94 protein-coding genes, 1 CRISPR repeat array and 1 riboswitch (1 of these 96 only partly in view) are annotated in these 115343 nt (G+C 58.5%); of the genes, 68 read left to right on the top strand and 26 right to left on the bottom strand.

Annotated elements, in window-relative coordinates; translation table 11 throughout:
- The first annotated feature begins 186 nt into the window (after positions 1–186).
- Both KQ940_RS08305 and KQ940_RS08300 read left to right on the top strand, forming a co-directional pair.
- Positions 187–480, top strand: coding sequence for a DUF6429 family protein (locus tag KQ940_RS08305; protein ID WP_217412969.1), 294 nt, complete (start codon positions 187–189; stop codon positions 478–480).
- Between the two features lie 18 nt (positions 481–498).
- Positions 499–933: an NUDIX hydrolase gene (locus KQ940_RS08300; RefSeq protein WP_217412967.1), complete on the top strand. Its 435-nt coding sequence runs from the start codon at positions 499–501 to the stop codon at positions 931–933.
- A 2-nt stretch (positions 934–935) separates the two neighbouring features.
- Here KQ940_RS08300 and KQ940_RS08295 read toward each other — a convergent pair whose 3' ends face one another.
- Together KQ940_RS08295 and KQ940_RS08290 are read right to left on the bottom strand one after the other, a co-directional pair.
- The gene (locus KQ940_RS08295; protein ID WP_217412966.1) at positions 936–1745 is read right to left on the bottom strand and encodes an ATP-grasp domain-containing protein; all 810 of its coding nucleotides are present in this window, start codon (positions 1743–1745) and stop codon (positions 936–938) included.
- 138 nt (positions 1746–1883) lie between these two features.
- Positions 1884–2165: a hypothetical protein gene (locus tag KQ940_RS08290; RefSeq protein ID WP_217412965.1), complete on the bottom strand. Its 282-nt coding sequence runs from the start codon at positions 2163–2165 to the stop codon at positions 1884–1886.
- A 145-nt stretch (positions 2166–2310) separates the two neighbouring features.
- On the opposite strand from KQ940_RS08290, the gene KQ940_RS08285 reads away from it, so the two are divergent.
- Positions 2311–3996 carry an IS1634 family transposase gene (locus KQ940_RS08285; protein ID WP_217412964.1) on the top strand — a complete coding sequence of 562 codons (1686 nt, stop codon included), beginning with the start codon at positions 2311–2313 and terminating at the stop codon, positions 3994–3996.
- Between the two features lie 10 nt (positions 3997–4006).
- On the opposite strand, the gene KQ940_RS08280 is transcribed toward KQ940_RS08285, so the two are convergent.
- Entirely contained in the window at positions 4007–4750 is a 744-nt protein-coding gene (locus KQ940_RS08280) for a DMT family transporter (RefSeq protein WP_217412963.1), read from the bottom strand.
- Between the two features lie 109 nt (positions 4751–4859).
- Here KQ940_RS08280 and KQ940_RS08275 point away from each other — a divergent pair, with 109 nt between their 5' ends.
- Positions 4860–5771, top strand: coding sequence for a LysR family transcriptional regulator (locus tag KQ940_RS08275; protein ID WP_217412962.1), 912 nt, complete (start codon positions 4860–4862; stop codon positions 5769–5771).
- On the opposite strand, the gene KQ940_RS08270 is transcribed toward KQ940_RS08275, so the two are convergent.
- Positions 5749–6438 (bottom strand): HAD family hydrolase, encoded by a 690-nt coding sequence (locus tag KQ940_RS08270; RefSeq protein WP_217412961.1) that lies wholly within the window; start codon positions 6436–6438, stop codon positions 5749–5751. The genes KQ940_RS08275 and KQ940_RS08270 overlap by 23 nt on opposite strands.
- A gap of 114 nt (positions 6439–6552) precedes the next feature.
- Here KQ940_RS08270 and KQ940_RS08265 point away from each other — a divergent pair, with 114 nt between their 5' ends.
- The 4 genes from KQ940_RS08265 to KQ940_RS08250 all read left to right on the top strand — a co-directional run bounded on the left by KQ940_RS08265 (position 6553) and on the right by KQ940_RS08250 (position 9779).
- A complete protein-coding gene (locus KQ940_RS08265) occupies positions 6553–6708 on the top strand; it encodes an entericidin A/B family lipoprotein (RefSeq protein WP_217412960.1) in 156 nt (51 codons plus the stop codon).
- 166 nt (positions 6709–6874) lie between these two features.
- Complete coding sequence (locus KQ940_RS08260; RefSeq protein ID WP_217412959.1) at positions 6875–7345, top strand: MarR family winged helix-turn-helix transcriptional regulator; 471 nt, start codon at positions 6875–6877, stop codon at positions 7343–7345.
- Complete coding sequence (locus KQ940_RS08255) at positions 7342–9273, top strand: FUSC family protein (RefSeq protein ID WP_217412958.1); 1932 nt, start codon at positions 7342–7344, stop codon at positions 9271–9273. The genes KQ940_RS08260 and KQ940_RS08255 overlap by 4 nt, the downstream gene beginning before the upstream one ends.
- Positions 9274–9560: 287 nt before the next feature.
- Complete coding sequence (locus KQ940_RS08250; protein ID WP_217412957.1) at positions 9561–9779, top strand: Nif11-like leader peptide family natural product precursor; 219 nt, start codon at positions 9561–9563, stop codon at positions 9777–9779.
- 67 nt (positions 9780–9846) lie between these two features.
- Here KQ940_RS08250 and KQ940_RS22695 read toward each other — a convergent pair whose 3' ends face one another.
- Positions 9847–10071, bottom strand: a complete 225-nt coding sequence (locus KQ940_RS22695; RefSeq protein ID WP_246589872.1) for a DUF1127 domain-containing protein — start codon at positions 10069–10071, stop codon at positions 9847–9849.
- 180 nt (positions 10072–10251) lie between these two features.
- On the opposite strand from KQ940_RS22695, the gene KQ940_RS08240 reads away from it, so the two are divergent.
- Positions 10252–11178: a LysR family transcriptional regulator gene (locus KQ940_RS08240; RefSeq protein WP_217412956.1), complete on the top strand. Its 927-nt coding sequence runs from the start codon at positions 10252–10254 to the stop codon at positions 11176–11178.
- Positions 11179–11181: 3 nt separating this feature from the next.
- Here KQ940_RS08240 and KQ940_RS08235 read toward each other — a convergent pair whose 3' ends face one another.
- Entirely contained in the window at positions 11182–12102 is a 921-nt protein-coding gene (locus tag KQ940_RS08235) for a LysR family transcriptional regulator (protein ID WP_217412955.1), read from the bottom strand.
- Between the two features lie 111 nt (positions 12103–12213).
- Between KQ940_RS08235 and KQ940_RS08230 the strand changes: the two genes are divergently transcribed.
- Positions 12214–12660: a DoxX family protein gene (locus tag KQ940_RS08230; RefSeq protein WP_217412954.1), complete on the top strand. Its 447-nt coding sequence runs from the start codon at positions 12214–12216 to the stop codon at positions 12658–12660.
- A gap of 41 nt (positions 12661–12701) precedes the next feature.
- Positions 12702–13391 carry a pirin family protein gene (locus KQ940_RS08225; protein ID WP_217412953.1) on the top strand — a complete coding sequence of 230 codons (690 nt, stop codon included), beginning with the start codon at positions 12702–12704 and terminating at the stop codon, positions 13389–13391.
- Between the two features lie 189 nt (positions 13392–13580).
- On the opposite strand, the gene gap is transcribed toward KQ940_RS08225, so the two are convergent.
- Complete coding sequence (gene gap, locus KQ940_RS08220) at positions 13581–14588, bottom strand: type I glyceraldehyde-3-phosphate dehydrogenase (RefSeq protein WP_217412952.1); 1008 nt, start codon at positions 14586–14588, stop codon at positions 13581–13583.
- A 312-nt stretch (positions 14589–14900) separates the two neighbouring features.
- On the opposite strand from gap, the gene KQ940_RS08215 reads away from it, so the two are divergent.
- Positions 14901–15800, top strand: a complete 900-nt coding sequence (locus KQ940_RS08215; protein ID WP_343222635.1) for a DMT family transporter — start codon at positions 14901–14903, stop codon at positions 15798–15800.
- A 75-nt stretch (positions 15801–15875) separates the two neighbouring features.
- On the opposite strand, the gene KQ940_RS08210 is transcribed toward KQ940_RS08215, so the two are convergent.
- Positions 15876–16211, bottom strand: a complete 336-nt coding sequence (locus KQ940_RS08210; protein ID WP_217412949.1) for a SemiSWEET transporter — start codon at positions 16209–16211, stop codon at positions 15876–15878.
- 405 nt (positions 16212–16616) lie between these two features.
- Here KQ940_RS08210 and KQ940_RS08205 point away from each other — a divergent pair, with 405 nt between their 5' ends.
- Together KQ940_RS08205 and KQ940_RS08200 are read left to right on the top strand one after the other, a co-directional pair.
- Positions 16617–17960 (top strand): surface lipoprotein assembly modifier, encoded by a 1344-nt coding sequence (locus tag KQ940_RS08205; protein ID WP_217412948.1) that lies wholly within the window; start codon positions 16617–16619, stop codon positions 17958–17960.
- 10 nt (positions 17961–17970) lie between these two features.
- Positions 17971–19659, top strand: a complete 1689-nt coding sequence (locus KQ940_RS08200; protein ID WP_217412947.1) for a FecR domain-containing protein — start codon at positions 17971–17973, stop codon at positions 19657–19659.
- Here KQ940_RS08200 and KQ940_RS08195 read toward each other — a convergent pair.
- The gene (locus KQ940_RS08195) at positions 19631–20440 is read right to left on the bottom strand and encodes a 3',5'-cyclic-nucleotide phosphodiesterase (RefSeq protein WP_246589871.1); all 810 of its coding nucleotides are present in this window, start codon (positions 20438–20440) and stop codon (positions 19631–19633) included. The genes KQ940_RS08200 and KQ940_RS08195 overlap by 29 nt on opposite strands.
- 52 nt (positions 20441–20492) lie before the next feature.
- On the opposite strand from KQ940_RS08195, the gene KQ940_RS08190 reads away from it, so the two are divergent.
- Together KQ940_RS08190 and KQ940_RS08185 are read left to right on the top strand one after the other, a co-directional pair.
- On the top strand, positions 20493–22745 hold the full coding sequence (locus KQ940_RS08190) for a GspE/PulE family protein (protein WP_217412945.1): 2253 nt from the start codon (positions 20493–20495) through the stop codon (positions 22743–22745).
- A gap of 1 nt (position 22746) precedes the next feature.
- On the top strand, positions 22747–24930 hold the full coding sequence (locus KQ940_RS08185) for a CHASE2 domain-containing protein (RefSeq protein WP_246589869.1): 2184 nt from the start codon (positions 22747–22749) through the stop codon (positions 24928–24930).
- A gap of 3 nt (positions 24931–24933) precedes the next feature.
- Here KQ940_RS08185 and KQ940_RS08180 read toward each other — a convergent pair whose 3' ends face one another.
- Entirely contained in the window at positions 24934–26508 is a 1575-nt protein-coding gene (locus KQ940_RS08180; RefSeq protein WP_217412944.1) for an HD domain-containing phosphohydrolase, read from the bottom strand.
- A gap of 354 nt (positions 26509–26862) precedes the next feature.
- Positions 26863–27732, bottom strand: a complete 870-nt coding sequence (locus KQ940_RS08175; RefSeq protein ID WP_217412943.1) for a prephenate dehydratase — start codon at positions 27730–27732, stop codon at positions 26863–26865.
- 190 nt (positions 27733–27922) lie between these two features.
- Between KQ940_RS08175 and trmH the strand changes: the two genes are divergently transcribed.
- The 5 genes from trmH (at position 27923) to KQ940_RS08150 (ending at position 35605) form a co-directional block, all read left to right on the top strand.
- Positions 27923–28606 carry a tRNA (guanosine(18)-2'-O)-methyltransferase TrmH gene (gene trmH, locus KQ940_RS08170; protein ID WP_217412942.1) on the top strand — a complete coding sequence of 228 codons (684 nt, stop codon included), beginning with the start codon at positions 27923–27925 and terminating at the stop codon, positions 28604–28606.
- A gap of 30 nt (positions 28607–28636) precedes the next feature.
- The gene (locus tag KQ940_RS08165; protein ID WP_217412941.1) at positions 28637–30727 is read left to right on the top strand and encodes a sensor histidine kinase; all 2091 of its coding nucleotides are present in this window, start codon (positions 28637–28639) and stop codon (positions 30725–30727) included.
- Positions 30724–32127, top strand: a complete 1404-nt coding sequence (locus tag KQ940_RS08160; RefSeq protein WP_217412940.1) for a sigma-54-dependent transcriptional regulator — start codon at positions 30724–30726, stop codon at positions 32125–32127. Before KQ940_RS08165 ends, KQ940_RS08160 begins: the two co-directional genes overlap by 4 nt.
- Positions 32128–32370: 243 nt before the next feature.
- Positions 32371–33390 carry a TAXI family TRAP transporter solute-binding subunit gene (locus KQ940_RS08155; RefSeq protein ID WP_217412939.1) on the top strand — a complete coding sequence of 340 codons (1020 nt, stop codon included), beginning with the start codon at positions 32371–32373 and terminating at the stop codon, positions 33388–33390.
- Between the two features lie 88 nt (positions 33391–33478).
- A complete protein-coding gene (locus KQ940_RS08150; RefSeq protein ID WP_217412938.1) occupies positions 33479–35605 on the top strand; it encodes a TRAP transporter permease in 2127 nt (708 codons plus the stop codon).
- A 211-nt stretch (positions 35606–35816) separates the two neighbouring features.
- Here KQ940_RS08150 and KQ940_RS08145 read toward each other — a convergent pair whose 3' ends face one another.
- Positions 35817–37394, bottom strand: coding sequence for a methyl-accepting chemotaxis protein (locus tag KQ940_RS08145; RefSeq protein WP_217412937.1), 1578 nt, complete (start codon positions 37392–37394; stop codon positions 35817–35819).
- Between the two features lie 387 nt (positions 37395–37781).
- Here KQ940_RS08145 and alaC point away from each other — a divergent pair, with 387 nt between their 5' ends.
- Together alaC and KQ940_RS08135 are read left to right on the top strand one after the other, a co-directional pair.
- Positions 37782–39014 carry an alanine transaminase gene (gene alaC / locus KQ940_RS08140; protein WP_217412936.1) on the top strand — a complete coding sequence of 411 codons (1233 nt, stop codon included), beginning with the start codon at positions 37782–37784 and terminating at the stop codon, positions 39012–39014.
- Positions 39015–39087: 73 nt separating this feature from the next.
- Positions 39088–40278 (top strand): AAA family ATPase, encoded by a 1191-nt coding sequence (locus KQ940_RS08135; protein WP_217412935.1) that lies wholly within the window; start codon positions 39088–39090, stop codon positions 40276–40278.
- A 704-nt stretch (positions 40279–40982) separates the two neighbouring features.
- Here the strand turns inward: KQ940_RS08135 and KQ940_RS08130 are convergent.
- On the bottom strand, positions 40983–41753 hold the full coding sequence (locus KQ940_RS08130) for a M90 family metallopeptidase (protein ID WP_217412934.1): 771 nt from the start codon (positions 41751–41753) through the stop codon (positions 40983–40985).
- Positions 41754–41907: 154 nt separating this feature from the next.
- On the opposite strand from KQ940_RS08130, the gene rapA reads away from it, so the two are divergent.
- The 15 genes from rapA to cas2 all read left to right on the top strand — a co-directional run bounded on the left by rapA (position 41908) and on the right by cas2 (position 62253).
- The gene (rapA, locus tag KQ940_RS08125; RefSeq protein ID WP_217412933.1) at positions 41908–44769 is read left to right on the top strand and encodes an RNA polymerase-associated protein RapA; all 2862 of its coding nucleotides are present in this window, start codon (positions 41908–41910) and stop codon (positions 44767–44769) included.
- Positions 44770–44797: 28 nt separating this feature from the next.
- A complete protein-coding gene (locus tag KQ940_RS08120) occupies positions 44798–45283 on the top strand; it encodes a hypothetical protein (RefSeq protein ID WP_217412932.1) in 486 nt (161 codons plus the stop codon).
- Positions 45284–45337: 54 nt separating this feature from the next.
- Positions 45338–45856 carry a DUF411 domain-containing protein gene (locus tag KQ940_RS08115; protein WP_217412931.1) on the top strand — a complete coding sequence of 173 codons (519 nt, stop codon included), beginning with the start codon at positions 45338–45340 and terminating at the stop codon, positions 45854–45856.
- A gap of 103 nt (positions 45857–45959) precedes the next feature.
- Positions 45960–46373, top strand: a complete 414-nt coding sequence (locus KQ940_RS08110; RefSeq protein ID WP_217412930.1) for a VOC family protein — start codon at positions 45960–45962, stop codon at positions 46371–46373.
- A 40-nt stretch (positions 46374–46413) separates the two neighbouring features.
- The gene (locus KQ940_RS08105) at positions 46414–47034 is read left to right on the top strand and encodes a LysE family translocator (protein ID WP_217412929.1); all 621 of its coding nucleotides are present in this window, start codon (positions 46414–46416) and stop codon (positions 47032–47034) included.
- Between the two features lie 225 nt (positions 47035–47259).
- On the top strand, positions 47260–49512 hold the full coding sequence (locus KQ940_RS08100; RefSeq protein WP_246589868.1) for a di-heme-cytochrome C peroxidase: 2253 nt from the start codon (positions 47260–47262) through the stop codon (positions 49510–49512).
- Between the two features lie 17 nt (positions 49513–49529).
- Positions 49530–51545, top strand: a complete 2016-nt coding sequence (locus tag KQ940_RS08095) for a patatin-like phospholipase family protein (RefSeq protein WP_217412928.1) — start codon at positions 49530–49532, stop codon at positions 51543–51545.
- A gap of 106 nt (positions 51546–51651) precedes the next feature.
- Positions 51652–52149 (top strand): gamma-glutamylcyclotransferase family protein, encoded by a 498-nt coding sequence (locus KQ940_RS08090; RefSeq protein ID WP_217412927.1) that lies wholly within the window; start codon positions 51652–51654, stop codon positions 52147–52149.
- Positions 52150–52251: 102 nt separating this feature from the next.
- Positions 52252–53091 (top strand): helix-turn-helix transcriptional regulator, encoded by an 840-nt coding sequence (locus tag KQ940_RS08085; protein ID WP_217412926.1) that lies wholly within the window; start codon positions 52252–52254, stop codon positions 53089–53091.
- Between the two features lie 138 nt (positions 53092–53229).
- The gene (gene cas3g / locus KQ940_RS08080; protein WP_217412925.1) at positions 53230–55665 is read left to right on the top strand and encodes a type I-G CRISPR-associated helicase/endonuclease Cas3g; all 2436 of its coding nucleotides are present in this window, start codon (positions 53230–53232) and stop codon (positions 55663–55665) included.
- Positions 55662–57791: a type I-G CRISPR-associated protein Cas8g1/Csx17 gene (gene cas8g1, locus KQ940_RS08075; protein ID WP_217412924.1), complete on the top strand. Its 2130-nt coding sequence runs from the start codon at positions 55662–55664 to the stop codon at positions 57789–57791. The genes cas3g and cas8g1 overlap by 4 nt, the downstream gene beginning before the upstream one ends.
- Positions 57792–57810: 19 nt before the next feature.
- Positions 57811–58758, top strand: a complete 948-nt coding sequence (cas7g, locus tag KQ940_RS08070) for a type I-G CRISPR-associated RAMP protein Csb1/Cas7g (RefSeq protein WP_217412923.1) — start codon at positions 57811–57813, stop codon at positions 58756–58758.
- A gap of 3 nt (positions 58759–58761) precedes the next feature.
- Positions 58762–60261 carry a type I-G CRISPR-associated protein Csb2 gene (gene csb2 / locus KQ940_RS08065; RefSeq protein ID WP_217412922.1) on the top strand — a complete coding sequence of 500 codons (1500 nt, stop codon included), beginning with the start codon at positions 58762–58764 and terminating at the stop codon, positions 60259–60261.
- Between the two features lie 3 nt (positions 60262–60264).
- On the top strand, positions 60265–61935 hold the full coding sequence (gene cas4g/cas1g / locus KQ940_RS08060; protein ID WP_217412921.1) for a CRISPR-associated endonuclease Cas4g/Cas1g: 1671 nt from the start codon (positions 60265–60267) through the stop codon (positions 61933–61935).
- A 24-nt stretch (positions 61936–61959) separates the two neighbouring features.
- Positions 61960–62253, top strand: a complete 294-nt coding sequence (gene cas2 / locus KQ940_RS23070; protein ID WP_217412920.1) for a CRISPR-associated endonuclease Cas2 — start codon at positions 61960–61962, stop codon at positions 62251–62253.
- Positions 62254–62459: 206 nt separating this feature from the next.
- Positions 62460–65681: a CRISPR direct-repeat array (repeat unit 36 nt; unit sequence ATTATCCGGAGCTATTCGCTCCGGCCTTATTGAAGC).
- Between the two features lie 34 nt (positions 65682–65715).
- Here cas2 and KQ940_RS08050 read toward each other — a convergent pair.
- Positions 65716–66630, bottom strand: a complete 915-nt coding sequence (locus KQ940_RS08050) for a pirin family protein (protein ID WP_217412919.1) — start codon at positions 66628–66630, stop codon at positions 65716–65718.
- Between the two features lie 171 nt (positions 66631–66801).
- On the opposite strand from KQ940_RS08050, the gene KQ940_RS08045 reads away from it, so the two are divergent.
- Positions 66802–67674 carry an ATP adenylyltransferase family protein gene (locus KQ940_RS08045; protein WP_217412918.1) on the top strand — a complete coding sequence of 291 codons (873 nt, stop codon included), beginning with the start codon at positions 66802–66804 and terminating at the stop codon, positions 67672–67674.
- On the opposite strand, the gene trpA is transcribed toward KQ940_RS08045, so the two are convergent.
- Positions 67671–68489 (bottom strand): tryptophan synthase subunit alpha, encoded by an 819-nt coding sequence (gene trpA, locus KQ940_RS08040; protein ID WP_217412917.1) that lies wholly within the window; start codon positions 68487–68489, stop codon positions 67671–67673. The genes KQ940_RS08045 and trpA overlap by 4 nt on opposite strands.
- Before the next feature lie 23 nt (positions 68490–68512).
- A complete protein-coding gene (gene trpB, locus KQ940_RS08035; RefSeq protein ID WP_217412916.1) occupies positions 68513–69736 on the bottom strand; it encodes a tryptophan synthase subunit beta in 1224 nt (407 codons plus the stop codon).
- A gap of 115 nt (positions 69737–69851) precedes the next feature.
- Here trpB and KQ940_RS08030 point away from each other — a divergent pair, with 115 nt between their 5' ends.
- On the top strand, positions 69852–70733 hold the full coding sequence (locus KQ940_RS08030; protein ID WP_217412915.1) for a LysR family transcriptional regulator: 882 nt from the start codon (positions 69852–69854) through the stop codon (positions 70731–70733).
- Here KQ940_RS08030 and KQ940_RS08025 read toward each other — a convergent pair.
- A complete protein-coding gene (locus KQ940_RS08025; RefSeq protein WP_217412914.1) occupies positions 70730–72607 on the bottom strand; it encodes a methyl-accepting chemotaxis protein in 1878 nt (625 codons plus the stop codon). The genes KQ940_RS08030 and KQ940_RS08025 overlap by 4 nt on opposite strands.
- A 190-nt stretch (positions 72608–72797) precedes the next feature.
- On the opposite strand from KQ940_RS08025, the gene KQ940_RS08020 reads away from it, so the two are divergent.
- Positions 72798–73676, top strand: coding sequence for an EamA family transporter (locus tag KQ940_RS08020; protein WP_217412913.1), 879 nt, complete (start codon positions 72798–72800; stop codon positions 73674–73676).
- Here KQ940_RS08020 and KQ940_RS08015 read toward each other — a convergent pair.
- Positions 73584–74243, bottom strand: a complete 660-nt coding sequence (locus KQ940_RS08015) for a TetR/AcrR family transcriptional regulator (RefSeq protein WP_217412912.1) — start codon at positions 74241–74243, stop codon at positions 73584–73586. The two genes, KQ940_RS08020 and KQ940_RS08015, sit on opposite strands and share 93 nt — an antisense overlap.
- Before the next feature lie 111 nt (positions 74244–74354).
- On the opposite strand from KQ940_RS08015, the gene KQ940_RS08010 reads away from it, so the two are divergent.
- Entirely contained in the window at positions 74355–74999 is a 645-nt protein-coding gene (locus KQ940_RS08010; RefSeq protein WP_217412911.1) for a glutathione S-transferase family protein, read from the top strand.
- A 112-nt stretch (positions 75000–75111) separates the two neighbouring features.
- The gene (locus tag KQ940_RS08005; RefSeq protein WP_217412910.1) at positions 75112–75894 is read left to right on the top strand and encodes a TSUP family transporter; all 783 of its coding nucleotides are present in this window, start codon (positions 75112–75114) and stop codon (positions 75892–75894) included.
- A 7-nt stretch (positions 75895–75901) separates the two neighbouring features.
- On the opposite strand, the gene KQ940_RS08000 is transcribed toward KQ940_RS08005, so the two are convergent.
- On the bottom strand, positions 75902–76228 hold the full coding sequence (locus tag KQ940_RS08000; RefSeq protein WP_217412909.1) for a c-type cytochrome: 327 nt from the start codon (positions 76226–76228) through the stop codon (positions 75902–75904).
- A 177-nt stretch (positions 76229–76405) separates the two neighbouring features.
- Between KQ940_RS08000 and KQ940_RS07995 the strand changes: the two genes are divergently transcribed.
- From KQ940_RS07995 to KQ940_RS07890, 22 genes are all read left to right on the top strand, one after another.
- Positions 76406–77077, top strand: coding sequence for a thermostable hemolysin (locus KQ940_RS07995; protein ID WP_217412908.1), 672 nt, complete (start codon positions 76406–76408; stop codon positions 77075–77077).
- Complete coding sequence (locus tag KQ940_RS07990) at positions 77061–78608, top strand: AMP-binding protein (protein WP_217412907.1); 1548 nt, start codon at positions 77061–77063, stop codon at positions 78606–78608. Before KQ940_RS07995 ends, KQ940_RS07990 begins: the two co-directional genes overlap by 17 nt.
- Before the next feature lie 10 nt (positions 78609–78618).
- Positions 78619–79284, top strand: a complete 666-nt coding sequence (locus KQ940_RS07985; RefSeq protein WP_217412906.1) for an iron-containing redox enzyme family protein — start codon at positions 78619–78621, stop codon at positions 79282–79284.
- Positions 79285–79291: 7 nt separating this feature from the next.
- A complete protein-coding gene (locus KQ940_RS07980) occupies positions 79292–80089 on the top strand; it encodes an SDR family oxidoreductase (RefSeq protein ID WP_217412905.1) in 798 nt (265 codons plus the stop codon).
- Positions 80086–80742, top strand: a complete 657-nt coding sequence (locus KQ940_RS07975; protein WP_246589866.1) for a tetratricopeptide repeat protein — start codon at positions 80086–80088, stop codon at positions 80740–80742. Before KQ940_RS07980 ends, KQ940_RS07975 begins: the two co-directional genes overlap by 4 nt.
- A gap of 187 nt (positions 80743–80929) precedes the next feature.
- Positions 80930–81421, top strand: coding sequence for a paraquat-inducible protein A (locus KQ940_RS07970; protein ID WP_343222634.1), 492 nt, complete (start codon positions 80930–80932; stop codon positions 81419–81421).
- Between the two features lie 283 nt (positions 81422–81704).
- Complete coding sequence (gene zapE / locus KQ940_RS07965) at positions 81705–82829, top strand: cell division protein ZapE (protein ID WP_217412904.1); 1125 nt, start codon at positions 81705–81707, stop codon at positions 82827–82829.
- A 122-nt stretch (positions 82830–82951) separates the two neighbouring features.
- Positions 82952–83872 carry a diacylglycerol/lipid kinase family protein gene (locus tag KQ940_RS07960; RefSeq protein WP_217412903.1) on the top strand — a complete coding sequence of 307 codons (921 nt, stop codon included), beginning with the start codon at positions 82952–82954 and terminating at the stop codon, positions 83870–83872.
- Positions 83872–84732: a metallophosphoesterase family protein gene (locus KQ940_RS07955; protein WP_217412902.1), complete on the top strand. Its 861-nt coding sequence runs from the start codon at positions 83872–83874 to the stop codon at positions 84730–84732. Before KQ940_RS07960 ends, KQ940_RS07955 begins: the two co-directional genes overlap by 1 nt.
- A 169-nt stretch (positions 84733–84901) precedes the next feature.
- Positions 84902–86617, top strand: coding sequence for a type II secretion system ATPase GspE (gene gspE, locus KQ940_RS07950; RefSeq protein ID WP_217412901.1), 1716 nt, complete (start codon positions 84902–84904; stop codon positions 86615–86617).
- Between the two features lie 6 nt (positions 86618–86623).
- Positions 86624–87841: a type II secretion system F family protein gene (locus tag KQ940_RS07945; RefSeq protein ID WP_217412900.1), complete on the top strand. Its 1218-nt coding sequence runs from the start codon at positions 86624–86626 to the stop codon at positions 87839–87841.
- A gap of 47 nt (positions 87842–87888) precedes the next feature.
- Positions 87889–88323, top strand: a complete 435-nt coding sequence (gene gspG / locus KQ940_RS07940) for a type II secretion system major pseudopilin GspG (protein ID WP_217412899.1) — start codon at positions 87889–87891, stop codon at positions 88321–88323.
- A complete protein-coding gene (locus tag KQ940_RS07935; protein WP_343222633.1) occupies positions 88238–88786 on the top strand; it encodes a GspH/FimT family pseudopilin in 549 nt (182 codons plus the stop codon). The genes gspG and KQ940_RS07935 overlap by 86 nt, the downstream gene beginning before the upstream one ends.
- Positions 88773–89177, top strand: a complete 405-nt coding sequence (locus KQ940_RS07930; protein WP_246589864.1) for a type IV pilus modification PilV family protein — start codon at positions 88773–88775, stop codon at positions 89175–89177. The genes KQ940_RS07935 and KQ940_RS07930 overlap by 14 nt, the downstream gene beginning before the upstream one ends.
- Positions 89174–89890, top strand: coding sequence for a PulJ/GspJ family protein (locus KQ940_RS07925; protein WP_217412897.1), 717 nt, complete (start codon positions 89174–89176; stop codon positions 89888–89890). Before KQ940_RS07930 ends, KQ940_RS07925 begins: the two co-directional genes overlap by 4 nt.
- Entirely contained in the window at positions 89865–90797 is a 933-nt protein-coding gene (locus tag KQ940_RS07920) for a type II secretion system minor pseudopilin (RefSeq protein ID WP_217412896.1), read from the top strand. The genes KQ940_RS07925 and KQ940_RS07920 overlap by 26 nt, the downstream gene beginning before the upstream one ends.
- Complete coding sequence (locus tag KQ940_RS07915; RefSeq protein ID WP_217412895.1) at positions 90794–91867, top strand: PilN domain-containing protein; 1074 nt, start codon at positions 90794–90796, stop codon at positions 91865–91867. The genes KQ940_RS07920 and KQ940_RS07915 overlap by 4 nt, the downstream gene beginning before the upstream one ends.
- Entirely contained in the window at positions 91864–92460 is a 597-nt protein-coding gene (gspM, locus tag KQ940_RS07910; protein WP_217412894.1) for a type II secretion system protein GspM, read from the top strand. Before KQ940_RS07915 ends, gspM begins: the two co-directional genes overlap by 4 nt.
- Complete coding sequence (locus tag KQ940_RS07905) at positions 92457–93056, top strand: hypothetical protein (RefSeq protein ID WP_217412893.1); 600 nt, start codon at positions 92457–92459, stop codon at positions 93054–93056. The genes gspM and KQ940_RS07905 overlap by 4 nt, the downstream gene beginning before the upstream one ends.
- Positions 93053–95224, top strand: a complete 2172-nt coding sequence (gspD, locus tag KQ940_RS07900) for a type II secretion system secretin GspD (protein WP_217412892.1) — start codon at positions 93053–93055, stop codon at positions 95222–95224. The genes KQ940_RS07905 and gspD overlap by 4 nt, the downstream gene beginning before the upstream one ends.
- Before the next feature lie 510 nt (positions 95225–95734).
- Entirely contained in the window at positions 95735–98668 is a 2934-nt protein-coding gene (locus KQ940_RS07895) for a DUF7507 domain-containing protein (RefSeq protein ID WP_217412891.1), read from the top strand.
- Between the two features lie 566 nt (positions 98669–99234).
- Positions 99235–101748, top strand: a complete 2514-nt coding sequence (locus tag KQ940_RS07890) for a hypothetical protein (RefSeq protein WP_217412890.1) — start codon at positions 99235–99237, stop codon at positions 101746–101748.
- Between the two features lie 145 nt (positions 101749–101893).
- Here KQ940_RS07890 and KQ940_RS07885 read toward each other — a convergent pair whose 3' ends face one another.
- Both KQ940_RS07885 and KQ940_RS07880 read right to left on the bottom strand, forming a co-directional pair.
- A complete protein-coding gene (locus KQ940_RS07885; protein WP_217412889.1) occupies positions 101894–104263 on the bottom strand; it encodes an Ig-like domain-containing protein in 2370 nt (789 codons plus the stop codon).
- A 68-nt stretch (positions 104264–104331) separates the two neighbouring features.
- A riboswitch (cyclic di-GMP riboswitch) is annotated at positions 104332–104422 on the bottom strand.
- Positions 104423–105302: 880 nt separating this feature from the next.
- Positions 105303–106613, bottom strand: a complete 1311-nt coding sequence (locus KQ940_RS07880; protein ID WP_485020576.1) for a sigma-54 dependent transcriptional regulator — start codon at positions 106611–106613, stop codon at positions 105303–105305.
- Positions 106614–106939: 326 nt separating this feature from the next.
- Here KQ940_RS07880 and KQ940_RS07875 point away from each other — a divergent pair, with 326 nt between their 5' ends.
- Complete coding sequence (locus tag KQ940_RS07875; RefSeq protein ID WP_217412888.1) at positions 106940–108766, top strand: ExeA family protein; 1827 nt, start codon at positions 106940–106942, stop codon at positions 108764–108766.
- 2 nt (positions 108767–108768) lie between these two features.
- Positions 108769–109467: a general secretion pathway protein GspB gene (locus tag KQ940_RS07870; RefSeq protein WP_217412887.1), complete on the top strand. Its 699-nt coding sequence runs from the start codon at positions 108769–108771 to the stop codon at positions 109465–109467.
- 10 nt (positions 109468–109477) lie between these two features.
- Here KQ940_RS07870 and KQ940_RS07865 read toward each other — a convergent pair whose 3' ends face one another.
- From KQ940_RS07865 to KQ940_RS07845, 5 genes are all read right to left on the bottom strand, one after another.
- Positions 109478–109672 carry a putative motility protein gene (locus tag KQ940_RS07865; RefSeq protein ID WP_217412886.1) on the bottom strand — a complete coding sequence of 65 codons (195 nt, stop codon included), beginning with the start codon at positions 109670–109672 and terminating at the stop codon, positions 109478–109480.
- A 163-nt stretch (positions 109673–109835) separates the two neighbouring features.
- Positions 109836–110042: a cold-shock protein gene (locus KQ940_RS07860; protein ID WP_188749857.1), complete on the bottom strand. Its 207-nt coding sequence runs from the start codon at positions 110040–110042 to the stop codon at positions 109836–109838.
- 243 nt (positions 110043–110285) lie between these two features.
- Entirely contained in the window at positions 110286–111077 is a 792-nt protein-coding gene (locus KQ940_RS07855) for an SDR family oxidoreductase (RefSeq protein ID WP_217412885.1), read from the bottom strand.
- On the bottom strand, positions 111067–111303 hold the full coding sequence (locus tag KQ940_RS07850) for a putative signal transducing protein (protein ID WP_217412884.1): 237 nt from the start codon (positions 111301–111303) through the stop codon (positions 111067–111069). The genes KQ940_RS07855 and KQ940_RS07850 overlap by 11 nt, the downstream gene beginning before the upstream one ends.
- A gap of 395 nt (positions 111304–111698) precedes the next feature.
- Entirely contained in the window at positions 111699–112586 is an 888-nt protein-coding gene (locus KQ940_RS07845) for a glycine betaine ABC transporter substrate-binding protein (RefSeq protein WP_217412883.1), read from the bottom strand.
- Positions 112587–112770: 184 nt separating this feature from the next.
- Here KQ940_RS07845 and KQ940_RS07840 point away from each other — a divergent pair, with 184 nt between their 5' ends.
- Positions 112771–115343, top strand: the 5' portion of a protein-coding gene (locus tag KQ940_RS07840; protein WP_217412882.1) for a PAS domain S-box protein. The gene runs 2326 nt beyond the window's last position; only the first 2573 of its 4899 coding nucleotides appear in the window; the start codon lies at positions 112771–112773; its stop codon lies beyond the right edge, outside the window.

The raw sequence follows: 115343 nt of genomic DNA, 5'->3' as shown, positions 1-115343 counted from the left end.
CTATCTTAACCTGGATTTATGAACCGGGGACGGATTCGATTTGCGTTGTGGCGAGGAAATCGGAGTTAAGGTGTTTGAAGCGTGTTCGGTAATCAATAGATTGGGTGGATTATGTCTGAAATTGAGTTTTCGAAGGATTAAACTGAGGTCATTGTAAAGAAAATAAAGCTCTATTTTTCCGAGGAGTTGAATCAGGAGATCGGCCAGTTCGACGCTGAGAAATGGCTTTATCACTCAAAGGCTGAGACTATGAAATTAGATGAGGACAAGATCGACGATGCGGTGCTGGCCCTGCTGCATTTGACACTGCATGACGGTAACCGTGCCTGGAAGTCGTTCGATTGGGGGGCGATGAACAGGCTTCATGAGAAGGGCCTGATAGGGGATCCGATCGGTAAGGCAAAGTCGGTATTACTGACCGAAGCAGGGCTGCGGGAATCGGAACGCTTGTTGCTGAAGCTTTTCTCCAAAGGCTCTTGAGCCTGGGTGTATCTGATTATGACAACTCAACAGGACAGGCAGGGTAACGGTATCGCTGTTGTTGTTGTCATTGTCGAGGACGGCCGGGTATTGGTGATTCGGCGCAGTAAACGCGTGGCGGGTGCGGGTTACTGGTCGCCGCCGGCGGGCAAGGTGCAGGTGGGTGAGGACCAGGCCGCGGCGGTAGTACGTGAGGCGTGGGAAGAGCTGGGGTTGACCGTGCGTCCGGTGCGTCTGGTCTGGGAGTGTATGGCGGATGGCGCGGATTATCGCCTCTACTGGTGGCTGGCTGAGCCGGAGGGCGGGTCGTTGCGGCCGGAGAGGGCTGAGGTCGCGGCGGTGCAGTGGATTCGGCCCGATGAGTTTCCGGCTCTTGACCGAACCTTTCCCAAGGGGCGTCTGTTTTTCGAGAAGATTCTGCCAGCCTTGCCGGAGTGGCAAGGCCGCACTTGAGCCTAAACGGCGACCGTCGGGGTCGGTTCCAGTGGTTCGAAGTCGACCTGCCGGTGTTGCTCCAGATACTCCAGAATCGCGCTATCGCTGTTTTGCTGCAGGTTTGGAATGCCCTGGTTGCCAAACATGCGATTGAACTCGATCATATAGGGCACCGAGCCGACCATGGCGACATCGAAACCGCCGTGGTTGATATCCAGACTGTTAGCGACGTGCTCAACCAGCTCCATCGCCTCTTTCGGTACCAGTGAAACCTCTACCTGTCCGCCCTGGCTGATATTGTTGTAGAACCCCTTTTCCGCCTGCAGCCGCCAGTAGCCACCGATCACCTTGCCGCCGACCCAGACGATACGCAGGTCGCGATCGATCGGTAGATACTCCTGTACATAGAGCACGTCGGAACGCTGACAGTACTCCTGCCACTGGATAGGGTTGTCGATCAGGAACACGCCGTTACCCATGCTGCTTTTCGGTATCTTGGCCACGAAGGGGTAGTACATGCGGTCCAGCAGCCGGTCCGCTTCGGTCGGCGTGTTGGCGGCGATCTCCGTGTAGGGGTGGTTGCCGGGGATCACGGTCATGAAGGCGCGGGTCATCTCGACCTTGTCGTGTCCGATCATATAGGTGGCCAGGCTCGGGAAAATTCTCTTCTTCAGCCCATGTACCAGTGCGTTGATCTGCCAGTATTCCGGAAAGAGTATCCAGTCGGCGTCTCTGATCTCGTCCAGGTGCGCGAACATACGTTCGGGTTTGATGTAGCGCACATTGGGCAGGTGCAGGGTACGCAGAGCGTCGAAAGAGATGATGTTCATGTGGCGGCGGTCAATTTAGAAACACGCCGCGATATTAAGGCCAGTTCGAGTTGGCGCAAAGCAATATTTGCGCCGTTTTGCATAATTTTTAATCAGGGGGTGGAGGCGTTTGAATCACCCGGATCCGTTCAATTTCGATCAGCTCTTACAGGTCGCGATCGGGCTGACCGGCAGTGTTACGGACGCGGCCCTGCGCAGGTAGAGGTTGTTGCTCACCAGCGCCAGAATCACCAGCGATGCGCCGAAAATTTCAGCACTGCTGAACGCTCGTCCCTGGGCTAGACCAATACTGAACGCGGTGATCGGAACGAAGTTGATAAACAGCACACCGTTGACCGGACCGATCTTTCTGATACCGCTATTCCAGCTCAACACCGCCACCACGCCACCGGCAATGATCAGGTAGCCCGGGTTCGACACTTATCCACAAAATCGAGCCCTATTTCCGATCTACGACCCTGTAAAAACAATACCTTAGCTTCTAGTGCGCCGAAAATAATGTAATGGCACGTATGTGGATAACAATCCTGTTTTATAACGGATATTGTCGTGATATAGTCATGGCATGTTTGTCAAAGTCACCACCTCGGGTCCGCGCAAGTACGTCCAACTGGTAGAAGCCTACCGGGACGACAACGGCCGCCCCAAACAACGCACCGTCGCCACGCTCGGCCGACTGGACAAGCTCGACGAGGAGCTGGAGGCGGTCATCGACGGGCTGTGTCGCGTCACGGGACGCACCCTGCCCGACAAGCCCGATATCGCCTTTGAGCCCTCCCGCTCGCTCGGCGATGTCTGGGCATTGACCCAGCTCTGGGATGCGCTCGGCTTCGATCAGCTGCGCAAGGTGTTTCGCGACACCCGCTACAGCCTGCCGGTGGAAGCGCTGATCCGCATCATGGTGATCAACCGACTGACCGCGCCCGACTCCAAGCTCGGCGTGCTGCGCTGGCTGGAGACGGTCTGTCTGCCCGGCATGAGCGGTGTCGGCAAGGTCGACCATCAGCATCTGCTGCGCGCCATGGATGCCCTCTGCCGTCATCAGACCGCCGTCAATGACGCGCTGACCGGGTTGCTCCGTCCCCTGGTGGATCAGGAACTGTCGGTGGTGTTCTATGACATGACCACCATCCGTACCGAGGGGCTGACCGAACAGGTCGACGAACTCAGACAATACGGGCGCTCCAAGGACGGCGGTATCCGTCGCCAGGTGATGCTCGGCATGGTCCAGACCGCCGACGGCCTGCCGCTCTACCATGAGGTGTTCGAAGGCAATACCGCCGAAGTGAAGACCCTGCAGCCGACGCTGGAGACCATCGTGCAACGCTTCCCGGTCAAGCGGGTGATCGTGGTCGCCGACCGCGGTCTGCTGTCGGTTGATAACCTTGAGGAGTTGCAGCGGATCCGCCTGCCCGGCGGAACCCCGCTGGAGTTCATCCTGGCGGTACCGGGGCGTCGCTACGCCGACTTCGAAGCGATCCTGGAGCCGTTGCAGCAGGCCCGGTTCAGCGACGCTACCGCCGAGGTGATCACCGAGTCGCAGTGGCAGGGTCAGCGTCTGGTGGTCGCACATGACCCGCAGCGTGCCGCCGAGCAGACGGCGGCACGCGATGCCGAGCTGCGGTCACTGGAGCAGGAGGCCGACCGACTGGCCCGCAAGCTGGACGCCCAGGACGAAGGTCGGAAGACACGGGGGCGCAAGCTCTCGGACGGCGGTGCGACGGCGACGCTGTACAAGGAGGTCAGCGACCGGGGGCTGAGCCGTATCGTCCGGGTGGACCTGAACAGCCCGCTGTTCAGTTACGACATCGATGAACAGGCCCTGCAGCGGGCACGCCTGATGGATGGCAAACTGCTGTTGGTCACCAACGTACCGGATCTGTCGGCCGAGCAGATCGTGCAGCGCTACAAGTCGCTGGCCGATATCGAACGCGGCTTCAGGGTGCTGAAATCCGACATCGAGATCGGACCGGTCTACCACCGGCTGCCGGACCGGATCCGGGCGCATGCGATGATCTGCTTTATGGCACTGGTGCTGCACCGGGTGATGCGGATGCGCCTGAAGGCGGCCGGCTCCGACTACTCGCCCACGCGGGCGCTGGAACAGCTGCGCCGGATCCAGTATCACCAGGCAAAGCTGAACCATGCCGCGTTCAACGGCATCTCGACGATGAGTGCGGAACAGCTGTCGATCTTCAAGGCGCTGGAGGTGAGTCAACCAACCGCGAGCCGGGATCTGACCCTCTTGTAGTGGAGCGTTTTTAAGCGCTTTCTATAAGAATCAAATACTTATGTCTTCGAAGTGTCGAACTCGGGAGGTAGGCAAAGGTCCAGTGCAGGGAGATCAGCGTATCGAACGTCGGCGACTGCAAGCTGCCGTTGATGCCGACCAGAGCCGTGATCGCGGCAATGGCCAGCGTTCCAAACACCGCTGTGATAGTGGTGTAGCGCAAAGGTGACCAGCTCGGGAAACGTTGGGCTCCCAGCGTATAGCCAACCCAACACAGGGCGCCGGCCAGGAACAGCAGATCCCAGAGTGCGGCGCCACCCGTGAACGCGGCCGCCGGATTCCCCCCAGTGATCACGAAAAAGACACCGATAAAGGCCATGACCACCGTTGCCATCGTAAAACGGCGCGGTTTGCTGCCGTTAAGAACCCAAGTGAGCAGCACGGCGATCATCGGTTGCAGTGCCATGATCACCGCGGCGTGCTCGGGCTTGGTGTGTGCCAGCCCGTTGAATACCAGCAGATTGAATCCGGCAAATCCCAGGGTGCCCAGCAGGAACAGATCCCTGACCCGGCCCCGTATGCGCAGCGCGGCAAGGCCTTCACGACGCATCAGAATCATCATCAATATCAAGGAAGTGCCGGCAAAGCGCAGCAGGGTCATATGGTAGGCGTCCATGGCGGCCAACGCCGTCATTGAAACGTCGAACATTCCGCCCCAGAAAACCGTGGCGGTCAGCAGTAAACCGATTGCCGGCAGCAGTTCGCTTCGATACATCCTAACTCTCCTGAAATCCAGGGAGACAGCATATCTGTTTCTTATGTATATATAATCTGTGATATTGGAAAATGATTTTTTCTAAAATGTTATTAATTGGGTGATGAGAATGATATCGCTGGACGATATGGCGATTTTTGCTGCCGTGGTGGAGGCCAATGGCTTTTCGGCTGCGGCGCAGTTGCTGGAGATATCGACGCCGGTGGTCAGTAAACGGGTATCGGCATTGGAAGCGCAGTTGGGGGCACGCCTGCTGAACCGTACCACCAGAAGGCTGAGCCTGACCGAAGCGGGCAGCGTGTTTTACCGTCATTGTAGCCGTGTCGTCTCGGAGGCCAGGGAGGCGGAAGCGGCGGTTACCTATCTTAACGAGGTCCCACGGGGCCTGCTCAGGGTCACGGCGCCGGTCACCATCGGATCCCAGCAGGTGACGCATGCGCTGGTCGGGTTCATGGCGCGCTATCCGGAGGTGCAGGTCGAGCTGGATGTCAGTGACCGGCCGGTGGATCTGGCAGAGGAGGGGTACGATGTCGCCATCCGGGTGACCCGAAATCCGCCGTCTCTACTGGCCGCTCGTCTGTTAACACCGACCCGACGCGTAGTATGCGCGGCGCCTGAATACTGGCATCGTCGAGGGCGGCCTCAGGTACCATCAGATCTGGCCGATCACGAATGCATCGTCTATCTGCCCAACCCGGACTATAACCATTGGAGTTTCGAGGGGCCTGATGGTGTGCAGTCCGTGGCAGTCGGAGGGCGATTGAAGGTCAATAACACTTCGGCCATGCTGGAGGCGGCAGCCGGAGGTTTGGGCGTGGTGATGCTGACCTCTTTTCTTGTCGATCGCGCGCTGGCTGCAGGGCAACTGGAGCAGGTGTTGCACGATTATCAGTCAGCCTCACCCGGCATCTATGCGCTGTATCTGCCGAACCGCTATCTGTCGACCAAGGCGCGAGTCTTTATCGATTATCTGGTGGAGTGGTATGAGCAAAACAGCGTCAATTGTTTATCTGCGCAGTGATCCAGGCTTCCGCGTCAATCAAACTGTCGACGACCACCGTTGCAGGACCGAAGTTATGAGTGCTGGCGAGAGGGTTGCGGATGGCGATTACGCGAAGGCCTGCATCGTGGGCGGCCAGCACACCGACTTCGGTATCCTCCACGGCCACGCACAGCTCCGGATCCAGCTGCATCAGCTGCAATGCCTTGAGATAGCCGTCGGGATGGGGCTTGTTGCGCGTCACATCGTCGCCGGTCACCACCTGCTCGAACAGCGTATGCCAGCCGTGCCCATGCAGAGAGGCGTCGACGCAGTTGCGCTGTGAACCGCTGACCAGGGCGAGTCGGCACCTCTGGGACAGATGGCTCAATATACGGCTGGCCTCGGGCATCTGTGGAAACCAGTGTTCTGTCAGGAAGCGTTCGTTGGCGTCGATTTTTGCCCTGATCAGTGCTTCGGGGTCCACTTCCAAAGCGTACATCTGCACGATATCAGTGGCGTTCTGTTCCATCGGCACGCCCAGCATGCGCTGCCAGTAATCGCTGTCGCTGATCTGGACACCATAGGGGGCGACCACTTCGCGCCAGAGTTGCATGTGGGTCGCTTCGGAGTCGACCAGGGTGCCGTCATGGTCGAAGAGTATTGCACGTAAGGGCATCAGCAGTTCCGTCAGGGTAAACAGGTGCATACTTTATCAGAATCGGGGCGTGTCAGCCGTTACCTGGCACGCCCACCCGCTGACAATGGCTGAACGACGGGTTCGGCGCTATTATCCGATACGGGTATTCGATTAGGAGTCGTTATGCGTAAACGGATTATCGGTTCATTTATCAGCTGTCTGTTGGTCCTGGCCGCTGGGTCATATCTGGCTGGCTGCGCCACCATCGAAGGTGCCGGAAAGGATCTGAAGAAAGCGGGCGAAGCGATCAGTGACGCGGCCCGAGATGCGTCCAGCTAGCGCCGATCTTTTATTCACGGGGAGTGTATGTCTCTCCGTGCCCTTCCACTGGAAGAACCGCCCCTTTGATCGCATCTGCCGGGCTTGAATTCGGCTTCGATATATACACATAATTTGAATACAAACTATATGTATAAAATCTATTTGTATACAACTAAAGGTGTCCATGCCCAATTCGACCGTTCAGGGAACCGCCCGTACCCGGTTTGGCTACCGCTTCGTAACCCTGGCCAGACGCTGGCGGCGCTTTATCGACATCAGGCTTGCCGAGGCTGGATTGACCGATGCGACCTGGGTTCCGCTGATGCATCTGGAAGAGTCGGGCGACGGTATCAGCCAAAAGCTGCTGGCTGAACGGGCAGGGCTCGATACCTCAACGCTGGTAAGGCTGATCGACATTTTGGAACGCAAGGGGTTGCTGGAGAGGCGCACCGATCTGGAGGATCGTCGCGCGCGCAAGCTCTATCTGACCCCGTCGGGCAGAAAGCAGGTTGGGGCTATCCGCAAGACACTGGAGGCGGCGGAGGCGGAGGCGCTGGGCGATCTTGATGATGCGCAGTTGGAGCAGATGTTGTCCTGGATCGAACTGATCGAGGGGCGTCTCGGCGAAGAGATCGCGAAGGAGCGGGGGAGATGATGAGTGTAACCTGGTTTTCGAGATTGGGCTTCGACACCGTCCGTTTTGCCTTCGTGTTGCGCACTGGGGTGGCCGTGTGCCTGGCGATCGCCATGGCCTGGTCGTTTGGGCTTGAGCATCCGCAGTGGGCGGGGATGACAGTGTGGGCCACTGCTCTGCCGACACGTGGACAGTTGTTGGCGAAGAGCAGCGCTCGTCTTATTGGAACGCTGTTGGGGTCGGTGGTGGGTATTCTGCTGGTCTATCTGGCGGCAGGGCAGGTTGGCTGGCTGGTACTGGGACTATCGCTCTGGATCGCGTTGTGTGTGTTCGCGGCACACCTTGTCCGCAGCTTTGTTACCTATGGCTGTATGCTGGCCGGATACTCGGCGGCGCTTGTGGCGCTGGTTGATACCGCACACCACGAGCAGATTCTGACGCTGGGACTCGATCGTATGTTGACCGCCTTTGTAGGGGTATTCGTTGCGATCGCGATCAGTTGGTTTTTTGCCCGGCTTGCCAATGGTGGCGACGAACGTGGCGAATTAAAAGCTATTACGGTGGGTGTCCTGCAACTGCTCTCGGCACGGCTGGAAGCGGGGCCAAAGCTCTCGACCGCGAACCGGGACAGGCTGATTGCCAGGCTTGCGGCAATGGATGCGTCTCTGGAGATGCGGGGGTTAGGCACGGCGCGTGCGCGGCAACAGGTTCGGCGTCTGCGGCTGCTGTTACTGGTGCTGGTATCGATCCTGATCTGGAGTCGCAAGGCGAAGAGCAGTGAACTCGGTGAAGCGATCGGCAACGCATTAGGGGAGGCGACGGCGGCGATTGAGCAGGGACAGTTTGAGCGGCTCACGCGTGCGCTGAACTGCGCGATTGAACTCTGCGAAAAAGAGTCGAACCTGAACCGGCTGCGCTATAACCTGTCCCGGCTGCTGGCGCTCGCCAGCGTGCTTGATGATGCTCCTGTTATAGCGCAACGCGACAAACTCGACACCCCACTGACCTTGCACCGTGACTGGGCCGGCGCCCGACAATCCGGTATCCGGGCGCTGACCTTGATGCTCAGTGTCGGCGCCGTCTGGATGCTGTCCGGTTCTCAGATCGGTGCCTTTATGTTGCTGGGCACGGCGGTGATGACCTCACTGTTCTCGACCTTCGACAGCCCCGTCTCGACTATGCGTTCGGTCTTTCTGGGGCAGGTGCTGGGCGCCTGTGCCGCGCTGACCTGCCGCTGGCTGATCTGGCCGGAGGCACAGAGCGAGCTGATGTTGATTCTGTCAATCTTCCCGTTTGTCATGCTCGGTGTGCTGCTCTTCGCGCACCGCCGACTCGTATTTGCCGGCATGGACTACAACATGGTGCTGTTGCTGCTGTTGCAACCCCATCTACCTCTAACCGGCAGCTTCGAACATACCCTGCTGATGGCGGGGGCGGTTGTATCCGCCCCGTTGATCGCGATGCTGGGGTACTGGTTGATCTATCCCGTTAACGCCGAGCGTCGTATCGATTCGATGCGCGGAATGATGCTGCATGAACTGCGTGATATGGCGCTGAAGCCTGCCAGCGGTATCAGTCGGGAGCGGTGGCGTATCCGTCTCTACCACCGCTTGCTGCATCTGGTGCGCTGGTCCAGCCTGCTCGGTGACAGGCGTTTCCCTGCCGCGGAATGGGGCGTCACGCTGCTGCGTCTGGAGATGGTGACGGAGCTGATGCAGTCCTTGATCGAGACTCCGTCGAATCTGCCCCGCGGTGTACGACGCGCAGTGAACCATGCACTGTTAAGGGTTGCGCAACTGGAGCAGGATCCGGCAGCGGTACTTAGGGCGCTGAAGCTGGTCAATCGCCGGCTGGTGCGTGAGCCGGGTAGGCAAGATACCGAAACCTTCTCCCTGGCCATACAGGCATTTGAGGAAAACCTTTCACTCTTTACCCCTAAGCGCAGCTGACAGCTTGATCGTACGCATATCGACCCTCTGTTGAGGCGCGCTTTGATTATCCGGGAAATGTTGGAAACCCCACCCTACTATCCCGACAGGCTGTCTGTCGTAAAGCTGACAAGGGGGTGCGCGGTCGCTATCCGGATAGGGGGTGTGCAGGTGTAATAAGCCTAACTATCAACTACTTGTGCAACAATGTTGGTGGCGTTTTGGCGATCTGACAGTCGCTGATCTCTGGTCCGAGTTTTGCTGATATTGAGCGCAACTCAATTTGTCAGTGAATGAAGGAGACCCCTATGTCTGTAGCCGATATCAAGGCATTTGCAGATGCAGCCAAGGCCGATGCAGGCCTGGGTGAGTCGCTTAAAGCCTGTCTGAAGATGAAAGAGCTGTTCGCGTTGGCGCGTGAAAACGGATTCAATTTTATCGAAGATGAGCTCTATCCACCGAATGAACCCCAGTTCACCGCAGAGCAGCTCTCGGAGCGACTGGCCAAGGCGTTGTTGCGGGCCTGATATTCGTCCGATTGCGGAGAGCGGCTGGTGCAGGCGTTATCTGGCGCTTGCACCTCCCGTGTCATTCTTATTCCCTCCAGAACGCTTTTCCGCCCTCATGAAGCGCGTCGGTACGGCTGATTCCGATATCCTTCAGCATCCAGGGCGACAGCGCCATTAGCTGGTCACGCTGGCGGTGGCGCTGGTGCCATGTGCCGATCAGCTTCATGAGCCGTTTCAGTCGTGTGCCGAGCCCGACGTTTCGCGATTGCGGAGCGCTTACAGGCTCATGAGTCTTAATTGCACTGTTCATAATGATCACTCCCGCTTGTGTGTAGATTCATAGGCTAGGGAGTGCGGGATTGCCTATCCAATCGTTTGTATGAAAGGGGGTGTTCAGGATTTGTGATGAGCGTGGACAGGATCGCTATGCTTTAATCTCAGTGCCAGCAAAGATTAAAAAACAGTCCGTGTGGACTAGCGAGGAAGACGGATGGAGCTCTATCACCTCAAAACCTTCGTCAAAGTGGCGGATGAGGGCAACCTGACCCGCGCCTCCCAGGCGCTTTTCACCAGTCAACCGGCGATCAGCGCGCAGATAAAAGCGCTGGAGGAGGAGTTGGGGGTTCTGTTGTTCTCGCGCACCCCGAAGGGGATGTTGCTGACCCAGCCCGGTCGGCAGTTGTACGAGCAGGCGAGGCTGACACTGAACGCCGCCGAGCAGCTTAAGTTAAATGCCTCGCGTTTGCGCGAGGAGTTGGTCGGTGAGTTGCGCATCGGAATGCACACCGACTACGAGTATCTGCGGGTTGGTGAGATGTACCAGCTGATCTCGTCCCGACACCCGCAACTGGTGACCCATTTTCTGCAGACCAGCAGCGCCAGGGTGCTACACGAGCTGCGCCATGATCAGCTGGATGCCGGCTTCATGTTCGGTCCCTGCCGGGCAGCCGATATGGCGGTGACTCGTTTGGGCGATGTCGGCATGCGGATCCTTGTGCCCAGTGCCTGGTCGGAACAGGTCAGGGGTGCTTCGCTGGCGGATCTCGCGCGCCTCCCCTGGGTGTATACCACGCCAAGTTGCCCCTTTTACCTGCTGTTCGAAGCGCTGTTCGAGGCGGGTAATCCGCTACCGAGGCAGATCGTCTGGTGCGATAACGAGGATGCGATACGCACGCTGTTACGCGCCGGTGTAGGCCTGTCGGTAATCCGGGAAGATGATGCCGAACGTGCGGTTGAAGAAGGCTATGGTGTGTGTTGGGATGGCGCCGTACCCTCGTTGGCGATGAATCTGGTGATGCTGAAACAGCGCACGCAGGAACCGGCACTAGCGGCACTCAGGGAGAGCGTCTGTTCGCTCTGGGATGTTGTCGATGCGAAGGGTGTGGAGCTGACTGAGCAGGAGGCCGCTACAGTATAGTTCTCAGGCTTCGCCAGCGATGAGTCCCAGGCGTCGATCAAACCGCATGGTTCGCAGCTGATCGATAAACCACCCCAGCCCCTTACCCCGGTTACTACTGTGCCAGGCAACCGAGATGCTTTGCGGCGCTCGGGGTTCGGCGAGCTTCAATATCTGCAGACTGCCGTTCTGCAACTCTTTCTGCATCAGGTTCAGCGGCAGGTAGCCGACGCCCAGCCCCCGAGCCTGCACATCGATCTTGTGTTGCAGTGAATCGACCACAATACGGCTGCGACCGTCCAAAAGCCCCGAAGAGCGCGCAGGCAGATAGCGCGAGCTGTCGGCCACCACCACGGTGGGATACTGGCGGATCAGCTCCATCGACAGGGGTTGTGGCATCCGGGTGAGCGGGTGGTCCATGGCCACGGCGAATTCGAACACCAGCTCCCCCAGCGGCAGAGTAGAGAAACCCTGGCCGGGCGGATCTCCGGCGGCGCCAATCACCAGGTCGCATCGTTGCGCGTTGAGTGCGTCCCAGGCTCCCGCCATTACCTCCTCGCTCAACCGTACCTCCGTGCGCGGTTGCAGCTCCTGGAACGCCGCAATCAGCGAGTACACGGTGTCAAAACCAAGCGCAGAATCGACGCAGATACGAAGTTCCGCTTCCCATCCTGCAGCCGCCTGGCGTGCGAGTACGGTGAGCTCTTCGCTGGCGATCAGTATCCTGCGCCCCTGTTCGAGCACCAGTCTGCCGACAGCGGTCAGCTCTGCCTTGCGTCGACTGCGATCGAAGAGTTTGACGCCCAGATCCTCCTCCAACTTGTTGATGGTGTAGGAGATGGCCGAGGGTACGCGGTACAGCTCTTCGGCTGCGGCAGCAAAGCTTTTGCGTCGGTCGATGGCATCGAGAATACGTAGGGCATCCAGAGTCAGTGGTGAATTCATTGTTCAAATTATTTGATGCTAATGCTCAAATATCTCCGTTATTTTTTCTTCATGTCAGGAATTATAGTGAGCTTACTGAACAAACACACTGAATTGAAAAGGTGGCCTGACATGAATAACGCAACTGTTTCAAAACTGCTCGCAACCAACGCCAGCCTGTCTTCCCTGGCGCTGCGTATCCCGGCCGGGATCATCTTCGCCGCACATGGCGCACAGAAACTGTTTGGCGCCTTCGGTGGCTACGGCCTGGAAGGCACCGGGCAGTGGATGGCCTCCATCGGCCTGGAACCGGGATACCTGATGGCGCTGGCCGCCGGCAGTGCCGAATTCTTCGGCGGTATCGCGCTGCTGCTTGGTCTGCTGGTGCGTCCGGCCGCCGCGGTGCTGGCGATCACCATGCTGGTGGCGATCCTTTCGGTTCACATAGGTAACGGTCTGTTCATGGCGAACAACGGTTACGAATTCGGCTTGGCGCTGCTGGCGGTGTCCGTGGCGCTGGCGATCCAGGGCGGTGGTGCACTGTCGATCGATCGTAAACTGTCTAACGTGGGTGCCTGACCGGCACCCCGGTTAACAGGTCAAAACAGAGGAGAACGGAGATGATCAAGCTAAGACCGGCAGAGGAGAGGGGACAGTTCCGCATCGACTGGCTCGACAGCCGTCACACCTTCTCCTTTGGCCACTATTACGACCCCCGCCATATGGGCCTATCCAGCCTGCGGGTGATAAACGATGATCGGGTGATCCCCGGTGCGGGATTCGAAACCCATCCTCACCGTGATATGGAGATCATCAGCTATATCCTCGATGGCAGTATCGAGCACCGGGATACCATGGGTAACCGGACTCGCCTGAACGCCGGCGAGGTGCAGGTGATGAGTGCAGGTAGCGGCATCATGCACAGCGAGTTCAATCCGGAGCCGGAGGCGCCGTTGCACTTCCTGCAGATCTGGATCCGTCCGCAGCAACAGGGTCTGCGACCCAGCTATGTGCAGAAGGATTTCAGCGATGCCAAGGGGGTAACCCTGATCGTGTCGCCGGATGGGGAAAGTGGATCGTTGAAGGTGCATCAGGATGCCCGAATTTATCAGCTCAGGCTCACCGGAGAGAGGATTGAGCTGCCGCTGCAGACGGCGCGGGTGCATTACCTGCAGATAGCACGGGGTGAGTTGAAGCTGAACGGCCGGGTGCTGCGGGAGGGCGATGGGGCGATCATCGAAGGTGAATCCCGTTTGACCATCGAAGCCGATAACCCTGTCGAAGCGCTGCTGTTCGATCTGGCCGCCTGATCATCCTCCGGTGCTGGTTCGCTGCAGGAGGCATTGAGCAGCAGCACCTCGATATCTTCGGTAATCTCCTCCTGGCGCAGCGGCGGCAGGCGAGTGCAACGGACCACCACCACCGGCCCGTGCACCTCGGTGATGGTGCTGATGGCGACAGGCGCGGCGCTGCGGTCGGTTGCCTGACTCATGCCGGAGTCAGATCGCCATCAGCGCCAATACGTTGTCGAGCATCCGGTTGGAGAAGCCCCACTCGTTGTCGTACCAGGCCATCACCTTGACCAGATCGCCGTTGACCCGGGTGTGGTTGGTATCGAAGATCGACGACGCGGGGGTATGGTTGAAATCTACCGAGACCAGTGGCAGCTCGTTGATCTCCAGTATCCGCTTCATCGGACCCGCTGCCGCTTCACACATGATGCGGTTGACCTCTTCGGCGCTGGTGCGTCGTTCGGCCTGGAACGTCAGGTCTACCAGCGACACATTGATGGTCGGCACCCGCACCGCCATACCGTCGAGCTTACCATCCAGCTCCGGCAGGACCAGGCCGACGGCCGCTGCGGCGCCGGTTTTGGTCGGGATCATCGATTGGGTGGCTGCCCGGGCACGATAGGGGTCGCTGTGGTAAAGGTCGCTCAGGTGCTGGTCATTGGTGTAGGCGTGGATGGTGGTCATCAAACCGCTGTCGATGCCGATCTCGTCGTTGAGCGCCTTGGCGACCGGGGCCAGACAGTTGGTGGTACAGGAGGCGTTGGATACGATCCGGTGTTCCGGTTTCAATGCATCGTCGTTGATGCCGAACACCAGAGTGGCATCGACCCCCTGGCCCGGTGCCGAGAGCAGTACTTTCTTGGCGCCGGCCTCAAGATGTGCAGCTGCCTTGTCGCGGCTGGTGAAACGGCCGGTACATTCGCAGACCACGTCAATATCGAGTTCGGCCCAGGGTAGCCGAGCAGGATTGGATTCGCTCAGGTTTTCGATCAATTGATTACCGACCACCAGCTTGCCGTTGTCGATGCGGACATCGGTTCCGAACCGGCCATGAACCGAGTCGTACTTCAGCAGGTGTGCGTTGATATTTACGTCGCCCAGATCGTTGATCGCCACCACCTCGATGCGGTTTTGGTAACCGCCTTCGTAAAGGGCGCGCACGATGTTGCGGCCTATCCGTCCCATTCCATTGATCGCGATGCGAATTTTGGCCATATAGAAACTCCTTTCGTCACACTGATGTACTGAACGACCGGCGAATTTTCCGGTACTATTCATCTATTTATCGGCCAGCCCGGATCGATGTTGCAATCCCGAATCGGCGGCTTTCCAATCTTCGTTGCTCTATATCAGTAAAGCGTTTCTGACGCCGAACGCCAGTCCCTTGCGCTGCAAGTTGCGGTAAACAAAATGAAAAGCCTCTCTGCGCGATGGGCGTGGCGATGCCGCCATCTGTGGGAGGCCGAGTGTTCGCTGCAACTGTCGGCTGATGGATATGGGGAGCCGTTACACAAGGAGTCGAAAGGCGTGGTCCTTTCCAATCATCTCAAGGCGGATCTGCTACTGATCCTGACGACCATTTTGGCTGGTGCCGGTTGGATATTTTCCAAGGAGGCTCTGGTCGGCTTTGCGCCGCTCTTGTTCATGTGCATGCGCTTTACCAGTGCCGGGATATTGCTGGGTTGCCTCAGTCCCGGATCGCTGCGGGCGCTTTCGTCAGATCAGTGGCGCGCGAGCCTGTCTGTGGGAATATTCTTCGGTATTGGAATAGCCTTCTGGATTATGGGCTTGCATCTGGCCAGTCATGTCGGCGTTGGTGCTTTCCTGACCAGTCTCGGCGTGGTGATGGTGCCGTTGGTGGGGTTGCTGTTCGGTGAGCGGCCAAACCGGTACGTATTCTACTCACTGCCATTTGTTGCCACCGGGATGGCCTGTCTGTCACTGGATGCAGAGTTTGTCATCGGCTGGGGCGAGATCTTCTTCCTCGCCGCGGCACTGTTTTTCTCGTTGACCTTTATTCTCAACAGCCGGGCCTCCGCCCGCACGCCGGCGGTGCCGTTGACCGCCATCCAGCTGGTGGTGGCCGGCGGTATCACCTTCCTGGTATCGACCGTGCTGGAGAGCTGGAATCTGGACCAGCCGCTGGAGATATGGGGTTGGTTCCTCGCCAGCGTACTGCTCGCCACCAGTTTGAGGTTTTTGATTCAGACCCGGGCCCAGGGATTGGCGCCGGCTAGCCATGCGGCGATCATCATGACCCTGGAGCCGGTTTGGGCCGCCTTGATGGCGGTCTGGTGGCTGGGGGAGCATATGAACCTGCTGCAGGTGGTCGGCTGTTCGCTGATCTTCCTGGCGATGCTGGTCAACCGCTGGCCTGCCGTGCGCTACTGGGTGCGTCTGATGCAGAATGGGAAAAGCCGAGCATGATTGCAGTGCGGCGTGCGGAGTGGTGCGGCCGGTGCATTCGGGTGATTAACCGTGTACGCCGTTAGAGCCTGAAAATCAGGCAGCAGACTTGTCCAGTATCACCGCACTGCTGGTTTGATCGATAGTGGCTTCGAGGGCCGCTTGTCTGCGCTGTTGATGGCGCTTGTATACCGTCAATCCCAGAACCATCGAGGCCAGAATCAGGGTAACCAGGTTGGCGAGTAACATCGGCAGGTTCTGAATGGCGATGCCGTAGATCAGCCACATCGTTACACCGAAGGTGAAGATGGAGTACATCTGTAATGAGATACCATCCACGTTACCCGTACGTAGTATCTGAATAACCTGCGGCAGGAAAGAGATAGTGGTACAGGCGGCTGCCAGCATGCCGATAAAGGTGGTTGTTTCCATTTTATGAGCCTATTGAGCCGCGCGCCGATATTGTGATCGACGGCAGTGAAAACCTATATCATGTCGTGAAGTTGGGACGGTCGTTTAACCGCTGGATGAGGGCGTGGTGTCAGAGGACGCGACCACAATCTGTCCAGAATTCTCCACCAATTTTAGGCTTTCGTACGATACAAGCACAATAGCGCGACGCGCATTCCAGGTTGTACGACTTGTGATGTTTTCGGTCGATTTTCTAATTCCCCGCTCCCTCTTCCACCTGCGCTACCTGTTCTACGGTCTCCGGTTGCATTCTCAAAATAGCAGGGCTTTGGTTGCTATCTGCCGACATTTAGGTATAAAACTGTTTCGATTCCGGGAATTACCCGCGGCTTTGTCCTGAGTGGAACTTCACCAATTGGGGGTGCTGTGCAAGCAACCGTATTCAAAGGCCTGATACTCTCCCTGGTCGTCGCGGCCGGACCCGTCAGCGCGCAAACCAGCTCTGAAGTAGAGCGATTGACTCAACTGAATCAGCGGGGAGAGTTCGCGAAGGCGTATTCACTGGCGCTTGAACAGCGCCAACAGCTGGAAGGGCTGGCTTCGTTCGATCTGCAATATGGTATTGCCGCAATCGATAGCGGACATCCCAATGAAGCGATCTTCGCTTTTGAGCGGGTGCTGATGGCACAGCCTGATCACCAGGCCGCGCGGCTGGAACTGGCACGTGCTTACTTCCTGATTGGCGAGTCAGCAAGAGCCGAACAACTGTTTCACGAGGTGCTGGCGTTAAGTCCCCCGAGCGATGTCAGGGCGCGTATCGAGATCTTTCTGGCCCGTATCGAAACTGGCCGGCAAAGGGGAGCCGCCATGACTCAGCGTTCGGTATCGCTGCGGGTAGGGTACGACGACAACGTGAACGCCGGCCCCGACGACGCCTCGTCGCTGGTGCTGTACGACGCCTACGGTAACCCGTACGAAACTTCTGGTGTATCCAGTCAGGGTGATCGCTTTACCCGACTGACCGGATTGCTGACGCACCAACGCCCGCTTGAGGGTGACTGGAGCTGGTTTGCCAACGCCAGTGCCGATGGGCGTTGGCATCAGGATCTGCACAGTCTGAATAATCTTAGTCTGGATCTTGCCACGGGTGTGGTCTGGCAGCAGGAAGATCGGGCTGTGCGGTTCCGCGTCAACGGCCAGCGCTACCTGCTTGACGCGCAAACCTATCGAAATCTTTATGGAGCGGCAATCGAGTATCAGCAGGCGTTGACCCGTGATATTTCCCTCGGTGCATTTGCCAACTGGAGTCGGTTGGAGTACGGCGCCGGGACGCGCGATAGCGATATGGCGCTTGCCGGGCTATCGGCTCGCTGGCGTCCCGATATTATCGGTAAACCGCTGCTGCAGGCGGCTATCTATCGTGGCCGCGAGACTCCCAGAAACGAGGATGCCTTCACCGCCGGCAGTGCAGAGCGTTCGATTCTCGGTGGCTATCTGGGTGCCAGCTGGACCCTGTCAACACAGCTCAACCTCAATACCTCGGTGGTGTTTCAACACAGCGATTACGCGGGTCCCTACTATCTGTTGACACCGCTGACCGCAGGCGATCGAGAGGATCGCTATACGGCGTTGCTCGCCGATCTGCAGTGGCAACTGTCTCCGCGTACGCGGGCCTTTACCGAGTATGCGTGGCGTGACAATGATTCCAATACGATGCTGCTTGATTATCAGCGTCATCAGATTTCGTTGGGTGTGAGTTATCAATTTTGAAGGTTGAACGATGAAAGCTCTCCTGTTTGCCGTATTCCTGATGATTCCGCTACCCCTTTGGGCAGCGGATCCGGTCGGTATCGTACTGCTGGCCATCGGCCAGGCGGAAGCCGTGGATGCCCAGGGCGAGGCTCGAGTTTTGCAGCGCAAGTCGCCGCTCTATCATGGCGATCTGTTAAGGACCGGCGCAGGCGGTCGGCTGCAAGTACGTTTTACCGATGGCGGTCTGGTCGCGATGAAGTCCAGCAGCGAGTTCCGTATTGCCGAATACAGCTTCGATGAGGAGAATCGCGAACAGGATAGCGCGGTATTCGAGTTGCTCAAGGGCGGAATGCGCACGGTCACCGGACAGATCGGCAAGCAGGACAGGGCTGATTACAGTGTGCGTACCGTGGTCGCTACGATCGGTATTCGCGGCACCCATTACGAGCTGCAACTCTGTGATGCGGGCTGTGCCAGCCAGCGCAATGCGCCCCGGGGTTTGGTCGGACGTGTACTGGATGGGCGAATCCATGTGTCCGGGCAATCTGATGCCCAAGATATTCCCAAGGGCAAGTACTTCTCCCTGCCGCAGGTGGATGGTTCCAGTGTAAGGGTTTCCAGCGAGCCGCCAGCCGGTTTTGTCGCGGATGGTGATGATACCGCCGTCGGCGGCGGTGCCGTTGACGAAGATAGTGGTGAAGATCAGTCGTCATCCGGGAGTGGTGACGAGAGCTCCAGCGATCAGAGTGGTGCGGATAGCTCGACGACCGGGGATCAGGCCGCAAGTGATAGTACAGAGATGACACTGAGCGGTAGCGCCACAACGGGCGAGAGCTCGACCACCGCAACCGAGGGTGTGCTGGATCCTGGATTGGCCACATCGGTCGATACCCAGGTGATCGACAGTACGGCGGGCGGCACATTATCAACCAGCAGCGCAGGGTTCGTCGGCAATGCGCCATCCGGTTCGATGGTGCTGGTGGCAATGACGGAGCAGACGGCCACTGGCAGCAAGGGCTCTTCCGGCGATGTGACAGTGGATGGCAACAATCAGATTCTGCTCTCCACCGTTGGAGGGGTGGGCAACGTGCCGACCAAGATCTATTACGAGGGTGAGAGCGCTACCGACTGTCAGCCCTGCACCTTCGACAGTGGCAGTGCAACACTGAGTCAAACCGGCGGCAGTGCGCTGGGTGTCAACTGGGGTCGCTGGAGTGGCGGCTTCTCCCTGAACGAGAATGGGGTGGCGGTCGACAGTCTCAATTTCGATTATATCTACAGCGACAAAATTACCCCGCTGTCGGTGATTTCGGCCAAATCCGGCGTGTTGGTATACAACTACGTCGGCGGTACCGATCCGATTACCGAGAATGGTCTGGTCGGCACGAGCACCAGCGGCAGCGTCACTGTGGATTTCGGTTCGGATTCAGTCACGGCCGCGCGGCTCGATCTGTCCGGGTTCAGTGATGGCCGCTTAATCAATCTGTCGTTGGATTCGGCGCAAACACTGAGTGCGGTGGTGGGCGGTGATACGTTGCTGATGTCCGGGTCCTGTTCGGGCGGCGGTCCCTGCGCGAGCTACCCGAACATGACCGGTGAGATGAGCATGACCTTCGTGGGCTCCAATGCCGATGCCATCATCTCCTCCTATGGCGCCAGCGGTAACAACGGAACCGACGATATAACGGTCAGCGGGACTGCATTACTCCAGCCTTAGTGAGATGCAGTGTTTCCCCATGTCGCAGCGGGCTGACTGTTACTGGCCCGCTGCGACCGCATTGATCGCTGATCGCCTGTTCGAAACCGGCCTTCAGGTGGGTGATGCGTACTTGGGGGCAGTATCTGAGCAGGGCGATCGCTTCACTTAGCTGCGCGGCGGTCATATGGCCACTATCCAGGGCCAGCTCGAGCGCATCGTCAGTAAAGGAGACATCGACAATCAGCAGCTGCGGGCGGAACTCATTGACCTTGTGCCAGAACGGGGGATGGAAGCCGGAGTCTCCGGTGAAGGCAAAGCTGCTGTTGCCGTCGCTGATCAGATAGCCCATGGCCGGTGAAGGGTGCTCCGCCGGTAGCGAGCGGATGCGATAGTTTGCAACCTGGAACTCGCTGTCCTCTTCGATGCTGTGCAGGCGCAGAATCGGCCTGTGTGCCGGGAGCTGGGAGAAGTCGGGCCAGATGGTCCAGTTGAAGATATGCTGCCTGAGCGCGGAGATCACCGCTTCACTGGCGTAAACATCGACCGGTTCCATATGCTGATCGTAGATAGTCGCGAGCATCAGCGGCAGGCCTAGGATATGATCGATATGGGCATGGGTGATGACCACGTTGCGTACCGCCAGCATCTGTTCGATGCTGAGAGTGCCGAGACCACTGCCGGCGTCGACCAGCAGGCTGTCATCCACCAGAAAGGTTGTAGTCTGAAGCCCGGGTCCTATGCCTCCGCTGCAACCGAGTATGTCGATCTTCAAACAGGCCTCACAAAGTTGCGGTACCATCGCAACGTAGTTTGTTCCGAGGGGAACCCTGAGTAACAGGGCACAGGAAAGTATGACAACAAAAACCGACCAGGAAGCCAACCAGTTTTATGCCCGATTGACGGAAATTATCAGCCGGATACATCAGGCCCCCGATTTTGATACCGCGCTGCCGCTGGTGGAAGCAGCGATTTTGACGCTGCTGGGGGCTGAACGGGTGACCGTCTATCAACGTGATCGTGCCAGTGGCGATATCGTATCGCGCTTTCAGAGCGGCAACGATATCAAGGAGATCCGGGTACCGATTTCGACCAGTTCGCTTGCCGGGTTTGTCGCCTTTGCCCAGCGCCCTCTGCGCATCGACAATGTGCGTGATGCGGCGGCGTTGAAGACGATCCACCCGCAGCTGCACTTTGACTCCCGTTTCGAAGATGCGACAGCTTTTCGCAGTCGTGCCATGCTGGTCGTCCCCATCATGCACGGCAAGGTGCTGTTGGGTGTGCTGCAGTTGATCAACCGTCCGGATGGGGGGGGCTTTGGCGTCCAGGACGAACAGCGCGCGACCCAGCTGGCTGACCTGATCGGGCAAAAGTTTCGCTACGATTTCGGCTGTACGGACGCGCCCTGGGAGGGGCTGATTCGGGAGAAGCTGATCGATCAGACCCAGTTGACCAGTCTGACGGAAAAAAGCAGCGACAAGGTGCCGCTGAGCCGTTTGTTGCTGGCGTTGCCAGAAGTGCGTCGCGAGGCGCTTGGACGTTCCCTGGAGCAGTTTTACCAGGTCCCGTTTATTGGCTATGAGCCTGAGCGTTATCAGCTGCACCCAGTCTGCGAGAAAATCAATCAGGCCTATCTGCGCAACAATAACCTGGTGCTGCTCGCCCAAGGCAGCGATGATCGGGTGGTGATCCTTATCGACGACCCCAGCGATACTGGGCGGGTCATGGTGGTGGAAAATTTTCTCGGCAACCGCCCGACCCAACTCTGTTGTGGGCTGATTGATGACATCCACCAGTATCTCGGCCTTGAGGTGGATGTGGCAGGGGAGGCGAGCAACCTGTCCTCTATCCTCGGTGAGCTTGAGGAGGAGCAGACGCTCGAGGAGAACGTCATCTCCGATACCGATGAGGTATCGGAGCAGGATTCCACCGTGGTGCGCCTGGTCAACCGTATTCTGCTCGATGGTCGCCGGCTACGTGCTTCCGATATCCATATCGAACCCGGCGGTGGGCGTAACCCGGCCAGCGTGCGGATGCGTATCGATGGCGTCTGTCAGGAGATCATCCAGATCCCGGCGACCCATGTCAGAGCCACGGTGTCCCGCATCAAGATCATCTCTCGACTGGATATCGCCGAGCGCCGGCTGCCTCAGGATGGCAAGTTCAGCATCCGCTTGAAGGGGCAGGTGCAGGATGTGCGTGTGGCGACTATTCCCACCGTCAACGGTGAGGGGGTGGTATTGCGTCTGCTGCAGAGCGGAGAGCCTATACCGTTCGACAGGCTCAACCTGTCAGAGGCAAACCAGCAGGGCATAGAGCAGTTGCTACGCCATCCGCACGGCATCCTGCTCGTGGTCGGCCCCACCGGTTCCGGCAAGACTACTACCTTGCATGCGATACTCGCCAAGTTGAATACGCCGGATCGAAAGATATGGACCGCCGAGGACCCGGTCGAGATCACCCAGCCCGGGTTGCAGCAGGTGCAGATCCAGCCGCGTATCGGCTTTGATTTCGCGACCGCGTTGCGCTCCTTCCTGCGCGCCGATCCTGACGTGATCCTGATCGGGGAGATGCGCGACCGGGAAACCGCCCATGCCGGGGTCGAGGCTTCGCTGACTGGGCACATGGTGTTCTCCACTCTGCATACCAACTCGGCACCGGAAACCATTACCCGGCTGCTCGACCTTGGCATAGATCCGGTCTCCTTTGCCGATGCACTGCTCGGTGTGCTGGCTCAACGGTTGGTGCGCACACTGTGCAGCCACTGCAAGGAGGCCTATACGCCCAGTGCGGAGCAGATCGCCTATCTGCAACGTCAGTACGGCGAGCGTTACTGGCCGGAGCTTGGTACCGGAACCGATCTCACGCTGTACCAGCCGGTTGGCTGCAGTGAATGTAACGACACCGGTTATCGCGGACGGATCGGTATTCACGAGCTGTTGGTGTCAGATGCGACGCTGCGTGAGCTGATCTACCGCCAGGCCAATGTCGGCGAGATCAAGGCTGCAGCCGATGCCTCAGGTATGCGCTCGCTGTTGCAGGATGGTATTCGCAAGGTGGTGGCAGGGCAGATCGACCTCGAACAGTTGCACCGGGTCACCGTTTGAGATGCTGAGACGAATCGGACAGCGTTGGCTGCGTACGCTGGTCGGCCTGGCGTGCACCCTGGTGCTGGTGGTGCTTGGCTGGCAGGGACGCATGCCGTCGTTGTTCGAACTGATCGAGTTGGACCTGTACGACCAGCGCTTGCGTCAGACGCTGACCGAAACCGTCGACCCGCGTATCGTTATCGTCGATATCGATGAATCCTCTTTGGCGCGAATCGGCCGCTGGCCCTGGCCCAGAGATCGAGTTGCCGAGTTAATAGAAAAACTGTTTATCGACTATGGCGTCGCCGTGGTTGGTTTCGACGTTTTGTTCTCTGAGCCCGATGATCGCGTGGCGCGTGCCTCTTTGCAGCGGCTTCTACAGCTTAACGGTGGCACTTTGTCGCCCGCGCAGTTGGCTGAGTTAGATGGTGATGCACGGCTGGCGGAGACGCTGAGCGTGCTCCCTGCGGTACTGGCTATGGCTTTTGATCCGCAGGACGAGTCGCTGGCCGTCGGCGAGACCGGGCCTGCGCTGCAGATCGATCCGCCGCTGCCCGACACCCTACCCATTGTCGAGGCCAAGGGGGTTATCGGCAGTTTGTCCAAGCTGGCACAGTCGTCGACCTCTGGCTTTTTCGACAATCCGCTGGTGGATCCCGATGGTGTGTTTCGTCGGGTGCCGCTGATACAACGCTACCGGGGCGAGTACTATCCGTCACTGGCATTGGCGGTCTGGCAATCCCTGCTGCTCAGCGACAGCGTTAACCCGGTGATCGAGAGCGACCTGTCCGGCGATTACCAGGTGCTCACCGCGATCGATGCCGGCGGGGTCAAGATACCGGTGGATCCTCAGGGGGCGATGCTGGTGCCCTACAGGGGGCATCAGGGCAGTTTTTCTTACGTGTCTGCCGCCGACGTGATCGAGGGCAGTGCGCCCCAGGATCTCATGTCCGGCGCTATCGTTCTGGTGGGTACCAGTGCTGCCGGGCTTCTCGATCTACGGGTGACGCCGGTAGGCCCGCGTTATCCCGGTGTTGAGGTGCATGCCAATATCCTCTCGGCGCTACTCGATCAGCGGTTCTTCTATAAACCGGATTTCCTGCGTGCACTGAATGCAACGCAGATGCTGCTGGTGGGGCTGATCCTGTCGTTGGCGTTGCCGCGGCTATCGGTACTGTCCGGTACGTTGCTGACGGTGCTCTTCAGCGCCGGTGTAGTGGCGTTTAACTTCTATGCCTTCAGTCAGCTGTACTGGGTGATGCCGCTGGCAGGCGTCACGCTGCTGATCCTGATGCTGTACCTGTTCATGCAGACCACAGGTTTTCTGTTCGAGTCCAACACCCGCCGTCAGCTGAGCAGAACCTTCGGTCAGTATGTCCCACCGGAGGTGGTAAGGTCGCTGGAGCAGGTGGGTACTGCCGATCAGTTACGTGGCGAAAGCCGTGAGCTAACGGTACTGTTTTCCGATGTGCGCGGCTTCACCACTCTCTCGGAATCGCTGTCGCCGACCCAGCTGACGCGAATGATGAACATCTACCTCAGCGAGATGACGGCGATCATTCACCGTCATCGAGGTACCATCGACAAGTATATCGGCGATGCCATCATGGCGTTCTGGGGCGCACCGCTGGATGACCCCCAGCACGCCCGTCATGCGCTGGCGGCGGCGTTGGAGATGTTGGCTGCCATGCCGGAGGTTAACCGGCAGCTGGAGGCGGAGGCACTGCCCCGGATCCGCGTCGGTATGGGGCTCAATAGCGGCGAGATGGCTGTCGGCAACATGGGGTCGAACTTTCGCATGGCCTATACGGTGATGGGGGATGCGGTCAATCTCGGCTCCCGGCTGGAAGGGCTGACCAAGTACTACGGTGTCGATCTCTTGGTCAGCGAGCAGCTGTACCGGCTCTGTGCGGATATTCCGTTTCGTGAGCTGGACCGGGTTCGGGTCAAGGGCAAACACCAGGCGATTGGGCTCTATGAACCGCTGACTAGCGCCGATAATCCCTGGCTGGAAAACTTCAGAGCAGGGCTCAAGGCCTATCGCCGGCAGCGGTGGGATCTGGCCGAGAGTAGATTCCACGAGGTGATCGCGATGCGCGGAGAGGATGGGCCCAGCCGTATCTACCTGCAGCGGGTGGGTGAGTTCAAGGCATCCCCTCCGGGGCCGGATTGGGACGCCGTGTTTACCCATACCGAAAAGTAACGATCAGCGCAGCAGGCCGGGCAGGTTATCCAGTTCGGGGGTGTCGATCTGGCTCTCGGTCATGAACCGCTCGGCATAGCGTTTGTACACCCCCTCACGCACGAAAATGGTGAATAGCTCTGGGTCCAATTGATTGGCCTCGACCTTGCGACCAATGATCTCCAGCGCCTGGGACAGTTTCATCCCCTCCTTGTAGGGCCGGTCCGGTGCGGTCAGCGCTTCAAATATATCGGCGATACACATGATGCGGGCACGCACCGACAGCGAGTCCCCTTCAAGTCCTCGCGGATAACCCGTGCCATCCAGATGCTCATGGTGATTGACCGCGATCTCCGGCACCTGGCTCAGGGAGCGGGGGTAAACCAGGGAGTTGAGCATACGGTCGGTCACGCGAATGTGATCGCGCATCAGTTGCAGTTCCTCCGGCAGCAGCGTACCACGACTGATCGACAGGTTGCGGACCTCATCATCGTTGAGCAGCTTGTGCTGGCGTCCGTCTACGCCGGTCCAGCTCAGCTGGGCCAGGCATTCGATCCGGGCTACGGCTTCGGGGCTGGTGAACTCGCTGCCGCGGTTGGTGATCCTGAGAAAGTCCATCTCGGCATAGAGTTGGAGTATCCGCTCCTGAACCTGTTTGAGGGCTTGCGGGTCTCCGGGATGTCGAGTCAGGCAGTCGATCAGCAGTGACTGCTGATACTCGCGCATCCGACTGGCAACCAGCTCTATACGGTCGAACTGGGCTTCCAGTTTGGTGCCCTTGTCGATGATCGCTTCCGGTGTGGTGATCTTGCCGCAATCGTGTAGCCAGGCCGCGATCTTTAGCTCATACATCTCCTCGGCACTGAACCGGGTGTGGGCATAGGCACCACTGGTGGTTTGATTAACCCCGTCGGCCAGCATCATCGCAATTTCCGGTACCTGTTGGCAGTGCCTTCCGGTTACCGGTGATTTGTAGTCGATCCCTTCGGCAATCACGCGAATGAAGGACTCGAACAGTTCTCGCTGGGAATCTATCAGTTGCCGTTGTGTCAGTACTGTGGCCGCCAGGGCTCCGAGGGCTTCAAGCAGTGACTGCTGCTCGGGATTGAAGGCACAGACGTTGCCGTCGGCATCGAGCGCATTGATCAGCTGGAGTACCCCGATTACCTGTTGCTCATGGTCCATCAACGGGACACATAGAAAAGAACGGGAGTGGTAGCCGAATTGGCGATCGAAGGCGAAAGTGCCGGAAAAATCGAATCTGTGCTCCAGCGCGAGATCGGCGATGTTGATTGTTGTGCGATCAATGAATGCGTGGACGACCACGAGGTCCGATGGTGTACCGTCATCTTTGAACAGGGTGATCGGTTCCAGATCGGGATCGTTATCCTTTAGCCCCAAGCTCCGGTTGCGCAATACGCTAAAATGGAGTTTGTCATCGCGAAAGATGTACAGGGTACCTGCATCGCAGCCGAGCAGCTCCATCGCCGAGTCAACCACCTGTTCCAGAATGTGCCGGTGCTCAGGTTCCGCGGAAAGTGACAGCGCCAAGCGAGATAGGTGTCGTGCTACGGCCAGCGCGTGCTCTTCGAGCTGCATGGATCGGTTCTCCTTCTTGCGATCAGGGTAAGAATATCCCAAAGCCGGGGTGATGGCAGCGTTGACCATGAATAAAAAAACCCCTCTCCTGGCGGAGAGGGGTAGGCAAAGTGCAAACAACTCCAACGGCCGGAGCTGCAAGATGGGATGCGATAGGTGAAGAGATACACCTGTCGCGTCCTGATCCCTCAGGACACCTTAAGCATAGCGCGTATGCTGCAATGCACAATAGGGAATTGCCTGTTTTTTAAACAAATTGGTTATAAAAAACGGCATTTATTACTGCGTTGCAGCAAAAATTGCGTTGTTTGACAGCTAAGCCTTGGATCCTAAAGCGATATTTCGCTTCTGCAATCAGTCTTCGGTCTTCATCTGCCGGCTCTGACGGAAGGGGTGCGCCGGATAAGTGCCGATAATGCGTACCGTTTTGGCGAAAAAGTGCAGCTCCTGCAGGGCATACTGCATCGCCTGCTCATGGGGGTGCGCCTCGACATCGAGATGGAAGCTGGACACCTGCATGGTGTCTGACTCCATGTAACTCTCCAGCTTGACCATGTTGATGCCGTTGGTGGCGAATCCGCCCAGCGCCTTGTACAGCGCCGCCGGCATGTTGCGCACGGCAAACATGATCGTGGTCATGTAGCGCTCACCCGCATCCAAAGGCGGCATGTGGCTATCCTTGGCCAGGATGATAAAGCGCGTGGTATTACCACTCTTGTCCTGGAAGTTTTCCTGCAGGATCTCCAGTCCGTACAGCTCGGCGGCCAGGCTGGAGGCGATCACCGCGTGTCCCGCGACTGGATTTTCCGCCAGTTCCGCTGCGGATCCCGCCGTGTCCAGCGCAGCTATGGGGCTCAGTCCCAGCGCCTTGATATTGCCGTCGCACTGCGCCAGCGCCTGGGGATGAGAGGAGATCGTTTTGAGGTCTTCGATACGGGTACCCGGCAGTGCCAGCAGGCAGTGGTTCACCGGTTCGAAGTGCTCGCCGATGATGTGCAGCTGAGTTTTCGGCATCAACCGGTAGATCTCTTCGACGCGTCCGGCGGTTGAGTTTTCCAGCGGGATCATCGCCAGCTGGGCCTCGCCATTGTCGACCATAAACATCGCATCGAAGAAGTTATCGCAAGCCCGGGTTTCCATGTTCGGAAAGACACGGGTACAGGAGAGGTGAGAGTACGCACCGGGGTAACCCTGATAGGCGATGATGTTGTTGGTGTCGGTCATGGCGCTTGATATTCCATCGATAGGCGTTGTACGAAGCCGCCGATTATGGCACAGGCACAGGGGCGGAAAAACAAGGATAAACGCGGTAGCCCGTGTTCGTTGGTTGCTTTTGGCGGTCGCGCAGTGGCTTCGGCGCGGAAAACAGGTGTTAACTGCGGTAAACTGCGCTGAACTGAATAGAGGAGAGCTCATGACCCCGGAACGTGAACAGCGCCTACTTGAGATTTTGCGTCGCCGCCAGCCCGATCTGACACTGATTACCGACAAGGTGCACAAGCCACGCAATATCGCGGCGTTGGTGCGCAACTGCGATGCCGTGGGTATCCCGCGCATGCATGTGGTCAAGCCCGATTCCGAGTATCGGCGCTACCGCGGTACCTCCCGTGGCAGCGATCGTTGGGTCGATTCGGTGTTGCATGATACCTTGGACAGCGCCGTCGCCACCGTGAGGGAGCAGGGCATGAAGATCTATGCCGCGCACCTGTCGGATAGCGCCGTTGATTTTCGTGAGGTGGATTATACCCAGCCCTGTGCCATCCTGATGGGCGCGGAGAAGGAGGGGATCAGCGAGCAGGCCGCGCGTGAGGCGGACGAGCACATTACGGTGCCGATGATGGGTATGGTGGAGTCGCTCAATGTTTCAACCGCCGCCGGCATCATCCTGATCGAGGCGCAGCGTCAGCGCCAGCTGGCCGGGCTCTACCAGCTGGATCGCATGCCGGTGCGTGAAACCGCTCGCCATATGTTCGAATCCCGCTACCCCAAGATCGCGGCGCACTGCCTGACCGCCGGTTTGCCCTATCCTGAATATGACGACCTGGGTGAGTTGATCGATCCTGCTGCGTGCCAGAGGTTGTTGGCGAAACGTGCCTGAGTTGTTCAACTGGATCTGTGAGAGGTGGCTTTGCTGTCGTTCAGACCCCTGATATTGATGGCGCTCTATCTGCTGCTGGTGCTGATGCTCGCACTGGAGGGGGCTGCCTATACCCGTGACTGGTCGCTGATGCGTCTTCATCAGGAGGGCACGGACAGGTTGCTGGGTAATATCAGCCAGTTACGCGGTGCGCTCGATCAATATCGTTACCTGCCCTTTGTGCTGACGCAGAGTCGAGAGGTACGGGGCCTGTTGCGCAGCCCCGGCGGCGAGAACAGTGAGCCGGTTAACCGCTATCTTGAACAGATCAACCTGGTGTCGGGTTCAAGTGCGCTGATGGTGTTTGATCTGGACGGGATGCTGAGGTCGTCCAGCAACTGGCGGGATCAACGAACCTTATTGGGCGGCTCGCAGGCCGAGATGGAGTATTTTCGCCAGGCGATCGCCGGCGACGAGGGGCGCCAGTTCGTGCATGAAGGCGTTCCGCCTCGCCAGGCGCTGTACATGTCGGCGCCGATCTATGATGAGCAGCGTCTGATCGGGGTCGCCGCCATGCGGGTGGAGCTGGACAAGCTTCGCGAACAGCTGCCGATCGATTACCCATTCATCATCAACGATATCAACGGTGAGCGTCTGTTCAGCGTGATGATGCCGGATCGACTGCCTGAGGCGAAATCGGAGTCGTTGAGCGATGGTTCCAAAATTCAACTGTTGACCCTCAATGGTGTTGTCTATCTGGTGCAGAGCGTGGTGTTGGATGATCTGGGATGGCGTGTCAGCGTGCTCAGCGATGCCCGCAACGTGCAGCAACAGCAGCGGATCGCGGCCGGTGCGATCGGTGGCGGCGGTTTTGCATTGGCGCTGCTGTTTCTCTATCTGCGCGAGTCGCGTCAGAAACGGGCGTTGCAACTGGAGCAGGCCCGTGAGCGTGCGCTGAGCCAAGAGCGTCAGCGCGATATGATCAGCACCGCCGAGGTGGGCTTGATCAATGTCGATCCAAGCGGAATGATCCAGTTCATCAATCCGATGGCGATGCAGCAGTTCGGCGTGTCGCTGGAGTTGATGCGCAACCGCACGGTGGAGGAGCTGCTCAGTGGCGGCAGTAGCGGCGAGCTGCTGCGTGAGACGCTGTCCAATCTCGGTACCGACCGGTTCCGGCCGCTGACCGGGGCCGAGATGGTGGGGCGCCGGGCCGATGGCACGCTGTTCCCGATGATGGTGTCGGTACGGGGGATGACCGATCACCCGGAACTTGGCTACCTGGTCACCGTGATCGATATCAGCCGGCGCAAGCGGCTGGAGCAGGCCCTGCGTGAGGTCAACGAATCGCTGGAGCACAAGGTGGTCGAGCGCACCCGGGCGCTGGAGGAGGCGCAGGCAGAGCTGGTGCAGGCGGGCAAACTGGCGGCGCTGGGACGGATGTCGGCGTCGGTGGTGCACGAGCTGAATCAGCCGCTGACGGCGCTGCGCACCTACCTGGCGATCTGCCGACGACAGCTCGATAACCCCGAGCTGCAGCGCGAGAATCTGCGCCAGCTGGAAAGCCTGATCGACCGCATGGCGCTGATTACCGGGCAGTTGAAAACCTTCGCCTATCGCAAGCCGGAGCAGGTGGGGCCGGTGCCGGTGGCGCAATCGATCGATCAGGTACTGGCGCTGTTTCGTGGCCGCTTCAGCGAGATGCAGCTGCAGCTGGACTACACGCCACCGACATCGGCACTTCATCTTGCCGGCGACCAGGCCCGTTTTGAGCAGGTACTGATCAATTTGATCAAGAACGCCTGTGACGCCATGCAACCACAGCCGGGGTCCCATCGCTTGCTGCTGAGCGTCGAAGCCGATGAGCAGCATGTCTATCTCGCAGTGGCGGATAATGGGCCGGGTATCGCCGAGGAGCACCGTGGGCAGCTGTTCGAGCCGTTCTTCACCACCAAGGAGGTGGGCAGCGGGCTTGGCCTGGGGTTGGCGATCGTGCAGTCGATCGTCCGCGATCTCGGTGGCAATATACGCGCGGCCAACCGCCCCGAGGGGGGCGCCTGTTTTGAACTCTGCCTGAAACGCTTTGACAGGTCGCCAGAGGGCGAGCCACAACCGACCGATAACGGACAAGAGGTGATATGAAACCCGAGCTGCCGATCCAGGCCGTCAATGAATGCCGCTGCGTCATGTTGGTGGACGACGAAGCGATGGTGCGGGAGGCCACCGCGCAGTGGCTGTCGATCTGCGGCTTTCATGTGGTCAGTCTCTCCAGCGCCGAACAGGCACTGGCCCAGCTCGATGAGGGGTGGCCCGGCGTGCTGCTCACCGATGTGCGCATGCCCGGCATGGATGGGCTGGCGCTGATGCGCGAGGTGCATAACAGGCTGCCGGGATTGCCGGTGATTCTGCTGACCGCGCACGGTGATGTGGATATGGCGATCGGTGCCATGCACGAGGGCGCCTACGACTTTATCGAGAAACCCTATGTGCCCGACCGGTTGGCGGAAACCCTGCAGCGCGCCTGTGACAAGCGGCGGCTGACACTGGAGAACCGGCGTCTGCAGCGCGATCTGGCCAGTCGCTCGGGACTGGCGGGCAAGCTGATCGGTATCTCTCCGGCGATATCGAGAGTGCGTGACGAGATCCTGATGCTGGGCCAGCTCAATACCAATGTGATCATCTACGGTGAAACCGGTACCGGCAAGGAGCTGGTGGCCCAGTGCCTGCACGAGTTCAGTCCCCGCTCCGCTAAGCCGTTCGTGCCGATCAACTGTGGCGCGATCCCGGAAAACCTGATCGAGAGCGAGCTGTTTGGTCATGAGGCGGGGGCGTTCACCGGTGCCAGCAAGCGCCGTATCGGCAAGTTCGAGTATGCCAGCGGCGGCACACTATTTCTCGACGAGATCGAGAGCATGCCGGCGAACCTGCAGGTCAAGCTGCTGCGCGCCCTGCAGGAGGGGGTTATCGAGCGGCTGGGCTCCAATCAGCCGATTCCGGTCGATCTGCGCGTGGTGGCGGCGGCCAAGGTGGATCTGCGCGAGGAGGAGGGGTTCCGCGAGGATCTGTTCTACCGTCTGTGCGTGTCGGAGCTGCATCTGGCGGCGTTGCGGGATCGTCTGGACGATGTGCCGCTGCTGTTTGCACATTACGTGGCGCAGGCGGCGACCGATCACCAGCGCGAGCCTCGCCCCTTGAGCGATCACGATATCTGTGCACTCCAGTCCTATGCCTGGCCGGGGAACGTGCGGGAGCTGAAAAATGTGGCGATACGTTTTGCGCTCGATCACCGCTCCTCGGCTGCCGAGTTGCTGTCGCGCGGACTGGCGCCACTGGTAACGCCCAGAATCAACCAGCGCAGCCTGCCGCTGGCGGTGCAGGTGGATGAGTTCGAGGCCCAGGTGATCCGGCTCAGCCTCCGGACGCACAAGGGAAACATCAAGGCGGTGATGGAGGAGCTGGATCTGCCACGGCGCACCCTGAATCAGAAGATGCAGCGTTACGGTATCAGCCGCAGTGAGTTTGTTCCTGAAGAGCCTGCATAAGCGGATTTTTGCTTATCGCCCCCTGGATGATAAGCAAAATTTTGCCTATTGCTGCTGATTGCTCCGGCGTCATGTGTATTAATTCCTTATATTTCAATTAGATATCGTTTTTTCTGGCGTCTGGCCCGTCCTTTGCTATATCTGATTTACTCCGTCAAAGGAGCCTGTTTCCGCAGCGACCAACCCCAGTGTCGCGATTGCCGGAGGCAGAGGTTCAATACAATCACAAAAAAGGACGCAGGAATGACAATAAGCAAACGCAACTTCATCAAGGGTATGGGCATGGCGCTGGCGGTGGGTGTCGCCGCTTCCAGCATGAGTCTGGTCCAGGCCGCCGAGGAGAAACGCTCCTACATTCTGGCAACCGCCTCCACCGGCGGCACCTACTACCCGGTGGGTGTAGCCCTCGCGACTCTGGCCAAGGTCAAGCTGGAGCCCACCATCGGTCTGTCGCTGTCCGCCATCAACTCCGCGGGTTCGGGCGAGAACATCAAACTGTTGCGTGAGAATGAGGCCCAGTTCGCGATCCTGCAGGGTCTTTATGGGGCCTGGGCCTGGCACGGTGAGGGCGAGCTGAAGGATTCCGGACCGCAGAAGGGACTGCGCTCGGTCACCATGCTGTGGCAGAACGTGGAGCAGTTTGTCGTTCGCTCCTCCTACGCCAAGACCGGCACCATCGAAGACCTGAACGGGTTCGAGGGTGTCAAATTCTCCATCGGGCCTAAAAACTCCGGTACTGAGGGCTCCGGTCGCACCATCCTCGGCAACCTGGGCATTGATCCGGACAAGTTCAGCCTCGCTTACATGGGCTATGGCCCCTCCGCCGATGCGATGCAGAACGGAACCATCGATGGCATGAACATCCCCTCCGGTGTGCCGACCTCGGCGATCACCCGCGCCTATGCGTCCATGGGTGGCGATATCACCGTGTTGGATTTTACCGATAAGCAGATGGCGCAGGCCAACGGTCATTACGACCTCTGGACCCGTTACGTGATTCCGGCCAACACCTATCCGGGTCAGACCAAGGAGATCAACACCATCGCCCAGCCCAACTTCCTGGCCGTACGCGACGATGTATCGGAGGAGGATGTCTACCAGCTGACCAAAACCATCTACGAGAACCTGCCGTTCCTGAACGGTATCCATGCCGCCACCAAGGCTATGGCGCTGGAGAAGGCGATAGCGGGCCTGCCGCTGCCTCTGCACCCTGGCGCGGCGCGTTTCTACCGCGAGATGGGTATCGAGATCAAAAACAACTGATCTGCCGGCCATGATGTGAACCGGCTCTCCGTTTGCACCGCGGACGAGCCGGTCTTTGGTGAGCAAAAAATAAACGAGGATCGAGTTGATGACCGACTCACAAACTGCCGAGCGATTAAAAAGCCTGGAGCTGACACAGCGTGACGAGAAGTCGTTGGCTGGTCGTTTCATCTACTGGGCGGGGGTCGTGTTCGCGCTGGCCCATATCTATTTCAATACCATCGGCACCATGTCCGAGCTCTGGGTGTCGGCGATCCACTTTGCCGGATTTGCTTTGATCACGGCGCTGATGGTGCCGATGCGCGCGACGCGTGGAGAGGGGAGTGCCAAGCTGATCCTCGCGGTCGACATTCTGATCGGTCTTGTGGCGGTTGGCACCACGATCTACCTGATGCTGTTCGAGGATGCGCTGTACGACCGCGGCGTTCATTTCATCACCTCGGACTGGATCGTCGCCGTGGTGGCGATACTGATTGCACTGGAGATGACCCGTCGTACTACCGGCTGGTTCATCCCGTCGCTGATCCTGGTGGCACTGACCTATGTATTCTGGTGGGGACAGTACGTGCCGGGCATGTTCCAGTTTCCGGGCCTGAGCCTGGAGACGGTGATGTTTCGCAGCTACTTCTCCTCCGAGGGGATGTTCGGCTCTATCGCCCAGATCTCCTGGACCTATGTGTTCATGTTCATTCTGTTCGGTGCCTTCCTGGTCAAGTCCGGCGCCGGCGATTTCATCATCGAGCTGTCGCGCTGCGTGGCCGGGCGTTTCGTTGGCGGACCTGGTCTGGTCGCGGTGTTCGGCTCAGGACTGATGGGGTCGGTGTCCGGTTCCTCCGTGGCCAACACCGTGTCCACCGGCGTTATCACCATTCCGATGATGCAGAAGGCGGGCTTTCCCGCGCGCTTTGCCGCCGGTGTCGAAGCGGCCGCCTCCACCGGTGGGCAGTTGATGCCGCCGGTGATGGGGGCGGGCGCGTTCATCATGGCCTCCTATACCCAGATCCCCTACGTCACCATCATCGGCATCGCCGCACTGCCTGCGCTGCTCTATTTCCTGTCGGTCGGTTTCTATGTCCGTGTCGAGGCCAAACGCAGCCACGCCCATGCGGTGGAAATGGATGCGCGTCCGTTCAAGGAGGTGATGAAGGAGGGGTGGCACTGCCTGCTGCCGATCATCGTGCTGGTGGCATTGCTGATCTACGGTTTCACCCCCACCTATGCCGCTGGTATCTCGATCATTTCGACGGTGCTGGCCTCCTGGTTGTCGCCACGCCGGATGGGAGTGCGCGATGTGCTCGACGCGCTGGCGCAGGGTTCGAAGAACATGGCAACCACGGCGATGCTGCTGATCGCAGTGGGCATCGTCGTCAACGTGGTGTCGATGACCGGTATCGGTAACACCTTTTCGCTGATGGTCACCAACTGGGCCAGTGGCAGTCTGCTGGTTACCATCGTGCTGGTGGCCTTGGCATCGCTGATCCTGGGCATGGGGCTGCCTGTAACGGCGGCCTATATCGTGCTGGCGACGCTGTCGGCACCGGCGCTGTATAACCTGATGGCGGAACGCGAGCTTATCGACCTGATCGTCTCTGGCCAGCTGCCGGAAGCGGCACGCACCATCTTCATGCTGATCGATCCCAACGCGCTGACCGCTCTGGCCCAGCCGATGCCCGCGGCCGATGCCGCCGCGCTGGTGGCCCAGGTGCCGTCCGACTTCAAGGGGCAGCTGTTGCAGCAGGCGCTGGATCCGACCCTGCTGTCGATGCTGCTGCTGTCGGCGCATATGATCATCTTCTGGCTGTCGCAGGACTCCAACGTGACACCGCCGGTTTGCCTGACCGCCTTTGCCGCCGCGGCGATCGCACGGACGCCGCCGATGGCGACAGGCCTTACCGCCTGGAAACTGTCCAAGGGGCTCTATGTGGTGCCGTTGTTGTTCGCCTATACCCCGTTCATTGGCGGTAGCTGGGATGAAGTGCTGACCATCTTCCTGTTCGGTATCCTGGGCATGTACGCCTTTGTCGGCTTCATGGAGGGGTACCTGGAAGGAAAGCTGAATATCGCCCTGCGCCTGCTCAGCGGCATCTGCGCGCTGGGGCTGCTCTGGCCGCACGGGCATCTGGTCTACGATCTGGCGGCGGCAGTGGTCTTCATCGGGCTGTTCATCTATAGCCGCCGGTTCGATACACCGGCCATGCAGACTCAAGCCGGTTAAGTTTCCAGCGCGAGCTGGTATCGAGGCACCGAAAATGGCGGCACTCTCCATCTTGTAGGAGAGTGTTCGCCGTTTTTTTATCGATTAGGCTTTGAATCTATTTACCAGCACCGATCACTCTACCTCTGGTGGAATGGATTATGTAGATTGGCCAGGCGGGCCCACTTCGTTTTTTCTGAGTGGCGAAGCCCAATTGCACGATGTTGATGCCTCACCTCGAAATCGCCTGCTTCTGCCAGAACTGTTTGGCGAGCGATTGAAACTCGTTAAATGTGTCGTGCATGGTGTCGCTGACGGTCGAGGTGCATTCCATGCTGTGCAGGTTGCTCTCCGATGCGTCTCGAATGCTGACGATGTTCTGACTGATCTGTTCGGCGACCACGCTCTGTTGCTCGACCGCCGAAGCGATCTGGGTACACATATCACTGATACGGCAGATGGTATCGAGGACATCATTGAAGGAGGATGCGGTTACGGCGCTCTGTTCGGCGCAGCAGTCGGCGCTTTGCAGCGCCGTTGTCATCGCTTCGACCGCCTGACCGGAAGCGGATTGCAGGTTGCCGACCACCAAGCGTATCTCCTCTATCGATGTGCGGGTCCGGTTGGCAAGCCCGCGCACCTCGTCGGCCACGACGGCGAATCCACGACCCGTTTCACCGGCACGTGCCGCCTCGATTGCCGCGTTGAGTGCCAGCAGATTGGTCTGGTCTGCTATCTCGGTTATCACATCAAGTACGACCGCAATACTGCCGGCGCTGACTTCCAGCTCCCGGATGATGGTGGAGGAGTGTGCGATCTGCTCCTTCAGTACCAGAATCGCATTGACACTCCGATCGACAACCTGTTTGCCCGAGCTTGCCGCCTCCAGCCCCTTGCCGGACTGGGCGGAACTCTGCTGCGCATGCTTGGCGACCTCATGAATGGTAGCCGACATCTCGTTGATGGCGGCTACTGCCTGGTCGGTATCGGAGAACTGCTGATGTGACTGCTCTTTCGCTTCGCCGATCGCGCTGCCTAGTGTGTTGCACCCCTTTTCCATTATCGCGGCGGTATCGGCGATTCGTCCGATCAACCCGGCCGTCTCCGCCTCCAGGGCCTTGAAGGCAAGCTCGATCATGCCGTACTCGTCCCGGCGCCCGGTGTAGACATGCTGTGCAACCGGATCGTCGATGACCGCTTTGGCTTTGTCCTTTAGTTTATTTATTGGGGCGAGCAGTCCCGATAGCAGCAGTGCATTGAACAGCGTGACCATTAGCGCGTAGAGATAGTCGTTCTGTACCAGGGACAGATGTAGGCCGAGCGAGAGCATACTGGACAGAGATACCAGTAGAACCATCTTTGAAGTAACTGACAGCCTGGAACGCTTCAGGGCCGATGTTTTGCCTTTCAGTAGCTGTGGGTAGAGTTTCTTTGCACGCTCTACATGCGTGCGGTCGGGTTTACGCCGAACCGATTGGTACTCGGCAATGCTGTCGCCCTGCTTGATTGGCGTGGCGTAAGCATCCACCCAGTAGTGATCGCCGTTCTTGCAGCGGTTCTTGACGATCCCCATCCAGGACTTCCCGTCCTTTATCGTGCCCCAGAGCCCCGCGAAGGCGGCGGGCGGCATATCGGGATGTCGGACGATGTTATGGCTGCTGCCGATCAGCTCTGCTTCACTGAATCCGCTGATGCTGATGAAGTCCTGATTGATATACCGTATCCGTCCCTTTAAGTCGGTCGTTGACAGAATATTGGTTGAAGCCGGGTAGTCGATCTCGCGCTGAGTGACCGGACCGTTGTCTTTCACGGTATTTACTCCTGTAATCCGATAATTCTTATTCGTTGGTCTCGGGGTCTACCTTGGTTCTCGGCACTTATCGAGAACCGCAAAGCGACCATTGGCTCGGGTGGATAAAAACGTTTGGATATAACTGGATTTGTTAATCTTTTGTTAAGATTTACAATATTTGCATTTTAAACCGCACACATATTGCGGGTATATGAGGGTAAATCTGTTTTTGTGTGGGATTATTCTTACTTTTTGACGGAAAAAGTGGGGTGTATAAAGTGCCATCGGAAAGATAAAAAATGGTCGTCAAGAGTTGGCGATCGGTATACCCTTTGCTCCACGGTCATAAAAGCATGGCCGGCGTCGCTCGGACGGTTCCGGGCGCTTACGTGACAAGAGGTTATCATGGCCGATAATGCTGGCACTCCCCCCGTACGTCGTTTTTCTCGTATCGACCGTCTTCCCCCCTACGTATTCAATATCACCGCCGAGCTGAAGATGGCGGCGCGTCGGCGTGGCGAAGATATCATCGACTTCAGCATGGGCAATCCGGATGGCCCGACGCCTCCGCATATCGTTGAAAAGCTCTGCACCGTGGCGCAGCGCGAAGATACCCACGGCTACTCTACCTCGCGCGGCATTCCGCGTCTGCGCCGGGCGATCTCGCACTGGTACCGCGACCGCTACGAGGTGGAGATCGACCCCGAGGATGAGGCGATCGTCACCATCGGTTCCAAGGAGGGGCTGGCGCACCTGATGCTGGCCACTTGCGACCACGGCGATACCGTGCTGGTGCCCAATCCGAGTTACCCGATCCATATCTACGGTGCGGTGATCGCCGGTGCCCAGGTGCGTTCGGTACCGCTGATACCCGGTGTCGATTTCTTTGTCGAGCTCGAGCGGGCGATCCGCGAAGCGATTCCGAAACCGAAGATGATGATCCTCGGTTTCCCGTCGAACCCGACCGCGCAGTGTGTCGAACTGGATTTCTTCGAGCGCGTGGTGGCCTTGGCCAAGCAGTACGGCATCATCGTCGTACACGACCTGGCCTATGCCGATATTGTCTACGATGGCTGGAAAGCGCCGTCGATCATGCAGGTGCCGGGTGCGAAGGATGTAGCGGTGGAGTTCTTCACCCTGTCCAAGAGCTACAACATGGCCGGTTGGCGCATCGGTTTCATGGTCGGCAACAAGGAGCTGGTGCACGCGTTGGCACGGATCAAGAGCTACCACGACTATGGCACCTTCACTCCGCTGCAGGTGGCGGCCATTGCCGCGCTCGAGGGTGATCAGCAGTGTGTGCGCGATATCGCCGAACAGTACCGCCAGCGTCGCAACGCCCTGGCCAAGGGGCTGCACGAGGCGGGCTGGATGGTCGATGTGCCGAAAGCCTCCATGTATATCTGGGCCAAGATCCCGGAACCCTACCGTGAGATGGGCTCGCTGGAGTTCTCCAAGAAGCTGCTGGCCGACGCCAAGGTGTGTGTGTCGCCCGGTATAGGTTTCGGCGACTACGGTGACGACTACGTGCGCTTCGCCCTGATCGAGAACCAGGACCGCATCCGTCAGGCGGTGCGCGGCATCAAGGCGATGTTCCGCAAGGATGGCCTGATCGAGAGGCCGACGAAGCGGCAGTAAACCGTTGGAATAGCGGGTCGGGTTTCGAGGATGACCAGGTGCAGGGGTCGCTCACAGGGATAATGAGGTTGATATGATGATACGTAAGCTGTCCGTTAATGGCTTCAAGTCTTTGCATGAGGAAACACTGGAGTTGGGGCGCGTCAACTGCTTTATCGGCGCCAATGGCGTTGGTAAGAGCAATATCCTCGAGTCCCTTGGAGTCCTGGGGGCTGCGGCCAATGGAGTGGTCGATGACGAGAGCCTTCTTCGCCGAGGCGTAAGGGCAGGTGTTCCGCGGCTTTATAAAAGCTCATTTGCCTCTGAAAGAACCCCTGCACATATCCGCCTGGAAGTTAATGGTGACAAAGGGGAGGCCTATCGCGTATCCCTCTTGAACCCTTTGGATTCGCCGGAACCCTCCTGGAGTTACAAAACGGAAGTGCTGAGCGACGGGTGTGAAGAGATCATTTCCGACGGCGTGAGGAACAAGAAAAACTTGAATCCACAGGCCGGGCTGGCTGCACTACGGATAGTGGATCTGGATGTCGACAACGCTGCAGCGCTCCTTATGAAAAGGTTGCAGGAGTATGCAATCTACTGCCCCAACACACCAACACTCAGAGGCATCGAGCAAGATATCCAGTCCCGCGCTCCGGTTGGATTGAATGGCGGTCAACTGGCGGAGGGATACGCGGCCTTGGTTAGGCACCTGGAAGGGCAGGGCGATACCGGTGAAGAGATACTGGATCAAGTTATCGAGTTGATCGATTGGATCTCCGATATCGAGACCACGACCCATGGTTCTTCTTTGCTATCGAGCAAGGTGCCGCGTAGCAAGGTGATGCTCAAGTTTACCGATCGCTTCATGCAGACAAGCCGTAATGAGTTGACCGCGTATGATGCCAGTGAAGGGGCGTTATATGTCATTTTCTGCGCTCTGCTGTGTCTATCCCCGAACGCCCCCCGGTTGTTTGCCGTAGATAATTTGGACCAGGCACTCAATCCCCGTCTGGCGAGGCTGTTGACCTCAAGACTTGCTGGATGGCTGGCCCACAACAGTGCGGATCGGCAGTTGTTGTTTACAACCCATAATCCGGCGGTGCTCGATGGCCTGAATCTGCTGGACCCCGAAACCCGACTGTTCGCGGTTGAGCGCACCAGTAACGGGATAACCGCTGTTCGCAGGATCGAGCTGTCGGCAGAGCTGGTAAAAATGAATAAGGACTATCCTCTATCCCGCCTGTGGATGATGGGGCACTTGGGGGCCGTGCCGAATGTCTGAGCTACGGATAGCGCTGGTTGCAGAGGGATCTACCGATTACGTCATTGTTGAAGCCGCACTCAAGGCATTTCTGACGGCACCTTTTATCCTGACTCAGTTGCGGCCGGAAGAAACTCGGCCGGGCATGGGGACAGGTTGGGGCGGTGTGCTCAAGTGGTGTTGGCACGCGGGAGAGCGTCATTCCGGCGATCTGGAAACTGATCCTACTCTGGCAAATTTTGACTTGTTGATACTCCATCTGGATGTCGATGTTGCTACCTTTCGATACTCCCAATGCGGGGAAGAGGTGGCCGATATCGCGCACTCCCGGAGATGGGGCATGTTGCCCTGCGCACGCTCCTGTCCTCCCGTTAGAGACTCTTGTCTGGAATTGGAGGCTGTTGTGAGCAGTTGGCTGGGTTCGGCTCGATTAGGGTGTTCATCCGTGCTGTGTTTGCCCGCACAGTCGTCGGGCAGTTGGCTTGCCGCAGCGGTCTTGCCGCCGGACCATCAACTCTTGGCCAACCATCTTGAATGCGATGGCTCGGTTGAACCAGGGTTGTGTCGGTTACCGAGGCAGCACCGAATCAAAAAGACCCGCAGGGACTATCAGCGCTACGCGCAGCAATTGACCGAGAACTGGGCAGCGGTCAAGTCCATGTGTAGTCAGGCGCGTGTGTTCGAAAATTCCATACTTGCCGCTATAGGATAAGGGTTTGAAACGATCAGAACCCGCTATCGGAACCTGAACGACCGTAGAACATCTCCAGCTGTGCTGCCACCTCCGGAAACGCGTTTTGCAGAATATCCGGTCGCTCGAAGTGATACTCGCTGGTTACCGCGAAGAACTCCGCGGGTGAGGTTGCCGCGTAATCATCGATCTGGGGTTCGACTCCGCTATCCAGTTGCTGATTCAATCCTTCGAAGGCGTTACTGAACGCCCGGGTCCAGCCCGTGGCATCCATCCCCTTTGGCAGAGGCGGAAATCCGTTGAACGCGCCGTTGCGTGCGTCCAACACGTGGGCTATCTCGTGGACCACTACATTATGCCCATCCGTCATCAATCCCGAGTGCAGTACGTCCGGCCAGGAGAGGACCAGGGTGCCATGTTCCCAAGCCTCACCGCTTAGCGGTTCATAACCTTCATGTACGACGCCAAACTCGTCCTGCTCTTCATGATGAACCAGAAACGCCTCCGGATAGATCCCTACCTCCCGGATATCATCCAGCCAGTGGTAACCGAGGTTGAGTACAGGTAAACAGGCCAGCGCCGATACTCTCAGCGCCATCTCCAGATCCGGCTCCAACCCGTCGCCGCCGAAGAACTTCTTATCGGCAAGGAATCGCTCAACCAGTTCCTTCAGCTTCTGCTGAGCCGGGTCACTCAGTGCCCGCAGCAGCGGAACCGAGTCGACCAGCAGATACCATCGGTCCGCCTCGATACTTTCTATTTTGTGGTGCGCAGCGCTGAGATAGGCAAAGAGTTTGTCGAGCACGTTTTACATCCCGTGGATCTATTTCAGGAAGTTTAACCGAATACGGGTCCAGTCTTTTGCTAGTCTTTTGAAGCAGTGCAGCAAGGGCAGCATTCTGGCTCGAGTCGAGCTATCATGTGCGCCCCGTTTCATACCCACAGATGGAGTTCAGGTTTTGTCTCACGAGCAGTTTACCCCCGGTCAGCGCTGGATCAGTAACACAGAAGCGGATCTGGGGTTAGGCATCGTCATTGAGTGTGCCAATCGTCGTGTCGAAATCGCATTCCCCGCGGTGATGGAACAGCGAACCTACGCGATCGACAATGCGCCGTTGAGCCGTGTGATCTATGAACCCGGCGAACGGGTCAATAACCATCACGGCGATACCCTGGAGGTGTTGGAGCGCTTCGAGAACCGTGGCTGCTTTATCTACCGCTGCAGTGATGCCGGGGGCTCAGAGGTGGTGCTGACCGAGCCCGAGCTGGACAGCGCTGTTCACTTTGCTCGACCGGAGCAGCGTTTGCTGGCCGGTCAGATCGATCGCAACGGCCTGTTCAAACTGCGCGTGCGTACGCTAGAGCACCACCACCGGCTGATGAGTTCCCCTGTGTATGGCTTGCTCGGTGCCCGGGTACAGTTACTGCCGCATCAGTTCCATATCGCGGTGGAGCTTTCCTCACGGGAGCATCCGCGTGCGCTGCTGGCCGATGAGGTGGGCTTGGGCAAAACCATCGAAGCGGGTCTGGTGATGCATCAGCGCCTGATCAGTGGCCGTGCCAGCCGAGTGCTGGTGGTGGTGCCCGATAACCTGGTGCATCAGTGGCTGGTGGAGCTGCTGCGTCGCTTCAACCTGATGTTCACCCTGTTGGACGAAGAGCGCTGCATGGCGCTGCTGGAATCCGATAGCGGTAACCCGTTCGAGTCCAGCCAACTGGTCCTCTGTCCGCTGTCCCTGTTGACCCAGCGCGATGCTCGTCTGAAGCAGGCGCTGTTGGCGAGCTGGGATCTTTTGGTGGTGGATGAGGCGCATCACCTGGGCTGGACGCCGACAGCGGTCAGCCATGGCTACCGCTGTATCGAGGCGCTGGCCGAGAAGATTCCGGGCGTGCTGTTGCTGACCGCGACACCGGAACAACTGGGTCCCGAGGGACACTTCGCCCGTCTGCGTCTGCTTGACCCTGAGCGCTACCACGACCTGGATAGTTTTATTGCCGAGAGCGACCGGTTTCACCATCTTAGCCGTGCCATTGCGCCGTTGCTGGAGGAGGGCGGCACCGACCTGCTGGCCGCCGACAGCCGGGTTCAGCACGAGATCGCCGGCTGGCTTGGCGATGAAGCCCTGGGTAACTGGCTCGCGTTGCCGCGGGACAAACGTGAGCAGGGGCTGGCAGCTCTGATCGCCTCACTGATCGATCGCCACGGCACCGGCCGAGTGCTGTTTCGCAACACCCGCGACAGCGTCAGCGGTTTCCGCTCGCGTCAGCTCGATGCCGTGCCGCTGCCGATGCCGGCGGTGTACGAAGAGGCGGCGCTGACCGCGAAGCTGGAGCAGGCGCTGCATCCGGAACAGCTGCTTGGGCCTGACTGGGTCGAGATCGATCCGCGGGTGGAGTGGCTGGTGCAGTGGCTGCGTGATAACCGCAAGGACAAGGCGCTGGTGATTTGCGCCAAGGCGGAGACCGCGATTGCGCTGGAGGAGTATCTGAACCTGCGTCAGGGGCTGCGCACCGCAGCTTTCCATGAGGGGATGTCGCTGATCAACCGCGACCGTGCGGCCGCCTACTTTTCCGATCTGGAGCTGGGCGCCCAGGTGCTGATCTGTTCCGAGATCGGCTCAGAGGGGCGCAACTTCCAGTTTGCCAGCCACCTGGTCCTGTTTGACCTGCCGCTGAGCCCGGATCTGCTGGAGCAGCGTATCGGTCGCCTCGACCGTATCGGCCAGCGCTTCGATATCCAGATCCATGTGCCCTACTACCAGGACAGTGCCGTGGGCGTGCTGCTGGACTGGTATGACAGCGGACTGGAGGCGTTCAGCCGCGTCTGCGCCACCGGTGAGGCGATCTATCATCAGGTCGCTGACGAGTTGTACGAGTGCCTGAACGATCCGCAGAATCTGCAAGCACTGCAGCAGTTGATTGCTGATACCGCCAGTGCCCGTATCGAACTTGAGGATAAGCTGGCGACCGGCCGCGACCGGTTGTTGGAGCTGGGCAGCTGCGATCAGGCGCGAGCCGAGGCGCTGACCGCCGCGGTGATCGAGGCGGAGTCGGGTGAAGAGCTGCAAGCCTACGCAGAGAAACTGTTCGAGCGTTTCGGCGTCGATACCCAGCCTCACGGTGAGGATGGACTGGTGCTGCAGATGGGCGAGCACATGCTGTGCCAGCTGCCGGGCCTGGAGGATGAGGGGCTGACGCTGACCTTCAACCGCGAGCGGGCGCTGTCGCGTGAAGATATCGAGTACATGAGCTGGGAGCACCCGCTGCTGGCCGGCACCATGGAGCTGATCCTGCGCGGCGAGTATGGCAACAACTCGCTGGTGACGTTGAAGCTGCCGCCGCTGCCGCCGGGTACCCTGCTGCTGGAAGCGATCTTCCAGCTGCACACCACGGCGCCGCGGGCACTGCAGCTGCAGCGCTATCTGCCCAAGGGGCTGGTGCGGGTACTGGTCGGCCCCAACGGCCAGGATCTGGCCGGGCCGCTGGGCCATGAGCCGTTGAACAAGCTGGCCGAGACGGTATCCCGTACTGCCGGACAGAACATGGTGCGCCTGGCCCGCGAGCAGATCGTGACCCAGCTGAAACAGGCTGATGCAATGGCGCAGAAACAGCTGGCGCCGATGGTCGAGCAGGCGCTGGAGCGGATGCACGCCGAGCAGGGCGCCGAATACCAGCGCCTGGAAGCTCTGGCGGCGGTGAATCCCGGCATCCATCCCGCGGAGCTTGAGGCACTGGCTGCGCGCAGGACGCAGATGGCGGATGCCCTGTCCCGTGCCGAACTCAAACTCGATGCGGTCCGGGTGATTCTGGTACGTGAGTAAACCGCCTGTTGACCGGGGGCAGGGCCGAATGGCGGGCCCCGGTTATCATGTGCAGTTGCTGGTACTTGATTTTGCATTGGTGCATGATGCTCATCATGGCGTACCACAGAGCGATGACCCGCGGAGAGTTGGCTTGATCAACCGGATCAGACAAGGTGTTTCCACTATCGGCATCATGCTGATGCTGGCGCTGATGTTGCTGACGCAATCGCTCAGCCTCCAGGCCTCCGTGGAGATGGTGGCTGGCGATCAGATGGGGGGCGTGCTCCATCAGCGGGTGGATTGTACGCCATATGCCGAATGCGCTGATGTCATGAGCGAAGCTGCTTCCGACTGTTGCTCGGCGGAGTTCGAGCGGCATTGCGGTTCCGGACTCTGCCCGGTAGTAACACTGGGGTTGAGCAACGCGCCGATACTTGTCGTACCGTCAGGTGGCTTGGCGCCAGAATCGACGGTTGCGCCACTGGTCGGAACCGCGCAATCGCCTCCCTATCCACCTCCGAAAACGAATTGATCGAACCTGGCACGTTTACGTCGATCAAATCATCTGTTTTCCGGAGAGATCAATATGTCCACATTCCGTAACCTCTGTATTGGCTCGCTGCTGTTCGGTACCACGTTGCTGACCGCCTGTTCAGAGAGCTCGGCCACCGACAGCGGCTCGGCCGCTGTCGAAGCCAAGGCCTCGACCATCGCGCTCGATGTCTACAAAAGCCCGACCTGCGGCTGCTGCACCAGCTGGGTGGAGCACGCCCAGACCCACGGCTTCACCTCGTCCATCCACCACGCCGATAATCTTAACGCGATCAAGGATGAGCACGGCATCGCAGCCAACATGCGCTCCTGCCATACCGCGGTCTCGAAAGAGGGGTATGTGTTTGAGGGCCATGTACCCGCCAAGCTGGTGAAGCGTTTCCTCGCAGCTCCGCCGGAAGGCGCACTTGGGCTGGCGGTACCGGGCATGCCCCTGGGCAGCCCGGGCATGGAGATGGGCGACAGGTTCCAGGCCTATCCGGTGGTGCTGCTGAACAAGGATGGCAGCTTCCAGCTCTATGAAAAGATCGAACAACCGAGCCAGCAGTATTGAGCTTCAGCCCGCCCCTTATGGGGGCGGGCAAACTGTCGAATCCGTCCCCTATCAATCGCTATACTGATTGAATTCGCTAACACCAAGAGAACAGGTAGAAAAGATGCTGGATATCGAAGGCATAGACCATATCGTGCTGCGTACGGCACAGATAGACGCGATGCTTGAGTTCTATATAAACAAGCTCGGTTGCACGCTGGAGCGCGATACCGGACCGGAAACCGGCCTGGTTCAGCTGCGTGCCGGTAACGCCTTGATCGATATCGTCCGCGTGGACAGCGAACTCGGCAGGATGGGCGGAGGGCCGCCGACCCGGACCGAAAATAACCTGGATCACCTGTGCCTGCGTTTGGCACCGATCGGCGAGCAGCAACTGCACGATACCCTGGCTCAAGCCGGTATCGAGATGAGTACCTTCGAGACACGTTACGGTGCCGAAGGTTTCGGCCCCTCGGTCTATATTCAGGATCCGGACGGCAATACGGTTGAATTAAGGTCCGCATTGGCTAAAAATTAGTCGTCTGATAACTTTCGGTTCTGTCTGCGGATTACCTGCCATGTCACTGCATCTGTTGCTGATCTTTATCCCGGCCTGCTTCGCGCTGAACCTGTCGCCGGGCCCCAATAACCTGCTGGCGATGAGCAATGCCCAGCGCTTCGGCCTGCGCAACGCCGTGCTCGCCGGGGCTGGGCGCCTGCTGGCCTTTGCCGTGATGATCGCACTGGCGGCGTCGGGCCTGGCGGTGGTGCTGCACACCTCGGAGCTGATCTTCACCCTGATCAAGGTCGTTGGTGCTCTCTACCTGTTCTGGATGGCGTACAAGCTCTGGATAGCGGGTGTGACGCCGGAAGAGATCGCGCTGGATGCCAAGCGCAAGAGTTTGTTCGATATGGCGCGGCAGGAGTTCCTGCTGGCATCGGGTAATCCCAAAGCGATCCTGATCTTCACCGCGTTCCTGCCCCAGTTCGTCGATCCCGCAGGCGATATGGCGGTGCAGTTCTCCATCGTTGGCGGCTTGTTCCTGCTGCTGGAGTGGGTGGCGATCGCCCTTTACGGAGCCGCCGGACTCTATTTGAAGCAGTGGTTTGCCCGGCCTCGGGGACAGCGCATCTTCAACCGTAGCTGCGCCGTGCTGCTTGCCGGTGCCGGTGGCACCCTGTTGGCGTCTCAGCGCTGACACGGCGACAAAGATAGAGTTGAGCGCAGCATCGCCGGTAACGGTATGGCCGTTACCGCGCTTCCACACCAGAAAATCCGCTAACTAGTTAAAAATGGCGTGGTTTTTCTGCCTCTGTATGTTAAAAAAACAGATCTCAAACGCTTGTTCTTATTCGGTCTTCAAGTGCAGTAAGCGTCCAATCACAATAAAAACCAAGGAGCTCCGAGTGAGAAGGGCGTCACCATGAGCAAGGGAATCGCGTCGCGCCTGATCTGGCGGCTGTTGGTACTGGCTCTACTGCTGCTACTGGCGGCGGTCGGTATCTTCGCTTTCTTCGTCAACTCCTCCAAGGAGAGGGTGCCGGGATTCGAACAGGTGGATGAGTATCGTTACCTGAACTCGGGCTGGAAAGCCGCCTCGCGCGAGGCTTACTACCATACCCCTCAGGGCACCTCGCTGCCGCAGGGGGCCGGTGATGCCGCCGTGCGTTACAACTGGTTCCTCAATCTGGAGCAGCCGCTATCGACGGAGCGTTTTGCCGACCCCCGGTTCCTGCTCCGCTTCAAGTTCTTGGATGATCCCAGCCACCCGGATGACCTGCCGGTCGGTTTCGCCAAGCGTTACTCCGCATCACTGGGAGAAGAGCTGCTGGATATCAGCTGTGCCGCCTGTCATACCGGTGAGCTGCACTACAACAAGGAGGGCAAGCGTTTCGGACTGCGTATCGATGGCGGTCAGGCGATGCACGCCTTTACCGATCTGCAGCGTGGCAGCTTCGGCCCGATGTTGATCAGTGCGCTGGCGGAAACCTGGGCCAACCCGCTCAAGTTCAACCGCTTTGCCGACCGGGTACTGGCCGACGGCGGCAGTAAGGTGAAACTGCACCGGCAGCTGGGCGATACCCTGGAAGCCTTCCTCAATATCCGGCAGAACAATCCGCTGGCACACCTCTACCCAACCCGCGAAGGGTTTGGCCGTACCGATGCCTTGGGCCGGATTGCCAACACCCTGTTCGGTGAGCACCTGACCGATGCCAACCTGCAAAGATCGTCGGCCCCGGTGAGCTACCCCTACCTGTGGAACATGTGGAAGTTCAACTGGGTGCAGTACAACGGCTCGGTGGCACAGCCGCTGGCGAGGAACGTGGGCGAGGCGCTTGGGGTGGGCGCCGATATCCAGCTGATTAATGCGGAAGGCGCACCTCTGCCCGCCGATCAGCGCTTCCGTACCTCGGTGAACATACCGGGGCTGGAGAAGATCGAGCGCGCCCTGCAGCAGCTGCCGCCGCCGAACTGGCCGGAGGATATCTTCGGCAGGATCGACCGGACCAGAGCAGCGCAAGGAGAGCAGCTGTTCCAGAACCACTGCGTCGAGTGTCACGGACCGCACAGGTCGAGCCGTGCCCGTCAAATGGCGGAGGCTCCACTCAAGGTCGGTCCCGAGGATCACTGGCTGATCGAGGTGATCGGTATCGATCATGTCGGTACCGATCCCACCGAGGCGCAGAGCTTCCTGAACCGTACCTATGACCTCTCCGCCACCGGTATTACCAAGGCCCAGGTAAAGGAGCTGATCGATCCGCTGCTGCAAAAGAAACTGGCCCGTGACATGCTGATGCGTCTGCAGGAGCTGTCGATAGATCAGAGCTTGAGCGAAGAGGCACGCGTTGCCTTTACTGCATTGGCAGATGAGTTCCCACCGCCGGATCAGTTGGCTGAGCAGGGTTTCGAGCCCTCTCCTGAAACCAGGATCAAGCAGGCGCTGAACTACTTAGGCTTGAAGCCGGATACGCAGCTTTCAGCCGCGTATGATGCCTATCCCCAGCTGAGCTGCGATACCCAGTGCCAGGTCAACGCACTCTGGTACGACATGGACCACGCCCAGCAAGCCTATACCAAGCTGCTGGCTTCGATCGACCCGGCCAACATCAGCGAAGGGCTTGGCTTGAATCTGATCGGCTTGCTGTTGAAGCAGCGCTATTACGAGGACAACAACCTGACCGAGGCGCAGCAGTCCTGTCTGGAGGGATTCGGCGCACTGGATCTGCCGCAGCAGATCCTTGGCTATAAACCACGCCCGTTGGCCGGTGTCTGGGCTACGCCGCCGTTCCTGCACAACGGCTCGGTACCGAGTATCTACCAGATGCTGCTGCCCGCCGCCGAACGCGACACAACCTTCTTTGTCGGCCCCCGCGATTACGATCCTGTGCATCTGGGCTATGTCACCAGCCAGCCGCCTGGCGGTGAGTTCGACGGATTCTGGTTCAACACCGCGCTGACCGGCAACCACAACACGGGCCACAGCTTCGCGGCATCGCCTCGGCAGTGGCAGGCGTACCGGAATGACCCGAGTGCCAACCCGCTGCCCTCCGGCGTGATCGGGCCGGAACTCTCGGATGAACAGCGTTTCGCACTGTTGGAGTATCTGAAGATCCACCGCGATAACCCGCCGGGCTACCGATACCGGGGAGCGCCCGCTTGTCTGGATCAGCCGTAATGAACAAGGAGAGCGCAATGAGCGACGGCAACCCGAGCTATAGCAATCCGAACTACAGCAACGATTTTGAGCGGGTCAAGGCCGAGGAGCTACGCTGGATCGAAGATCGGCGCCGAGCAGCTGGAGTCGACCCAGAACAGCCGGTGACAGGGCTTGCGTTCTCCGGCGGAGGGATCCGCTCCGCCTGTTTCCAGCTTGGCATCTTGCAAGGGTTGTCGGAGAACGGCTGGATCGACAGAATTGATTATCTATCCTCTGTATCCGGCGGCGGCTATATGGCGGGTTGCTATCAGTGGCTCAAGCACCGGGGGCAAGGGGTTGCCGACCTGTTCAGCGCGCCGGTGCTCAACTGGCTGCGGGCGCATGCAAGCTATATGTTGGCGGGTAAAGGCGCGAGTAGCGCAACTCTGGTGGCGGGCACGCTGGCGTCGACACTCTTTAGTCTGTTTGTGTTATTGCCGATTTTGCTGGCCGGGCTCTGGGTAGCGGGCTTGCCGCACACGCGTCTGCCTTGGCCGAAACACTGGCACCTGCCTGGGGCTGACGTGATTTATGGTCACAGCGGTTATCTGTTGATGTTGTTCGGTGCGTTGGTCTGTTTCATTTTTTTCCTGATCAGCGTGCCCACTATGGCGCTGTGGCGCGCAAGCCATGGCGGTGGCCTCAGATACCAGATTGCGGTTCGTGGGATTATGGGACGGTTGATAGGGCTGACAATTGCGCTGGTGCTGCTCGGTAGCCTGCCGATGGTGTCACAACTGGATGACAGCCTGTTGTCTTTAGCCGCTTCGGAGCAACTGGCGGGGCTCGGCAGTCATCTGGATTATGTGATACCGCTCATTACCGGGGTATGGGCAATGGCTAAAGCTCGCATGAGTCCTAAGCTGGCACTGTTTGGACTGACGCTTCTGCTCTATGGTATGGCGGCTTTCTCCTACCATCTGGTGTTCCATCTACACATTGCCGACTATCCGCTATTCTGGAGCTGGTTCGGGCTCGCCGTGTGTTTAGCGACGTTGGCCAGCGTTAATCGTACGTCGATCCACAGTTATTACCTGGCTCAGTTGGTACAGGCGTTCTTTTACACCGGGAAGCCGGTTGCTGAAGATATGCCGCTGGCCGACCTCAAGCCGAATAAGGGTGCACCCCTGCCGCTGATCAATACAACCCTGTCGACGGTCAACTCCAATCGGTCGTTGGCTCGGTCCCGAATGGGTGATAGTTTCGCTCTGACTCCGCTCTATTGTGGGAATCCAGCGACCGGTTTCGCCCATACAGCGGCGTTTCAAAGTGGCCGTTTGAGCTTGGGGGATGCCGTAACCACCAGTGGCGCGGCGGTGGATCCCGACACTGCCAAGACTGCCAATCGCGCGTTAAGCATTCTATTGACGATGCTGAATTTTCGCTTGGGCTTCTGGGTTCAGCACCCGCGTCGTGCGGGTCTCCACCAAAGCCATATGCCATTCTGGCTGATCTTCAAAGAGCTGTTCGCCAAGGGGATGAACGAAACGGCCCGCAGCGTGCATCTGTCGGATGGTGGCCACTTTGAAAATCTTGGCGTCTACGAGTTGCTGCGCCGAGAGTGCCCGCTGATCATCGCGTCAGATGCCGGAGCCGATCCTCAGAACACGCTGTCTGATCTGGGCTCGCTGTTGCAGCGCTCCCAGGCCGATTTTGGTTGCCACATCGCCCTGGATACCAAGGCCTTGCGTGAGGTTCAGGATGGAGTGCACCAGAGCTGCTTTGCACTGGGAATTATCCGCTACAGATCGGGACATACAGGGAGGTTACTGTATGTGAAGTCGGCACTGACAACCCATTCATCGGCTCAAGTGACCTGCTTCTCCAATATCGATGCCGGCTTCCCGAACGACAGCACCGCCAATCAGTTCTTCGACGAACGCCATCTGGATGCATACCGCGAATTGGGGCGGGAAAATATTCTGATGGCGATCAAGGCGCTGGAGAGTGAACCCACTATCCATAGGTTGGAGGAGAGCAGGGTGGCGGCGGAGGATGCGTTGGCGGTTTAACTCAGTCACCCTGAGCATATGAGCGATCTGCATACAGTGCGTTAGATGAGATGGCTATTATTTGAATTGAGTCGCCATTAACCAACGCACTGCCGAGGGGGGACAGATGCATTACTTCGCATACGGATCCAACATGTCGCTTGCTCGGTTGCGGGAGAGAGTGCCGAGCGCCAGGCGTCTCGGCCGTTATCGGCTGGAAGCCCATGACCTGCGTTTTCATAAACGTGGTGGTGATGGTTCCGGCAAGTGCGATGCGTTCTACAGCGGTAAGCAGGAGCACCAGGTGATCGGTGTCCTGTATCACATCGACCCACTGGAAAAACCGGCTCTGGACCGGGTCGAGGGGCTGGGTGTCGGATACGGCGAGAAGCAGGTTGTCGTGGTCGGACCGGCAGGGGAGCTGATCGAAGCCCACACCTATTGGGCGACGAAGACCGACCCGCTGATCAAACCCTTCTCCTGGTACCTGAATCATGTCCTGGTTGGCGCGCACGAAATGGAGCTGCCGGCGCAATATATCGACAGGATAAGATTGATCGAAAGCATCGAGGATCCGGATCGAGAGCGGGATGCGCTGGAAAGGGCGATCCATAAACTTCGGTAGGGGTGTCCTTAAGCGATAAATGGTTATATCTTTCTGTGGGATAGGGGCAATACTGAAAAGGACTCTGGCTGGAGCAAGCCCTCCTGCCGAAAGGAAAAAAGGATGCAAACATCGGAAGTCTTGCGCCGGTATCGACTCATCGAGTTGTTGGCCTACTGGGAGGGCCGGGTTTCCAGTACCCATCTTTGCCACTTCTTCGGTATCAGCCGCCAGCAGGCGACCAAGGATATAGGGCATTACCGGGACGAGACCGGCAATCTCGAGTATGACGCCAGCGCCCGTGGCTTCAGGCCTGTTGAATCGTTCCAGCTTCTCTATATCAGTGGCGACGTAGCCGAATATCTCGGTTGGATGACCGGTCGTAGCGCTCATGCCACACCGGACAGCCCCAGCTGCCGCCTGCCTCATGCGGCACTGCTACATCCTCCACGCAACGTCTCGCCCCGCGTCATCCGCCCCTTGGTCCAGGCAATACGCCAACAACGGCGCGTCGATGTCGACTATGTATCGATCAGCAACCCCAGCCGCGACGGCCGCATCATCGTCCCCCACACCTTCGTCAACACCGGTCTACGCTGGCACCTGCGTGCCTGGTGCGAAAAGAGCGGCGAATACCGCGACTTCGTGCTCAGTCGCTTTCGTGGCGAGCCCGACCTGCTTGATCGATCCGATCACACCGGCGCTGATGACCACGCCTGGCACACCGAAGTCACTCTCATCCTCAAACCCGACCCGCGCCTCAGTGAGGTCAAACAGGAAGCGTTGATTCATGACTACTGTATGCAAAACGGTGAGTTGCACCTGACAACCCGTGCAGCCCTTGCCCAGTACCTGCTCCAGGAGATGCAGGTCAACGTCAAGATGATCGACGGCAGTCCCGAAGCCCAGCAACTGATACTGGCCAATCTGGATGAGGTTAAACCTTGGATGTTCAACAGCTGAGGTACCGGAAATAAGGCGATACCTGTCAACTGAGTTTACCTGTGGAAATGAACAGGGTTGGCGGGGAGGTATGAAAGTGGATAGTAGAGCTAACGAGCCAATGCAAGAGTGTATTGCAGCTTCAAGAGGTTGCTTGACATGAACTTTACAGATTTTTTTAAAAAGGCCTACGGCCATGCGAGCATGGAGCCATTGCCTTATCAGGCCCGCCTTGCCACGTCGGAAGACTGGCCTGACGTGCTTAATGTGCCTACCGGGTTGGGGAAAACGGCCGCGGTTACGCTGGCTTGGTTGTATCGGAAGACAGCGCTGAATGATCCATCCATGCCGCGTCGGCTCGTTTGGTGTCTGCCCATGCGCGTTCTGGTGGAACAAACGGAAGCCAACATCCGCGCGTGGCTTGCGCGTCTCGGTCTTGCCGAGACGGTCGGCGTACACCTGCTGATGGGTGGCAGCGAGGATATCCTCAAGGCGACCTGGGCGGAGTCCCCGGAAAGCCCGGCGATCCTGATTGGCACCCAAGACATGCTGTTGTCCCGAGCATTGATGCGCGGATACGGCATGAGTCGCTATCAATGGCCCATCCACTTCGCCCTTTTGCACAACGATGCGCTCTGGGTCTATGACGAGGTCCAACTCATGGGCCCGGCATTATCCTCCAGCGCTCAGTTGGAAGCCTTCCGGCGAACCTTTCCGTTGGGCAAGGGTAGTCGCAGCCTCTGGGTATCCGCTACGTTGAGGCGACAATGGCTGGGCACGGTCGACCTGAAGCCGCAGTTGGACTCCCTGCAAGTCGCGGCGCTTACGGAGGACGATCTGACACATCCGGTCGCTCGTCAGCGTGTCAACGGCGCAAAGCGGCTTGCGTATGCGAGAACCGATCTCAATAGCGGAAACGCCAGGAAGAAGGCCAAAGACTACCTGTCTGCCCTGGCCGCCGAGATCATGGCCGAGCACCGACCCAATACCCAGACTCTGGTGATTCTCAACCGGGTGGAGCGGGCGCAGGAGCTGTATAAGCACATAGTCAAACAACATGACCCGGAGCGAACACTCCTGTTGCATGCGCGCTTTCGTCCGGCCGAGCGGCAGCATATCGAACGACAGCTCCAGAACGGTGAGCGCAGCCGGGACCGCATCGTTATCGCGACTCAGGCGATCGAAGCCGGGGTGGATATCACCAGTACGACCCTTTTTACCGAACTGGCGCCCTGGGCTTCCCTGGTGCAAAGGTTCGGGCGCTGTAATCGCTATGGCGAGTGCGATAATGCCCGGTTGTTTTGCATCAATATAGACGAGGCCGTCGAAGCGACACCCTATCCCCCTGAACCCCTTTCCCAAGCGAGAACACAGGTTGATGCCGTCATTCAGGCCGGAGGCTCCGCCGGACCAGGACAACTGCCATCGGTAGGGGACCGACAGGCGGTCGAACTGGTACTGCGCAGAAGAGACTTCATCGAACTCTTCAACACGGATGCAGACCTGTCCGGCCAAGATATCGACATCTCCCTCTACATCCGTGATACCGGAGTTCCGCAGTCCCTGGTGTTCTGGCGTGATTTCACGGACAGCCCCGAAGACCAACCCCCGCCGTTGCGCGAGGAGCTCTGCCCCGTGGCGATAGGACAGTTACAGGACCATCTCAGCAAGAAGATCGATGCCTGGTTTTGGGATACGGTCGCGGGTCGATGGTCGAAACAGGACAAGTCCAGGGTCCGGCCGGGCCAAACTCTGTTGCTGAAAGCCGCCGATGGCGGTTATGCCCCAACCCTGGGCTTCGTCGCCGGAGCCAAGGGACCGGTGGTAGACATTGCTGGCGCCCTCTGCCTCGAAGAAGAAAGCTATACGCGCGACGATCTCTGCTACATCGGCCGCTATGTGGAACTGGGCGAACACCTTGCGGATGCGGAAGCGGAAGCCCGGAAACTATGTCGTGAACTGGCGCTTGCGGATGGCGATGCCCAATCGGTGATCAAGGCAGCGTCGCTCCACGATTGGGGTAAGGCTCACGAAGCCTTCCAGCACATGCTGACCCACCGGGGCGGGGTGCCGGAACCCGGTAAACTCTGGGCCAAGTCGGATCAAGGCGGCAAGCCAGAGTACCGCATGCAGCCGGTCGAAGGGGAGGAGAGGGGAGCGTTGCGGCCCCATTTTCGCCACGAACTAGCCTCGATGCTGGCCTGGCTTGAACACAATCCGGACCACGCCCGGCGGGACCTGATCGCCTACCTGATGGCTGCACACCACGGCAAGGTTCGCATGGGATTGCGCGCGCTGCCCAAGGAAAGCCAACCCCGCGACGACCGCCTGTTTGCACGCGGCGTCTGGTCTGGCGACCTGCTGCCGCCGGTGCCATTGGTCGCGGGCCAACCGCTGCCCGAGACCACCCTGCGTCTTGACCTGATGCGATTGGGGGATGGTCCCATGGGGCCGTCCTGGACCGCGCGCACGCAAAAACTGCTGGCCGATCTGGGCCCCTTCCAACTGGCCTGGCTGGAAACCCTGGTGCGTATCGCCGATTGGCGCGCCTCGAAGGGGGAAGCCAACCGAAAACCTCAAGGAGAGCAGTCATGAATCGAATTCTTCTTGGCGGCTGCGCCCCCACACCGCTTGCGCATTACCTCAAGGCGTTGGGTATCCTGCGGCTGGTCGCGGAGCAACTGGACCCCGAGGTCAAAGGAGCCTGGCGGGATGATGGGTTTGAGTTGTATACGCAAACCAACGCGGATGAGCTGCTGCATTTCTTCCTGTACGAATACAGGCCTACACCGGTATTGGCGCCATGGAATGGCGGAAGCGGGTTTTATCCGAAGGACAATAAAGAGGGTATAGATCCTCTCGGCATCAGCTTGGCACCGCGTTTTCAACCTCTGCGTGAAACCATTGCTGCCATGCGAACCGCTCTCGAAACGGCGGGTTATGAGGAACGGCCGGATGGGGAAGAGAAGGCAAGGTTCTTGGCCCTGCTTCGCGCAACACTCGACGATGACGCACTGGCTTGGATGGATGCCGCACTCTCATTAACTGACGACGGCCCACGTTTTCCTCCCCTGCTGGGAACCGGTGGTAACGACGGTCGTCTCGACTTTACCAATAACTACCTGAAGCAGCTTGTACAGCTATTCGACCCGGAAACCGGCCAGCCCTTGCCTGGAGCAATGCAGGAGTTACCCAGTGCCTTGTTTGCGATTGCCACGCCGGGTATAGGGAAAGGCTCGGTCGGTCAATTCGCGCCCGGCAATTCTGGAGGCCCCAATAGCAGTAACGGATTTGAAGGAGGCTCCAGCGTGAATGGTTGGGACTTCATCCTCATGCTGGAGGGCGCGCTATTGTTTGCGACGGGTGTGACTCGTCGTCTTGAAACTGGCCTGCGAGGCCAATTGAGCTATCCCTTCACCGTGCGCATGAGTGGCAGCGGCTCCGGCAGTGCAGCCCAGTCGGATGAAGCCAACGCCCGTGCTGAAATGTGGCTGCCCCTATGGAGTCAGGCAGCCTCTTTGCCCGAGTTGAAAAATCTATTGACCGAAGGGCGAGCTACCCTGAACTGCCGAGGTTGTCGGGATGGGCTGGACTTCGCGCGTGCGGTTGCGCAGTTGGGCGTGGATAGAGGCATCGGTGCTTTTCAGCGCTATGCTTTTGTGATGCGGTCGGGAAAAGCGTATCTCGCCACGCCATTGGATCGTATCCGGGTCGCGCAGGCCCCGAAATCTGAACTTATCAACGACCTGGATCAGCATCGTTGGCTCGATCAATTGCGCAAGGCGGCGCGGACAAAAGAAGCCCCCAACAGCCTGCGCAGCAGCATCCAGAGTCTGGAAAACGCCCTGTTCGACCTGACCCGTCGGCCAACGGCGGTCACCTTGCAAATCGTGCTGATTCGGGTCGGCGAATTGGCGCAGTGGCAGGCCGGTAACCGCAAGGGGCGCAATGCCAGCCTCTCTTTGCCAAAACTTTCTCAAGGCTGGTTGCGTGAAGCGGATGACCGCAGCGACGCCTATCGCCTGGCATCGGCGTTGGCCGGGATTGGCACAGACGGTGATTTGCCGATACGGGCTCATCTGTTCCCGTTGGAAAAGGGTCATGCCAAGGGCTGGCGCTTGAATGAACAGGGCGAGAATAGTCTCCATACCTGGAGCAAGGGGCCGCTGGACAGGCAACTCGGCAAGCTGATTCAACGGCGGATGATTGCCGCTCACCAGCAAGGACAACAGGGTTTTGATATTCAAGGCCGGAGTCCGGTCGATCTTACTGCCGTGGAGTCCTTCCTTTCGTCGGATAGTCTGGACCGCCGCATTGCCGCGTTGCTGCCCGCGCTGGCACTGATCGACCGGCCTTTTCCTCTGCCGGGACGTGGCATCGAAGCACCTGGGCTGCCGTTGGCGTATCGCCTACTCAAACCGCTCTTTGCCGGCACGGCGCAGCTCCAGGCCGCCGGGCTTTTGTCGGATGGCCTCTCGCTGATGCTTCCGGCGGATATTCCGCGCCTGCTGGCTGCCGATCACGTGGGGAATGCTTTGTCGATTGGCCTGCGTCGCATGCGTATCGCCGGTTTTGCCGGCCCCGGTCTGCTGCCCTCATGCGACGATATCAGCGGCCCCCGGCTGCTCGCCGCGCTGATGTTGCCGATTCACGATGCTTCCCTGTCTCGTCTGGTGCGTTCCGCGTACCGGTTCGAAGAAACGACTCCCAGTACCCACTAAATTTATGGAGAACGCCACCATGACTCTCAATTTCAATGCTTTTGCCACTGCCCCCCGCCTGTTGCTCGAAGCGGATCTGCAGCCGCTTCAGGGTACCCGCTTTCAGCCCACCGGCTTCCCGGACCTTGGGGCTGCCGTCTACGAAGGTCCCGATGGCGAGCAGATGCTGCTGGTGGAATCCGCCCAAAGCATGGCTAATCGCCTGGAGGTGGTGTGCTGGGATGACAATGCCGATGACTGGGTCGGGCCACTCAAGGGGCTGCCGCTGATCAAGGTCAGTGATAAAAATGGCGAACCCCTCACCAATTCAGTCCTGGAGTCCCACCGCATCAACTCGCCCTATATCCTCGAAGGCAAGGACAAATCGGTCTTCGAGATACTCAAGTCCGAATTGGCCGGCATGGAGGAGGGGCGCGTGGATATTCGCCGCCTTGCCCGAGTGTTGATGCGGCTTGATACCAATGCCTTGCTGCATGGCGTCTTTCTTGCCAAGAAGGAGTTGGCGGGCGGTCGCTTGCGTATGCCGCGCGCCATCTCGGCCTTTATCGAAGCGCGCCAGGTGAAAGTCGCCGCCAGCGGCGGCGTGAAAAACGACTCCGTCAACCCGAGCGGCGATACCAGCAAGGGGTTCGGCAATGTTCCCTTCGCCCGCGACGAATATGTATCGCCCCGGATTACCGCCTATTTCAATCTCGATCTCGCCCAGATCCGCGCGTCTGGTTTGGGCAACGCAGCCAACAATCTGCTTACGGCACTCGCCCTATACAAAATTCGCCGTTTCCTGGATGAAGGGCTGCGCCTGCGAACCGCGTGCGACCTTCGACTGGTTGAACTGCGTGCCACCCAGCCGGAGCATTGCGAAATTCCCGGCCGCGAAGCACTTGAAGAGGCATTGCCTGGTCTGATCGCCGAGTGTGGCGAGCTATTCGCGGAACCTCGCATCACCCAAGTTACCTACGAGAAATAAGCCATGTTGACCATCGCCATGACCTTCCCGGCGGGGCGTTATCACGCCACGCCCTGGGGGCGCCACGTCAACGAGGCGGATGTCGAATGGCCTCCTTCTCCCTGGCGTCTGCTGCGCGCACTGTTGGCAACCTGGCATCGCAAGGGCGATCAACAGCGATTCAGTGAAGCTATGCTGGATCGATTGCTGGAATCGCTGGCATGCGAGCCCCCTTGCTTCCATATTCCTCCGGCGCGGCAAGCGCATAGCCGTCACTACATGCCGATTCCCGGAAATAAAACCACCTTGGTATTCGATGCCTTTGCCGCCGTTTCACCGGCAGAAGCCCTGATTGTTCATTGGCCGGAATTGGAGCTGGATGCCGAATGCACGCAACTGCTCGATGAGCTGCTTGCAAAGCTCGGTTATCTGGGGCGCGCCGAAAGCTGGGTGATTGCTCGGCGTTTGGATGAGTCGCCAGCCGATATCAATGTCCGGGCAGAACAAGTAGGTTCTGCGGCTGAAGATGGACTGGCAAGCGAGCCTGTGAAACTGACGGTTCCCCTGTCTGCTGCGAGCTGGCAAGAGGTCCGCGCCGAGCTGTTGGCGCGCGAAGAGATCAAAGGCGCCAAGGGTAGGAAGGGTCAAAATCTGCACGCCACACTGCCGGAAAAACTGGCGGATGCGCTACGGCTGGATACCGGTGACTTGCAGTCCGTGGGCTGGAGCGCTCCGCCCGCGGCACGCCAGATTGTCTACTATCGACCCTATCAGGCGCTCAATAGCCGTATTGCACCCTCTAACGCATTTCGAACCGGCGCCGCTCCGATCCAGGCGCGTCTGCAACTCGTCGGTAAGCCGCTTCCGAGGGTAGAGGACACGGTCCGAATCACCGAAACCTTTCGGGCGGCGCTGATTCATACTCTGGACAAGCGTCTCGGTGCGTCGGTGTCACCACTGATCTCCGGCCACGATCTACCGGAGAAAAATCATCACGACCACGCCTTTTATCTGGCGGAGGACATGGATGGAGATGGTCATATCGACCACCTTTTGCTGTATGTGCCGGGCGGGATCGATCCGGACACCCAACGTGCCTTGATACGGCTGGAGCGGCTCTGGATGCGAGACGGGTCGGAATGGCGACTTTTACTCGACACCACCGGCCACCATCTGGGACAGCTATCCGGCAGTAGCCGCGTCTGGCAGAGCCTGACTCCCTACCTCCACCCCTGGCACCGCAAGAAGGGCTTTGGCGTGGTGGAACAGATTCGAAAGGAGTGCGGGTTGCGCGGCTTGCCGGAACCGGAAGTTGAAGTGCTGGACAGCATTGATGTCGGGCCAGGTAACAGATCGCGCCGTCCGGTCCATTTCCATCGTTTTCGTGGCAGGCGTGGAATTTCACAGCCCGACCGGCAGGGCAGTTTCTTGCGGCTCAGTTTCCCAGAGGAGGTCAGGGGACCCATAGCGCTGGGGTTTGCGTGTCATTTTGGACTCGGCTTGTTTGGAATCGTGGAGGGTTAAGTCATGAGCGTCACCAATCCAGCACCGGATCTCATCCCCGCCCGCATGATAAACGAATACGTATACTGTCCCCGTCTGGCTTATCTGGAGTGGGTGCAAGGGGAGTGGCGTGATAATCCGGACACGGAAACCGGTCGCCACGCGCATCGACGAGTGGACAAAAAGTCCGGTAAACTCCCAGAGCCCGAAGATATGGACGAGGAAATTGTGGTGCATGCGCGTTCCGTAACGCTGAGCGATATGGAGCTGGGTATCATTGCCAAACTCGATCTGATCGAAGGCGAAGGCAACCGGGTAACCCCGGTGGATTACAAAAAGGGCAAGCGGCCGCACATTGCGGCCGGTGTCTACGATCCGGAACGTGTCCAACTTTGTGCCCAGGGGCTGCTACTACGCAAGCATGGCTATGAGGCCGAAGAGGGCGGAATCTATTACGTGGGATCGAAAGAGCACGTTAGAGTCCCTTTCGATGACACGCTGGTTGAACTAACGCTGGCGGCCACTGACGGTCTGCGTAAGCTGTGGAATGAACCGTTGCCTCCGCCTCCACTGGAGGACAGTCCTAAATGCCCACGCTGTTCGCTGGTTTCAATCTGTTTACCCGACGAGGTCAATTGGTATCGACATCTGGATGAGGCGCCTCGTCCAATCGCCGTTCGCGAAGAAGACAAAATGCCCCTCTATGTACAAGCACCATTCGGCACTATCCGTAAAAAAGGCGAAGTGCTGGAGATCGAAGCCAACGATGAGAAGTGCACAGCGCGCCTAAACGAAATCAGTCACTTAGCGTTGTTCGGCAACGTCCATCTGACCACACCGACTTTGCAAACTCTGATGCAGAGAGAGATCCCGGTTACTTGGCATACCCAGGGTGGCTGGTATTACGGCCATGCGCAGGGACTGGGGCACAAGAATGTTCAACTTCGTATCCATCAGTTCGGGGCTTCGTTCGACGCTGAGTCGTCGCTGAAGATTGCCCGTAGTCTAGTTCGTGCCAAAATACTCAACTGTAGAACCTTGTTGCGCCGTAACTGGCGATGCAACGAGGAGTCCCCGGAAAAAGCGTTGAAACAGCTGAAATACTACGCCGCCAGTGCGCCCCGGGCTCAGGAGATGGCCACCTTGCTTGGTATCGAAGGGCAGGCGGCCAGCATCTATTTCCGGGCCTTTTCGAAAATGCTGTCGCCGGAAGCCGATGCGACAACGTTCGACTTCACCCGGCGTAACCGCCGTCCGCCTCGTGATCCAATCAATGCGCTGTTGTCATATGCATACAGCATCCTGACGCGCACCTGGGCTGCCACCTTGCATGGGGTGGGATTTGATCCTTACGTGGGCTTCTATCATCAACCGCGTCCAGGGCGACCGGCGCTCGCTCTCGACATGATGGAGCCCTTCCGCCCGCTACTGGCAGATTCCGCGGTCCTAACAGCCATCAACAACGGAGAGGTCGGGCCCAAGGATTTCGTCCAACACGGGGATCAATGCGGATTGACCAACAATGGGCGCAAGGCCTTTATGGGCACCCTGGAACGTCGTCTTGGGCAGCATGTGACGCACCCCTTCTTCGGTTACCGGCTCAGCTATCGTCGGTTGCTTGAACTGGAGGCGCGGTTATTGGGGCGGTACCTGTCCGGGGAGATCGACCATTACATCGCGTTCACTACAAGGTAATCTTTTGAAAACGCGGGGAATAGCATGAGCGCAGAGCACCTTTATCTGGTGACCTATGATGTCAGTGACTCCAAGCGACTACGACGGGTGTTCCGAATTCTCGAAGGATACGGTGAATGGGTACAGCTTTCCGTTTTCCAATGCCGTCTTAGTGAGTTACGAAAGCGCCGACTGTTGAACGAACTCGAATTGGAGATAAAGCAGCATGAGGATCACGTGTTGCTCTTCAAGCTGGGGCGTGCCGATTCCAAATATACGGAATTCGTAAGTCTCGGGCGCACATTCGAGCCTGTTACGCGTGAACCGATTATCATATAGCTTTGCCACCTGTCCGCGAGCGCTGTAGTAATGAATGAAAACTGGGGCAGGTCTCGCAGGCAGTCTATGTTCTTTAAAAATCAGGTAATTAGTGTTACGTTGGGAGCTGTTAACCTTGGCTTACAGAGGATTGTTACATGCCTTTGGATAGAGTGCTCGCAATCTATCGGCGATCTCCACAGGGGACAGGGCATGTAGCGCTGGGTATTATCCGGAGCTATTCGCTCCGGCCTTATTGAAGCTTGACGCCGGTATAAAACACGTTTTGCGGGTTGGTATTATCCGGAGCTATTCGCTCCGGCCTTATTGAAGCATCATCGGAATCACGTTACGCTGATTGCGCGACGGTATTATCCGGAGCTATTCGCTCCGGCCTTATTGAAGCGATGATATCGGCGGGGATTGTTTCGTCATCTACAGAATTATCCGGAGCTATTCGCTCCGGCCTTATTGAAGCATCGCTACTCGGTTCGCGCCGATGGTTCCGGTATCTCATTATCCGGAGCTATTCGCTCCGGCCTTATTGAAGCTCGATCATGTCGCCGAATTTGAACTTAAGTACGGCTGGATTATCCGGAGCTATTCGCTCCGGCCTTATTGAAGCATAGTAAAAGTTGCCATGATGCTTCCCTCGTTGTTGCATTATCCGGAGCTATTCGCTCCGGCCTTATTGAAGCACGGGTTTGTGTTTTATCGATCGATTTATATCGCGATTATCCGGAGCTATTCGCTCCGGCCTTATTGAAGCCGGTGAGACTAACGGAGTCGCCGGACGGCTGAATCAATTATCCGGAGCTATTCGCTCCGGCCTTATTGAAGCCTGGTGGTGAAAGCGAAGGTCGGCACATTCGACGTGATTATCCGGAGCTATTCGCTCCGGCCTTATTGAAGCATGGAAAACAGCCCATTGCTTGTGGGAAGAGGGCTTATTATCCGGAGCTATTCGCTCCGGCCTTATTGAAGCGAATTCGTTGAACGATAGCGAGAACTCAAGTCCGCGCATTATCCGGAGCTATTCGCTCCGGCCTTATTGAAGCCGATTCGATTTCCTGGACCACGCGAACCAGAATGAAGATTATCCGGAGCTATTCGCTCCGGCCTTATTGAAGCGGCATACAACAACCCCGTTAGGCAGTGGGTTGAGTGTATTATCCGGAGCTATTCGCTCCGGCCTTATTGAAGCTGGTGCGTACCGTTCCCGTAGATCGGCGGCCAGACCATTATCCGGAGCTATTCGCTCCGGCCTTATTGAAGCAGTGACAGGTTATCGAAACGGAAGTATTTCCCGTCCCATTATCCGGAGCTATTCGCTCCGGCCTTATTGAAGCGAGCAGGCTATTCGGCTGTCTCAGGATATGGCAGTCATTATCCGGAGCTATTCGCTCCGGCCTTATTGAAGCGATCTTCTTGTCGAGAACGATCACGAAAAGCACTTTATTATCCGGAGCTATTCGCTCCGGCCTTATTGAAGCTGCTAGACATGAGTTATAATGTCCGTATCACAGTGGATTATCCGGAGCTATTCGCTCCGGCCTTATTGAAGCGATGTTGTTCTTCATCCCTCCACCTCCCGCTTGATTATTATCCGGAGCTATTCGCTCCGGCCTTATTGAAGCCTGCTGCCCATATTCAAGCCGTGAGGGACTGGACTATTATCCGGAGCTATTCGCTCCGGCCTTATTGAAGCATATGAGATTTGAACCGCTCTACATAATGATCCCGGATTATCCGGAGCTATTCGCTCCGGCCTTATTGAAGCTGTCCAGTATAACGAGAAAAATTCCGCGCTTTCTCAGATTATCCGGAGCTATTCGCTCCGGCCTTATTGAAGCCCACAATCACGGCTGTGTAATCTCCATGCGTGGGGATTATCCGGAGCTATTCGCTCCGGCCTTATTGAAGCGAGTTGTGACCCAGCCTATACGCCATGGCCAGACGATATTATCCGGAGCTATTCGCTCCGGCCTTATTGAAGCTGGCGGTCAAATTCGATCACCTTCATGACGAGCATGATTATCCGGAGCTATTCGCTCCGGCCTTATTGAAGCGAGGGCATCGCGCTGGCGCTTGGCTGGGCGCCGTCGGGACATTATCCGGAGCTATTCGCTCCGGCCTTATTGAAGCTACATTGCCTTCATCCCCCGTTCTGCGCTTGCGTATTATCCGGAGCTATTCGCTCCGGCCTTATTGAAGCCCGAAAGAAAAGACCATCCGCAAGTACCTCGATCATTATCCGGAGCTATTCGCTCCGGCCTTATTGAAGCTGCGATCCGTGCTGCCATTGCCTCACGCGCCCCGGATTATCCGGAGCTATTCGCTCCGGCCTTATTGAAGCGCCATCGACAGCGCCTTCTCCCCCGATCGCCCACACATTATCCGGAGCTATTCGCTCCGGCCTTATTGAAGCCGGGTGGTTGATCGGGTTGCCGTCGGCGCTGCTGAATTATCCGGAGCTATTCGCTCCGGCCTTATTGAAGCTGGCAGGATGCAGCGGGGACCTCGGCCGTCACGGAATTATCCGGAGCTATTCGCTCCGGCCTTATTGAAGCGAATTATAGCAATGTGACCGACAGAGATGCAGACTTATTATCCGGAGCTATTCGCTCCGGCCTTATTGAAGCCATTCAACCGGCATACCGGCGAGATCGATATCGACAAATTATCCGGAGCTATTCGCTCCGGCCTTATTGAAGCTTCGAGATCATCAACGAGCGCAACGGGTATTACGCGATTATCCGGAGCTATTCGCTCCGGCCTTATTGAAGCTTGTTGTGGTACGGCTGCATTTCGACCTCCTAGAACATTATCCGGAGCTATTCGCTCCGGCCTTATTGAAGCCCTCTCTTCCTCGATGTCTTGAGACTCAAGGGGGATACCATTATCCGGAGCTATTCGCTCCGGCCTTATTGAAGCATGAGGACACGAATAGTAGGAATTGCTCTGACGCTGATTATCCGGAGCTATTCGCTCCGGCCTTATTGAAGCATGACGCGCCGCGCCCCGCGGTGGAGCGCTCTATCCATTATTATCCGGAGCTATTCGCTCCGGCCTTATTGAAGCGCTCATTGTTAACCTACTGGTTGGTATGTTTACCGACAATTATCCGGAGCTATTCGCTCCGGCCTTATTGAAGCATGATGACAATTGCGGGCTTGATCCTGCTGATTTTACTATTATCCGGAGCTATTCGCTCCGGCCTTATTGAAGCAATCAGGGATAGTGAACGACTCAGCGCCTTTATGCCGATTATCCGGAGCTATTCGCTCCGGCCTTATTGAAGCTTGTGCGTAAAGAATATACATTCACTCATCCCGCTACATTATCCGGAGCTATTCGCTCCGGCCTTATTGAAGCTCCTTTGCAGAAGGCAGTCAGATCGTCAACCGCATGGAATTATCAGGACCTCTTCTCTACGGCTTTATTGAAGCAGATCGGATCTCAATTGAACGGTAGTGTAAAGTCTTACTCCGGCAGCGGAATATACTCCACCTCGTCACCGACCACCTTCGGAAAACGACCGCCACGCCAATCCTCCTTGGCCTGTTCGATACGCTCTTTGCGGCTGGAGACGAAGTTCCACTCGATATAACGCTTGCTGAATGACTCGCCGCCGATCAGGGCCAGGCGGGTATCGGCGGTCGCCTCGACCGACAGGTCCGGCTGCGCGGTAAAGCAGGCCATTGCATGTTCGGGAATCTGCGTCCCCTGTATTCTCAGTCCGCCGCTCACCACGTAGATGGCGCGCTCTTCGGCGGAGGGTAGCTGCAGATGTTGGCCCGTCTTCAGATCAGCCTCCAGATAGAGCGTGTCGGCAAACAGTTTTACCGGCGAGCTTACCCCATAGGCGCTGCCCATCATGACGCGGATGGGCACTCCGGCGATCTCCACGGTCGGGATATCGGCCGCAGGGTAGTGGTAGAACGCCGGTTCGATCTCTTCCTGCGCTTCCGGCAGGGCCAGCCATAGCTGTAAACCGTGCAGGTTATGGACGGCACTGCTTATCTCGGGGCGCTCCCGCTCGGAGTGGGTGATACCCTGGCCTGCGACCATCAGGTTGATATCGCCGGGGCGGATCGGCTGATAGCTGCCCAACGAGTCGCGGTGCAGGATTTCACCGTCAAACAGATAGGTGACGGTGGCGATTCCGATATGGGGGTGGGGGCGCACATTGATGCCGTCCCCGGCGGCAAATTGCGCCGGTCCCATATGGTCGAAAAAGATCCACGGTCCTACCATCTTGCGTTGCCGGGTGGGCAATACACGGCGCACCGAAAAACCGCCCAGGTCCTTCTCTCTCGGCTCCACGATCAGCTCTATGGCACCTCCGGTTTGCAGCGTGTCGCACTCCAGTTCGCATTGGTAAGTCAGATTGCTCATGCGGCCTCCAGATTGATTTAAATGGGGATCAGCGTCGCAGTGCTACACAACAGTATAGCGGCCATGTGCGGTGGTACTCGGTAGGCGGCAAATAGGCTATTCTGCCGCTGCGGGCAGTCAAGTGGGTCGATTGCCGGACGATTGGTTTTTCGCCTGAGCAGGGGGCAGAAGGTGACAGTGAGCTTTTGTGAGCGCGTGCAAACGGTAACGGAGTCAGCCATTGCCGGTGGTGCCCTGTTGCCGATCCCGACCACCGCTCTGGTGGTGGAGCAGCATGGGCTTAAGTATCTTGTGCGCGTGCTGGATAACCTCAAGCGCAAGGATGAGGCGAGGGCACGGCTTAAGCTGGCGGGCAGCCATGAAACCAACCCCTTTTTACCCTACGATGAGGCGCTGTATGTCGGAGAGGTTGGTGAGTACCACCGCTGCCTGCTGAACAAGTTCAATGTGGTGGATCACCATCTGCTGATCGTTACCCGCGAGTTCGAAGCTCAATCCGATCTGATCAACCTGCGTGATTTTTCAGCCCTGGCCGAGGTGATGGCGCAACTGCCGGGTTTGGCGTTTTATAACGCTGGAGAGTTGGCCGGGGCCAGTCAGCCGCACAAACATCTGCAACTGATACCGCTGCCGATGGCGCCTTTTGCCGAGACTCCATTCTCGGAGCAGCTGCGCTCGATTCAGGATGATATTCCACAGCGCTGTGATCGACTGGCGTTCAACCATGCGGTCTTGCGTTTACCGTCAGGGCTATTTAATGATGTGATCGAGGCGGGCAGCCGGTTGCTCGATTGCTACCGGCACTTGCGCGCGATGCTGGATCTGGCCCCGGACTCACCTTATAACCTGCTGTTGACGCGGGACTGGATGCTGATGGTGCCGAGGACGGCGGAGCGTTGGCAGGGGATCTCGTTCAACGCGCTGGCGTTCTGCGGTGCGATTCTGGTGCGGGACCAGGCGCAGGCTGAGCAGCTGCGCGAAGCGGGGATCATGCAGGCGCTTGTCGCCGTGAGCGGACAAGCGCCTGATCTGTCGGGCTGTTAGCGCGCCTTGCGCACCGCGTCCGCCAGCGAGCGGGTCAGATCGACCACGGCCTGAGTACCCTCGGCCGGAGTAGCTGCCTTCTCGATGCAGTCGGTCAGCGCGGAGCCCACCACCACCGCATCGGCGAACTGGGCGATACGCTCTGCCTGTTCCGGGGTGCGGATACCGAAGCCGACGCCGATCGGGATATCGGTATGTGCACGGATCGCATTCACTTCACCCTCTACGCGCTCCGGCGTCGGCGCGGCAGAGCCAGTGACGCCGGTGCTGGAGACGTAGTAGAGGAAGCCGGAGGTGTTCTGCAGCACCAGCGGCAGACGCTTGGCGTCGGTGGTTGGCGTCGCCAGGCGGATGAAGTTGATGTTGTATTCGCGCGCCGGCAGGCAGAGTTCGTCGTCATGTTCCGGCGGCAGGTCGACCACGATCAGGCCATCGACACCCGCTTCGGAAGCGGCTTTCAGGAACTTCTCCACGCCCATGCAGTAGATCGGGTTGTAGTAGCCCATCAGCACCAGCGGGGTGTCGTTGTCGCGCTCGCGCAGGGCGCGCACCATCGCCAGCGTTTTCTGCATATTTTGACCGGCGGTCAGCGCACGCAGGGAGGATTTTTGGATCGACGGACCATCCGCCATCGGATCGGTGAACGGCATGCCCAGCTCGATCACGTCGGCACCCGCGTCCGGCAGCGCCAGCAGGGTGTTCAGGCTGTTGTCGTAGTCCGGGTCGCCGGCACTGATGAAGGTGACGAGTCCGGCGCGGTTGGCGGCCTTCAGTTCGGCGAAGCGGCGCTCGATACGGGTTTGGTTAGCACTCATCGTTACTATTCCTCAACTCTTGCTCAGTCTGCCAGTTCGTCGGCCAGGTGTGCGGTTACGGTGGCCATATCCTTGTCGCCGCGGCCGCTCAGGTTGATCACCATGAGGTGATCCTTGGGCAGGGTCGGCGCCAGTTTCATGGCGTAGGCGATGGCGTGGGAGGATTCCAGTGCCGGGATGATCCCCTCCAGGCGACAGGTCAGCTTGAATGCGTCCAGCGCTTCATCGTCGGTGATGGCGACATACTCTCCACGGCCAATGTCGTGCAACCAGGCGTGCTCTGGGCCGATACCGGGATAGTCGAGACCGGCGGAGATGGAGTGGGCATCCTGGATCTGGCCATCTTCGGACTGCAGCAGGAAGGTGCGGTTGCCATGCAGTACGCCCGGTGTGCCGCCCTTGAGGCTGGCCGCGTGCTTGCCGGTGTCGATGCCGTGTCCGGCCGCTTCGACGCCGATCAGGCGTACCGATGCGTCCTTGATGAAGGGGTGGAACAGGCCCATGGCGTTGGAGCCGCCACCGATGCAGGCGACCAGAGAGTCCGGCAGGCGGCCCTCTTTCTGCTGCAGCTGTGCGCGTACCTCGTTACCGATCACGCACTGGAAGTCGCGCACCATCTCCGGGTAGGGGTGCGGGCCGGCCACGGTGCCGATGATGTAGAAGGTGGACTCCACGTTGGTGACCCAGTCGCGCAGCGCTTCGTTCATCGCATCCTTCAGCGTGCCGGTGCCGCTGACTACCGGAATCACCTTGGCGCCGAGCAGCTTCATGCGCTGGACGTTGGGCTGCTGGCGGTCGATATCGGTGGTGCCCATGTAGACCACGCACTCCAGACCGAAGCGGGCGGCGACGGTGGCGGTGGCCACGCCGTGCATGCCGGCACCGGTTTCGGCGATGATCCGTTTCTTGCCCATACGCTTGGCGAGCAGGATCTGGCCCAGGCAGTTGTTGATCTTGTGTGCGCCGGTGTGGTTGAGGTCTTCGCGCTTGAAGTAGATCTTGGCGCCGCCCAGATGTTCGGTCAGGCGTTCGGCGAAGTAGAGCGGACTCTCGCGACCGACGTAATCCTTCTGCAGCGCCTTCAGCTCGGCGTGGAAGCCGGGATCGTGCTTCGCTTTCTCATATTCGGCCTGCAGTTCGAGAATCAGCGGCATCAGGGTTTCGGCGACAAAGCGGCCGCCGAAGGTGCCGAAGAAACCGTTCAGGTCCGGGCCGATCTCGGGTGTCTTTTGGGTCTGGGTGCTCATGGCAAAGGCTCCATAGCGGTATCTGTATGGACTCAAGGTTAGTCGAGATTAAAGCGTGTGAAAATCGATTATTTTGCGCTAATCTGTGAGAAAAACTGACAGGTTTGGATTTGCTATGAGTGATCCCTTACCTTCGTTGAATGCGTTGCGAGCGTTCAATGAAACAGCACGGGCGTTAAGTGTTACACGTGCCGCACAGACCCTGCATGTCACGCACGGTGCGGTCAGCAGGCAGCTGCGCCAGTTGGAGGAGCAGCTGGGCGTGATGCTGTTCAAGCGCGAGGGGCGCGGCCTGGTGCTGACGCCGGAGGGGGAGCTGTTGCGTGCTTCAACCTCACAGGCGTTTGAACAGCTGACTCAGGCCTGCGATCAGTTGAAACGTCGTGCGGCCGATGCCCCCATCGTGCTCAGTTGCTCCGGCAGCTTTCTGGCGCGCTGGTTTATCCCGCGCCTGGACAGGCTGCAGCATCAGTGTCCGGAATTGAAGTTGCATCTGACCGCCAGCGAAGAGGCGCAGTGGCCGCTGGGACCGGGAGTGGATGCGGCGCTGCGTTTCGCTGAGCCTCCCTGGCCCAACGACGCCGATGTGATCGATCTGGCACCGGAGTTGATGGGGCCGGTGATGAAGCCCGAGCTGCTGGCGGGGCGGAGTGCGGATGATCCCGCCTGCCTGTATGAGCTGCCGTTGCTGCATACCCAGTCTCGCGCCCAGGCCTGGCCGATCTGGTTCGACAGCATGGGGCTGGATCTCGCCAGGATGCGGCGTGATCAGCAGTTTGAACACCTCAACTACATGCTGGAGGCGGCACTGGTGGGCTTGGGCGCTGCCATCGCGCCGGCTTACCTGGTCGAGGAGGATCTGCGTACCGGGCGGCTTGTGGCGCCCTGGGGCTTTATCGAAACTCCGACGCGGTTGGGGCTCTGGATGCCACAGGGGAGGGGAGACAAGCGGACCGACGCCCTGGCCCGCTGGCTCAGGGCGTCGTTGCGCGGTTAAACCTTGAACCGGTTCAACTCGCTGTCCTGTTGTGCGGTGAGTTCGTTCATCTGCGCACAGTTCTGCTTCTGTTCCTGGGCGGAATCGGCCACCGAACGGCTGATATCGCGAATGTTGGTGGTGTTGCGGTTGATCTCCTCGGCGGTGGCACTCTGTTCCTCCGCTGCGGTGGCGATCTGCACCGTCATCAGGTTGATCTGTTGGATCCGCTCGCGGATGGTACTTAATGCCGTATCCGCTTTGGCGCCGAGAGAGCTGGTATCGGATGCCTTGTTGCGACAGCTGAGAATCACCGCTTCGGCGCTGCCGACGCCGGTCTGCAACTGATCGATCATCGCCCGGATCTCGTCGGTGGATTTTTGCGTGCGTGATGCCAGCGCCCGCACCTCGTCCGCGACGACGGCAAAGCCACGGCCCTGTTCACCGGCGCGAGCCGCCTCGATCGCCGCGTTCAGTGCCAGCAGGTTGGTCTGCTCGGCGATGTCGGTGATCACGGTCAGGATGGAGGCGATGTTGTTGCTGTAGCCGGACAGCGCATTGATCGTATGCACCACATCCTCCATGTCCCGTGCCAGGCTGTCGATGGAGCCGGTGGTCTGATTGACGATATGGGCGCCATCCTCGGCGGCCTGCTCTGCGTCGGACGCTGCATCGGCGGCCTGCTGGGCACTGCCGGCAACCTCGTGGGCAGTGGCCGACATCTCATGCATGGCGGTGGCGAGTTGGTCCAGTTCGTACAGCTGTTTCTCCAGTGATTGCGCCGCATGGGTAGCGGATTCCGCCGTCATGCCGGTGTTGCTGCGCACATTCTGTGAGATCGACTTGATGTGCTGAATCAATGTCTGCAGGAACTCCAGGAACTGGTTGAACTCCTGGGATACCTGGCTTAGCTCGGCACTGCTGGAGATATTCAGGCGGCGGGTAAGATCGCCGTTGCCGCTGTTGATTTCGCGCAGCGAGGCGCTTAGCTCCCGCAAAGGCTTGAGTTGGCCGACCAGGGTCAGGTAGAGAATGACGGAGGTCAGCAGGGCGGTAATCAGCGTGCCGATCAGCGCCAGCCAGCCAAACTGAGCCGCGTCGGCCAGCACCTTCTCCTTGTCCAGCACTACGCCGATCAACCAGTTGCTGCCGCTCAACCCCTTGAGCGGATGGAAGGCGGTGAACACCGAGGTTTCGCGCACTGCAACCTCCTGCAGCGTCGACTTGAGCGCAGGCTTGGTACCAAAGAGCTCTGACACCGGTTTGCCGTTCAGTTTGGCATCCGGGTGGCTGATGATGTTGCCGTCGGCGCTGACCAGGAATGCGTAGCCGGTGTTGTTGAAATTCAGCGTGTTCAGTGCATCCGAGACCGTTTTCAGGCTCAGGTCGCCGCCGAAGGCGCCCATGAATTTGCCCTTGTCGTACAGGTTGGCAACTACCGAGATCAGGATGTCGCCGCTGTCGAAGTCGGTGTATGGGGCGGTCAGTACCGCTTGCTTGTTCCCCTTGGCGTAGGGGTACCAGGGGCGGGCACGCGCATCCCAACCATCGGTGTTCCACTCTGGGTCATTGGTGATCGCTTTGCCGTCGCTGTCCAGTCCGCCGAACACGAGATCGAACTCCCGCTGCAGCAGGGGGGCGTCAAAGGTTCTCTGGATCGTTTCACGGCTGAAGTCGGCGCTGATCTGTTCCGACATCAGGTCGACCAGGCGCAGCTTGCCGTTCAACCAGTTGGTGATCTGGTTGCCGAGAATCTTGCTCGAATCGCTGACGTTACGCGCCATATTGTTGTATAGCGCATCGCTGACGTTGCGATATTGGATAAACGAAAGCAGGGAGAGCGCGAGGATTACGATGGTTGAGCTGACCAGGGCGATCTTGTGCGAGAGTTTCATCAGGCTTGACTCAGTTTACGGTTCTGGTGGTATTCGTCCGTGAGTCAAAAGGTCCATTTTTATTTTGGGAGTGGCACCGGTAATTCTATTGCATTTCATCTGTAATCGATCGATTTGGCGAAAACTTTATACAGAAATCTCGTAACCGGCTGGATAGAATGCAGACTTTTTGTAACGGATGAGTATTTTCATGGGGTTATGGATACCGTTCACGATCTTTGCCGCGTTTATGCAGTCCTGGCGCAATGCGTTCCAGAATCGTCTGAGCAAAGAGGTGAACACGGCCGGTGTGACGCTGGCGCGTTTTCTTTGGGCCAGTCCCCTGGCGGCGCTTTACCTGGCGCTGCTGTACGGGTTCAAACCGGTGGCTGTACCGAGCTTCGATAGTGTTTTCATATTGACTATTCTGGCGGCGTCGGTCTCCCAGATATTTGCCACTGCATTGATGGTGATGCTGTTTCGCCTGCGCAACTACGCGGTGGGCGTGGGGTTGGCCAAAAGCGAAGCGGTAATCGCCGCCATGCTCGGCGCGTTGTTCTTCAGCGCGCCGTTGACGCTGCTGGCCTGGATCGGCGTGCTGATCGGTGCGTTGGCGGTCTGGCTGATGAGCAATACCCATGTGGTTCACGAACTGTCACTGAAAACGGTGCTGACCGGATTGGGGAGTGGACTCTGCTTCGCCCTGACCACCCTCTGGGTGCGTGAGGCGGCACTGATGCTGGAGCTGAGCTTTCCGCACAGCGCGGCCTGGGTGCTGCTCTGGGTGATCTCGACTCAGACGCTGGTGCTGCTGGCCTGGCTGTTGATACGTGACAGGCAGACCCTTGTCGCGCTTTGGCAAAGACCGAAAGCGGTGATGCTGACCAGCCTGTTCAGCTGTCTGGGCTCGATCGGCTGGTTTACCGCCATGAGCCTGGAGACGGTAGCGATGGTCAAGACCCTCGGCCAGGTGGAGGTGCTGTTTACGCTGGCGATATCAGCCCGCTGGTTCCGCGAGAAGCTCGGCACGCGCGACCTGTGGGGCCTTGCCTTCATCGTTGTGGGCGCGATCTGCGTGATCATCGCCTGATTCCCTGCACAGGATGTCGTCGAGAATTGCCGAGCGGCAGGTTTCAAGCAATGTCTGCGACAGGCTGTCATCGTTGAGCGCACGGGCGACCGCGACCCCTCCGATCATCATCACCACCCGTTGCAGGGCGCGTGCGTAGCCCTGCTCATCCGGCTCCTGCCGGACTACCTCGACGAGGCCGCGGAATACCCTCGTCCAAATATCCCTGACCTGTTCATCGCGCTGGGCGATATCGCTGACCAGGAACGCCAGCGGGCAGTGCAGGCTGTCACCGCTGATGTGCTCGCCACTGAGGTAGGCGGTAACCACCCGTTCCAGGTGCTTGTCGGGTTCCGCCCCCGGGCGCAGTCTTGAGTCCCGCGCGTTGCGTGCCGCCGCCAGAATCGCTTCACCATAAAGCTCGCTCTTGGAGGAGAAGTGCGCGTAGAAGGCGCCGCGAGTCATGCCTGCTTCGCTCATCACCTGGTCGATGCTGACCTTATCGAACCCCTGCTGGGCGAACAGGCGGGCAGCGGTGATCAGGATGCGTTGGCGGCTGCGTTCCTTGTGATCGGGGCTCCAGCTCATGGTGCTGATCCTCTGCTGTCGGCGTCAGGGTCTGGCAGAATATGACCTTGAACATATTGTGAAAACTGTGAGGATACAGCGGACAAATCGAATCGGAAAGGGAGACCATCCATGGCAACACTGCATATTCTTGGGCCGACATTCAGCAACTTCGTGCGCGCTGTCATGCTCTGTTGTGAGGAGAAGGGGATCGACTACACCGTCGGCCGGGAGCTGGAGGGAAAGAGTATCGGCCTCAAGAGCGAAGAACATCTCAAGCTCCACCCCCACGGCAAGCTACCGGTGCTGATCCACGGCGACCGGGTCATCTTCGAAACCGCGGTGATCTGCCGCTATATCGATGCTGCATTCGAGGGCCCGGCACTGCAGCCGGACGAGCTCTGGGAGCGTACCCGGGTCGATCAGACCGCGGCCGAGATTGCGCTGTATATCGATCAAGCGCTGGTGCGTAAGTTGCTGCTGGAATTCGCTTTTCCCAAGGGCGAGAACGGCAGCGTGCGCATGGATGCGGTGGAGCAGGCGATACCGGAGGCGCGCAAGGCGCTGGCTCGTGTCGAGGCGCTGCTTGGTGAGCGTGAATTCATCGCCGCTGACCAATACACCCTGGCCGACGCGCTGTTGACGCCGATGCTCGACTATATCAGCGGCTTGCCGATCGGCCCGGATCTGATCCCGACAGGTGGAGCGCTAGACCAGTATCTTCAGAGGATGAGAACCCGACCTTCGGGCATCAAGGTACTTAAATCGCGCCGCTGACCGGCGCGCGAACCCGGTTTCAGAATGCGGCGGCAAAGTTTTACCCAGCTGCATTCTGGCCGTCATCGAGACCTGTTAAGCTGGGCGCTTTTGTGTCCGGCGGGAGGGGAAGATGACGGATCTGCTGTGGTGGCAATATGCACTGATTGGCCTGTGCTTCGTGTGGAGCGGCTTTGTTCGATCCGGACTGGGCTTTGGCGGTGCGGTGCTGTCGCTGCCGTTTCTGCTGCTGATCCTCAATGAACCCCTGATATTTCTGCCGGTCATCTCCATCCATCTGCTGATCTTCTCCTCCTGGATCGCCTGGCAGGGGCACCGCGCCCAGCGTGACAAGCCGGGCGAGGGCAATATCGACTGGCGCTATCTCGGTCACTCGATGAAGATCATGATCATCCCCAAGCTGGTCGGCGTGCTGGGCCTGCTGACTCTGCCGGGCGAGATCATGAGCAGCATCATCTTTATGATCGTTATCGTCTATGCCATAGGGTATGTGCTGAATCGGCCTTTTCGCAGCAACCGGCCCTGGGTCGACAACCTGTTCCTGGCGCTGGGCGGCTATGTCAGCGGCACCTCGCTGATCGGTGCGCCGTTGATCGTCGCGGTTTATGCCAACCATGTCGCCAAACACCAGCTGCGCGATACCCTGTTTGTGCTCTGGTTCATCCTGGTCGCGATCAAGATGACCTCGTTCATCATCGCCGGGGTGGATCTGCAGCTGATTCATCAGCTCTGGTTGCTGCCCTGCGCCTTTGTCGGTCACCTGATTGGCGAGCGCTTTCACCGCTATGTGGTCAGCAGCGAGACACCCCTGTTCTTTCGTGTGCTGGGCATAGTATTGATTGCCGTCAGTGTGCTGGGGATCGCGCGGCAGTTGTCGACCCTGTGGGTCGACTGAGACTGATTCACTTCACTGCGAGCTTGCGCAGCAAGTATTGGGCAATATTGCGTGCCTGTTGCTCGCTCAGCTGGGAGAAGCTGGGCATATCCGGCATCTGTGTCTTGCCATGCAGAATCAGTTGGGTTACCTGTGCTTCGGTCATCTTGGTCGTTCTGTTGGCCGGAATCCCCTCGAGAAAAGAGCCGTTACCGCTCTCCTTGTGACAACCCGCGCAGTAGTAGTTGAACAACTCCATGCCGTTGGTGCTGTTGGAACCGGGCTCCTGTTGTCCATCGCAGGCGCTAACCGCGAGGGTGATTAGCGGTAACGCGACTAGTCGAGCCGTATTCATCTGCCTTACTCCGACATCAGTGATCTCGCGACAAGTATATGTCCAATATCCAAATGGTGACAATTGTGACATTGATAGGTTGTTTGATCGGTGTCAGCTTTTCCGGAACCGCTTAATATTCGCTTAAGTATCCCCCGTTTTAATCAGCTGCAAGCATCTTAAATCGGGGTGAGATCTATGCGGTTCACCGGGAATACTGCGCTTTGGCAAGAGCAGGATACAGGGTTCAAACTGCTGGCTTCGGACAGCCCGTCTGCGGAGCCGGTCAAGGCGCGGATACGCCAGACTTACCGACAGGTGTATGGGGCAGAGCTGCACCATTTCATGCCGCTCCTGCTCTGGCTTCATGGTACGGAGACAGCCGTCGGACTATCGCCGGGTAGCAGCGGCGCCATGTTTTTGGAGCACTACCTGGATCAGTCGGTCGAACAGGCGCTGCAGCAGGCTGTCGGGTCCGATGTTTCGCGCTCAGGCGTAATCGAGCTGGGCAATTTCGCTGCCGGCAATGTGGGCGAAACCCGGCTGTTGATACCGATGCTGGCCAAGCTGCTGTATCGCCTCGGCTATGAATGGGTCGTCTTTACCTCCACCCCCACACTTAAAAACAGCTTTCGCCGCCTGGGTGTCGAGCTGGTCACACTGGCCTCCGCCGATCCGTCCCGTGTACCTAACGCCGGGTGTTGGGGCAGTTACTACGACTGTGCGCCCCAGGTGTTGGCAGGCTCCATTGCCCAGGCGATGCCCGGTCTTGCTCAGCTGGAAGCCAGGCGGGTGGTAAGAAGCCGTGCACGAGGGCTGGCCATTGCTCGACGGACGATGCAGGGGGCTGAACATGTCGGGACCGCATGAAGCGTTGCAAAAAGAGCAACCCGAGGGGCTGCTTGAACGGTTAAGAGCCGCGGCCGATACAACGCCCAAAAAACGCATGGTCAGCGATGACGAGCAGTGTCTCGATGCGGCGGCGCTCTGGCTGCGGGTGGAGGCGTTGTCGCGCTGGTTGACCGATACCGGCTGCCAAGTGCTGGCGGTCATGCTCGACAACCGTGTCGATTGGGTATTGCTTGATCTGGCGGCGCGGCACGCCGGTATCTGTATGGTGCCGGTACCGCTGTTCTTCTCTCAGGAGCAGATCGCTCATCTTCTCCAGCAGGCGGGCGTCGACCTGATGGTGGTCGAGTCGACGATTCCCTGGCCGGGTAGCGCCCAGCTAGCAGCGCCCGCAGAGCTTCGGCGGCTGCGGGTGATCAGCCTCGAGCCGGGTGATTCACGACCGGATCTGAACGGGGTCGCACGGATCTCGTTCACCTCGGGATCGACGGGGCGGCCTAAAGGGGTTTGTCTGTCCGCGGCGAACATCGAGCGTGTAGCGGTTGCATTGAACGATCGGTTGCGGCCACTGGCGGTCGAACGGCATCTGGCGACCCTGCCGTTGGCAACGCTGCTGGAGAATATCGCCGGTGTCGATGTGCCGCTGCGCAGCGGTGCCGAGGTGGTGTTGCGGCGGATGCAGCGACTGGGGTTCGAGGGCTCCAGCGGTTTCAATTCCTTGCACTGGGCTGCCGCTATCACCGAGGTGGCGCCGCAGAGTCTGATCCTGATTCCGCAGCTACTGCAGGCGTTGCTGGCCGTGACCGCCGCCGGCGGCTTATCGGCTCAGCAGTTCAAATTCATTGCCGTTGGTGGCGGCAAGGTGGCGAAGGCCCAGATCGAACAGGCCCAGGCCCTGGGCCTACCGGTACACGAGGGCTACGGCCTGACCGAGAACTGTTCGGTGGTTGCCGTCAATACCCCGGCAGAGGCGCGTATCGGCAGTGTCGGACGTCCATTCGATCATCTGCAGCTGCGCTTCGATGACAGCGGCGAGCTTCACATCCGTGGCGATAGCCTGATGCTCGGTTATCTCGGTGACGAGCGTCGTGCCGGTAACGACTGGCTGGCCACCGGCGATATCGGCCATCTCGATGCGGATGGTTACCTGCATATCAGTGGACGGCGCAAGAACATCTTTATCAATAGCTTCGGTCGCAACCTGTCGCCTGAGTGGGTGGAGTCCGAGGCACTGGCGCTGGATGGCATCGATCAGATCGCGCTGATCGGCGATTCCCGGCCCTACAACGTGGCCCTGATCGTCAGCCGTGAACTCGACCTGGTGCAAGCCGGGCTCGATCAGCTTAATTCACGTTTGCCGGACTATGCGCGGATTCAACGCTGGATACAGGTGAAAGACCCCTTCAGTTACGACAACGGATGCCTGACCGCAAATGGGCGACTGCAGCGGGAGCAGATTCAGACACGCTACCGCGACGCTATCGAAGCACTCTATGTACAGGATGTACGGTATGCCGCGGGCGCATGGATGCGCAGGAGCGGCGAAGTTTGAGGAGAGATACATGGGATTTTTTCAACGTCTGCAGCAGGAGACTCAGCCGCTGCGTGAACGGTTACTCAACGCACCGGTAATCCGGGCCTGCGCGCGTGGCGAGGTCTCGCTGGATACCTACATCGCGTTTCTGACTCAGGCCTATCACCATGTGCGCCACACGGTACCGCTACTGATGGCCTGTGGCGGTCGGCTGGGGCCTGAATATGAATGGCTGCGTGAAGCGATCGCCGAATATATTGAGGAGGAGCTGGGCCATCAGGAGTGGATTCTGAGCGACCTGGCGGCGTGCGGTGTCGATCCGGACAGCGTGCGTAATGGGCAGCCCTCTCTGTCGATCGAGCTGATGGTGTCCTATCTGTATGACTGCATTCAGCGCGGCAACCCACTGGGTTTTTTCGGCATGGTGCAGGTGCTCGAGGGCACCAGCGTCAGCATCGCAACGCCGCTGGCGAAGATCATTCAGCAGTGCCTGGGGCTGCCCGACAGCGCCATGCGTTACCTGACCTCCCACGGCGAGCTGGATCAGGATCATATCCGCTTCTTTGAGGGGCTGATGGACCGGGTCGATGGCGTCGAGGATCAGCGGGCGATCATCCACAGTGCCAATGTAGTGTATCGCCTGTATGGCGATATGTTCATGGAGCTACCGCTGCCCCGTACACAGGCGGCTTGAGGTCTGTATGGAACTGAATGGAAAACAGGTGCTGCTGACCGGAGCCAGCGGCGGCATAGGTCAGGCGCTGGCACTGGCGCTGGCAGAAAAAGGTGCGCAATTGACCCTGTTGGGTCGACGTCAGGAACCATTGGATGCCCTGTGCAACCAGCTTGCGGGGGAGGGGCACAGTGCCCTGGCAGTTGACTTGAACAACTCTGCAGCGCGAGCGGAACTCTCCTATCGGCTGGGCGATAAACGGGTCGATATCCTGATCAACTGTGCCGGTAGCAACCAGCTGGGCTGGTTGGTGGACCAGAGCGAAGCCGAGATCGAACAGCAGATCGGCATCAACCTGCTGGTGCCGATGCTGTTGATTCGTCAGCTGCTGGCGCGTCTCAACCAGGAGAGGGCGCTGATCGTCAACATCGGCTCCTCGTTCGGCGCCATCGGTTACCCCGGTTATACCGCCTACTCGGCGGCCAAGTTCGGCCTGCGCGGGTTCTCCGAGGCGCTGCGCCGTGAGCTCTCCGATACCAATACCAAGGTGCTCTATGTGGCACCCAGAGCCACCGACACGGCGTTGAACTCCGAGTCGGTACGGGCGATGAACCAGATTCTCGGCAACCGTATGGATTCGCCGCAGCGGGTTGCCACCGAGGTGATACGCAGTATCGAGCGGGAGCGGGACGAAACCTATATCGGTTGGCCGGAACGCCTGTTTGTGCTGATCAACAAGTTGAACAGTGCCCCGGTTACCCGGGCGATCCGGGGGCAACTCAATATCATCCGCCGTCATGCCATAGAAGCGAGGAGCGAGAGATGAAGCATGTTAAGTCAGCAGTACAGCTGTTAACGCTGGGGATGGCCCTGGGCAGTGGCGCTCTGTGGGCCGCGACATCCGCAGACGCGATGGAGAAGGTTGGCGAGCTGCAGCAGGCCTGGGCCCATATCAAGTACGAGCTGCCTGAGCAGCAGCGGGAGAAGGCGTTCGAGCAGCTGGCCGAACGCGCCCGTGGCTACGCCGAAGCGAATGGCGACAGTGCCGAGCTGCTGATCTGGGATGCGATTGTGCTCAGCACCTATGCAGGAGAAAAGGGCGGTCTGGGGGCGCTGTCGCTGGTCAAGGAGGCGCGCAGCCGATTGGAAGCGGCGCTTGAGGTCGACCCCTCCGCATTGGACGGTAGCGCCTATACCAGTCTGGGATCGCTCTACTACCAGGTGCCGGGCTGGCCGGTAGGCTTCGGCAACGACAAGAAAGCCGAGGAGCTGCTGAAGCAAGCGCTGAGCCTGAACCCGGATGGTATCGATTCCAACTTCTTCTACGCCGATTTCCTGCTCGACCAGGGGCGCAAGGAGGAGGCGAAAGCGGTGTTTGAGAAAGCGTTAGACGCACCGCCCCGCATTGGCCGTGAACTGGCCGATCGCGGACGCCGCGATGAGATCAGGGACAAGCTGGCACAGTTGAACGCAGAGTAACTCTAGGCAGTCAGACGGGACTAAGCGCGCCCGGGATCTGGTATCCTTGCACCCGAAATAGGGTAAAAGGATGGAACGACACCATGTCTCTGGAGCTCAAGTATCCGCCGCGAGTGCCGGCGTGGCTATGGCTGACGCTCAGCGTTTTCAGTAGCCACCGCTTGCGGGGGCAGTCCGGGGCTTCGCTGTGCTGAAAAGTCCCCGCTATCTGCAATGGTTGGCGCTCCTCGCCGGTATTCTGCTGTTGGTCGGCATGGTAACACCCTTGCTGACTCTGACCCGGCTCTGGTTCTTTGATGAACAGATATCGATTCTGACCGGCATCGCTAAACTCTGGACCCAAGGCCAGTATCCGATCTTTCTGCTGATACTCTTTTTCAGTGTAATCCTGCCGCTGGCCAAACTGGGGCTGCTGGTCCGTCTGCTTACACTGGGCACCACCAACGGCCGAACCAGGCGGATCTTGCACGTGATGCATGAGTATGGCCGCTGGGCGATGCTGGATGTGATGGTAGTCGCGATGCTGATCGTGACCGTCAAACTGGGTGTGGTTGTCAGTGTTCAGGTGCACTACGGGCTGTATATTTTCGCGGCGGGAGTACTGTTGACCATGCTGGTGACTCGGCAAACCGTTCACTGGCTTGAATCGAGCATCCACTCCAAACCGGAGGAGCGTTGACCGGGGAGAGCGTGGCAGCGCTGTTCCTCGACTGGGTGCCCAAACAGATGAACTGTAAAATAAACGATTCGGCTGATCAAAACTGATTTTTGAAATATCTATTTATATCTCTAGAAGAAATGATTTTTGTTTTTGGCTCAGGATAGTCCGATATTGAAGGCTCAGAGCAATTGGCTTCTATCTGTCTTTGCTATGCTCAGGCCCGCACGGAATCATCTTCCAAGGCTTGCCTCCGTCGGTTCAAGACGGGATGATTTGGCCGGTTTTGTGAACGGAGCAGCCTGTGTCGTCGTTTTCCCCCCGTGATATTTACCAGCGCGCCCTGCGACAGGGCTTTGTCGATGACCCGGCACAAAGCAAGGCCGTGGAAAGGTTGCAGCTTTGCTATGAGGCGTTGCATTCGCCCCGAAGCAAGAGCACGCGCGGTGTCTACCTCTGGGGACCGGTGGGGCGCGGTAAAACCTGGCTGATGGACCGCTTCCATGAGGGGCTGTCGGTTCCCGTGCGGCGTCAGCATTTTCATCACTTCATGCGCTGGGTGCACAAGCGTCTGTTCGAGTTGACCGGTCAGAGCGATCCGCTGGCGAGGGTGGCGAGGGAGCTGGCCGCGGAGCTGCGCGTGCTCTGTCTGGATGAGTTGTTCATCAATGATATCGGCGATGCGATGATCCTGGGCCGCTTGTTCTGTCTGCTGTTCGACAACGGCCTGGTGCTGGTGCTGACCTCAAATCAGCCGCCGCAGGAACTCTACTCAAACGGGCACCATCGCGATCGCCTGCTGCCCGCCATCGCTGCCATCGAGAAGCATATGGATATCGTCGATGTGCGCGGCCCGGAGGATCACCGTCTGCATCCCGGGGCGCACACGCAGCGGTACTGGATACGGGATGCCGGCAAGCCGGAGCTGATGTCCGAACTGTTCGAACGCCTTGCCGGGGAGAGGGGGCATACTCAGCCACTGATGATCGGTGATCGCAGTATCGACGTGTTAAGCCAGAATGCACAGGTGCTTTGGTGCAGTTACGATCAACTGTGCGAAGCACCGCTCTGGGCCAACGACTATATCGCGCTGTGTGACCGTTTTGAGCACATCCTGTTGAGCGATCTGCCGCTGCTGGTCAGCGAACAACATCTGTCGGGGATCGCCCGCGGTACCGAGGATGCGGCCGAGCGCGTCGATACCGGTGACCGCGAGATGCCGCCGCTGTCACTCCGCGATAACGGCGTGCGCCGGTTTATCGCTCTGGTCGATGAGTGTTACGACCGCGGCGTTCCGCTCTATCTTGAGGCGGCGGTACCCCTGGATTCGCTCTATCCACAGGGCTATCTGGAGTTCGCCTTCAGACGAACCTTGAGCCGCCTGAAGGAGATGCAGCTAAGCCGGTTTGGACTGCAAACGGTGGGCTGACCCGGACCTGTCCCATACCAAGAAGATCGCCGATTATCCCGGTCTCGCACATCGGTTGGTTGGTAATACAGAGTTCAGGCAATAAACTCTTATTAAAACAGGGTGTTGCCTTGCGAGGAACGATGAGCGGAAAGGGGACGGTCCATATCCTGGCCAACGGCCACTCCGGACAGGGCCAGGCTGAACGGGTTGCCGGGAAAGCGCTGGCGTATTGTCGGGCGCAGGGCGTTCCGGCACGGCTTCATCTGGGCCGGCACAAACGAGAACTCCATGCCTGTATCAAGGAGGCCTGCCAGTCGGCGGGTCGTGATCAAGGGCGGGTGCTGGTGGTGGGTGGCGATGGTACCATCCGCGCCGTCAGCGAAGCGCTATGCGGTACCGATACGCCGATGGCGGTGGTGCCAACCGGCACCTTCAATTTCTTCAGCCGTAACCTGAACATTCCGCTCGACACCGATGCCGCGATCAAGCTCGCGCTGGAGGGGACTCCGAGACGGGTCAACCTGGGCCGGGTCAACCAGCGTATCTTCAACAACAACGCCAGCTTCGGCCTATATGCGCGGATGATCCGCGCCCGTGAGCAGCATACGCGCCGTTTCGGCCGACACCGCATGGTGGCGATCCTGTCCACGTTACTGACCCTGATGCGCCGCTACCGCTCGATGAGTTTGACGCTTAGCACCGGCGATCGGGAGCGCACCCTGCAAAGCCCGATGGTGTTCGTCGGTATCAACTCATTTCAGCTGCGCGGTGTGGATCTGGATTTCGACCATCAGCGTGACGCACTCAATCTCGGTGTCGTGGTGATGAAACCGGTCAGCGGTTGGGCGCTGTTTCGACTGAGTCTGCGCGGCCTGATGCGCAGGCTCAGGGATGAGAACAGTCTGGAGCACTTTTATACCGATCGGCTGGAGATTCGTGCCGACCGCAGGCGTATCACCGTTGTGCTCGACGGTGAACGGTTAAGAATCGAAACACCGCTGAGATTCAGCATCGAAACCGGTGCACTCTGGGTGGTGGCGCCTGACGAGGGGCGGGCGTGATGCGCATCGTTCATCTATCCGACCCCCATTTCGGTACCGAGCAACCGCAAGTCTGCGATGCACTGCTCGAGCGGATCTCGGAGCTGGTGCCCGATCTGGTGGTGCTTTCAGGCGATATCACCCAGCGCGCCACGGCGTCTCAGTTCGATAGCGCACATCGGTTCGTCGCCAGGCTGCCGGAGGTTCCGGTATTGGTAGCGCCGGGCAACCACGATATCCCGCTCTGGGATCTTGGTCGGCGGATATTCTCCCCCTACGGGCGCTTTAGCGAGCGTTTCACGCTGCCGCCCTTTGCCTGGAGTGATAAGGGGGTACAGCTGCTGGCGCTGAACTCGGCACCGCGCTGGCGTCACCGCAATGGCGAGTTGGCGCTGGGACGATTATCGAAACAGCTGAACGAGCTGACCCGCACGCCGGCGCGTCATCGTATTGCCCTGTTTCACCACCCGGTGGATTGCAGGCGCCATCAGGACCGCCACAACGTTATCCGCGATGCCGAGGGGATCTGTCGTGTGCTGAACGACTACGGTGTCGACTTGGTGATGGGCGGCCATATCCACGATCCGTTGATGCGAACCTCCGAACATCTCTATCCGTCACTGCAACCAACTCTGGTCTTTCTGCTCGCCGGTACCTGCGTCTCTTCGCGCACGCGGGTGGGGGCGCCCAACTCCTTCAACCTGATCGATATCCGCAGACCAGGGCAGGAGATGATGATCGAACGTTGGGATATGGAGCGTAATCTGGGCGAGTTTCATCCGGTACAGCTGTGCCAGTTTCTGAAAACGGAAACGGGCTGGGTATTGGGTGAAGCGCAGCGTCCGGATCACCCGGATCGGCGGTCGCTACCGGTCTCCTGATTCGACAATAAATACTTGACGGTCGATGCAAATCCGTTACCCCCGTCTATAGTGTCTGTATACCCGAGAGGTGGTGTGCGTCTCCTGAACCTGCAACTGTTACGTCAGCTTTACACCTCCCGGTAGTTTAAGGATACGGAGCCCGTTTTTATGGGCAAGAAGGGCGATGATGAATGACACATTGCCAACCCAGCCGGATCCGCAGGAGGAGGAACTTGCCAGAATTCTAGTACAGCGGGGACTCCTCAGCGAAGTCGACTTGAGTCGGGTCAATCAGATGCAGCGCGGGCAATCGGAGCCGACGCCGCTTACTCCTCTGCTGGTTAAATTGGGCCTGGTTTCCGAGCGAGATGTCGCCACCGTCCTGGCCGAAGCACTGAAGCTCCCCCTGATAAGCAAAGAGCAGTTTCCCAAGGATCGGGCACTGGACGAGCGCCTGTCGCTCAGGTTCCTGCGTGAATATCAGTTGCTGCCGCTGGAGCCGGAGGGCGAGCGCCTGCCGGTGGCGATGGCCAATCCTCTCGATCGTTACGCTTGCGAGGCGCTGTCACTGGCACTGGATGTGGCGGTGGAGCCGCGCGTAGCATCGGGCTCCGATATTCTGCAGGCGCTGGATCAGCTCTATGGCGAGGGGCAGAGCCAGATGGGCGATATCCTGGCCGATGTGTCGCCGGGTGAGGAGCAGGAGGAGAGCGTCGAGGAGCTGCTCGACCTGGCCAGCGGTGCGCCGGTGATCCGGCTGGTCAATCTGATCATCCAGCGAGCGGTCGAGGCGCGCGCCTCCGATATCCATATCGAGCCGTTCGAGAGTCGGCTCAAGGTGCGCTACCGTGTTGACGGTGTGCTGCAGGAGGGCGAGGCGCCCCCGGTGCACCTGTCTCCGGCGGTGATCTCCCGCCTCAAGATCATGGCACGGCTCAATATCGCCGAGCGTCGTCTGCCCCAGGATGGACGTATCGAGCTGAGAGTACAGGGCAAGGATCTCGATATCCGTGTCTCCACCGTGCCCACCATGCATGGCGAGAGCGTGGTGCTGAGGCTGCTGAACCGGGAGAGTATCTCCTTCGATTTCCAGTCGCTGGGTTTTACCGATGCCTGTCGGGCTCAGCTCAATGACCTGCTGGCGATCCCCAACGGCATGATCCTGGTGACCGGTCCGACCGGTAGCGGCAAGACCACCACGCTTTACACCGCACTTCATCAACTGAACACACCGCAACGCAAACTGATCACCGTCGAAGATCCGGTGGAGTACCAGCTCGAGGGGATCAACCAGATCCAGGTGAAATCCTCCATCGGTCTGAGTTTCGCCAACGCCCTGCGCTCCATCGTGCGACAGGACCCGGATGTGATCATGGTTGGTGAGATGCGTGACCTGGAGACCGCTCGCATCAGCATCCAGTCGGCGCTGACCGGTCACCTGGTGCTCTCCACCCTGCATACCAATGACGCCGCCTCCAGCATCACCCGTATGCTGGAGATGGGGGTCGAGGATTATCTGCTGACCTCCACATTGAATGCGGTGATAGCACAGCGCCTGGTGCGCCTGCTTTGTCCCCACTGCCGCGAGTCCTATGAGCCGTTGGCGGAGCTGGTACGCGAGACAGGTCTGCAGCGTTTCGCCGGTGAAACGCCGATACGACTCTGGCGTGCGCCGGGTTGCAATCAGTGCCAGGGTACCGGCTTCCACGGCCGCCTGGTGATCCATGAACTCCTGCTGATGAACGACGAGATCCGCCGTCTGGCGCTCGATCATGCCGACAGCGGCCGCATTCAGAATGCAGCACGGGCCAACGGCATGCGTACCATGTATGAAGATGGCTGCACCAAGGCGCTGCAGGGGCTGACCAACCTTGAAGAAGTCATTCGGGTGACTCAGGAGTGATGGTCTATGCCCCAGTTTATCTACCGTGCCGTCACCCAGGAGGGAGAAGAGCTCAAGGGAGAGCTGGAGGCCCGCGACAGCCAGAGTGTTGTACGCCAACTGCAGGGCAAGGGGTTGATCCCCTTGCTGGTGGAACCCGCCGGCGCAGGGTTAAACCTGGCGTCTTTCCTGAAACTGGAGAGGGGGGGCAAGAGTCGGCAGCAGCGGGTGTTGCAGTTCACTCAGGATCTGGCCGAGCTGATGCGCGCAGGTCTCTCGCTGGATCGAGCGTTGCAGATTATCTCCAAGGTCAGCGACGACCCGGAACAGCGCGCGCTGCTCAAGCGCATAGAGGAGGGGGTGCAGCGCGGACGCTCCCTGTCACATGCCCTTAAAGAGCAGGATGGCCTGTTCTCTGCGTTCTACGTCAGCATGATTCACGCCGCCGAAACCGCCGGCAGTCTGGCTGAGGGGCTGCAGGACATGGCGTTCTACCTGGAGCGCAGCCGGGCGCTGCGCGAGAAGGTACTCTCGGCCCTGCTCTACCCGATGATCCTGCTGTTTGTCGCGATCCTCTCTCTGGTGGTGATCCTCACCTATGTCATCCCCCAGTTCGAACAGCTCTTTGCCGATATGGGCGAAGCGCTGCCGCTGCCCACCCGTGTGGTGATGGTAATGGCGGATTTTGTGCGCCTGTTCGGTCCCTGGATTCTGATTGGGCTGATCTTGGCAGGAGTGGTGTTCCGTCAACGCTTGAAACAGGCCGATGTGCGTCTGCGCTGGGATCGTCTGCTGCTGCACCTGCCGCTGGTCGGCGGGCTGATTCAGCGTATGGAGACGGCGCGCTTCAGCCGCAGCCTGGGCACCCTGCTGCATGGCGGGGTGCCGATGGTGAACGCACTGCAGATTGCCAGAGGCACCCTGGTCAACCAGCATCTGGCGTCGCTTATCGCCCAGGTGGCGGATGGCGTCCGCGAGGGGCGCCGGCTCGGCGAGCCGCTGCACGCCACCGGTGAGTTTCCGCCGCTGGCGATCCAGATGATCCAGGTCGGCGAAGAGACCGGGCAACTGGACGAGATGCTGCTGAAGGTGGCGGAGCTGTACGACCGCGAGGTCGGGCTGAACATCCAGCGGATGCTGACGATCCTGGAACCAATGTTGATCGTCGGCCTGGGCGTGCTGATCGCCGGGATCATCATGTCGATTCTGGTGGCGATCATGTCGATTAACGAGCTGCCGCTTTAGGGCCTGATCTGATGGCTGAGCTGATGCCAAAAGTAGAGGAAGAATATATGCAACACAAGAAAGCACAGAGGCGGCCAGTATTGGGTTTCACGCTACTCGAACTGCTGGTGGTACTGGTGATTCTGGGCCTGCTGGCGAGTCTGGTCGGTCCCCAGGTGCTGCGCCATGTGGGTACATCCAAGACCAAGACCGCGGCACTGCAGATCCAGGAGCTCGGCGCGGCGCTCGACCTGTACCGGCTCGAGGTTGGTCGTTATCCCAGCACTCAGGAGGGGCTCGAAGCACTGATCCGCGCGCCCTCCGGCGCCTCCAACTGGAATGGGCCCTACCTGAGCAAGAGCGTGGTGCGCCAGGACCCCTGGGGTAACGACTACAACTACCGCTCCCCGGGTGAGCATGGCGAGTATGACCTCTATTCCCTCGGCGCTGATGGCCGGGAGGGGGGCGAGGGTGAGAACAGCGACGTATCGAACTGGGAGTGATTGCAAGCAGCGGGGCATGACGCTGCTCGAGCTGTTGGTGGTCTTGGTCATCGCATCACTGATGCTGGCGCTGGTGGCACCGAATATCGGCAATGTGCTGCCCGGCAGCGAGTTGAAGGCCTTTGCACGGCAGAGTGCGGCGTTGCTGCGGGAGATGAGGAGCGAGGCGGTCAGTCAGAGCCGAATCATCAGTCTGCAAGCCGATGCAGAGAAACGCAGCTTTGTTAGCGAGGGAAAAATACGGGCGAAGTGGCCCGACGGGATCGACGTAAGGCTAAACGAGAAGGCGCTGCCCAATGCCTGGCGAGACCCGTTTAGTGAACAGCCGACGTTGAAGTTCTATCCCGATGGCAGTAGCAGCGGCGGCGAATTGGAGCTGAGTTTACCCGGGCAAAGTGCCGCGCTGTATCGGGTACATATCGACAGCCTGATCGGTGGGGTATGGATCGATGCGAAGGGGTGAGACAAATGCCCGTCAGGCTGGCTTCACGTTACTGGAGGTTCTGGTGGCGTTTGTGATCCTGGCGATGATGCTGGGGGTCATCCTGAGTCTGAGTTCGCTGTCACTGGATATCACCTCCAGGGCGGCACTGAGACAGCAGGCGCTGGTACTGGCGCAGTCGCAACTGGCGCGGGTTCTGGCCGAATCGGAGCTGGTGCCTGGCAGGCGCAGTGGGCAGTTCGAGGATGAGCGTTTCGCCTGGGAACTGGATATCAGACTGTTCGAGTTTCCCGAGCAGGCGCAACAGCCGGAGATATCGGCAACGGAAGCCTACGAAATTGAGCTGAGCGTGACCTGGGAGCCATATCAACAGCTGACATTGAATACATTAAGACTGGCACGTGAGCAATGAACAGGTACCGACAAAAGGCGTTTACGCTGATGGAGATGCTGATCGCGCTGCTCCTGACGGGGCTGGTAATGACGCTGATCTTCACCAGCCTGCGTCTGACCGCGAAGGGGTGGGATGCGGCGGAGCGGCGCCAGACACAGATCGCTGAGCAGTATCAGGTGCAGCAGCTGCTGCGCCGCCTGATCGGTCAGGCGCGTAATGAGCGGGTACGTGATGTTGACAGCATATTGCAGAGCGCGTTTCGAGGCGATTCGGACCAGTTGATCTTTGTCGCTCCCGCTCGCGCAGATAGCCAGGATGCCTCTCTTCTTTGGTATCGCCTGAGACTGGAGCCGGGCGAGGATGATGAGTCGGCTGCGCTGGTGCTTGAGACGCGGGCATTTCGCAGCGAAGAGATCGTGGACTGGTCGCTGCTGTTCGAAGAGGAGCCCGAGGTCGGGCTGGAGGAACCGCTGCCGGCGCCACGCCAATCCTACCGTTTGATGGCGTTGAGTGAGCCGGAACTGCGCTTCAGGTATATGCACGCACGACCGGGTGAGCTTGCTGAACTCAGCGAGTCCTGGATCGAGAGCAATGAGTTACCGATGCGGGTTGACCTGATGTTGACCTCTGATGCGGAGCAAAGTGACACGCCTGTGTTGTTGCCTGCCTGGCAGGAGCTCAGCTTTAGTCTGAAGGAGTACGCCTATGCAGTGCGTGTCCTTGGCTTCTAGGCAGCGGGCAGTGGTACTGATCAGCGTACTTTGGGTGCTGTTGCTGCTGAGCCTGCTGGTCACCAACCTGACGCTCTCGGGGCGTAGCTTCGCCCGCCAGACGCAGAACAACGAACAGGCAATCGTGGCTGCAGAGGCGGCCGATGGCGGCATCGTTTGGGCGTTGTGGAATCTGCAGCGCAGCGGCACGGAACGCTGGCTTGCCGATGGCTCAGGGCACAGCATGCTACTTGGCAGCAGTGAGTTGTGGGTGTCGCTACAGGATGAGAGCGGCAAGGTGGATCTGAACTACGCCCCCACCGAGTTGCTCGACGGTTTATTGGCTCTGGTGGTCGAAGACGATGGCCGGCGTGAGGCCCTGGTGGCGGCGATCGAGGACTGGCGTGACGCTGACGATCTGATCCGACTCAACGGAGCCGAGGAGGCTGAGTATCTGGCCGCCGGACGTAGCCGCGGTCCGGCCAACCGGGAGTTCTACGATATCGAAGAACTGGCCCAGGTGTTGGGGATGACGCCCCGAATCTACGATCGGATACGTTGGAGCCTGACGGTGGATAACGGTACACGGGCAATCAATCCTCTGTTTGCGCCCTTCGACGTGCTGATGGCACTGCCGGGAGCAAGCGAAATCGCGGTCGAGCAGTTCATCGATGATCGGCGTCAGGCCTGGCTGGATCAACAAGCGATGCCAACACTGCCATTCGATGCTTCGCTCTACATCGATGCCTCACGCTCCGGTGTCAATTACAGCGTGCAGAGCTGGGCACGAATCGGGCCCTGGACCGAGGTCCGTCAACAGGCGTTGATTACGGTTCGCGGTGGATTACCGGCGGTCAGGAAACAGCGGACACTGTTCGATACTGCCGAGATGCCAGGGCGGGACAGTACTGATGGAGGTGAACCATGAGCAGTGGTCTGAAACTGCAGATCTATCAGGGCTGGTCGGCAGTGATTACTCCCCTGAGCCTGTTTTGGCACTGGTGGTGCCGCGAGCTGGCGGAGTTGATTCCTGCCAACTGGCGTCAACGTCTGCGGGGGCGAGAGCGGACGATCCGGTTTAGCGGCGGCGTGCTTGAGGTCAACGAGGGCAATAAGCGGATCGCGATACCACTGGAACAGGCCGCCGGACATCCCCTGTTCACGACCTGGCGAACTCTGGGTAGCAAGTCGGCACTCTTGGTGACAGTGCCGCCGGGCGAGTTGCTATGCAAGGTGATCTCGTTGCCCGCTGCGACCGAGCCTCGGATGTCCTCGGTGCTGGGTTATGAGCTGGATCGGCACACGCCGTTCAGCTCGGCACAGGCGGGTTATGGCTACCGTATTCTCCATCGTGATCGCGCCACTGCGAAGATCGACGTTGAGCTGTTTGTGCTGCCCGACAGCAAGCGGCGACCGCTTTTGCAGGCACTGAACGATGCGGGATTGAAGCCCGACTACCTGTTACCGGAAGGGCTGGAAGAGGACCGCCGGACGCTGAACCTGCTCGACAGCGACCAGGTTACAACCCTGGCCACGCCACGGATCAGATTCCCGGCGATTCTGCTGCTGGCCCTGGTCGCACTGGTCGCATTTGCGTTCTATCAACGCGATCGGCAGATCGCCGCACTGGAGGCCGAAGTAGCTGTGCAGGAGCCGTTGGCAGAGCAGGCGCGGCAACTGAAATCGGAGATCGGATCGTTGCAGGCGGGGGGCGAATATATCCGGCAGATGAAGAGCACGCATCCGTCGACGCTAATACTGCTCGACGAGATGACCCGGCTGTTACCGGATAGTACCTGGCTTAACCGGTTGGAACTGGATGGCAACGAAATCCGGATACAGGGAGAATCATCCAGTGCATCCGAACTGATCGGGCTGCTGGAGCAGTCCGAGTTGTTCGGCCAGGCGGAGTTTTCGGCACCGGTCACCATCAACCCACGCACGCGTAAGGAGCGTTTTGCGCTGACGCTCAGCGTGGCGCAGGAGGGCGCGCCATGAAATCACTGACCAAGGGGCAGAGCCGATTACTGGCGATTGCACTGCTGTTGCTGGTGGTGCTGGTCCTGCTGCGGGTTCTGCTGGTGCCGCTCTGGCTCAGCTGGAGCGAGAGCAGTGACCGGCTGGATGCTCTGAACACGCGGCTTGCCGTGTACCAACGGCTTCAGCAGGGGATGACGCAAGACCAGCAGACGCTTGAGCAACTGCACTCCAGCCAGCCTACATCCGACTGGTATCTGAATGAGGCAACACCGGCACTGGCCGCTGCAACACTGCAGCAGCAGCTGCATCGACAGGTTGCGCAAAGTGGCGGCGATGTAGTGAGTACCCAGATCCTGACCGCGGACGGTAAAGACCCCATCCCGACGGTAACGGTTCAAGTGCGTATGCGCGCGGAGCTGCCGGAGCTGGTGGATCTCTTGTATAGCCTCGAGTCCGGAAGGCCGGTGCTGGTGCTGGACAAGCTGGCGATTCTATCCAACCCGCGCCTGGTGCGACGCGTGGTCAGCGAGCGGATGCGCGCCCAGCAGGTTCCATCGTTGGATATTCGCTTCGAGATGACGGGCTTTGCTCATCAGGAGGTAGCACCGTGATCAGGTTATTGTTCGGTCTGCTGGTCGCCCTGGGTCTGCCCGTACAAGCCCAAGAGGCGGAGCAGGAGATGGAAGTGCAACAGAGTGATCCTGCTGCGGTCTCGGTGCAGCAAATGCAGTCCGGTGATGGATTACCCCAGATGCCGCCACGAGAGGCGTTCGACGAGATCGTGCAGAGGCCGCTGTTCAGCGTGAACCGGCGACCCTCGGAAGCGGTGGTCGGCGACAGCTCCGAGTCGACACTGCGTGAAACCTGGAAGCTTACCGGTGTCGTGCTGGTGGATCAGCAGCCACAGGCCCTTTTTGCAGAGCGCAATGGTGAGCGCAAGCTGCGCCTTAATAACGGAATGCCGCTGGATCAGAGTTGGCTGGTGGAATCGATTGAACCTCAGTCCGTGACATTGAATAACGGCGAGCAGAGCGTGCGGATGGAGGTTTTCGAGCCCCGCGAGCTGCCGCCGCCCCAACCCGAGCAGCCCTCGACGGACGAAGAGGTTGGCGAGGATCAGGCTCCCGCCTCGATTGAGGAGCGCACCCAGAGTGCGGCGCAGCAGGTCAGAGAGCGTGTCGAAGCGCTGAAAGGAGGTTCGCAATGAATACCCGGTCAACACTGGTTTTGGTGCTGAGTTGTGCCTTGCTGCTCAGCTCCTGTGCACTGACAGAACAGAACGACGGCGCACTGGATTCGCCGTTTGGCACTGCGCGTGAAGCCTATCAGTACACGCAACGACTGCGAACGGGAGCAGCCTCCTCGCCTGTGACCGAAGGCGATACCCCCCGATTTGCCACGGAGGGACAACAGGGCAGTGATGCTCCGCCGCTGGATGAACTCTACGGTGGCAACGGTCAGTTCTTCAACCTAAGTGGACCCGGTCAAGGGATAGCGCAAAATCTTGAGGGAGATATCACGTTCAACTTCCAGGGGGTCGAGATCGGGGAGGTGGTCAAAACCATACTGGGCGACATTCTGCAGCGCAATTACATACTCGATGAACGCGTGCATGGCTTGATCAACATGCAGACCAGTCAGCCTTTAAGTCGTGCAGCGCTGATCCCCACCCTGGAGAAGCTGCTGCAGGTTACCGGTGCCATATTGATCGACAATGGCAGCTTTTACGATATCGTGCCCGCCGATGACGCCTCCGGGGGCGCGCTGGCAGTGCGAACCAAGCTGACGGCGGACAAGGGCTATCAGATGCTGGTGGTACCCCTGCGATATATCGCGGCACAGGAGATGCTGAAGATACTGGAGCCGCTGAAACCGCGTCAGGGGGTGATGGAGTCCGACGACCGCCGCAACCTGCTATTGCTGGCGGGTACACAAGCCGAGCTGGCGAACCTTCGAGAAACGATCAATCTGTTCGATGTTGATCAGTTGCAGGGGATGTCGGTGGGGCTGTTTCGGTTGCAATCGGTGGAGGCCGAGCAGTTGGTCAGCGAACTGGAGGCGGTATTCGGAGCCGATGCCGAGGGGCCTCTGGCCGGGCTGGTCTCCTTCCTGCCGATCGAACGCCTGAACGCGATCATGGTGATCACGCCGCAGCGAAAATATCTGCATGATGCCCAGGTCTGGATCCGCCGCCTCGACCGTAGTGAGGGGGCTCAGGGGCTGGGCATGTATGTCTACTATGTGCAGAACGGCAAGGCGGAGAGTCTGGCGGAGCTGCTGCAGCAGCTATTCGACAGCCGGCAGCGCAGCGAGGCACGGAATGCAGCGGAAAGGAGCGAAACCCCAGCTCCCGCACCCGCAGTTGCGGAGAATGGAGAGGAGACGGACACGGGGGCCGTCGATCGACTCAGACCGGCCATCAGCGATATCTCCAGCGTGGAGGTGGAGGATGTCAGCATCATCGCCGATAGCGAGAACAACGCGCTGCTGATAATGGCTTCGCCGGAGGACTACGACAAGGTATATAAAGCGATCCAGAAACTCGACGTACTACCGCTGCAGGTACTGGTCGAAGCCACCATTGTCGAGGTCTCACTGGAGGACGATCTGCAGTATGGCCTGCAATGGTTCTTCAAGAACCATTTCGGAGGTGGCAAGCGTGGCGTGGGTACCATCGGCAGCGGTAGCTTTACTTCGCCCACATCCTTTAGCGAGTTTGGCGCGTCCGCCGGCTACGAGATCCTCGATGCTGCCGGTACTCGCGCGCTGCTGAACCTGCTGGCACGGGACTCCCGCATCAACGTGATCTCATCGCCATCGTTGATGGTGCTGGATAACCGCACCGCCACCATCCAGGTGGGCGATCAGGTACCGGTACGGACCTCCGAAACCACCAACACCTCAAGCGAATCCAACATCACCAGTACCATCCAGTTCCGCGATACCGGCGTCATGCTGGAGGTGACGCCCCGGGTCAATGCCGGAGGCATGGTGGTGTTGGATATCGCCCAGGAGGTCAACGACGTGGCACAAACCACCACCTCCGATATCGACTCTCCGACCATTACCCAGCGGCGGATCGAAACCAGTGTCGCCGTGCAAAGCGGCGAGACCCTGGTGCTCGGCGGTTTGATCCGCGAGACTCGCCAGAATTCGGGGGAGGGGGTGCCATTGCTGCGCCATGTCCCGATTATCGGTCTGGCCCTGGGTAGTCGGGGAAAAAGTGTGAACCGTACCGAACTGGTGGTGCTGATCACGCCGACTGCGGTCAGCGATAGAGAGGAGGCCCGTCAGGTAACCCAGGAGTACCAGCGTAAATTGAGTGGTCTTGAGCTGCCGCGGGACGATGCCGAAGCGGGAAATGCCACGCCTTGATCTGGATGCCATTGGTCAGATGCCCGGGATCCGGTGAGTGATCTCGGGCGTTCCGATCCATTCAGCGTTGCATCTCTGGTACAGCGATGCTTTCGTTTATCTCCTATATAAATCAACCTATTAGAAAATCCGCGAAATAGGGTGTAACTACCCATCAACAGTGCTGACACCTTTTGTTTTTAAAAAATCCATATAAAACAAATGCTTATATTTTGGCAGCAATCTTGCTTGCTTAGAGGCAGTTTTCGATTTGCCTCTGGGCGCTCTAGTACCCGGGGACAAGGGGGCCTTCAAGGCAGACTCTTTATCCCTGCCGTCGAAGGCGGATATCACACCGAACTGGGGCTTTTGGGTAGAGCCCTGGATGGCTGGCGTTGACACGAAAGGCTCTTTAACGGGTCGACTCTCTGTCATCTGCGCCGGCCCTCCTGTTAGGGTCCGGTGCGCAACGTAAGTGGCGAATCTCGTATTCGCCAACGGAGGTGGGACATGAGAAGGTCCTTATCTTTCATGAAACTGCCATTCTTTCGAGTGCTATCCTTCCTTATCGGCGCCATCCTGGCGGCAGGCCTGGTAACAGCGCTGACCGTCAAGGCGGTGGATGAGTTGGGTGTCTTCGAACTGGATGGCAACGCGGTAGACGACATCTCCCTAATGGGGGATGACTGGAATACGCCCCCGGACTCCGGCAGTGCTGTCGCATTCACGGGTATTCTGGCGGATCCGCCGCCGCTGTCGATCTTCACCGGTGGTGGTTCAAAGGATGTCAACGACGTATCTGAATGGAGGTATACCGAAGGCTCCTCGCCGCCAAAGGACGAAATCACCAACGCCTATGCGGCCGCGTATATCAATACCGTGGATACGGAGGTGCACAATCCCGGTGATCTGATCATCACCTTTGGCCTGGATCGGTTCGCCAACAACGGTGATGCCTTTGCCGGTTTCTGGTTCTTCCAGGATCAGGTGGGGCTTGGTGCCAACGGCGAGTTTGTCGGTAACCATATGGTCGGCGACATTCTGGTGCTGGTGGAGTATCCGCAAGGATCCAACGCCATGCCGGAGGTCAAGGTGTATGAGTGGAATCCGGCAGAACAGGATGCCGCGCCCAACTTGAAGCAGCTGTACTCCGGAACCGCCGAGTGTAACGCCGGCCATACCGGCCCGGCCTGTGCCATCACCAACCATCAGGATGAAACCGCGCCCTGGCCCTACGAGCCGAAGTTCGGTTCTGCAGGCACCTTCCCGTTCGAGAGCTTCTTCGAAGGTGGCATCAACGTCAGTGCTTTGCTGGGCGGGGATGCACCCTGTTTCAGCAGCTTCCTGGCCGAGACCCGTTCATCCCGTTCCGAAACGGCTCAGTTGAAGGACTTCGTACTGGGGGCCTTCGATGTTTGCTCGATCGAGGTCACCAAGGAGTGCTCGGCTGAAGTGACGACCGAGGGCGATCAGGTGCTGGTTACCTTCGATGGCATTGTCAGCAATACCGGCGGCCTGGACCTGATGGTTACCGTCGAGGATGACATGGGTACGCCGAACGATACCAGCGACGACAAGGTGGTCTTTGGTCCGCAGGTTATACCGGCAGGTGAATCAGCGCCTTACAGCGGATTCTTCCACACCAGCGAGATCTCCTCCCATGATGTGGTAATCGCCACCGGTACACGTGGCAGCGCATCGGTCAGCGCGACCGACTTTGCCGACTGCGACGCCTTCGTGAACGAGGTACTCGATGTCGACAAGAGCTGTCTGGCCGCACTCAGCGGCGACGGTACGATGGTCAATGTTACCTTCGATGGCTTCGTGTACAACAACGGTAACACCAAGCTGACCAGTGTCCAGGTTGTCGATGACGGCGGTACGCCGGGCGATCCGAGCGACGATACCACCGTCAATATCGGTGATTTGGCGCCGGGAGCCAGTGCGCCATATTCCGGCAGCTACATGACCACTGATATCTCGCCGAGCGATATGGTCTATGCATCGGCCACCAGCGCGTTGACCGGAGCATCGCTCAACGATGACGCTTCGGCATCCTGTGCACCGGACGTTACACCGGCCATAGAGGTCACCAAGTCCTGCCTCGCCTCGATCAATGCACTTGGCGACGGACTGGTTGTAACCTTCGACGGTACGGTGACTAATACCGGTAACGAAGCGCTGACCAATGTGGAGGTCTACGACGACTATGGCAACGGCCTTGAACTGGTCGCTACCATCGGACAGCTGAACGTGGGTCAAAGTGCTCCGTACTCCGGCTCGTTCAATCTGTCTGGCGTTGCCAGCTCCAGCGATACGGCCTATGCCAGCGGTAATGGTCTGCTCTCCGGTTCGCCGGTCAGCGATGACGAGCCCGCAAGCTGTGCACCGGATACGTTGCCTGCCATCGAGATCAGCAAGGAGTGTATCGCCGATATCAACAGCGGCGGCACCGGCATCGATGTCAGCTTCTTCGGCACGGTGGTCAATACCGGTAACGTGGCGTTGACCGATGTGACCGTGGTGGATGACAGCGGTACGCCGGGCGATACCTCAGACGACGTTACGGTGCTCGGTCCGATCACCCTCTATATCGGTGAATCGGCCAACTACTCCGGTAGCTTCGGTGCATCCGGTGGTGACTCCACCGATATCGCCTCGGTCAGCGCCAATGACGCTCTGACCGGACTACCTATAGGTGCTCAGGACGATGCGTTCTGCGCAGCGGATATCCTGCCGGCCATTGCCGTAACCAAGGAGTGTGTCGATCCCGCCATGTACGGCGATCCGATCACCTTCAGCGGTACCGTCACCAACACCGGTAACGTTGCATTGAACAACGTGACCGTGGTTGATGACAGCGGTACGCCGGGTGATACCAGTGACGACGTAATGGTACTGGGTCCGATCTCACTGGATATTGGCGCTTCCGCCAACTATTCAGGCCAATACACGGTACTGGCTGAAGGGCCGTCTACCGATATAGCGTTGGCCGCAGGTGAGGATGCCATCGAAGGTGCGCCGGTATCGGCCTTTGACGATGCAACCTGTGTGGTACCGCCGCCTCCGGGAGACGAAGGCTGTACTCCGGGGTACTGGAAGCAGGAAAATCACTTCGATTCCTGGGATTCACCCTACTACCCGAGCATGATGCTTACCGATGCGGGCTTTATCATCCCGAACGGTAGCGGCATCTACGGCGATCTCGGCAGTCAGACCATGCTGCAGGCGCTGATGTTCGACGGTGGTGAGACCCTGAGGGAAGCTGCCCAGATCCTGATGCGTGCCGCAGTGGCTTCGCTGCTCAACGCGGCCGACAGCGATGTGGACTTCCCGTTGAGCATCACCGAGGTGCTGCAACTGACCAACGATGCACTGGCCAGCAAGGATCGCCAGACCATGATCGATCAGGCCTGGGAGCTGGATATGTACAACAACGGCCAGGATGGCTGTCCGCTTAACTAAGGCGGTAACGCATTAGGGGCAACGAGCTGGAGGCTCGAATCCCCCCGACGCAAGCAAAGGCGATGGAGTCTACGCTCCATCGCCTTTTGCTACGCGATCTGAACAGTTTACACGCCAGTTTATCCTTGTGCTCACTGCTGAAACAGCCCTTGCCGATCTGAAACGCCAATAGAATCAGTAGCTTGGTAACCGCGTCCATGATGGCTGTTTATCTATGTTTACAGATAACCTTCCCATAAACTGCACGCTGTCACCTAACCTTATGAATATGAACGAAAATATCCAGGTGGCGCGGAACTTGTAACCCAAGGGTGAGTGACGGCACTACGCCATCACTCATGAAGAGGGAAGTTCTGCAGGCCATCCCGCCCCTGATGCCAAACCCGAGCGAGAACCTGTGCGCTTCCGAGGTATGAAGCCGATCCGGCCCTGTCGATTTGTATCGGACAGGGGCCAGGGATGAAGGGTAGGCTTCGGGATGGATGGTTCGATGTCCACAGCGGTGCCGTTATCGCTGGCGCCGTTCTGCATAGAGGTCTGTCGATACAGACCGCAGGAGGTGGAACATGCGATTTTTAAAACTGCTCAAGACGGTACCGGGCTTTCTGACCGGTATTATTATGGGGATGGTACTGGTGACGACCGCGGCTGTATATGCGGTCGACGGTAACCCACCGGGACTGTTCGAGCTGGATGGTAACACAGCGGATGCCATACCGGATCCTGATGCTGTCGGTGGTATAAACTATTTCGGTGATGACTGGGATACGGTCTACCTGAATCCCGCTTCAACCGCCGCCATCGCCACGACCTTTGATGATGATCCCGCTCCGGAAACCATTTACTGGAAAGGGGGCTCCAAGGATACACTCAACACCACCGAGTGGTGGCACAAGGATGGTTCGGTACCGGACAAGGACGATATCACCAACGCCTACGCCGCCGCCTATGTGGTGCAGGAGGGGCAGCAGACCGGCGTGCACAGCGTCGGTGACCTGATCATCTACTTCGGCCTCGACCGTTACGCCAACGATGGTGACGCCTTTGCCGGTTTCTGGTTCTTCCAGAACGATATCTCCGCCAACCTGGCAACCAACCGCTTCGACAGCGTTCCGGCCGGAGGTCACGTCGCCAAGGATGCCGATCATGTGGGGGCGCCGGGCGACCTGTTGGTACTGGTGGAGTATCCTCAAGGCTCCGGTGCGCAGCCGGAGGTCAAGGTCTACGAATGGGACCCGCTGGATCTTGGCAATGACAACGTTGCAGACAACCTGCACTTGGTCGGTACCTTCGCCAACGCGATCTGCGATGGTACGGGCGGAACCGAAGCCTGCGCCATTACCAACGTCGAGGATAACGGCGTTCCGGCCTGGGACTACACTCCGAAAGGCGGCTTGCTTGGCGATCCGCTGCCGCACGAGAGCTTTTTCGAGGGTGGTATCAACGTCACCAAGCTTCTGGGCTCAACCCCCTGTATCAGCTCTTTCCTGGCGGAAACCCGCTCTTCACGTTCTGAAACAGCCCAGTTGAAAGACTTCGTGATCAAAGGCTTTGACGTGTGCGGTATCGAGGTCACCAAGGATTGTATAGTCGCCGATCTGAATGCGACGGGCGATCAACTGGTAGCCAGCTTCTCCGGTACGGTGAAGAACAACGGCGGTATCGCCTATATCGCCAACCTGCTGGATACCTTCAGCGGCGCGGTCATCACCGAGGTCTGTTTCGATACCGGCAACGATGGCTCATGCGCCGGCGACCAGGTACCGACCGGACTTTTCGGGCTGGGTACCAACGACGTGCGGTTCGATCTTGGTGCGACGGAAGAGGTGCTGTACCTTGCCGGATACACCACCACGACCATTCCCGGTGATCTGCAGGCCGATAACTCGGTTGAGGTCTATGCCTATACCGATGCCGCGGACGTCGGCAATACCGGCCTGTCGGTTGCGGACAGCAGTGCAAATACGAGCTGTGCGTTCGACGTCACTCCGGGACTTGAGGTGATCAAGAACTGTACCGCCGAACTCAACCCTGGCGGTGCGAGCGTCCACTTCACGATTTACGGTAGCGTCAACAATACCGGTAACGTGGCACTCAACGTGGACAGCGTGGTCGATACCGAAGGCGATATCACCGCTTCCGACTTCCCGTCCGTACTGGCTCCGGATACAGACTATCCGTTCTTGAAAGAGTTCGATCAGGAGATCAACGCCCACAGCGATACGCTGACAGTCAATGCGACCGCCGCACTCGGCAGCCCGCCCGCCGTTTTCAGCGAATCCGATAGTGTGGCCGCGGAGGATTGTGCCTACATCCCGGTACCTGAACTGGTGGTGACCAAGGAGTGTGTCGATGAAAACGACATATTCGACGGCTCATCGGTCACCTTCACTATTCAGGGTACGGTGTACAACCCATCGCCGGTAGCGCTTGAAAATGTGGATGTGGTGGACTCCGAGCTGGGTGATCTGTTGACTGACGATACCCTGGCTCCGGGACAAACCAAATCGTTCAGCAAGACCTTCAGTCCGGATCTGGCAGACCTGGTATTGAGTGGCACGGTGGATAATACCCGTACCTACGTCCATAGCGACACGGTACAGGCCACCGGCGATACGGTGATCGACAACACCGGCGGCAGTGCCTATGCCAGTGCCACCAGCAATGAGGCTTCGGCCGATTGCGATATCGATATTACAACCGATATCTCAGTGGCCAAGTCCTGCACCAACAGCCTGGAATCACTCGATATCGGCAACGGTATCACAGTGGTCGTGGTCAAGACGGATGTTGAAGTCACCGTCAAGAACGAGGGTAACGAAGTCCTCAACAACCTGAGTATCCTGGATACCCCGGATGTTGTATTCAGCAGCTACCCGAGCTCGCTTGACCCGGGACAGGAGGTCACGGTAACCGGTAGCTACTACCCGGCCAGCAGCAACAGCCCTGTACCGCATGAAGCATTCTTCAGCGATACGGTGGATGTCAGCGGCGACGGTCTCTTTACCACCGTCGAAGCTATGGCCAGTGTCGAGGCCGTTTGCGATCTTTGCGTAGAGCCGGAACCGACACCTGAGTAATTCATCAACCCATTCATAGCGGATGAATCTCCGGCGTTGGATAAAGAAAGGGCGGTTCCCATTGGGACCGCCCTTTATGTACAGGATGTACGGTATGCCGTGGGCGCATGGACGCGCAGGAGCGGCGATTGTGAAGCTTTTCAGATTAACGGTTTTTGCCGTTACCCTTGCCGCCTCCGCTGCCGGAGTCGGTGCTGCCGCTCAGGCTCAGGTTTACGCTGGCGGTAGCTGTCGCCTTGCCATCGCTGATGGTGTAGCTGAAGCTGTCGCTGCTCTTGAAGCTCTTCGCCGGGGTATAGGTCAGCGTACCGTCGCTGTTGACCCGCACCGTACCCTTGGCCGGGGAGCCTACTGCCGCGATGCGCAGGGTGTCGCCGTCGGCATCGCTGTCGTTGGCCAGCACCGGAATGGTGATCGAGGTGGTGCTGCTCAGTGTGGCCGCATCGTCGGACGCCACGGGCGCGGTGTTGGTGTCGGTCGGCTCGGTGGGCTGAATGGTCGTCTCCTCCTCAACCACATAGGTCAGTGTGGTGCTGCCGCTCTTGCCGCTGCTGCTCTCTGTCGCATTTACCTCGATGTCGTAGAAGGCCGGGGCAGCATCGGTCGCGGAGGTGACGTTGACGGTCAGGCTGCTGCTTGAACCGGCGGCCAGGCTAAGCGTGCTCTTGCTGAAGCCTGCGCTCCAACCTGAGGGTACCTGGGCACCGAGGTTGACCTGCAGGGTGCCACACTCGCTGCCGTTGGGGTTGGCCACGTTCAGCGTGTAGCTCAGCATCTCCCCGGCGTAACCCCAGAGGCTGGAGCCGCCGCTGACACTGATGCTCGGTGCCGAGAGGGTGCAACTGGTGGTGCCGGAACCGCCGGAGCCGTTCAGGGACAGGCTGACGGTCGCGCTGTTGGCATCCACCCAATCTGCACTCAGTGCCACCTTGCCGTCGAGGCTGGTGAAGCTGGAGCCGCTTACCAGTGCCGGATCCTCCCAATCGTCATAACCGAAGGAGGCGCTGCCAGGGGTCATGTCGAGCAGGTTGCCGGTATCGCCCGAGCCCTGGACCGCGGTGTGCACGATGATCCCCTGGGTCACGTTGTTGACATCCACCTTGGTGCCGTCGAACAGCTGGGCGTCCTCGCCCTCGGGCTGACGCATCTCCAGGTAGTACCAGCTGTCGCCGTTGATCGAGTCCGCGCTTTTCAACACCTTGAGCACCTTGGGCTGTTCGCTGCCGCTGACATAGGGTGCCAGTTGGTATTGGCCGCCGCTGCTTGCGGTTACCAGCTCTTTCTGGCTCAGCCAGCCCAACTGCTCCTTGGCGAAGCCGTTAAAGTGGCCGACGCGGTTGTAGTAGCCCATGATATCCAGGGTATCTCCGTAGGCGTACTCGGTGCAGCTGCTGCCCTCTGTCTCGGTACCACACTCCAGGGAATGGGCATGGAACAGGCCCAGGTTATGGCCAAGCTCGTGGGCTACAGTGCGCAGAATCATCGAACCGTTGATGAAGGTGTAGCTGGGTGAGCCGCCGATGGTGCCGGAGCCGGTATAGCCGCAGGCATTCTTCGGGAAGGCGAACATCAGGCGGTCGTAGCTGTTGATGTCGATACCCTGAGCGTTGGCGATGTCAAGCGCCTGGTTGCGTACGCTGAGGCTGTCGCAAACGGTGCTACTGAGCGACAAGGTGTGCCAGCCTGATACATCGCCGGTAACCCAGCTACGGCCGGCGGAGTTCTCCTGGATGAAGTTGTTGACTGTGCCGAACAGCATCGACTGCGCTTGAGCAACGCTCCAGGGCTGGGATTTGTCATCGCTGAAATTAAGCAACATCAGCAGGGTGCGCTGTTCGCCCAGCGTGTTGGTCAGTGCCGGTACCACGTCACCGGCTGCGGCGGTAGTGCCGTCGGCCAGTTGAGACAGAGTTTCGAGCTGATCGCCGACAAGCAGATCGCCAGAGGTATCGCCATCGGTGTCGTTGCCGAACAGCCAGCCGGCAGCCTTGACCTTGGTGCCCTGGAACAGTTCTGCCTTGGCGTTGCTCTGATGCAGCTCGAAGCGCTCGCCAAAACTGGAAACCAGAAAGGTCTTAAGCACGTGGCTGCCATCGGCATAATCTTCATAGTAACGCTCGATTTCGCCTGCAACCTCGATGCGACTCTCCAGCTTGGCGATAACGGCATCCGGCATGCCCAGTTGCTTCTCTTCCGGGATCACCACGCGAAGCGCTTCGGCCGGGTTGGTCTGCATCAGCTCCAACAGGAACGCCTTGCGCTCTTCCGCTTTCGCGACCAGTTGCTGCAGCGCGGTGGAGCGGGCGCTGCCCTGCGACTGGTTCCAGCGCTTCTGCAACGCGATTAGAGCCTGGGTATGCTCGGCTGCCTGTTGGTGAGCCTGAGCGACGGCAGCAGCCTTGTGACTGTGCTCTTCTGCACTATTGGCAAAAGCGGGAAGCGTGACACTGCCGATCGCAGCGCTGAGCCCAAGCATGGCAAAGGTTGGGAATGTTTTGGACAGAGTCGTGCGCATCGCGGACCTCCTGAAAAATAAAATTCAGCAAGATCCTCTGGCGACGATTCCAAAGAGAGACTTTCTCCTTCGGCAGTCCGGCTGTCCGTTCGTGCTGTTCATCAGCACAGGACCCGTGACTTTGCGCGGCTCTATCTATGAGCCTTGCCTTTTCGGGAGAGGATCTTATCTAACGTTTGTTAACTTTCTTGATCTATCGGCAACACTGGTTTGCGTTCCTGCTGCTGATCTGTATTGCCGCTGAACACCTCATATCGGGATTCGGCCACTAATGTTGAAACAGGTTGACAGTGTTAAGAATGCGACTGTGGATCTGTTTCAATTCATTAACGTCCTAAGCTGGTGTGGATATTAACAGCGTATATTTCTAAATTTAAGTGGTATTTGTAGGGCGGGACTAACACAGGGGTTTAATAAAAATTTACACTGATACTTTATCGTTACAAAATATATTTTATTCTCGAGTTGGTGTTAATTAATTGAAACAGTATCAAGGTGCTTTTCGGTGTTTTTGTTAAGTTTTTGTCTCAATACAAATACAGGACGGCGCGAAGTGTAATTTTATTGTTACACCCCTTGGCTCGAAATCGTAACAGAAAAGGATTTAGATTGTTTTGTTATAAGAGTCGTCCATTTCATCCCATAGGACAATGGCAGAGCGGGAATGTACGGATTCGATGGAGGGGAAGCTCGGTTTGAAACGCTTCCAGGATTCAGGGGAAAGGCTACCTGTCAGAGAATGTGCGCCGGCCTCCGGAGCGGGAGTTGTGGCAATCTCTGCAACAGACTCGTGTTGCTCTGGGCGCTCACGTCCTGTATCGGATTCCCTGTTGACTAGGCGGTGTTTGAGTAGGACACGCCGGTTGGGTCGGATCATACGGCTGCGCTCCATTTACTGCTGGAAGAATGCAGCATACGGGCCATTCGTACGGTATTTACCGTAATTCAAAGACTTATGGCTACTTGGTGCTGGGGCAGGCACCGCCGAAAAGTCGAAGTTGTAACTATGGGTGTACGCCCGCTCTTGGGCTACTACCCGTCAGCCGTGGTGGGTTCCGTATGAAGATGGCTGATTCCGGCCATCCAGGTGATGTTTCTCCATCATACGGTAGAGCGTCACACGTGAGACCCCAAGCGCCTTGGCGGCACGTGAGACATTGTGGTCGTAGCGGTTGAGCGTCTGAGAGATCGCCTGTTTTTCCGCGACAGAGCGTGCTTCGTCCAGCGTGCGCAGGGGTTCGTGGCTACCCATATCATCCGCGAGTTTCAGATCCTGTGCGGTGATCAGCCGGTTGTCGCTCATGATCATGCCACGGCGCACGCGGTTGATCAGCTCGCGCACATTGCCCGGCCAGGAGTAGTTGTTGATCGCCTCGATCGCATCGTCCGTGAAGCCGCGTAGCTGGCCGTTATGGTCGCTGGCGAACTTCTTGAAGAAGAAGCGTGCGAGCAGCTCCTTGTCCTCGCCTCTCTCCCGCAGTGGTGGCAGCTCGATGTTGAGCACGCTGAGTCGATAAAACAGGTCTTCGCGGAAACGCCCTTGTTCGACCGCTTTTTCCAGGTCGATATTGGTCGCAGCGATGACCCGCACATCGATGTACATCGGTGTGTTGTTGCCCAGTCGTTCGATCGTACCCTCCTGCAGGAAGCGCAGCATATGGGCCTGGAGGTTCAGATCCAGGTCGCCGATCTCGTCCAGAAACAGCGAGCCTTGGGCCGCCGCTTCTATCCTGCCCAGCCTGCGCTGTGCCGCGCCGGTAAACGCGCCCTTTTCGTAACCGAACAGCTCTGAGTGGATCAGGCTGTCGGGTAGAGAGCCGCAGTTGACGGCAACGAAGGGGTAGGGACTGCGTTTTGATCGCTGGTGAACGGCGCGGGCGATCAGCTCCTTGCCGGTACCGCTTTCGCCGGTGATCAGTACGGGGGCGTCCGTTTTGGCGACCTTTCTGATCTGGTCGAAGATCTCCATCATCTGGCGACTGGTACCCACCATCTGGAACTCATCATCCACGCCAACCGATTCGCTATCCAGGTTTTGCAGGTGGAAGATGCCGTAGGCGTGGCCCAATACCGTTGCCAGATTGTCGATGTTGTCGCCGATCGGAAGCGAGAAATAGTCGTAGAAGTTTTCGAACAGAACCCGGCGCAGTTCGATATCGCGAAGCTGCTCAGGCTGAATGATCGCAATCCACGCGATCTGGTTGTGCTGTTGGAAGAAACTGATCAACTGAGAGCGGAGTAGCGGATCCGACCAGTCGAAATGGGCGATGCCCACATAAAAGCTTTTCTCCAGCAGAGCCTTTTCAGCCTGCTCGAAGCTCGTTTCCTGATGTAACACCCAGCCCGGTATCGCATCCAGTTCATTTATATTATCTGTCTCAAGAGACAGATCTAAAAGGATGGCATCCCTTATCCCCGGTGTCCTGGGATTTGATCTTACTTTTATACTGTCCACAGCTAGATGCCCAATAAAGTGACAGTGCTATTTCAAAATTGATCTCCACTGACTGGTGGAAAGTATAGTTAACGATCTATTAACTCGACAGGATAAGTTTACACGCAAGATAACCTTAAATTGCGCAAATTTCATATGCCAACTGTCGCAGTCGTGAGACCGCAAATATGTGCAGTTGTGTCTATAGTGAACGGTATCGAACATAGAGTTTGGCGCCGATCATGTACTGTAACTATTTTGGCCTGAGTGAGTCGCCGTTTTCGATCGCCCCCAACCCCCGGTACCTGTTCATGAGCGAGCAGCATCAGGAGGCGCTCGCCCATCTATTGTATGGCATAAAAATAGATGGGGGGTTTGTGCTGCTGACCGGCGAGGTGGGCACCGGCAAGACCACTGTTGCACGTCAGCTGCTTGAGCATCTACCCGAGCATACCGATGTCGCGGTCATTCTGAATCCACGTCAGAGCGTTATCGAACTTTTACAATCGATCTGCGATGAGTTGCAGCTGCCGGCTGTGCAGACCGGGAGCGTGAAACAGTTGGTTGACCATATTCAGCAGGAGCTGCTGCGACGCTATGCTGAAGGGCGCAATACCGTCCTGCTTATCGATGAGGCACAGCAGCTGTCGGTGGATCTGCTGGAGCAGATTCGTCTGCTGACCAATCTGGAAACCAGCGAGCATAAACTGCTCAATATTATCCTGCTCGGCCAGCCGGAACTGCTGGAGCTGCTGGCGCGAGAGGATCTGCGCCAGCTCTCCCAGCGGATCACCGCCCGTTATCACTTGGGGCCGCTGTCGATGAAGGAGCTGCCGCTGTATATCCGGCATCGGCTTTCGGTGGCCGGGCTAAACCGGCCGGTGTTTCCGGAGCCCGTGCTCAAGCAGCTTTTTCATCTCTCCGGCGGGCTGCCGCGGCTTATCAATCTGATCAGCGATCGAGCACTGCTGGGTGCTTATGTGCAGAAACAGAATGAGGTCAGCCCGGCAACGCTCAAGCAGGCGGCGAAAGAGGTGCTCGGCGACCAGGTGCCGCTGTCGATGCCCTCCAGAACGAGCAAGCGCATGATCCTGACTGCGGCGCTGCTGGCCGGTTTGTTGGCTTGGGGAACGGGCTTTCTGCTGTCGGTGCTATATAAAGAGGGCGGTGGTGCCTGGTTCGAGCGGGTTACCTCAGTTTTCAATACCCCGGTTCAGGCGGACACTTCGCCGTCGGCTGACATTCGCAAACCGGAGCGGCCTATCGTTGTTCGGCCGGTTCAACAAGCGGCGGTAACGGTTCTTCAGGAGGCGGCGTTAGTGCAGCCAGATGCGATAGCACTGACAGCAAACACCGCGCCCGATCCGGCACTGCTTGGTAGTAACGATAAACAGCCAGTTGAGCAGCCCCCTGTCGTTCAGCCGATAGCCGATGATAAACCGGTGTTACAGCATTGGAACTGGAAGGTTCAGGAGGATCGGGACCTGGCTGAAGTGCTGGCTTATCGCCGCCTGTTCGAGGCCTGGGGGGTAGATTACGACCCGCGCCAGCAGCCGGTGGTCTGTGATTATGCCGAGTCTCAAGGTTTGGCCTGTCTGAGCCTTGATGGTACCTCCAGGTTACTGGAGAAGCTTGATCGACCGGCTGTAACGGAACTGAAACGGGACGGGGTTGGCTTCCAGGTCCTCGTTTTATCACTCAGTGACCAGAGTGCGCAGATCTATTCGGATGGCACGGAGTTTACCATCGCACGTGAGCTGCTGGATTCGGCTTGGCCGGGGCGTTTTGCACTCCTGTGGCGACCGCCACCCGACTACAGTACGCCGCTCTGGCCCGGCGCCAGTGGCGATTCGGTGGCTTGGCTGGAACAGCATCTGGCGAGGGCCGAGGGCAGGGTGCTGACCCAACCGCAACGCAAGCAGTACGATGCCGGGATGGTTGAGCAGGTGCGCAGTTTTCAACGCAGTAAGGGGCTTGATATCGACGGTGTAGCGGGGCCGCGTACGTTGATTCTGCTGAACAGCACCACGGAAGATGACCTGCCCAGGCTGAGTGGGCCGAGGAGCTGAACATGTCCTACATCCTGCAGGCGTTAAAAGAGTCTGAGGCGAAGCGCGAGGCGAATGCGGCACCGGAAGCGGCGGTAAGAGCACCGGAGTACGACATGACTGCCGACCCCGGTGGCAAGAAGCGCCATGCGTTCGTTTGGTGGCTGGGCGGTGCCGTATTGGCCGCCCTGGTGGCCGGAATTCTGCTGTTCAAGCTGCCGGCAGACGCGTCGAAAGAGATGGCGGTCGGTAGCGAGCCCATACCCGCTCCAGCGGATGCCGCTGCGCAGGGTAGTGCAAGCGAGAATGAAAAGTCCGAGCTGGTTGGGGTCAAGCTGGTGCTCAATCCGCCGGCAGAGCGAAAACACGCCGCGACTGGCGACAACCCCTCTACAGTGAAACCTGCCGAAACATCTAAAGCATTTATAAGAGTGCCTGAAAAAAGCGCGCCAGCGCCGGCTGAAGCTCAAATCGAGCCGGATCCCTACGCGAATATCCCTTACCTACGCCAACTGCCGGCTGAGATACAGCGGGAGCTCCCCGAACTCAGGTTCAGCGTGCATATCTATGCAGAGTCACGTTTTGATCGTCGGGTGAAGCTGGGGGATCGGATGATGAGCGAAGGGCAGCGGGTGAAGCCCGAACTGCGTATCGAGGAGATCATACCCCGAGGGGTCGTGATGCGTTACCGCGAGCAGCTGTTCAAGGTGCCGACGCGTTGATGACGCAGAATCAGGCGTGAACGTCGATGTTCTGACCGAGCGGGCTGGATGGGTCAACCGGACGGGTGGAAGCGCTTTCTACCAGCTCTACCGCCAGTGCACCGTTGGTCTGCATCTGGTCCTTGACCATCGAATTGACTTTGGCGGCGTGTGCCTGCGAAGTCAGCGTCTGGCTCATCAGTGTGTCGATCGAGGAGATATCCATCGATAGAGACTCCATTTTCTGGTTTATCTGTCGCCAGTATACGACGTTTACTCATCGCTTACTAGCTGTGCGAAAACATCGTGACCTGATAGCAAAAAGGGAGCAAAACTGAGTTTCGCTCCCTTCTATCAAGTGGCTAGGGTCTTGCGACCGCTAAAACCGCTTAGATCTTTACGATGTTCTCGGCCTGAGGACCTTTCTGGCCCTGAGAAACGGTGAACTGTACGCGGTCGCCTTCGGCCAGCGTCTTGAAGCCAGAGCCGCTGATAGCGCTGAAGTGAGCGAAAACGTCCGGGCCGTTTTCCTGCTCGATGAAGCCGAAGCCTTTAGTTTCGTTGAACCATTTTACAGTGCCGGTAGTGGTAGACATGCTAATTTCCTGAATATCAATATTTTGGGTTGCCGTCTCGAACTCTCAGTCGAGTCTCGATAGGGCGGTCGTGCTTTGAAGTGGTGCCGTACTTATGAAGACAGGACGAACTACTACAGGCAGGGCGTCGAAATGGTTTGCATAAATATGAGACTTACTTACTAGCTGCGGTCAGTCTACAGGGCCCCCTGTAGGAGTCAACAAATACTTTTTATTTTTTATGGGCCCTGTCTGCAGCAACGCTTACCACACCGTTTTAATCAAACCACCGTCGACTGCCAATGAGACGCCGGTGATATAGCTGGCCGCATCGGATAGCAGGAAAGCACAGGCCCTGCCCACCTCATCGGCATCGCCAAAACGCCGCATCGGCAGTTGTGCGGCCATCTGTGCGTTGTGCTCCTCCAGGCTGATACCTTTCTTCTGTGCCTGCGCCTGGTTGGTACCGCGTAACCGGTCGGTATCGATCTTGCCCGGGATCAGCGTATTCAGGCGAATATTTTCGGCACCCAGCTGCTGTGACAGCGATTTGATCAGTGCGGTAACGCCAGAGCGCATCACGTTGGACAGGATCAGAATATCGATCGGCTCCTTCACCGACGAAGAGGTGATCGCCAGGATCGAGCCGCCGCCAGAGGCGCGCATGCTGGGGAGGACTGCACGGATCATGCGAACGGAGCTGAGCAGCGTCAGTTCGAATGCGCTTTGCCAGTCGTCATCGTCGAAACTGTCGAACTGTCCTGTGGGCGGTCCGCCGGCGTTCACCAGCAGACCTTTTACCGGTCCAAGATCCTTCAGCGTATCCTCTGCCCACTGGGCGATGCTCTGCGCGTCGCTGGCGTCGAAGCTATAGGCTTTCACCTTGGCGCCGGTCTCCTGCCGAATCATCTCGGCAGCCGCCTCGATCGCATCCTTGTCGCGGCTGGCCATCGACACGATCGCGCCTTCACGCGCGCACTCCAGTGCGGTTGCGTATCCCATCCCTTTACTCGCCGCCGCGATCATGACCACCTGGTCTTTCAGTTTAAGATCCATGTTGCTCCTCGTTTCGATTGTTGCGCTCGTACTCCTCGACCAGAATACGGGCCTCGAGAAAGTCTTCGTTACTGACCTGTACCTGGGCGAGATTGAAGGTGCCCACCTCGCCGAGCGCGCCCTGCAGGTAGTGCCCGGCTACATGGGCATCGATACCCTGGGCGCGCAACATGCCCGCCACGATGTGGGCTTCGGCGATATCCTGTGCGTGATAGACGATCAGCATATTGGCCTCGATAGTGTTTCACTTTTTACAGTGTAAACGACGATGAGGCCTATCTCTTCAATGAGCGACTCTGGCGTAACTTCGATTAAAATCATGTCCAGGTATTTACTTGTAACATATTGTTTTTAATAAATCATATGCCGTTCAATAATGATGTTCAGTCCAGGGTTTCGTAGCGACAGCACGTCTAACTACGAGAGTGGTAACAAAACCAAGTCTTAGAGATGGAAGTCTTGATCGTACCCGTTGAGCAGATCGCGGACACCCCTCGGCATTGGGTGCATGGGTGCCAATAACACCACGATTCGACGTCATCTCGGAAATCGGTCACGATGAAACGGAATGAGCGGCCTCGATGGGCCGGAGTACGCACGTTAATACATGCTGCCGCTCTGCTACATCAATCCACTATTTAATAAGAAGTTCTTAGCGACCTCTTCTTCCGAGATACGGTCAACATCAACAAGCGCATTGAGTGTCGACAGGGTCTCGTTATCCAAGTGCCTCGTCAGCGCACTGAGTTGTTTGGCCAGTCGAGGGTTTGCTGCGAGAGCTTCCTTGTGGACGACTGGCGCAAGTTGGTAAGCAGGGAAGAAGCCCTTGTCATCTTTGAGCAGGACCAGATCGAACGCCTTGTTTCGGCCATCGGTGGCGAACACCAGGGCGATATCGATCAGGCCTTCGTTCAGCGCCACTTGGGTCAGGCCGGTAGACAAGCGCATGATCCGGGAAGGCTCGATTTTGAAATCATAGGCTTTCTGCAATGCCTTCAGGCCATCGTCGCGTGCGTACCACTCGCCATTGGTCGCCAGTGTCAGTTTCCGGCCACCGTTCAGTGCCCGGGCCAGTTCGCTCAATGTCGTGATGCTGTATGCCTCGGTATCCGCCCGACGCATAGCCAGCGCGTAGGTGTTATTGGCTCGGGACGGTTCAAGCCACACCAGTGCTTTTTGAGCATCCAGAGCCTTGACCTTCTGGTAGACGGCGTCCGGAGAACTGAGTTTTGCGTCGACTTTGTTGTAAATCAGCAGTGCAGTGCCGGTGTATTCCCAGTACAGATCGACTTGGCCTTTTTCCTGGGCTTTACGCAAAGAGGTGCTGTCCATTCGAGGGGATCGTTCTACCTCGTAACCGAGATGCGCCAGGTACTGGGCCGTTATCTCACCAAGTAGCCGCTGCTCAGTGAACTCCTTGCTCCCGATGATGAGCGGAAACGCTTGCGCACCGGCAGCCACAATAGCGGCCAGTAAAGCGGCTCCAAGACAGGCGAACAACTTACGCATGGATGCTACGCCTTTGTTGTTATCGTGATGGTGCCAAACATGATGCCGATATTTCGCTCCATGGCAGGAGGACAACGATATCTTGATAAGTGTTAAGTTTACAGCTTTGATGATGTTGTTTTGATTCAGGCAACGATGGTCCCACATGCGACAACTGCGATGCGATAGATTGGGAAGACCTGCGGTGCGCACTGCCGCTGCTGTAACCATAGGGCTCAGCGTTTTCGCCCTGGTGGGCCAGTTAAGCGGCTTCACCCTCCTGAGTGAACTGTGGCCGGGTATTCGCCCCGTGCGCATGGATACGGCGATTGGACTCATGCTGGCCGGAAGTGCTCTCTGGCTTCAGGGATCAGAGACAACGACTCCCTATTCGCGCCTGGCTTGGTTGATGCCAATGGTCGTAAGCCTGTTGGGACTGGCAACGTTGGGCGGATATCTGTTTTCCTGGACAGGAGGGCAAACAGAGCGCCCCCTCGGTGAGTTCGGATGGCTGGAAACTGACGTCGAAGGACGCATGTCCCCCTATTGTGCCGTGACCTTTATGTTCTTGGGTGGCGCGCTGGCCGGACTGTCATGCCCCAGGCTGCGCGGACTGGTCAACCCGCTGGCGGCCCTCTCATTGATCCTCAGCATACTGTCTGCACTCGATTATCTGGCGGGTCGGTCTGGGATGTTCAGCCTTGCAAACCTGTCGCCCATGTCGTTAGTCACGGTAGTTGGCTTCCTGCTACTGGCGTCCGCGACTTTGCTGGCTAGCCTGCGAGACCCGGGGACGACCAGACGCAGTCAACAACAGATAGAAGTCAAAGTGCTGGCCGGATTTATCGCAATTTTCCTTCTGTTGGTCAGTGGCGGGAAATACACCTATCTGTTTGGTGAGGGCTTTGTCAATGCCGCGCAGAGAATCGCACGGATGCAGGAGTTTCGGGCCGAGCTCAACGCCTTCGGCGCGACCTTGGGCGAGATCGAAACAACCGAGCGGAGCGTCCTTCAACCGGATGCCGACCAGAGTGGTGCCAGGCTGCGGCTGCAACAAGATTTGCAGGTACAGATACAATACCTTCGAGCCTTGGTGTCAGACGACAGTCGACTCACCCGATTGGTTTCAGAGTTGGAATCGTTGACACGATCAGGGATGCACGCAATTTCTCCTGCAGCCGGGATAGTCGGGAGGCTGGACCGGCCTGACGGCCGTTCGTCATCGATAGGTGGTGGTACCATTGAGAGAGTCCGAGAGCTGCACAAGCGAGCCGGCTATCTGGACGATGTGGCCCGTCTGCGGATATTTCAGTACGGGGAGGAGGCGGTTTCTTACCGGCGCCTGTCGCTGCTCTTGCTGATGCTGACATTAGCGGGTTCCGCTATCTTTTCCGTCCTGCTGTTTCGCGGCATTCGAGCGGTGATGATTGAGCTGGCCGACGCTGAACTGTCGCTGGCGAACAGCGAGCGTTATGTTCGCGCCATCATCGAAAGTTCTCCCGACGTCCTCGTGGTGCTGAGTCTCGATGGCCGAGTCGAGCAAATTTTTGCACAGGGACGGACAAGCAGCGATGTTCAATCAGCGAACACTGCGATTGGATCAAACTGGCTGGAAAGGTACTGGCTGGGAGAGCATCGGACGGCTGCGGCCAAGGCGCTGGAGGAAGCAAGTCGTGGAGCGACTGGAGGCTTCGAAGGGCAGTACGTGCCACCCGAAGGGGCACCATCATGGTGGGAAGTGATTATCAGGCCTATTCTGGATACCGGAGGGAATCCAGAACGATTGCTGTGCGTTGCGCGAGATGTCACCGAGCGCCACCATGACCAGGCGCAGATTCGTCAACTCAATGACAATCTGGTGCGGCGTGTCGAAGAACGTACCGAGGAACTGCAGCGCCAGGTGGCGCTGAACCGACTGGTGCTGGACAACCTCGCGGAAGGTGTTGTCGCCTGCGGCCTGGACGGACGATTGACGCTGCTCAACAAAACTGTGCGCCGCTGGCATGGTATTGAGAAATACCCGCCGGAGTGCGATGTCCGGGATAACCTGTATGGGCCTGACGGTGTTACGCCTTTGGCTTACGAGCAAACGCCTCTCATACGGGCACTGGCCGGCGAACAGTTACACAATGTCGAAATCAACATCGTCGCCAAGGGAAAACCGAGGCGTATCGTGTTGGCCAGCGGTGGTCCCTTGTTCGATGCCGCCGGCACGAAGCAAGGCGCGGTTGTCACCCTGCACGACATTACCGAAATTCACCAGATCGCCCGGCGTTTCTCCGATTTGTTCGAGTTTGCGCCGGATGCCATCTTTATTACCAATGCCTCGGGAGAGATCTTACAGCTCAATCGGCAGGCGGAACTGCTGTTCGGCTGGGGGCGGGGCGAACTGTGCGGCCGAGCGATCGAAATCTTGATACCGGAGGGCTCCAGGGTAGCTCATCGCTCGGTGCGCGAGCAATATGTGGGCAGGCCGGAACCACGCTTGATGGGTGCCGGTCAGCGGGACAGCCTGCTGGGATTGCGAAAAGACGGTACAACCTTCCCGGTCGATATCAGCCTCAGTCCCATGCAGGCTGATGACAGTACCCTGGTACTGGCTTTTGTCAGGGATGCATCGCAACGCCGGCATTCCGAAGAAGTCATGCGCGAGGCCAATGCCATGCTGAACGCCATCGATGATGCGGCATTGATCTTTGATCCGGACAGCCTTCGGTTCAGCTACGTGAATGAAGGCGCAGTACGGATGCTGGGTTACTCACAGGATGAATGGGTACA

It is taken from the genome of Marinobacterium ramblicola, from assembly GCF_019084545.1.
Lineage (GTDB): Bacteria > Pseudomonadota > Gammaproteobacteria > Pseudomonadales > Balneatricaceae > Marinobacterium_D > Marinobacterium_D ramblicola.
Note: the sequence above shows the minus strand (reverse complement) of the source record. Positions and strands in the feature narration are given on the sequence as shown.

Bases quoted from the DNA above. Each gene is read 5' to 3' on its own strand.
- KQ940_RS08300 (WP_217412967.1), top strand. From the start codon at position 499: ATGACAACTCAACAGGACAGGCAGGGTAACGGTATCGCTGTTGTTGTT.
- KQ940_RS08295 (WP_217412966.1), bottom strand. From the start codon at position 1,745: ATGAACATCATCTCTTTCGACGCTCTGCGTACCCTGCACCTGCCCAAT.
- KQ940_RS08285 (WP_217412964.1), top strand. From the start codon at position 2,311: ATGTTTGTCAAAGTCACCACCTCGGGTCCGCGCAAGTACGTCCAACTG.
- KQ940_RS08280 (WP_217412963.1), bottom strand. From the start codon at position 4,750: ATGTATCGAAGCGAACTGCTGCCGGCAATCGGTTTACTGCTGACCGCC.
- KQ940_RS08275 (WP_217412962.1), top strand. From the start codon at position 4,860: ATGATATCGCTGGACGATATGGCGATTTTTGCTGCCGTGGTGGAGGCC.
- KQ940_RS08270 (WP_217412961.1), bottom strand. From the start codon at position 6,438: ATGCACCTGTTTACCCTGACGGAACTGCTGATGCCCTTACGTGCAATA.
- KQ940_RS08265 (WP_217412960.1), top strand. From the start codon at position 6,553: ATGCGTAAACGGATTATCGGTTCATTTATCAGCTGTCTGTTGGTCCTG.
- KQ940_RS08260 (WP_217412959.1), top strand. From the start codon at position 6,875: ATGCCCAATTCGACCGTTCAGGGAACCGCCCGTACCCGGTTTGGCTAC.
- KQ940_RS08255 (WP_217412958.1), top strand. From the start codon at position 7,342: ATGATGAGTGTAACCTGGTTTTCGAGATTGGGCTTCGACACCGTCCGT.
- KQ940_RS08250 (WP_217412957.1), top strand. From the start codon at position 9,561: ATGTCTGTAGCCGATATCAAGGCATTTGCAGATGCAGCCAAGGCCGAT.
- KQ940_RS22695 (WP_246589872.1), bottom strand. From the start codon at position 10,071: ATGAACAGTGCAATTAAGACTCATGAGCCTGTAAGCGCTCCGCAATCG.
- KQ940_RS08240 (WP_217412956.1), top strand. From the start codon at position 10,252: ATGGAGCTCTATCACCTCAAAACCTTCGTCAAAGTGGCGGATGAGGGC.
- KQ940_RS08235 (WP_217412955.1), bottom strand. From the start codon at position 12,102: ATGAATTCACCACTGACTCTGGATGCCCTACGTATTCTCGATGCCATC.
- KQ940_RS08230 (WP_217412954.1), top strand. From the start codon at position 12,214: ATGAATAACGCAACTGTTTCAAAACTGCTCGCAACCAACGCCAGCCTG.
- KQ940_RS08225 (WP_217412953.1), top strand. From the start codon at position 12,702: ATGATCAAGCTAAGACCGGCAGAGGAGAGGGGACAGTTCCGCATCGAC.
- gap (WP_217412952.1), bottom strand. From the start codon at position 14,588: ATGGCCAAAATTCGCATCGCGATCAATGGAATGGGACGGATAGGCCGC.
- KQ940_RS08210 (WP_217412949.1), bottom strand. From the start codon at position 16,211: ATGGAAACAACCACCTTTATCGGCATGCTGGCAGCCGCCTGTACCACT.
- KQ940_RS08200 (WP_217412947.1), top strand. From the start codon at position 17,971: ATGAAAGCTCTCCTGTTTGCCGTATTCCTGATGATTCCGCTACCCCTT.
- KQ940_RS08195 (WP_246589871.1), bottom strand. From the start codon at position 20,440: ATGGTACCGCAACTTTGTGAGGCCTGTTTGAAGATCGACATACTCGGT.
- KQ940_RS08190 (WP_217412945.1), top strand. From the start codon at position 20,493: ATGACAACAAAAACCGACCAGGAAGCCAACCAGTTTTATGCCCGATTG.
- KQ940_RS08185 (WP_246589869.1), top strand. From the start codon at position 22,747: ATGCTGAGACGAATCGGACAGCGTTGGCTGCGTACGCTGGTCGGCCTG.
- KQ940_RS08180 (WP_217412944.1), bottom strand. From the start codon at position 26,508: ATGCAGCTCGAAGAGCACGCGCTGGCCGTAGCACGACACCTATCTCGC.
- KQ940_RS08175 (WP_217412943.1), bottom strand. From the start codon at position 27,732: ATGACCGACACCAACAACATCATCGCCTATCAGGGTTACCCCGGTGCG.
- trmH (WP_217412942.1), top strand. From the start codon at position 27,923: ATGACCCCGGAACGTGAACAGCGCCTACTTGAGATTTTGCGTCGCCGC.
- KQ940_RS08160 (WP_217412940.1), top strand. From the start codon at position 30,724: ATGAAACCCGAGCTGCCGATCCAGGCCGTCAATGAATGCCGCTGCGTC.
- KQ940_RS08155 (WP_217412939.1), top strand. From the start codon at position 32,371: ATGACAATAAGCAAACGCAACTTCATCAAGGGTATGGGCATGGCGCTG.
- KQ940_RS08150 (WP_217412938.1), top strand. From the start codon at position 33,479: ATGACCGACTCACAAACTGCCGAGCGATTAAAAAGCCTGGAGCTGACA.
- alaC (WP_217412936.1), top strand. From the start codon at position 37,782: ATGGCCGATAATGCTGGCACTCCCCCCGTACGTCGTTTTTCTCGTATC.
- KQ940_RS08135 (WP_217412935.1), top strand. From the start codon at position 39,088: ATGATGATACGTAAGCTGTCCGTTAATGGCTTCAAGTCTTTGCATGAG.
- KQ940_RS08120 (WP_217412932.1), top strand. From the start codon at position 44,798: ATGGCGGGCCCCGGTTATCATGTGCAGTTGCTGGTACTTGATTTTGCA.
- KQ940_RS08115 (WP_217412931.1), top strand. From the start codon at position 45,338: ATGTCCACATTCCGTAACCTCTGTATTGGCTCGCTGCTGTTCGGTACC.
- KQ940_RS08110 (WP_217412930.1), top strand. From the start codon at position 45,960: ATGCTGGATATCGAAGGCATAGACCATATCGTGCTGCGTACGGCACAG.
- KQ940_RS08105 (WP_217412929.1), top strand. From the start codon at position 46,414: ATGTCACTGCATCTGTTGCTGATCTTTATCCCGGCCTGCTTCGCGCTG.
- KQ940_RS08100 (WP_246589868.1), top strand. From the start codon at position 47,260: ATGAGCAAGGGAATCGCGTCGCGCCTGATCTGGCGGCTGTTGGTACTG.
- KQ940_RS08095 (WP_217412928.1), top strand. From the start codon at position 49,530: ATGAGCGACGGCAACCCGAGCTATAGCAATCCGAACTACAGCAACGAT.
- KQ940_RS08090 (WP_217412927.1), top strand. From the start codon at position 51,652: ATGCATTACTTCGCATACGGATCCAACATGTCGCTTGCTCGGTTGCGG.
- KQ940_RS08085 (WP_217412926.1), top strand. From the start codon at position 52,252: ATGCAAACATCGGAAGTCTTGCGCCGGTATCGACTCATCGAGTTGTTG.
- cas3g (WP_217412925.1), top strand. From the start codon at position 53,230: ATGAACTTTACAGATTTTTTTAAAAAGGCCTACGGCCATGCGAGCATG.
- cas8g1 (WP_217412924.1), top strand. From the start codon at position 55,662: ATGAATCGAATTCTTCTTGGCGGCTGCGCCCCCACACCGCTTGCGCAT.
- cas7g (WP_217412923.1), top strand. From the start codon at position 57,811: ATGACTCTCAATTTCAATGCTTTTGCCACTGCCCCCCGCCTGTTGCTC.
- csb2 (WP_217412922.1), top strand. From the start codon at position 58,762: ATGTTGACCATCGCCATGACCTTCCCGGCGGGGCGTTATCACGCCACG.
- cas4g/cas1g (WP_217412921.1), top strand. From the start codon at position 60,265: ATGAGCGTCACCAATCCAGCACCGGATCTCATCCCCGCCCGCATGATA.
- cas2 (WP_217412920.1), top strand. From the start codon at position 61,960: ATGAGCGCAGAGCACCTTTATCTGGTGACCTATGATGTCAGTGACTCC.
- KQ940_RS08050 (WP_217412919.1), bottom strand. From the start codon at position 66,630: ATGAGCAATCTGACTTACCAATGCGAACTGGAGTGCGACACGCTGCAA.
- trpA (WP_217412917.1), bottom strand. From the start codon at position 68,489: ATGAGTGCTAACCAAACCCGTATCGAGCGCCGCTTCGCCGAACTGAAG.
- trpB (WP_217412916.1), bottom strand. From the start codon at position 69,736: ATGAGCACCCAGACCCAAAAGACACCCGAGATCGGCCCGGACCTGAAC.
- KQ940_RS08030 (WP_217412915.1), top strand. From the start codon at position 69,852: ATGAGTGATCCCTTACCTTCGTTGAATGCGTTGCGAGCGTTCAATGAA.
- KQ940_RS08025 (WP_217412914.1), bottom strand. From the start codon at position 72,607: ATGAAACTCTCGCACAAGATCGCCCTGGTCAGCTCAACCATCGTAATC.
- KQ940_RS08020 (WP_217412913.1), top strand. From the start codon at position 72,798: ATGGGGTTATGGATACCGTTCACGATCTTTGCCGCGTTTATGCAGTCC.
- KQ940_RS08015 (WP_217412912.1), bottom strand. From the start codon at position 74,243: ATGAGCTGGAGCCCCGATCACAAGGAACGCAGCCGCCAACGCATCCTG.
- KQ940_RS08010 (WP_217412911.1), top strand. From the start codon at position 74,355: ATGGCAACACTGCATATTCTTGGGCCGACATTCAGCAACTTCGTGCGC.
- KQ940_RS08005 (WP_217412910.1), top strand. From the start codon at position 75,112: ATGACGGATCTGCTGTGGTGGCAATATGCACTGATTGGCCTGTGCTTC.
- KQ940_RS08000 (WP_217412909.1), bottom strand. From the start codon at position 76,228: ATGAATACGGCTCGACTAGTCGCGTTACCGCTAATCACCCTCGCGGTT.
- KQ940_RS07995 (WP_217412908.1), top strand. From the start codon at position 76,406: ATGCGGTTCACCGGGAATACTGCGCTTTGGCAAGAGCAGGATACAGGG.
- KQ940_RS07990 (WP_217412907.1), top strand. From the start codon at position 77,061: ATGTCGGGACCGCATGAAGCGTTGCAAAAAGAGCAACCCGAGGGGCTG.
- KQ940_RS07985 (WP_217412906.1), top strand. From the start codon at position 78,619: ATGGGATTTTTTCAACGTCTGCAGCAGGAGACTCAGCCGCTGCGTGAA.
- KQ940_RS07980 (WP_217412905.1), top strand. From the start codon at position 79,292: ATGGAACTGAATGGAAAACAGGTGCTGCTGACCGGAGCCAGCGGCGGC.
- KQ940_RS07975 (WP_246589866.1), top strand. From the start codon at position 80,086: ATGAAGCATGTTAAGTCAGCAGTACAGCTGTTAACGCTGGGGATGGCC.
- KQ940_RS07960 (WP_217412903.1), top strand. From the start codon at position 82,952: ATGAGCGGAAAGGGGACGGTCCATATCCTGGCCAACGGCCACTCCGGA.
- KQ940_RS07955 (WP_217412902.1), top strand. From the start codon at position 83,872: ATGCGCATCGTTCATCTATCCGACCCCCATTTCGGTACCGAGCAACCG.
- gspE (WP_217412901.1), top strand. From the start codon at position 84,902: ATGAATGACACATTGCCAACCCAGCCGGATCCGCAGGAGGAGGAACTT.
- KQ940_RS07945 (WP_217412900.1), top strand. From the start codon at position 86,624: ATGCCCCAGTTTATCTACCGTGCCGTCACCCAGGAGGGAGAAGAGCTC.
- gspG (WP_217412899.1), top strand. From the start codon at position 87,889: ATGCAACACAAGAAAGCACAGAGGCGGCCAGTATTGGGTTTCACGCTA.
- KQ940_RS07935 (WP_343222633.1), top strand. From the start codon at position 88,238: ATGGCGAGTATGACCTCTATTCCCTCGGCGCTGATGGCCGGGAGGGGG.
- KQ940_RS07930 (WP_246589864.1), top strand. From the start codon at position 88,773: ATGCGAAGGGGTGAGACAAATGCCCGTCAGGCTGGCTTCACGTTACTG.
- KQ940_RS07925 (WP_217412897.1), top strand. From the start codon at position 89,174: ATGAACAGGTACCGACAAAAGGCGTTTACGCTGATGGAGATGCTGATC.
- KQ940_RS07920 (WP_217412896.1), top strand. From the start codon at position 89,865: ATGCAGTGCGTGTCCTTGGCTTCTAGGCAGCGGGCAGTGGTACTGATC.
- KQ940_RS07915 (WP_217412895.1), top strand. From the start codon at position 90,794: ATGAGCAGTGGTCTGAAACTGCAGATCTATCAGGGCTGGTCGGCAGTG.
- gspM (WP_217412894.1), top strand. From the start codon at position 91,864: ATGAAATCACTGACCAAGGGGCAGAGCCGATTACTGGCGATTGCACTG.
- gspD (WP_217412892.1), top strand. From the start codon at position 93,053: ATGAATACCCGGTCAACACTGGTTTTGGTGCTGAGTTGTGCCTTGCTG.
- KQ940_RS07895 (WP_217412891.1), top strand. From the start codon at position 95,735: ATGAAACTGCCATTCTTTCGAGTGCTATCCTTCCTTATCGGCGCCATC.
- KQ940_RS07890 (WP_217412890.1), top strand. From the start codon at position 99,235: ATGCGATTTTTAAAACTGCTCAAGACGGTACCGGGCTTTCTGACCGGT.
- KQ940_RS07885 (WP_217412889.1), bottom strand. From the start codon at position 104,263: ATGCGCACGACTCTGTCCAAAACATTCCCAACCTTTGCCATGCTTGGG.
- KQ940_RS07875 (WP_217412888.1), top strand. From the start codon at position 106,940: ATGTACTGTAACTATTTTGGCCTGAGTGAGTCGCCGTTTTCGATCGCC.
- KQ940_RS07870 (WP_217412887.1), top strand. From the start codon at position 108,769: ATGTCCTACATCCTGCAGGCGTTAAAAGAGTCTGAGGCGAAGCGCGAG.
- KQ940_RS07865 (WP_217412886.1), bottom strand. From the start codon at position 109,672: ATGGATATCTCCTCGATCGACACACTGATGAGCCAGACGCTGACTTCG.
- KQ940_RS07860 (WP_188749857.1), bottom strand. From the start codon at position 110,042: ATGTCTACCACTACCGGCACTGTAAAATGGTTCAACGAAACTAAAGGC.
- KQ940_RS07855 (WP_217412885.1), bottom strand. From the start codon at position 111,077: ATGGATCTTAAACTGAAAGACCAGGTGGTCATGATCGCGGCGGCGAGT.
- KQ940_RS07850 (WP_217412884.1), bottom strand. From the start codon at position 111,303: ATGCTGATCGTCTATCACGCACAGGATATCGCCGAAGCCCACATCGTG.
- KQ940_RS07845 (WP_217412883.1), bottom strand. From the start codon at position 112,586: ATGCGTAAGTTGTTCGCCTGTCTTGGAGCCGCTTTACTGGCCGCTATT.